At 31.5% G+C, this 115,343-nt stretch carries 102 protein-coding genes, 2 tRNA genes, 1 other RNA gene, 1 pseudogene, 4 riboswitches and 3 other annotated features (2 of these 113 running past the window's edge); of the genes and pseudogenes, 18 read left to right on the top strand and 88 right to left on the bottom strand.

Translation table 11 applies throughout. The annotated features are described in order from the left end of the window. A protein-coding gene (locus BSD9I1_RS01595) for a protein kinase (RefSeq protein ID WP_186428837.1) crosses the window boundary here: on the top strand, positions 1-106 show its 3' portion. The gene continues 488 nt to the left of window position 1, outside the view; only the last 106 of its 594 coding nucleotides appear in the window; the start codon falls outside the window, past its left edge; its stop codon occupies positions 104-106. Between the two features lie 51 nt (positions 107-157). On the opposite strand, the gene BSD9I1_RS01590 is transcribed toward BSD9I1_RS01595, so the two are convergent. Next, a complete protein-coding gene (locus BSD9I1_RS01590; protein ID WP_186428836.1) occupies positions 158-892 on the bottom strand; it encodes an MBL fold metallo-hydrolase in 735 nt (244 codons plus the stop codon). Positions 893-1,002: 110 nt separating this feature from the next. On the opposite strand from BSD9I1_RS01590, the gene BSD9I1_RS01585 reads away from it, so the two are divergent. Beyond that, complete coding sequence (locus BSD9I1_RS01585; protein ID WP_186428835.1) at positions 1,003-1,371, top strand: VOC family protein; 369 nt, start codon at positions 1,003-1,005, stop codon at positions 1,369-1,371. 28 nt (positions 1,372-1,399) lie between these two features. Here the strand turns inward: BSD9I1_RS01585 and BSD9I1_RS01580 are convergent, their stop codons facing one another. Further along, complete coding sequence (locus tag BSD9I1_RS01580; protein WP_186428834.1) at positions 1,400-2,902, bottom strand: MBL fold metallo-hydrolase RNA specificity domain-containing protein; 1,503 nt, start codon at positions 2,900-2,902, stop codon at positions 1,400-1,402. 187 nt (positions 2,903-3,089) lie between these two features. Continuing rightward, positions 3,090-3,458 carry a phage holin family protein gene (locus BSD9I1_RS01575; RefSeq protein WP_186428833.1) on the bottom strand — a complete coding sequence of 123 codons (369 nt, stop codon included), beginning with the start codon at positions 3,456-3,458 and terminating at the stop codon, positions 3,090-3,092. Positions 3,459-3,749: 291 nt separating this feature from the next. On the opposite strand from BSD9I1_RS01575, the gene BSD9I1_RS01570 reads away from it, so the two are divergent. Then, positions 3,750-4,022 carry an STAS-like domain-containing protein gene (locus BSD9I1_RS01570; protein ID WP_186428832.1) on the top strand — a complete coding sequence of 91 codons (273 nt, stop codon included), beginning with the start codon at positions 3,750-3,752 and terminating at the stop codon, positions 4,020-4,022. Positions 4,023-4,200: 178 nt separating this feature from the next. On the opposite strand, the gene BSD9I1_RS01565 is transcribed toward BSD9I1_RS01570, so the two are convergent. The 19 genes from BSD9I1_RS01565 to BSD9I1_RS01475 form a co-directional block, all read right to left on the bottom strand. Next, positions 4,201-5,712, bottom strand: coding sequence for a HAMP domain-containing sensor histidine kinase (locus BSD9I1_RS01565; protein ID WP_186428831.1), 1,512 nt, complete (start codon positions 5,710-5,712; stop codon positions 4,201-4,203). Further along, positions 5,712-6,386 (bottom strand): response regulator transcription factor, encoded by a 675-nt coding sequence (locus BSD9I1_RS01560; protein WP_186428830.1) that lies wholly within the window; start codon positions 6,384-6,386, stop codon positions 5,712-5,714. The genes BSD9I1_RS01565 and BSD9I1_RS01560 overlap by 1 nt, the downstream gene beginning before the upstream one ends. Positions 6,387-6,626: 240 nt before the next feature. Beyond that, a complete protein-coding gene (locus BSD9I1_RS01555; RefSeq protein WP_186428829.1) occupies positions 6,627-7,451 on the bottom strand; it encodes a hypothetical protein in 825 nt (274 codons plus the stop codon). Between the two features lie 114 nt (positions 7,452-7,565). Next, complete coding sequence (locus BSD9I1_RS01550) at positions 7,566-8,765, bottom strand: cell wall metabolism sensor histidine kinase WalK (protein WP_186428828.1); 1,200 nt, start codon at positions 8,763-8,765, stop codon at positions 7,566-7,568. A gap of 2 nt (positions 8,766-8,767) precedes the next feature. Then, the gene (locus BSD9I1_RS01545) at positions 8,768-9,439 is read right to left on the bottom strand and encodes a response regulator transcription factor (protein ID WP_186428827.1); all 672 of its coding nucleotides are present in this window, start codon (positions 9,437-9,439) and stop codon (positions 8,768-8,770) included. Between the two features lie 173 nt (positions 9,440-9,612). After that, complete coding sequence (locus BSD9I1_RS01540) at positions 9,613-11,304, bottom strand: methyl-accepting chemotaxis protein (RefSeq protein ID WP_186428826.1); 1,692 nt, start codon at positions 11,302-11,304, stop codon at positions 9,613-9,615. 305 nt (positions 11,305-11,609) lie between these two features. After that, entirely contained in the window at positions 11,610-12,725 is a 1,116-nt protein-coding gene (locus BSD9I1_RS01535; RefSeq protein ID WP_186428825.1) for a Ger(x)C family spore germination protein, read from the bottom strand. Next, positions 12,712-13,806 carry a GerAB/ArcD/ProY family transporter gene (locus BSD9I1_RS01530; RefSeq protein WP_186428824.1) on the bottom strand — a complete coding sequence of 365 codons (1,095 nt, stop codon included), beginning with the start codon at positions 13,804-13,806 and terminating at the stop codon, positions 12,712-12,714. Before BSD9I1_RS01530 ends, BSD9I1_RS01535 begins: the two co-directional genes overlap by 14 nt. After that, entirely contained in the window at positions 13,806-14,912 is a 1,107-nt protein-coding gene (locus tag BSD9I1_RS01525) for a Ger(x)C family spore germination protein (RefSeq protein ID WP_186428823.1), read from the bottom strand. The genes BSD9I1_RS01530 and BSD9I1_RS01525 overlap by 1 nt, the downstream gene beginning before the upstream one ends. After that, positions 14,905-15,993: a GerAB/ArcD/ProY family transporter gene (locus BSD9I1_RS01520; RefSeq protein ID WP_186428822.1), complete on the bottom strand. Its 1,089-nt coding sequence runs from the start codon at positions 15,991-15,993 to the stop codon at positions 14,905-14,907. The genes BSD9I1_RS01525 and BSD9I1_RS01520 overlap by 8 nt, the downstream gene beginning before the upstream one ends. Further along, a complete protein-coding gene (locus tag BSD9I1_RS01515; RefSeq protein WP_373419334.1) occupies positions 15,974-17,470 on the bottom strand; it encodes a spore germination protein in 1,497 nt (498 codons plus the stop codon). The genes BSD9I1_RS01520 and BSD9I1_RS01515 overlap by 20 nt, the downstream gene beginning before the upstream one ends. A 146-nt stretch (positions 17,471-17,616) precedes the next feature. Continuing rightward, entirely contained in the window at positions 17,617-20,001 is a 2,385-nt protein-coding gene (locus BSD9I1_RS01510; protein WP_186428820.1) for a homocysteine S-methyltransferase family protein, read from the bottom strand. Beyond that, a complete protein-coding gene (locus BSD9I1_RS01505; protein WP_186428819.1) occupies positions 19,991-20,659 on the bottom strand; it encodes a vitamin B12 dependent-methionine synthase activation domain-containing protein in 669 nt (222 codons plus the stop codon). Before BSD9I1_RS01505 ends, BSD9I1_RS01510 begins: the two co-directional genes overlap by 11 nt. 32 nt (positions 20,660-20,691) lie before the next feature. Continuing rightward, on the bottom strand, positions 20,692-21,147 hold the full coding sequence (locus BSD9I1_RS01500; protein ID WP_186428818.1) for an S-ribosylhomocysteine lyase: 456 nt from the start codon (positions 21,145-21,147) through the stop codon (positions 20,692-20,694). 71 nt (positions 21,148-21,218) lie between these two features. Next, a complete protein-coding gene (gene metF / locus BSD9I1_RS01495) occupies positions 21,219-22,121 on the bottom strand; it encodes a methylenetetrahydrofolate reductase [NAD(P)H] (RefSeq protein ID WP_186428817.1) in 903 nt (300 codons plus the stop codon). Positions 22,122-22,249: 128 nt separating this feature from the next. Further along, positions 22,250-22,361: riboswitch (SAM riboswitch) on the bottom strand. Between the two features lie 79 nt (positions 22,362-22,440). Further along, entirely contained in the window at positions 22,441-23,604 is a 1,164-nt protein-coding gene (locus BSD9I1_RS01490; protein ID WP_186428816.1) for an aminotransferase class I/II-fold pyridoxal phosphate-dependent enzyme, read from the bottom strand. Continuing rightward, complete coding sequence (locus BSD9I1_RS01485) at positions 23,601-24,080, bottom strand: Lrp/AsnC family transcriptional regulator (RefSeq protein WP_035304875.1); 480 nt, start codon at positions 24,078-24,080, stop codon at positions 23,601-23,603. Before BSD9I1_RS01485 ends, BSD9I1_RS01490 begins: the two co-directional genes overlap by 4 nt. Before the next feature lie 49 nt (positions 24,081-24,129). Then, positions 24,130-24,385, bottom strand: a binding site (T-box leader). An 87-nt stretch (positions 24,386-24,472) separates the two neighbouring features. Beyond that, entirely contained in the window at positions 24,473-25,189 is a 717-nt protein-coding gene (locus BSD9I1_RS01480) for a flagellar motor protein MotB (RefSeq protein ID WP_186428815.1), read from the bottom strand. Between the two features lie 25 nt (positions 25,190-25,214). Next, positions 25,215-26,000, bottom strand: coding sequence for a motility protein A (locus BSD9I1_RS01475; RefSeq protein ID WP_035304873.1), 786 nt, complete (start codon positions 25,998-26,000; stop codon positions 25,215-25,217). Between the two features lie 425 nt (positions 26,001-26,425). On the opposite strand from BSD9I1_RS01475, the gene BSD9I1_RS01470 reads away from it, so the two are divergent. Continuing rightward, positions 26,426-27,406 (top strand): methyl-accepting chemotaxis protein, encoded by a 981-nt coding sequence (locus tag BSD9I1_RS01470; RefSeq protein WP_186428814.1) that lies wholly within the window; start codon positions 26,426-26,428, stop codon positions 27,404-27,406. A gap of 92 nt (positions 27,407-27,498) precedes the next feature. Here BSD9I1_RS01470 and BSD9I1_RS01465 read toward each other — a convergent pair whose 3' ends face one another. The 36 genes and pseudogenes from BSD9I1_RS01465 to BSD9I1_RS01290 form a co-directional block, all read right to left on the bottom strand. Further along, the gene (locus BSD9I1_RS01465) at positions 27,499-28,149 is read right to left on the bottom strand and encodes an acetate uptake transporter (protein WP_186428813.1); all 651 of its coding nucleotides are present in this window, start codon (positions 28,147-28,149) and stop codon (positions 27,499-27,501) included. 213 nt (positions 28,150-28,362) lie between these two features. Beyond that, positions 28,363-28,590 (bottom strand): TIGR04540 family protein, encoded by a 228-nt coding sequence (locus BSD9I1_RS01460; protein ID WP_035304867.1) that lies wholly within the window; start codon positions 28,588-28,590, stop codon positions 28,363-28,365. 199 nt (positions 28,591-28,789) lie between these two features. Continuing rightward, positions 28,790-29,767: a diaminopimelate dehydrogenase gene (locus BSD9I1_RS01455; RefSeq protein WP_186428812.1), complete on the bottom strand. Its 978-nt coding sequence runs from the start codon at positions 29,765-29,767 to the stop codon at positions 28,790-28,792. 175 nt (positions 29,768-29,942) lie between these two features. Next, positions 29,943-30,818, bottom strand: a complete 876-nt coding sequence (locus BSD9I1_RS01450; RefSeq protein WP_186428811.1) for a radical SAM protein — start codon at positions 30,816-30,818, stop codon at positions 29,943-29,945. 107 nt (positions 30,819-30,925) lie between these two features. Beyond that, positions 30,926-31,098: riboswitch (cobalamin riboswitch) on the bottom strand. A gap of 119 nt (positions 31,099-31,217) precedes the next feature. Beyond that, a pseudogene (locus BSD9I1_RS01445) lies at positions 31,218-32,315 on the bottom strand (RNA ligase RtcB family protein). Between the two features lie 82 nt (positions 32,316-32,397). Beyond that, a complete protein-coding gene (locus BSD9I1_RS01440) occupies positions 32,398-33,039 on the bottom strand; it encodes a YukJ family protein (RefSeq protein ID WP_186428810.1) in 642 nt (213 codons plus the stop codon). A 162-nt stretch (positions 33,040-33,201) separates the two neighbouring features. Then, positions 33,202-33,555: a transfer-messenger RNA gene (gene ssrA / locus BSD9I1_RS01435) on the bottom strand. A gap of 174 nt (positions 33,556-33,729) precedes the next feature. Continuing rightward, positions 33,730-34,200: an SsrA-binding protein SmpB gene (gene smpB, locus BSD9I1_RS01430; protein WP_186428809.1), complete on the bottom strand. Its 471-nt coding sequence runs from the start codon at positions 34,198-34,200 to the stop codon at positions 33,730-33,732. Between the two features lie 198 nt (positions 34,201-34,398). Next, positions 34,399-36,645, bottom strand: coding sequence for a ribonuclease R (rnr, locus tag BSD9I1_RS01425; protein WP_186428808.1), 2,247 nt, complete (start codon positions 36,643-36,645; stop codon positions 34,399-34,401). A 220-nt stretch (positions 36,646-36,865) separates the two neighbouring features. After that, positions 36,866-38,887, bottom strand: a complete 2,022-nt coding sequence (locus tag BSD9I1_RS01420) for a sodium-translocating pyrophosphatase (protein ID WP_186428807.1) — start codon at positions 38,885-38,887, stop codon at positions 36,866-36,868. Between the two features lie 33 nt (positions 38,888-38,920). After that, positions 38,921-39,148, bottom strand: a complete 228-nt coding sequence (gene secG / locus BSD9I1_RS01415; RefSeq protein ID WP_186428806.1) for a preprotein translocase subunit SecG — start codon at positions 39,146-39,148, stop codon at positions 38,921-38,923. 245 nt (positions 39,149-39,393) lie between these two features. Continuing rightward, positions 39,394-40,689 carry a phosphopyruvate hydratase gene (gene eno, locus BSD9I1_RS01410; RefSeq protein WP_186428805.1) on the bottom strand — a complete coding sequence of 432 codons (1,296 nt, stop codon included), beginning with the start codon at positions 40,687-40,689 and terminating at the stop codon, positions 39,394-39,396. A gap of 36 nt (positions 40,690-40,725) precedes the next feature. Continuing rightward, on the bottom strand, positions 40,726-42,273 hold the full coding sequence (gene gpmI, locus BSD9I1_RS01405; RefSeq protein ID WP_186428804.1) for a 2,3-bisphosphoglycerate-independent phosphoglycerate mutase: 1,548 nt from the start codon (positions 42,271-42,273) through the stop codon (positions 40,726-40,728). A 20-nt stretch (positions 42,274-42,293) separates the two neighbouring features. After that, positions 42,294-43,040: a triose-phosphate isomerase gene (tpiA, locus tag BSD9I1_RS01400; protein ID WP_186428803.1), complete on the bottom strand. Its 747-nt coding sequence runs from the start codon at positions 43,038-43,040 to the stop codon at positions 42,294-42,296. Between the two features lie 19 nt (positions 43,041-43,059). After that, positions 43,060-44,256 (bottom strand): phosphoglycerate kinase, encoded by a 1,197-nt coding sequence (gene pgk / locus BSD9I1_RS01395; RefSeq protein ID WP_186428802.1) that lies wholly within the window; start codon positions 44,254-44,256, stop codon positions 43,060-43,062. 98 nt (positions 44,257-44,354) lie between these two features. Continuing rightward, a complete protein-coding gene (gene gap, locus BSD9I1_RS01390; RefSeq protein WP_186428801.1) occupies positions 44,355-45,362 on the bottom strand; it encodes a type I glyceraldehyde-3-phosphate dehydrogenase in 1,008 nt (335 codons plus the stop codon). Positions 45,363-45,452: 90 nt separating this feature from the next. Further along, positions 45,453-46,490: a sugar-binding transcriptional regulator gene (locus tag BSD9I1_RS01385; RefSeq protein ID WP_186428800.1), complete on the bottom strand. Its 1,038-nt coding sequence runs from the start codon at positions 46,488-46,490 to the stop codon at positions 45,453-45,455. Positions 46,491-46,594: 104 nt separating this feature from the next. After that, positions 46,595-47,947 (bottom strand): RNA polymerase factor sigma-54, encoded by a 1,353-nt coding sequence (gene rpoN, locus BSD9I1_RS01380; protein ID WP_186428799.1) that lies wholly within the window; start codon positions 47,945-47,947, stop codon positions 46,595-46,597. Between the two features lie 175 nt (positions 47,948-48,122). Beyond that, positions 48,123-49,058, bottom strand: a complete 936-nt coding sequence (locus BSD9I1_RS01375) for an ABC transporter permease (RefSeq protein WP_035304846.1) — start codon at positions 49,056-49,058, stop codon at positions 48,123-48,125. Then, positions 49,051-50,136, bottom strand: a complete 1,086-nt coding sequence (locus BSD9I1_RS01370) for an ABC transporter permease (RefSeq protein WP_035304845.1) — start codon at positions 50,134-50,136, stop codon at positions 49,051-49,053. The genes BSD9I1_RS01375 and BSD9I1_RS01370 overlap by 8 nt, the downstream gene beginning before the upstream one ends. Further along, the gene (locus BSD9I1_RS01365) at positions 50,129-51,673 is read right to left on the bottom strand and encodes an ABC transporter ATP-binding protein (RefSeq protein ID WP_035304844.1); all 1,545 of its coding nucleotides are present in this window, start codon (positions 51,671-51,673) and stop codon (positions 50,129-50,131) included. The genes BSD9I1_RS01370 and BSD9I1_RS01365 overlap by 8 nt, the downstream gene beginning before the upstream one ends. Positions 51,674-51,754: 81 nt before the next feature. Then, on the bottom strand, positions 51,755-52,849 hold the full coding sequence (locus tag BSD9I1_RS01360; RefSeq protein ID WP_035304842.1) for a BMP family protein: 1,095 nt from the start codon (positions 52,847-52,849) through the stop codon (positions 51,755-51,757). A gap of 154 nt (positions 52,850-53,003) precedes the next feature. Next, positions 53,004-53,843: a DegV family protein gene (locus tag BSD9I1_RS01355; protein ID WP_186428798.1), complete on the bottom strand. Its 840-nt coding sequence runs from the start codon at positions 53,841-53,843 to the stop codon at positions 53,004-53,006. An 11-nt stretch (positions 53,844-53,854) separates the two neighbouring features. Then, the gene (locus BSD9I1_RS01350; protein WP_186428797.1) at positions 53,855-54,322 is read right to left on the bottom strand and encodes a tRNA (cytidine(34)-2'-O)-methyltransferase; all 468 of its coding nucleotides are present in this window, start codon (positions 54,320-54,322) and stop codon (positions 53,855-53,857) included. A gap of 148 nt (positions 54,323-54,470) precedes the next feature. Further along, positions 54,471-55,493 (bottom strand): spore photoproduct lyase, encoded by a 1,023-nt coding sequence (gene splB, locus BSD9I1_RS01345; protein WP_186428796.1) that lies wholly within the window; start codon positions 55,491-55,493, stop codon positions 54,471-54,473. 15 nt (positions 55,494-55,508) lie between these two features. Further along, positions 55,509-56,330, bottom strand: coding sequence for a Cof-type HAD-IIB family hydrolase (locus tag BSD9I1_RS01340; RefSeq protein WP_186428795.1), 822 nt, complete (start codon positions 56,328-56,330; stop codon positions 55,509-55,511). A 196-nt stretch (positions 56,331-56,526) separates the two neighbouring features. Then, a tRNA-Leu gene (locus BSD9I1_RS01335) sits at positions 56,527-56,613 on the bottom strand. A 46-nt stretch (positions 56,614-56,659) separates the two neighbouring features. Continuing rightward, entirely contained in the window at positions 56,660-58,873 is a 2,214-nt protein-coding gene (locus BSD9I1_RS01330; RefSeq protein WP_186428794.1) for a transglutaminase-like domain-containing protein, read from the bottom strand. A 1-nt stretch (position 58,874) separates the two neighbouring features. Beyond that, the gene (locus tag BSD9I1_RS01325; protein WP_186428793.1) at positions 58,875-60,029 is read right to left on the bottom strand and encodes a DUF58 domain-containing protein; all 1,155 of its coding nucleotides are present in this window, start codon (positions 60,027-60,029) and stop codon (positions 58,875-58,877) included. Continuing rightward, positions 60,026-60,976 carry a MoxR family ATPase gene (locus BSD9I1_RS01320; protein WP_035304829.1) on the bottom strand — a complete coding sequence of 317 codons (951 nt, stop codon included), beginning with the start codon at positions 60,974-60,976 and terminating at the stop codon, positions 60,026-60,028. Before BSD9I1_RS01320 ends, BSD9I1_RS01325 begins: the two co-directional genes overlap by 4 nt. An 87-nt stretch (positions 60,977-61,063) precedes the next feature. Next, positions 61,064-62,443 carry a VanW family protein gene (locus BSD9I1_RS01315; protein ID WP_242966376.1) on the bottom strand — a complete coding sequence of 460 codons (1,380 nt, stop codon included), beginning with the start codon at positions 62,441-62,443 and terminating at the stop codon, positions 61,064-61,066. 141 nt (positions 62,444-62,584) lie between these two features. Next, positions 62,585-63,592, bottom strand: a complete 1,008-nt coding sequence (locus tag BSD9I1_RS01310; protein ID WP_186428792.1) for a zinc dependent phospholipase C family protein — start codon at positions 63,590-63,592, stop codon at positions 62,585-62,587. Positions 63,593-63,763: 171 nt separating this feature from the next. Then, positions 63,764-66,883 carry an efflux RND transporter permease subunit gene (locus tag BSD9I1_RS01305; protein WP_186428791.1) on the bottom strand — a complete coding sequence of 1,040 codons (3,120 nt, stop codon included), beginning with the start codon at positions 66,881-66,883 and terminating at the stop codon, positions 63,764-63,766. Beyond that, complete coding sequence (locus tag BSD9I1_RS01300; protein WP_186428790.1) at positions 66,883-68,145, bottom strand: efflux RND transporter periplasmic adaptor subunit; 1,263 nt, start codon at positions 68,143-68,145, stop codon at positions 66,883-66,885. The genes BSD9I1_RS01305 and BSD9I1_RS01300 overlap by 1 nt, the downstream gene beginning before the upstream one ends. Before the next feature lie 220 nt (positions 68,146-68,365). Next, on the bottom strand, positions 68,366-69,181 hold the full coding sequence (locus BSD9I1_RS01295) for a YgcG family protein (RefSeq protein WP_035304818.1): 816 nt from the start codon (positions 69,179-69,181) through the stop codon (positions 68,366-68,368). A 2-nt stretch (positions 69,182-69,183) separates the two neighbouring features. Beyond that, the gene (locus tag BSD9I1_RS01290; RefSeq protein ID WP_186428789.1) at positions 69,184-69,759 is read right to left on the bottom strand and encodes a LemA family protein; all 576 of its coding nucleotides are present in this window, start codon (positions 69,757-69,759) and stop codon (positions 69,184-69,186) included. A gap of 302 nt (positions 69,760-70,061) precedes the next feature. Between BSD9I1_RS01290 and BSD9I1_RS01285 the strand changes: the two genes are divergently transcribed. Beyond that, positions 70,062-71,291: a competence/damage-inducible protein A gene (locus BSD9I1_RS01285; protein WP_186428788.1), complete on the top strand. Its 1,230-nt coding sequence runs from the start codon at positions 70,062-70,064 to the stop codon at positions 71,289-71,291. A 72-nt stretch (positions 71,292-71,363) separates the two neighbouring features. On the opposite strand, the gene BSD9I1_RS01280 is transcribed toward BSD9I1_RS01285, so the two are convergent. From BSD9I1_RS01280 to BSD9I1_RS01245, 8 genes are all read right to left on the bottom strand, one after another. Beyond that, positions 71,364-72,521: an NADP-dependent malic enzyme gene (locus BSD9I1_RS01280; protein WP_186428787.1), complete on the bottom strand. Its 1,158-nt coding sequence runs from the start codon at positions 72,519-72,521 to the stop codon at positions 71,364-71,366. Positions 72,522-72,545: 24 nt separating this feature from the next. Beyond that, on the bottom strand, positions 72,546-73,187 hold the full coding sequence (gene nth, locus BSD9I1_RS01275) for an endonuclease III (RefSeq protein ID WP_186428786.1): 642 nt from the start codon (positions 73,185-73,187) through the stop codon (positions 72,546-72,548). Positions 73,188-73,206: 19 nt separating this feature from the next. Further along, positions 73,207-73,905, bottom strand: a complete 699-nt coding sequence (locus tag BSD9I1_RS01270; RefSeq protein WP_035304811.1) for a 1-acyl-sn-glycerol-3-phosphate acyltransferase — start codon at positions 73,903-73,905, stop codon at positions 73,207-73,209. 41 nt (positions 73,906-73,946) lie between these two features. After that, positions 73,947-74,921, bottom strand: coding sequence for a tRNA epoxyqueuosine(34) reductase QueG (gene queG / locus BSD9I1_RS01265; protein ID WP_186428943.1), 975 nt, complete (start codon positions 74,919-74,921; stop codon positions 73,947-73,949). 6 nt (positions 74,922-74,927) lie between these two features. Then, the gene (gene epsC / locus BSD9I1_RS01260) at positions 74,928-75,494 is read right to left on the bottom strand and encodes a serine O-acetyltransferase EpsC (RefSeq protein ID WP_186428785.1); all 567 of its coding nucleotides are present in this window, start codon (positions 75,492-75,494) and stop codon (positions 74,928-74,930) included. Between the two features lie 23 nt (positions 75,495-75,517). Next, a complete protein-coding gene (cysK, locus tag BSD9I1_RS01255; RefSeq protein ID WP_186428784.1) occupies positions 75,518-76,429 on the bottom strand; it encodes a cysteine synthase A in 912 nt (303 codons plus the stop codon). 84 nt (positions 76,430-76,513) lie between these two features. Further along, positions 76,514-76,750, bottom strand: a binding site (T-box leader). A 140-nt stretch (positions 76,751-76,890) separates the two neighbouring features. Further along, positions 76,891-77,628 carry a spore cortex-lytic enzyme gene (gene sleB, locus BSD9I1_RS01250; protein WP_186428783.1) on the bottom strand — a complete coding sequence of 246 codons (738 nt, stop codon included), beginning with the start codon at positions 77,626-77,628 and terminating at the stop codon, positions 76,891-76,893. A gap of 92 nt (positions 77,629-77,720) precedes the next feature. Next, positions 77,721-78,986, bottom strand: a complete 1,266-nt coding sequence (locus tag BSD9I1_RS01245; protein ID WP_186428782.1) for a magnesium transporter — start codon at positions 78,984-78,986, stop codon at positions 77,721-77,723. A gap of 209 nt (positions 78,987-79,195) precedes the next feature. Then, positions 79,196-79,361: riboswitch (M-box (ykoK) riboswitch) on the bottom strand. A 343-nt stretch (positions 79,362-79,704) separates the two neighbouring features. On the opposite strand from BSD9I1_RS01245, the gene BSD9I1_RS01240 reads away from it, so the two are divergent. After that, entirely contained in the window at positions 79,705-81,561 is a 1,857-nt protein-coding gene (locus tag BSD9I1_RS01240) for a YgiQ family radical SAM protein (protein ID WP_186428781.1), read from the top strand. Between the two features lie 40 nt (positions 81,562-81,601). Here the strand turns inward: BSD9I1_RS01240 and BSD9I1_RS01235 are convergent, their stop codons facing one another. Both BSD9I1_RS01235 and BSD9I1_RS01230 read right to left on the bottom strand, forming a co-directional pair. Next, entirely contained in the window at positions 81,602-82,540 is a 939-nt protein-coding gene (locus BSD9I1_RS01235; RefSeq protein ID WP_186428780.1) for a YegS/Rv2252/BmrU family lipid kinase, read from the bottom strand. A 176-nt stretch (positions 82,541-82,716) separates the two neighbouring features. Continuing rightward, the gene (locus BSD9I1_RS01230; protein WP_035304798.1) at positions 82,717-83,145 is read right to left on the bottom strand and encodes a CBS domain-containing protein; all 429 of its coding nucleotides are present in this window, start codon (positions 83,143-83,145) and stop codon (positions 82,717-82,719) included. A gap of 246 nt (positions 83,146-83,391) precedes the next feature. On the opposite strand from BSD9I1_RS01230, the gene pssA reads away from it, so the two are divergent. Continuing rightward, complete coding sequence (gene pssA / locus BSD9I1_RS01225) at positions 83,392-83,904, top strand: CDP-diacylglycerol--serine O-phosphatidyltransferase (protein WP_186428779.1); 513 nt, start codon at positions 83,392-83,394, stop codon at positions 83,902-83,904. A 37-nt stretch (positions 83,905-83,941) separates the two neighbouring features. Here the strand turns inward: pssA and BSD9I1_RS01220 are convergent, their stop codons facing one another. Genes BSD9I1_RS01220 through BSD9I1_RS01210 form a run of 3 tightly spaced genes read right to left on the bottom strand, consistent with a single transcriptional unit; the run spans position 83,942 to position 86,674 of the window. Beyond that, positions 83,942-84,271, bottom strand: coding sequence for a hypothetical protein (locus BSD9I1_RS01220; protein ID WP_035304794.1), 330 nt, complete (start codon positions 84,269-84,271; stop codon positions 83,942-83,944). Positions 84,272-84,323: 52 nt separating this feature from the next. Beyond that, complete coding sequence (sdaAB, locus tag BSD9I1_RS01215) at positions 84,324-84,998, bottom strand: L-serine ammonia-lyase, iron-sulfur-dependent subunit beta (RefSeq protein ID WP_035304792.1); 675 nt, start codon at positions 84,996-84,998, stop codon at positions 84,324-84,326. A gap of 17 nt (positions 84,999-85,015) precedes the next feature. Then, a complete protein-coding gene (locus BSD9I1_RS01210; protein WP_186428778.1) occupies positions 85,016-86,674 on the bottom strand; it encodes a nucleoside kinase in 1,659 nt (552 codons plus the stop codon). 120 nt (positions 86,675-86,794) lie between these two features. Between BSD9I1_RS01210 and BSD9I1_RS01205 the strand changes: the two genes are divergently transcribed. The 3 genes from BSD9I1_RS01205 to fba all read left to right on the top strand — a co-directional run bounded on the left by BSD9I1_RS01205 (position 86,795) and on the right by fba (position 88,947). Then, positions 86,795-87,466 (top strand): DUF421 domain-containing protein, encoded by a 672-nt coding sequence (locus BSD9I1_RS01205; RefSeq protein WP_186428777.1) that lies wholly within the window; start codon positions 86,795-86,797, stop codon positions 87,464-87,466. Positions 87,467-87,471: 5 nt separating this feature from the next. Beyond that, complete coding sequence (locus tag BSD9I1_RS01200) at positions 87,472-87,852, top strand: DUF4363 family protein (RefSeq protein WP_186428776.1); 381 nt, start codon at positions 87,472-87,474, stop codon at positions 87,850-87,852. A gap of 150 nt (positions 87,853-88,002) precedes the next feature. Further along, positions 88,003-88,947: a class II fructose-1,6-bisphosphate aldolase gene (fba, locus tag BSD9I1_RS01195; RefSeq protein WP_186428775.1), complete on the top strand. Its 945-nt coding sequence runs from the start codon at positions 88,003-88,005 to the stop codon at positions 88,945-88,947. A gap of 168 nt (positions 88,948-89,115) precedes the next feature. Here the strand turns inward: fba and BSD9I1_RS01190 are convergent, their stop codons facing one another. From BSD9I1_RS01190 to BSD9I1_RS01180, 3 genes are all read right to left on the bottom strand, one after another. Continuing rightward, the gene (locus tag BSD9I1_RS01190) at positions 89,116-90,150 is read right to left on the bottom strand and encodes a nucleoid-associated protein (protein ID WP_035304783.1); all 1,035 of its coding nucleotides are present in this window, start codon (positions 90,148-90,150) and stop codon (positions 89,116-89,118) included. Positions 90,151-90,387: 237 nt separating this feature from the next. Then, a complete protein-coding gene (locus BSD9I1_RS01185; protein ID WP_186428774.1) occupies positions 90,388-90,666 on the bottom strand; it encodes a spore coat protein in 279 nt (92 codons plus the stop codon). A 34-nt stretch (positions 90,667-90,700) separates the two neighbouring features. Next, positions 90,701-90,907 carry a hypothetical protein gene (locus BSD9I1_RS01180; protein WP_186428773.1) on the bottom strand — a complete coding sequence of 69 codons (207 nt, stop codon included), beginning with the start codon at positions 90,905-90,907 and terminating at the stop codon, positions 90,701-90,703. Between the two features lie 170 nt (positions 90,908-91,077). Here BSD9I1_RS01180 and BSD9I1_RS01175 point away from each other — a divergent pair, with 170 nt between their 5' ends. From BSD9I1_RS01175 to leuS, 6 genes are all read left to right on the top strand, one after another. Then, the gene (locus tag BSD9I1_RS01175) at positions 91,078-91,626 is read left to right on the top strand and encodes a class IV adenylate cyclase (RefSeq protein ID WP_186428772.1); all 549 of its coding nucleotides are present in this window, start codon (positions 91,078-91,080) and stop codon (positions 91,624-91,626) included. Position 91,627: 1 nt separating this feature from the next. After that, positions 91,628-92,509 (top strand): DUF5685 family protein, encoded by an 882-nt coding sequence (locus BSD9I1_RS01170; RefSeq protein WP_186428771.1) that lies wholly within the window; start codon positions 91,628-91,630, stop codon positions 92,507-92,509. Beyond that, positions 92,493-93,098, top strand: coding sequence for a DnaJ domain-containing protein (locus tag BSD9I1_RS01165; RefSeq protein WP_186428770.1), 606 nt, complete (start codon positions 92,493-92,495; stop codon positions 93,096-93,098). Before BSD9I1_RS01170 ends, BSD9I1_RS01165 begins: the two co-directional genes overlap by 17 nt. A gap of 34 nt (positions 93,099-93,132) precedes the next feature. Further along, complete coding sequence (locus BSD9I1_RS01160) at positions 93,133-93,648, top strand: hypothetical protein (protein WP_242966375.1); 516 nt, start codon at positions 93,133-93,135, stop codon at positions 93,646-93,648. Between the two features lie 76 nt (positions 93,649-93,724). Continuing rightward, positions 93,725-93,800, top strand: a tRNA-Gln gene (locus BSD9I1_RS01155). Positions 93,801-93,894: 94 nt separating this feature from the next. Then, positions 93,895-94,101 (top strand) — a binding site (T-box leader). 73 nt (positions 94,102-94,174) lie between these two features. Then, the gene (leuS, locus tag BSD9I1_RS01150) at positions 94,175-96,610 is read left to right on the top strand and encodes a leucine--tRNA ligase (protein WP_186428768.1); all 2,436 of its coding nucleotides are present in this window, start codon (positions 94,175-94,177) and stop codon (positions 96,608-96,610) included. Between the two features lie 37 nt (positions 96,611-96,647). On the opposite strand, the gene BSD9I1_RS01145 is transcribed toward leuS, so the two are convergent. Further along, positions 96,648-97,436 (bottom strand): GTP pyrophosphokinase family protein, encoded by a 789-nt coding sequence (locus tag BSD9I1_RS01145; protein WP_035304774.1) that lies wholly within the window; start codon positions 97,434-97,436, stop codon positions 96,648-96,650. Positions 97,437-97,568: 132 nt separating this feature from the next. Here BSD9I1_RS01145 and BSD9I1_RS01140 point away from each other — a divergent pair, with 132 nt between their 5' ends. Continuing rightward, positions 97,569-98,459 (top strand): DUF2225 domain-containing protein, encoded by an 891-nt coding sequence (locus BSD9I1_RS01140; protein WP_186428767.1) that lies wholly within the window; start codon positions 97,569-97,571, stop codon positions 98,457-98,459. 38 nt (positions 98,460-98,497) lie between these two features. Here BSD9I1_RS01140 and BSD9I1_RS01135 read toward each other — a convergent pair whose 3' ends face one another. The 7 genes from BSD9I1_RS01135 to BSD9I1_RS01105 form a co-directional block, all read right to left on the bottom strand. Then, positions 98,498-101,008: a CoA-disulfide reductase gene (locus tag BSD9I1_RS01135; protein WP_186428766.1), complete on the bottom strand. Its 2,511-nt coding sequence runs from the start codon at positions 101,006-101,008 to the stop codon at positions 98,498-98,500. An 18-nt stretch (positions 101,009-101,026) separates the two neighbouring features. Then, positions 101,027-101,311, bottom strand: a complete 285-nt coding sequence (locus BSD9I1_RS01130) for a helix-turn-helix transcriptional regulator (protein WP_035304770.1) — start codon at positions 101,309-101,311, stop codon at positions 101,027-101,029. A gap of 74 nt (positions 101,312-101,385) precedes the next feature. Next, complete coding sequence (locus BSD9I1_RS01125) at positions 101,386-102,072, bottom strand: metallophosphoesterase (protein ID WP_186428765.1); 687 nt, start codon at positions 102,070-102,072, stop codon at positions 101,386-101,388. 4 nt (positions 102,073-102,076) lie between these two features. Next, complete coding sequence (locus tag BSD9I1_RS01120; RefSeq protein ID WP_186428764.1) at positions 102,077-102,343, bottom strand: EscU/YscU/HrcU family type III secretion system export apparatus switch protein; 267 nt, start codon at positions 102,341-102,343, stop codon at positions 102,077-102,079. Positions 102,344-102,363: 20 nt separating this feature from the next. Next, complete coding sequence (locus BSD9I1_RS01115) at positions 102,364-103,971, bottom strand: hypothetical protein (RefSeq protein WP_186428763.1); 1,608 nt, start codon at positions 103,969-103,971, stop codon at positions 102,364-102,366. Positions 103,972-104,082: 111 nt separating this feature from the next. Beyond that, complete coding sequence (locus BSD9I1_RS01110; RefSeq protein WP_035304762.1) at positions 104,083-104,697, bottom strand: ECF transporter S component; 615 nt, start codon at positions 104,695-104,697, stop codon at positions 104,083-104,085. Between the two features lie 100 nt (positions 104,698-104,797). Next, positions 104,798-104,911, bottom strand: a riboswitch (FMN riboswitch). Positions 104,912-104,997: 86 nt separating this feature from the next. Next, positions 104,998-107,160 (bottom strand): Tex family protein, encoded by a 2,163-nt coding sequence (locus tag BSD9I1_RS01105; protein ID WP_186428762.1) that lies wholly within the window; start codon positions 107,158-107,160, stop codon positions 104,998-105,000. Positions 107,161-107,295: 135 nt separating this feature from the next. On the opposite strand from BSD9I1_RS01105, the gene BSD9I1_RS01100 reads away from it, so the two are divergent. Beyond that, complete coding sequence (locus BSD9I1_RS01100; protein ID WP_186428761.1) at positions 107,296-108,654, top strand: M28 family metallopeptidase; 1,359 nt, start codon at positions 107,296-107,298, stop codon at positions 108,652-108,654. Between the two features lie 73 nt (positions 108,655-108,727). On the opposite strand, the gene prfB is transcribed toward BSD9I1_RS01100, so the two are convergent. The 6 genes from prfB to BSD9I1_RS01070 all read right to left on the bottom strand — a co-directional run. After that, positions 108,728-109,829 (bottom strand): peptide chain release factor 2 gene (gene prfB, locus BSD9I1_RS01095; protein ID WP_186428760.1). Its coding sequence is split into 2 segments (ribosomal slippage): positions 108,728-109,750 and positions 109,752-109,829, totalling 1,101 coding nucleotides; the frame shifts between segments, so codons are not numbered across the junction. Between the two features lie 98 nt (positions 109,830-109,927). Continuing rightward, positions 109,928-112,438, bottom strand: a complete 2,511-nt coding sequence (gene secA, locus BSD9I1_RS01090) for a preprotein translocase subunit SecA (protein WP_186428759.1) — start codon at positions 112,436-112,438, stop codon at positions 109,928-109,930. Between the two features lie 226 nt (positions 112,439-112,664). Further along, positions 112,665-113,198 (bottom strand): ribosome hibernation-promoting factor, HPF/YfiA family, encoded by a 534-nt coding sequence (gene hpf, locus BSD9I1_RS01085; protein ID WP_035304752.1) that lies wholly within the window; start codon positions 113,196-113,198, stop codon positions 112,665-112,667. Positions 113,199-113,617: 419 nt separating this feature from the next. After that, positions 113,618-114,295: a ComF family protein gene (locus BSD9I1_RS01080; protein WP_186428758.1), complete on the bottom strand. Its 678-nt coding sequence runs from the start codon at positions 114,293-114,295 to the stop codon at positions 113,618-113,620. Further along, positions 114,268-115,284, bottom strand: coding sequence for a hypothetical protein (locus BSD9I1_RS01075; RefSeq protein ID WP_186428757.1), 1,017 nt, complete (start codon positions 115,282-115,284; stop codon positions 114,268-114,270). The genes BSD9I1_RS01080 and BSD9I1_RS01075 overlap by 28 nt, the downstream gene beginning before the upstream one ends. 16 nt (positions 115,285-115,300) lie before the next feature. Continuing rightward, a protein-coding gene (locus tag BSD9I1_RS01070) for an ATP-dependent RecD-like DNA helicase (protein WP_186428756.1) crosses the window boundary here: on the bottom strand, positions 115,301-115,343 show its final stretch. The gene runs 2,186 nt beyond the window's last position; 43 of the gene's 2,229 nt are visible here — the last part of the coding sequence; the start codon falls outside the window, past its right edge; it ends in the stop codon at positions 115,301-115,303.

Below are 115,343 nucleotides of genomic sequence, written 5' to 3'. Positions count from 1 at the left end.
ATCCTTTATGAGAGATGTTAAAGAAGTACGACCAGATCTATACAATCAGTGGAATAAGAAAGTAAATGATTATATTAAAATAATAAAAAGGAAAGCTCATAAATAATGCTTTCCTTTTTATTTATGTGCAATTTTTATATAAGCTGTTAAATATTCATTAAAGGACTATTTCTTCTCCTCTTTTAGTTATTTCAACGACTTTCGTTTCATAATTTTTCACTTTAGAATCGAACTTCCTTATAACTTCATAATTTCTGCCAAAGTGCATAGGTATTAATATCTTTGGACTGAGCTCTTTTATAAAGTATTCTCCACCTAAATAATAGCTTTCTATAAGCCTTGGATCTACTGGAAAGAACACTATATCTACTTTATTATCTTTAATGCTTTCAATTTCTTGCTTAAATACTCTTTCTTGGTTTTCATTAAATTCCTCAGATTCATCAAACCAATGCCACCAATTTAAATCTCCTGCATGAAAAATATTTACACCATCCACTTTAAGCCAAAATGATACCCCTGCATCTGTAGATCCATAGGTTTTAATTAAAACTCCATCAATGTCTAAAGTTTCATAAGGTGATACTATATTTATATTTTGGTCTTTATCTTGTATCTCAATATCACTACTTAATATATACTTTATATCTTCTCTTTTTTTTCTCCAATCCAAAACACAAGGATTAAAGTGATCTTCATGTCCATGAGATATAAAAACTAATATTTTTTTATTAGTAAGTAACTCTTTTTCTGTAATGGCACCATTAGCTATATCGTTTTGTCCTCCATCAACAGAATCCAAATAATAATCAAATACTAATAAATAATTTTCTGTTTCAATTAAAAATCCGCTATTAAAAAGATAGTTTACTTTTATATTATATCTTTCCATAGAAGCTCCACCCTTCCTAATAAAAATTCATATTCATCGAGATATTTTCTTTTGCTTGTAACAAGGTTATAATGTTTTATATAACTATCATCCCAAAGGAGTGAATTATAATGAAATTTACATTCGACCACAATAATATCAACGTTTTAGATCTTGAAAAAAGTATTGATTTTTATAAAGAAGCATTAGGGTTTGAAGTAATGCGCACTAAAGAAGCAAGTGATGGAAGCTTTATATTAAAGTTTTTAGGTGACGGATTTACTTCTCACAGCTTAGAATTAACATGGCTTAAAGATAGAACTGAAGCCTATAATTTAGGAGAAAATGAGTTCCATCTTGCTGTTAGAGTTGATGATTTTGATTCAGCTTATGAACATCATAAAAAAATGGGATGCATTTGCTATGAAAACAAAGCAATGGGCATATACTTTATAATTGATCCAGATGGCTATTGGACAGAAATTCTTCCTAAAAAATAGTGATTATAAAAGGTTGCGGAGCAACCTTTTATATCTCTCTTTCTACAATTTTTATAATTTCATCCTTACTCATATGATCTACATCCATATTTTTTATAATCTCTAGCAGATTGTCCTTTTTAGACACTTTAACTTCATACCCCTCTCCTATTTCTATCACTTGATTTGGTGCAATTATTTCTGAATCAATATTTTCGTTTTCAATGAGCTCTTTAAAACTAAACATACTTTCTGCATCTCCATGAACTAAAAACACCTTTTTAGGCTTTTTTACAAACCCTGTAATCCACTCGTAAAGACCATTTCTATCTGCATGTCCCGATAATCCATGTAAATTGTAAATTTTTGCATTTACTGCTATTTCCTCACCAAATACTCTAACCTTTTTAGCTCCATCAACTATTGTTCTACCTAAGGTTCCTTCTGCTTGGTATCCTACAAATACAATTGAACATTCCTTTCTCCATAGATTATGTTTTAAATGATGCTTTATTCTTCCAGCCTCGCACATACCACTTGCAGATATTATTACAGCTCCACTTTGAATTTTATTTAACTCAGATGACTCCTGCTGAGATTTTGTAAATACTAATCCTTTAAATTCTAAGGGATTATCTCCTCTTTCCAGATATTTTTTTGCTTCTTCATCATAATATTTTTCATGCCTTTTAAATATGCTGGTAGCTTCTGTAGCAAGTGGACTATCTACGTAAACCGTACAATTTTTTAATTCATTATTTTCCACATATTTATTTAACATATATAACACTTCTTGAGTCCTTCCAACAGCAAATGATGGTATAATTACATTGCCCCCTCTTTTTACAGTATCCTTTATAATAGATGCAAGGCTTTTCATATCCTCTTCCATTTTTGTATGAAATCTATCTCCATAGGTTGTTTCCATAATTACATAATCTGCATATTTAATTTTGGAAGGATCCTTTAATATAGGAAGTCCCTTATTTCCTATATCCCCACTATAAACAAGTCGTATTTCTTTATTATCTTCTTTTGCAATTAGTTCCACCATTGCAGAACCTAATAGATGTCCTGCATCCCTAAATATTATTTCAAGTCCATCAAATAACTGTATAAGACTATCATAAGGGTATCCCTTAAAAAAAGTTAAAGATTCTACAGCATCCTTACTAGTGTATAAGGGGTCAATAACTTTCAATCCTTGTCTTATTCTTTTTCTGTTTTTCCATTCCGCTTCAGCTTCCTGTATATATCCACTATCGGGAAGCATAACAGAGCATAGGTCCTTTGTAGCATCTGTACATATAACCTGTCCCTTAAATCCACGTTTATAAAGTAATGGTATTCTTCCTGAATGATCTATATGTGCATGAGATAATATTACATAATCTACTTCATTTGCATTAAAGGGGAAGTACTCATTTTCTTTTTCAATAGATCCATTCCCTTGGTATAGCCCTAAATCCAAAAGTATTAACTTGTTTTTAATCCTTAATATATGACATGAGCCAGTAACAGTTCTGGCTGCTCCATAAAATTGAATTTTCATATTGAGCACCTACTTTCTTAGCAAAATAAAAACATTATATATATAATATTAATTCACTAAGAAGTTTGTGTAAATATAAATGTATCACTTATTCGAAATTTTCATTCAATTTTTCAGATTGTTAATCGCATTTATTTAATTCCTTAATAACGAAAAGCCTGGTAACTTACCAGGCCTTAATATAAACTTACATTGATCTCCCAGGAATTACTGCATCTAATATTCCAATTGCTAGTGCTGCAAGTAATGCACCTATTATAGATACACTCATGTTAGGAACTATAAACTGTGTTATATATATTATCACAGCTGCAATTAGAAATCCTTTTATACCTCTTCCAAATGGTGATGCATCTACTCCCATAGCCCTTTCTACTCCCCAGTCTATTAATGTTATAACAACTGCTGCTATTATATAAGACCATAATCCTACGATACTAAATCCTGGAGTTAAAAATGATGCTATAGCTAATATAATAGCAGTAACTATGAGCCTTACTATTATACTCCCTGCACCTGAACGTGTATCTTCTCTTCTTCTTTCTTCATCTGCCATAAATTATTCACTCCCTCTAATTAAATGTTAATTTGATATATTATTAATTTGCCCATAAAGATGTTTTTTTATTATACTTACTTTTCCCTAAAATTTTTATTTTATTCTAAATTTATGAATATCAATAAATCTATTAAAAAGTTTTCAGAAAAACTTTGTTAAATAGTTGACAATATATTTTTTTTTTGATATTATAATACTAACAAGACAGAATAAACAAACAAAACAGAATAAACAGATAATTTAATGCGATATATTATATTATACTTTAAAACTTGGGAGGAATTAATTATGAAAGAAGTAAAAGTGAGAGATCTAATAGGACCAGAATTAAAAAATGAGGATGCAATAATACTTAAGGGGTTAATAGCTGAAAACTTACAGAATAAAATAGTGCTTGATTTTGAAGATACTAAAACTATACCTGGAACATTCTTTGCTAGTCTTCTAACTGATTTAATCAGCACAAAAACTAGAGAGTACATTGCTTCCAATGTAGTTGTTAAGAATTTATCAAACGAAAGTGATTTTAAGAGAGTTCTTTTAGGTACATCAATGTGCTAATAGAAAAAATATTGGCAATACCTATAAATATATGTGCTGAATGTAGAAGGCATATGTGAAATTTTTATTATAAAATTTCACATATGCCTTTTTACACCACAAATCCAGAAGTGATCTCTTTGAGTTTCCTTGCCATTTCCGATGAATTTTCTGTAAAAGCTTCATATTTGTTTTCCCTTTAAATCAATTTATCTTCTTTGGCTTTTTCTACATCAAACCAAAACATAACCCCATCTTCTTCATTTATTACTCCATAATCGTTTTGATGTAATTCTTGAATTCCCTTAACAATAGAGAGTCCAAGGCCCGATCCACCATAACTTCTAGTTCTAGCCTTATCTACCTTGTAAAAACTAGTCCAAATTTTATCTAATGACTCTTCCGGAATGCGTTTACCTGAATTATATACAAACACCCTTATCTTATCTCGGATAGATTTTACTTCAACTGAAATAATTTTTTTATCATCTATATGATTTACTGCATTATTAATATAATTTATAATTACCTGTTCAATTCTTACCATATCGCCATAAGCTACTACATTCTCATCTTTTAATACCTGCACATTTACTTCTTTTTCTTCAAAAATAGCCTTGAATCTATTCAGCACTGATGTAATCATAGATGAAATATCAAATACGCTTTTCTCTATTTCATAATATCCTGATTCAATTTGGGATAAATTCAACAGATCCTTTACCAGCTGATTCATTCTAGCTGATTCATTCATAATTACATCACAATAAAACTCTTTACTTTCTTCATCCTCTATTACGTTACTTTTTAATCCTTCTGCATATCCTTGAATTAATGCAATCGGGGTTTTTAATTCATGAGATACATTAGAAATAAACTCCTTTCTCATTTCATCTATTTTTCTTTCTCTTTCTATATCCTCCATTAAATTTTGGTTTCTTTTATTTAATTCTGATATTGTACTATCTAATTTATCTGATAAAAAATTTATATTTTTACTAAGCTCCCCTATCTCATCTTCACTTTCTATATTACTTAGTTCTGAAAAATTAAGCTTTGCCATATTTTCAGTGATTCTATTAAGTTCCAAAATAGGACTGGTAAATCTTTTAGAAAATAAATACGACCATATACTTCCGAATATTATTACAATAATCCCTATAAACATCATAAATCTATTTGCAATAGATGCATTTTCCGTAATAGCTGGTAGAGAAGTTCTTGCAATTAAAAAATCTCCTGTATTTAACGTAGTTACCATGGTTAAAAAATCAATTTTTAACTCCATGTCCCTTTGAATTTGAAAATAGGTTTTCCGTCCTTGGTCTAAATTTCGTGAATCATTGTAGCTATTTTCATTATCTTTATCTAAAATCCGTTTATCACTTTCTTTAGGCGATTCTCCTCCATCAAATCGTCTTTCATTTACTATTCTAGAAAATGTGCTATATTTAGGCTTTCCTTTACTATTAACAATTAACACGTTAGCCCCTGTAGCATTTTCAAATATTTCAAGTTCTAAAGTAATGTCTACTGGATTTCCCTGATAGATTTCATTTATCTCAGTAATGCTTTTGATAAGCATATCTTTTTTTTGTGACATATAATATTTTTGTAAAAACTGTGTATTAAGAATCCAAAAAAGCAATACAAAAATTACAACAAATCCATTGGTTGCTATAAAGAGTTTATATCTTATAGATTTTTTCATTATTTCACCTCAAATTTGTAACCAAATCCTCTTACAGTTTGAACGTAATTTTCCTTTCCGGCAAGTTTAATTCTTAATCTATTAATATGGGTATCTACCGTTCTTAATCCTCCAAAGTAATCATATCCCCATACTTGATTGAGTATTTGCTCTCTACTAAGAGCCTTTCCCATATTTTCAACAAGATATAATAACATTTCATATTCCTTTGGACTTAAATCCACCTGATTTCCTTCAATAAATACGGTTCTAGCTTCTTCATCAACGATTAGTCCATCAAAAGATTTTATGCTATCTTTATTCCCTTCACTTCTTCTTAAAACCGCATTTACCCTTGCAACTAAAATATTAGGGCTAAATGGCTTAGTAACATATTCATCTACCCCAAGTTCAAACCCATAAAGTTCATCAAATTCTTCACTTCTTGCTGTAAGCATAATAATGGGCACCTTTGACACCTTTCTAACTTCTCTACATACTGTCCAACCATCATATCCAGGCATCATCACATCTAAAATGACAAGATTTATATCTTCATTTTCTAAAATCATTTCAAGTGCTTGCTTTCCGTCTCCTGCTTCAAGCGTTATATATCCTTCTTTTTTTAGAAAATCCTTCACTAACTTTCTTATAAGCATTTCATCATCTACAATTAATATTTTCTTTGCTGCCAAAATTTATCCCTCCAATAAAAACATATATATTTATCGTCTTTATTTTTTGAATTTCTATATTTTTCTATACTTTATTATACATTAACTTTGTTACAGCATTATAACAATTATCACCACTTGTATTAACTTCTTAGTTTTCACAAAAAAGACCCATGAAATAAATTCATGAGTCTTTCACACTTATCTATATATAATTTGAAGGGGGATTCAAACTATTCATTAAGTACTAGAGTTTATATTCTAATTTGCAGACTGGTTTCCAGTTGTCTTTGTATCCGTAGCTATTTTTTCTTTTTTATCTTTTACTCTTTCCATCTTAGGCATTGCAGCTTTAATTGCATCTACCTCTGTCTGTGTAAGCGTTCCATTATCCACTAGTTCTTTGAACATATCAATTCTTTCTGTACCCTTTTTACTTTGAAAATATGCCTTTCGCTCATCTTCAGTCATATTTTTAACCTTTTCCATTTCAGCTTTCATTGTTTGGCTTTTTTCATTCATAAAGCTAATTATCTTATCTTCTTTGGCCTGTGTTATTTTACCTGATCCTACTAGGGCATCTAAAGTTGTTTTTAAGCCTGCAGAGTTGATTTTTATTTTATAACCAAATCCTTTTCCCGAATGCTTTTCTTGTGGGAATGAAGCTTTTATCTTATCCGCCTGATCCTGACTAATAACTGCATTATCTACTAATGTTTTGAAAATATCAGTTTTTTTTGTATCCTTTTGACTTTCAAAATATGCCTTACGTTCTTCCACAGTCATATTTTTAACCTTTTCCATCTCAGCTTTTCTTGCTTCTTTCTGTGCATTTATAAATTCAGTAATCTTATTTGATTGTTCTTTAGTAATTGTTCCTGATTCAACGAGGCTTTCTAACTTAGTCTTTATATTTTCACCAAAAACAACTTTTTTATTACCTGCTTTACCTTGAGTTATAGTAAGCCTTCCATTACTTGCTGCTGCATCTTCGCTTTTAGCTGAAGCAGATATTCCTGCTGATAAAGTTAGCCCTGCTGCAATCAATCCTGTCATTACTTTTACAATTAATTTTTTACTTCTCATCTTTTTATACCCCTTTCGGTTTTTAGTAGTTGTTTTCCTTGATGTCTTTATTATATAGAAGCAATGACACATTTTTGTTACATCTATTTATAGATTTAGTTAAAGGTTGAAACTTTAATTTGGAAATTCAACAATAAAGGATGCGTCAACATTAACATTGCTTCGTACATATATTTTCCCATGGTGCTTTTCTACAATTGATTTTGCAATTGCAAGTCCTAATCCATATCCACCACTTTCCCTAGCACGTGAAGGATCTGCACGATAAAACCTTTCAAATATTTTATCAATGCTTTTCGCTGGAATACCCGATCCAGTATTTCTTATTACTAGCTGTATATTATTTTTTTCGTAATTTAGATATACAGAAATACTTCCATATTTAGGGGTATTTTTGACCGCATTATCCATTAAAATAGTTACTAATCGCTGAATATCTTCCTTATTTCCATTTAAATATATATTTTCTTTCACCTTTGTTTTAAGTTCTATATCGCTTTCAAATATAAATGCTTCAAAGGATAGAAGAACGCCATCTAAGACTTTACTAAAATCGAATTTTTCAATATACAAAGGTTGTTCCAATGAATCTATTTTAGCTAAAGATAGCATATCATTTATTAGATTTGACATTCTCTCTGTTTGAGAGTGTATAAATTCAAGCCACTTTCCTTGAGATTTTACATCCATATCTTCATTTGCTGAAATTACAGATAAATTAGTTTTTATTATTGTAAGTGGAGTTTTAAGTTCATGTGATGCATCTTCAATAAATTGTTGTTGTTTTTCAAACGCTTCCTTTATTGGCTTTATTGTACTGTTAGCTAAATGCACACTAATTAGATATAATAAGATAAGACTTGCCCCACCTGCAATTGTAAATATAATTAGAATATTTTTTAGACTTTCCTGTTGAGGACTTCTATCAACAAATACTACTTTTTTACCAAATGGGCCTTCTCCCTTAAGAAAAGAGTAATTAAAGTCTCCATACTTAATCTTTGCAGACATCTTATTTGATTCCATTGCCTTGGAAACTAATTCTTTAATAGTATTCTCTTCCATAGTCACAAAAGAAAATGATTTAATTATGTTCCCACTACTATCCAAATCAACAACTAAACTAGTTGCCATTCTAGGTTCTCCTTTAAATGGCTTTGGAGGCTCATCCATAATTCTTCTAAGGGTAAAATTTATTTGACGCTCTCCGCTTACTGCAGTTAATATATAGATAACAGTAAAAATGGCTACAAAAACGAAGGATAGAAGAGACATATTTATAATCACAAATTTATGTTTTAACTCTTTAAACATATTTACTCCTCCAACTTATATCCTACACCTCTAATTGTAGATATTTTAGCCTCCGATCCGACATATTTCAATTTTTTACGTATGAAGGATATATATACCTCAATATTATTATTTTCTGCTTCAGATTCAAACCCCCACACCTTAGTTATAAGTTCTTCCTTATTTACAACCTTTTGGGGTCTTAATAAGAAATATTTAAGTATTTCTATTTCTTTAAGTGCAAGCCTCACATTACCACTTTTGCTTTCTAGTATATAAGTTGATAAATTAAGAGAAAAATCTAAAAAGCTTAGTATATTATCATTTATAATTTCTCCCTTTCTTCTACAAAGTGCCCTAAGTCTTGCTAAAAGTTCCTCCGGTTCAAAAGGTTTTGGCAGATAATCATCTGCACCAAGATCTAATCCCCTTACCTTATCAGACACTTGCCCTTTAGCAGTGAGTAAAATCACAGGTGTGGATATATCTTCTTCTCTTATTTTTTTTAATACTTCTAATCCATTTAGTTTCGGAATCATTATATCTAAAATTATTACATCGTAAATATCTGTTAAAGCATAATCAAGCCCATCTTCTCCATTAAAAACTGCATCAACTAAATATTTATTTTTTTTTAAAATTTGAGTTAAAGCTTCTGATAATTGCTTCTCATCTTCAACTAAAAGTAATTTCATAAATCTATCACACCCCTTATTTTTCAACTGTAAGCCAATTATAACATACAAACCTTAAAGTAAATTTAAATTAAATTATTGAGTAGAAATTCTAATAAGCGCAAATAAACCATCATACACCGAGTGCCCAATGGTTTATTTATTTCTAAACTTAACTTTAAGACATTTAACGCTTAAATCTTAAACTGATTTATAGAGTTAATCATATCCTGTGCTTTCATATTTAAACTTTCTGATGATAATGCCACCTCTTGTGAAGAAGCACTTGATTCTTCAGCAGATGCTGAAATTTCTTCTGTAGCTGCTGAAATGTCTCCTGATTTTTGAATAGCTCCCTCAATATGATTTACTATTCTTGCTTTTTCTTCATCTATAGTATTGATATTACCAGCAATTATTCCGATTTGAGGAAAAACATTTTCTATATTAATCATTATATCTTTAAATGAATCTAGTGACTTAGTAATAATATTCATTTCTTCATTTAACCTATTATTCATGCTCTCAGAAATATCAGTTACTAATTTACTTTCTCTCGATACACTTTTTATTAAACTATTAATATTTGCAGAGGATTCTTTAGATTGTTCTGCCAACTTTCTGATTTCCTCTGCTACTACTGTAAACCCCCTCCCAAACTCTCCTGCCCGAGCTGCCTCAATAGAGGCATTTAAAGCAATGAGATTAGTTTGATCTGCAATAATATTTATTAAGTTTGTAATTTCGTTTATTTGTAATAATTGCTTACTAAAACCTTTTATTTTTTCGCTTACATTATTAAAAGATAAAACTATTTCCTCTAATGCCCCTTGCAAAACTTCAAGCCCCTGATTACTTACCTTAGCTTTAGAATTAATCAAATCTATTTTATTGTTAACTTCATCAACTGCTTCTGTTACCTCATGTATCTTATAACTAAAACCATTTAATGTGCTGCTTATATGCTCAAACTCTTCTGCCTGATGAACTGCACTATTAGCCACTTCTTGAACAGAATTAGCAACATCTTCAGATGCTGATGTCATCTCTTCAGCTACAGCAGATAACTTTTCCGAATGTTCTACTACACTGTTTGACGTATCCTTAACAATCATCATAGAGTTTCGAAACTTACATGTTAAGTCATTTATAGACTCAGCAATTCCTTCAAATTCATCCTTACTTTTTATGCTTAAGCCAATTGTTAAATCACCTTCTGATATCTTATTTAATGTATACTTAATCTTTTCAGCGTTTGAAGTTATTTTTTTAGAAAATAAGATACTAGTTAATATAGATAAAATTATAATAACTATTGATGCTACTACTATAGATATTAAAAGTCTTGTTCTAATATTTATAAATGTAGATACATCCTTATCAACACCAACAACAGCAATTATTTTACCAGCCGAATTTTTTATTGGTGCATAAGCTTGTATAAATACTCCATATGTATCGGTGATAGGCTTTTCAGTATGAACCGCTTGTCCATTTAGCGCGCTTTGTATTTCTTTTCCTAAAGTATACTTTTCACCAAGTTTACTTGTATTAACCAAGGAACCATCCACTGCAAAGTATGCATTATTATCTGATCCTTTAGCCATTGTATAAGCATATTTTATATCTTTATCGTTCTTAAACCTTATCAATCCGTCCTGAATTTCTTTATATTCAGGAATATCCATTGACTTACTACTAATTACCTTTTCTAATTTGTCCCCATCGATATTTTTAGTAGCTTCGATAACAGAATTTTTAGCATCATCTTGCAACCTAGAAAATTCCATTTTAAAAATGACTGTATTCAAAATTATTAATATAATCATAGAACTAATTGATATTGCCCCTATTACTTTTAGAATCTTCACTCCAAGTTTATTCATTGCCGCTTGCCCCCCGCTTTAATGCTTTTTATTCTTCTTTAATTACATTTATACTTATTAATTGCTACATAGTAATTGTATACATTAGGTACTATTCACTTAATATTTAATAGTTTATAAAAAATTATGCTAAAATTTAGTAAGACAAGTCTATCACACAAATATTATATTAAAATAAATTATTTCTTAAGTAATTCTTAAGTTATATTTTTTCTACATTTTTCTTCTTTATTCGATTCATATTTTACATAATCGTCATGAGAAACTAGAACTTTAGCACTTTTTAATTTAGAAATCTGCTTTATTTAAAAATCTCCTCTCCCATATTTATCAACTTTTACCGTTACATTGACCTGTATATTTGATTCTGAAATTATTTTATTCCAATCATTTCCCATTCTTCTTCCATATTTAGCTGCTGCTACTCTTCCAAGGTCAAGACAATCTATCTTAAGTTGATTCTTCATTTTATCTATAAATTCACTACACTCTTTTTCTACTTGCTTTTTCATAGTATTCTCAAACTCTTTTCTAGAATTAGAACTTTCTAGCAGATTATTATATAGTGTATTAGAGACAACTTCCCCCTTTAGGTTTAAATCAATAATAAAATTATATTTATCATCTTCCTTAAAGCATCTAACTTTCTTCTTTGTTTTTGCAGAAATATCTATGTATTCTTTTGAATTTTCTTGTAATGTGATTATTCCCTTAACATTATTGTATTTAAGTATGTTCAGTATTCTTGAGTCTTTCATATCGATTTTTGATGACATTTTATCTCCATTAAATAAGGCTTCTCCAGTAATCACAATCCCTTCCTTTGTAAGCTCAATATAAGGAAGCACAACACTTCTTCCCTCAGAGCCCATCCTAACAAAAGTATTCACTGCATCAAATTCATCCGGGAAGAAATTTGATCCTCTTTGATTTATAATCATCCCCTCAACAAAGTCTGCTGAGCTTGCATATCCTGGTATACTGTACTCAAGTATGTCTTTACTACTATTTCTGCAAATTACAAATATACCTGTATTATTAACACGTGGATTTTTAAAAATTATGTCAATACTAGAGGCAATGCCATGTATTGCGTAATTTTCATTTAATATGTAAACTTTCTCCAGGCCTGAAATAGCCATCTTATCTGCAAGTTGCTGTCTGCTTTCTCTTGCTACTGCAATAGTCTCTCCCTTTGAAGTTATTACTTTGCTTGAACGCCTTTTTTCTTGAAACACATATATGCTTCTTGTAATTATATATGTATAATCATTCTCAACTGTCTTTTCAAGATCAGCACCCAATGCAACTTCCACATCCATCTGTTCAGCTGGCTCAACTTCTGATATTACTATAAATAAGCTCACTAAACTAATAATTAATAAAATATGAGATATTTTTTTAATTCTAGTTAGTTTCATCTTTAACACCCTTCTTTATAAATATAAAAAATGCTACTGTTGTTATATAAATTAAATTAAATATAGTTATTTTACCTATTACCATGCCTATTACTTTGTTCCTAACTGTAGATTCTCCAATTACTAAAGTAATTGATACAATTATTAAATATAAAACACCTATTATATTTTTTCTTTTTACTTTATGGAATATATTTCCGCATATAAATGCAGAAGCAAAATAATAATTTGTTGAACTTTTTAAAGCTACAAAAATCCAAAAAAATGCAAAGATAATTCTGAAATTATTAATAACAGTTAACCTTAAACTTTCACTTGCAGTGATCAATGGCCAATATGACTTTTCTACAATATCTGCACTTAAGTAATATATTGTTACTGCTGTAGTTAAGGTATAGATTAGTACTGCTATACTTGTGGCCTTTGTTATTTCTTTGCTCATCCTTGAGTTATTTTTCACATATGGATATATAATAAATAATATTTCTAACCCCGAGTATGAAAATACCGCATCTTTTGAGCTCTTTACTATATTAATAATACCTGCATCAAATACAGGCATTAAGTTCAAGTGGCTTCCTTTCCTTAATGCTGCAAATGTTTCTAGCAACAAAATCATAGTTACATAAAAAGCTACAGTATTTACCCTGCCTACTACTTTTAATCCCCTATAGGCAGTAACTGCAGACATCAAAGTTGTTATGCCTATAATCCTTAAAGGAGTTAAAAATGCTGTAGCATATACTTGATATATAATACTAAACTCTGATATAACAAAACATGTATTCAAGATAAAAAAAACTAGAAAAAGTATATTAAGTAATGTTCCTATTACCTTCCCCATATACCTCTTGCTTAAGTCTAAAATGTTCTCCGATGGATGCTTTTTAATCATATATATACCTATACAGCCTACATATAGTGGATATATGCCTCCTAAAGCTGCACTTATCCACGCATCCTCATGAACATCTTTTACTAGTGTATTAGATAAGCTAAAAATACCGATTCCTACCATAGTTCCCACTAAAATATACATTGCTTCTGAAGGTACAAGGAAGTTATTTTGTTCTCTATTCACTAATAATCCCCTCTCCCTTGTCTTTCAATTTTTGCCTTAACTTCTACCTTTATATTTGAATTTGATACTTCTTCATTCCAATCAGTTCCTGTATCTCTTCCATACTTAGCCGCCGCTATTCTCCCTAATTCTAGAAAATCTATCTTATATTCTTCCTGCATTAATTTTAAGAATTTGTTACATCTTTCTTCAATCTGTCTCTCTATTTCTTTTTCAAGTTTGCTTTTCTCCTCTTCATTTTCAAATACCTTTCTATTTAGTTCATTTGCGATGATTTCTCCCTTTAGCTTCAGGCTAATATTAAAATTGTATTTCCCATTTTCTCTTTCACACTTTACTTTCCTTTTACACTCTGCATAATAATCAGCATACTCCTTTGAACTTTTCTTTACCGTTATTACACCTTTTCCACTGCCATCACTTAACATATTTAATACCTTGGCATCATCGATTCCAACTTTCCCTATCATTTTATCACTCTTAAACAAGGCCAGACCTTCTATTTTAAGTCCCTCGTTTGTCAGAACAAGATATGGAACAGTAAAACTTCGCCCTTCAGAATCAAGGCGTACAAAAATGTCAATTATTTTATAGTTATTAGTAAAAAAATTAAACGCTTTGGAATTTTTAATCATACCTTCTATGTAATCTGCAGAACTAGGATATCCGGCAATGGGATATTCTAGTATAGTTTTTGCATCTCCCCTGCACACGGCAACCAAAGCAGTATCATTAGCATCAGGATTATTGAAAAGTATATCCAATAAGTTTCTTATCCCCTCTGTTGCATATTCCTCACTTATTATATCTGTCTTTTCAAGACCAATAAGAAATCTTTTATCTATTTCCAACTGCCTGTTTTGTCTGCTTTGTCCAATAGATTCTTTGCTTCCAGTAGTTACTCTACTGATTGTTTTTTCTTCTTCAAAGACATACGAACTTATGGAAATTTTATAGGATATATTATCGAATCCCTTTTTTTCTATATCAATCCCAACACCAGCTGGTATACTTAAATCTTCAGCCGCCTCTCTTTGTGGTTCACCTCCAATAGTTGTAAATAAAATAAACATTAGAATTGAACAAAAAATAATCATCTTATTCATAGGCTTTTTCCTTCTTAAAATAAACTATTAAAACCATTAGCAGTACGTATAAAACATTAAATATACATATGATACTAGCTAGTGGGTATATAATCTCCCTTCTTTCTATTTCTTCACTTAACAACATAGAAACATAAAGCATTAGTGGCACTGATAAAAAATAAAATACATTTCTCTTGAGTTTTTTTAATAAATCTTTTATTATTAATTCACAAGCATAATAATTTACAGTAACAGCTGTAAGTGATACAAATATCCATAAAAACATCAAAATAAATCTAAAGTTATTTATTATCGGAAGCCTCAAGCTTTCAATAATATATAAAGAAGACCATATAGCTTTAGGTATAAACGTATGACCGAGATAAAATATTGTTGCAAATGTTACCCAAGTATAGCTTAGGCATATTAGCGTAGCCGATCGTATACAAGCAGTTTTAAGTTTATTTTTATCATTAATGTACGGATACAGTAGCAAAACAATTTCAATACCTAGATATGCATAAATTCCACCCTTTACACCTTTTACAATATTTACGAATCCGCTTCCAAATACAGGCATTACATTTAGAATACTACCTTTTACTAATGCAATTATTCCAATGGATATCGATAAGATTATATTATAAAATACAATTTCACTTATTCTTCCGATGGCTTTTAATCCTTTATAAGAACACAAAGCAGCTATAACAATATATAGAAACATAACACGAAAACTTGATAAAAAATCAACAATATATACTCTTAAAAAGTTGCTTATACCTGATACTTCTGAAACTATATAAACTACGTAAATAAATAATTGTACTATATTGAGAATACTTCCAAAGAACTTTCCAAAAAACTTTCGATTTAAAATTAAAATATTCTCATTAGGATAATTATGTGCTATATATAAGGCACCAATAATTATATAGAAAAGATATATTCCTCCTAAAAGCACAGATATCCATCCATCCTGTTTCGCCGCACCGACAACATCGTTAGGAAGACTTAATATTGATATAGTTATACAACTAAAAATCATAATCTTTGAAAATTGGTTGTAGGTTAGAAGATTATTCTCCACTTTGTTCATTTTTGTTTCTCCTTGGTATATCCCATTTATCCCTAAAATCTGTCTGCCTTACAGAGTCTCCGTTTGGTATTGATTCTGGTCTTTTATTCATCATCCACAATGGAGCTCTTAACAATGTATCCTTGATATCATTTTTCTTAAAGGATAAGTAAGGCACGCCGAAACTATCAGTAGAACATAAGCTAGTAATAATAAAATACCATCCAATTCCTATACCAAAAATCCCAAGAAAGTTTGCAAGTATAAGCATTGGAAACCTAAGTACTCTAATGGATAGGGACATGTCATAGTTTGGTATCAAAAAAGCTGCTACTACTGTTATTCCTATGATAAACAATGTAGTTGGACTAACAATCTTAGATTCCACTGCGGTATCACCAATTATAATACCACCTACAACGCTTAAGGTCTGACCTATTTTAGAAGGCAGTCTTAATCCTCCCTCTCTTAAAAATTCTACTATTATCTCCATACACAATATCTCCAAAAAAGGAGTTAGTGCGATACCTATTCTAGATTGTATTATTGGTGTAATAAACTTAATTGGAATAAGTTCTGCATTAAACTTTATCAAAGTTAAATATATGGACGGAACTGTTATCACTATAAAAACTGCTAAAAATCTTAATATTCTTGTAAAATTGGCTAAGATTGTTCTCTCATTATAATCTTCTACTGTTTGAAAAAACTCTAGAAAATTACAAGGAACTAGCATGACATGCGGAGTTCCTGATATAATTATAGCTATTTTCCCTTCTACTAAATTATCTATTACTACATCAGGTTTTTCTGTTCCTCTAGATTGAGGAAATAAGAAAAAAGTATAATCTTCAATATATTGATTTAGTGTACCTGATGCCATAATTACATCTACATCTATACTATTTATTTTTTCTCTTAAATTGCTTACAATATCCATATCTACAATGTCTTTTATATATAATACTGCAATGTCAGTTTGTGATCGCCTCCCAACTATAAAGTTTTCTATAGTAAGATTTGTATCTTTCAGCAATCTTTTTAGTAATAATATGTTAGTTTCTAAATCTTCAATAAATCCTTCCCTATTTCCTCTTATTACGGTTTCATTTTCAGGCTCAGTAATATTACGTGACTTCCCTCCAGAAGTGTCTAGTAAAATAGCCTCTTCTATTCCATCTATTATTACAGCAGTTTTACCCCTTTTTATCACATTTGCAATATTATCAAGATTACTTTCTACCCAACTATTACTTATTAGAATATATCTTTTAATTAAATAATCACAGATATCTGGGCGCTCCAATCTTTCATTCACGTCAATCATTAATGGTCTAAGTATATTATTCTCTATGCTATCCTTGTTAGCTAATCCATCTAAATATATTACTGCAGCATTAATAGGTTTACCTTTCCCTAAGTAAAAATTTCTTACTATTATTTGGTTTTGACTTCCTAATGCCTTCGATACTTCTTCTATATTTTGATGCAAATTCATACTATTCATATACTCACCACAATTCCTATATAATGACATTGTTTTATTTTTAGTAATTTAAACCTGTATTATTCACTATAATCAATATTTGATTTTTTAAGCAAAACAAAAACAGTCCTTTCTTAAAGACTGTTTTTTCTATATATCTACTCATTTATATCTTTAAATAAATTTTGAGCAATTTTCACTGCTTCTTGTGCATCCTTTGCATAGTAATCTGCCTTTATCATATCTGCATATTCTTGATTTAATACTGCCCCTCCAACAAAAACTTTACATTTCACCTTATTTTCTCTAAGGCTCTTTATTGTGTCTTCCATGCTCTTAACAGTAGTTGTCATAAGAGCACTTAATCCAACTAACTTTATATTTTCCTTTTTTGCCATTTCCACTATATTAGCTATAGGTACATCTTTCCCTAAATCTATAATGTCAAATCCATAGTTTTCAAGAATAATCTTTACAATGTTCTTGCCAATATCATGAATATCTCCCTTTACTGTGGCTAAAATTATCTTTCCTTTAGAAACCTGCTTTTCTTCTTCTAAGTTCATATTTTCTTTTATAACAATAAATGCACTTTTCACAGTTTCAGCAGATTGAATAAGCTGTGGAAGAAATATTTCTCCTCTTTCATACTTTCTACCCACTACATCTAATACTGGAATTAAGTATTCATCAACTATAGTTAAACCATCCTTAACCACTAATAGCTCCCTTGTAATTTGTGATGCATCTTCTTTTAAGCCTTTTATTATTATTTCTTTTAAATCTCTATTATTATTTGCCTTAGGAAGTTCCTTTACATCAATATCTGAATATGTATTTACATATTCCTTTGCTTCCTTATCTATATTAGCTAATACCTTAAAGGCTTTTATAACATCCATTACTTCCTTATTTCCTGGATTTAATATTGGAGCATCTAATCCTGCAGCTAGCGTCATTGAAAGAAAAGTTTGATTTAAAATTTCCCTTTTAGGAAGTCCAAAAGATACATTACTTACTCCAAGTACCGTACTTACTCCAAGCTGTTCCTTTACCATTCTTACAGCCTTTACTGTCTCCATAACCTCTTTTTGCTGAGCTGAAGCTGTGAGAACTAAGCAATCTATTAAAATATCTTCTTTATTTATGCCGTATTCTTTAGCAGTATTTATAATTTTTTCTGCAATCTTAACCCTTTCCTCCGCCTTAGCTGGTATGCCACTTTCATCAAGCGTAAGTCCTACTATGCAAGCACCATATTTCTTAGCAATTGGGAAAATCTTTTTCATAACTTGCTCTTTTCCGTTAACTGAATTTATGATAGGTTTACCATTGTAAATTCTTGCAGCAGCTTCTATAACTTTTGCATCTGAACTATCTATTTGAAGTGGAACATTTAATATTGATTGTATTTCCTTAATGGTCCTTACCATCATTTCCTTTTCATCTATTTCTGGCAGCCCTACATTTACATCTAATACATCTGCTCCTGACTCTACTTGATTTATAGCTTCAGTTAATATGTAATCTATATTATTGGATTTCAATGCATCCTTGAACTTCTTCTTTCCCGTTGGATTGATTCTCTCTCCTATAATCTTTACTTCTTCTCCTAATATTACACTTTTGCTAGATGAACATATTGCTGTGAGTCTTTTATTATTTAATTTAAATGGTTTTAGATCCTTTATACTATCAACAACCACTCTTATATATTTATCAGTTGTACCACAGCAACCACCTAAAATACATACTCCTTTTTGAGCCATTAACTTCACATATTTTCCGAAATATTCCGGCGTAATATCATATATAGTTTTATCATCTTCTACTCTAGGAAGGCCTGCATTGGCTTGAACTATAACAGGAGTTGATGAATACTCTAATATATTTTCTACTATAGGCATTAGTTCCTTAGGTCCAAGAGAGCAATTTACTCCTAGAGCATCTACTCCTAGGCCTTCTAAAAGAGTTACCATAGTAAGAGGATCTGTTCCTGTAAAAGTTCTCCCATCTTCTCCAAAAGTCATAGTACAAAACACTGGTAATCTGCTATTTTCTTTTGCTGCTAATACTGCTGCTTTAGCTTCGTAAAGATCAGAAATTGTTTCTATTAAAATCAGATCACATCCTGCTTTAACTCCGGCCTCTATCTGTCTTTTAAAAATTTCATAAGCGCTTTGAAATTTTAATACTCCTATAGGTTCAAGCATCTGACCAATAGGTCCAATATCTAATGCGATATATTTTCCATCATTAGTTTTTCTAGCTTCTTTAGCAATCTCTACTGCTTTTGTTATTATTTCTTCTACAGAGTAACCTGTATCCTTAAGCTTTAACTCATTAGCTCCAAATGTATTAGTAGTAATTATATCCGAACCTGCTTCTATATATTTTTCATGAACTTCTTTAATTATTTCAGGGTGTATAATATTATACATCTCCGGAATTTCTCCAGCTATAAGTCCTCTACTTTGGAGCATTGTTCCCATAGCTCCATCGAAAAATATAAATTGCTTTGCTAAAATATCCTTAATCTCCACAGTCATTACCCCTTTTTCTATATTGACATTCTATAAAATTATTGCATTTCTTACATTCAGAATGCTGAGCTTTGATGTTCTTATCCTGAAATCCTATTACTGCACTTACTGATTTTCTTGGTATTAAAATATAATTTTCAGTTACTGTAAGCCCTATGCTTTTTTGTGTATCTAAAGCACTTATTATTTTGGGTTGAATATCTATTAAAAAATCTCCATATCCAGGGCTATATCTATAGGTAATGTCTAGTGTTTTACTTCGAGCTTCTTTTTGTATCTCCTTTTGAGCCTCATCACAAACCCATTCTACGCATACAGATGCACAAGCATCTAATATTAGTGCTCTAGTCATGCTTACTTTTTCATAATACCTTATTTTAGTATCCATATTGCTTCCAAGGGTTGCTGCCATAACAGCGCACATAGATGACTCCTTAAGATGTTCCAATATATCTTTTCCTTTGAACACCAAATTGCTTTCTACTAATCTTACTTGTTCCTCACTTTTCTCAATATCAAATATTTTATATGTGTATTTACAATTTGAAATTTCTTTTACTTCATTTATGCATTCGTCTATTAACAAATTTATATTCGTATCAATAACCCCATTTTTATATCCAAGATATCTTAGAACTTCTTTTTTATCTATATGCATCCTTATCCCCCTCAAAGTTACCTATATATAATTTAGTCTTTATAAAATGTAGTACTAAATCCCTTATCCAAAACATATCTCGCATACTCTTTTGCTCCGAATAAAGATAAATCCTTATAGTTGCCACATTGAAGATCATTAGCTGCTGGTACTTCATCTGATTGTAGTACTTGTTTTAAAGATGTTTCAAGAGCACTTTTTACTGTTGTTGATTCTACATCTCCCCACAGTATAAGGTAAAACCCAGTTCTGCATCCCATTGGCGATAAATCAATTACATTTTCCAAGTGCTCCCTTAAATATCCTGCAAGAAGATGTTCTAAAGCATGTAATGATGCCGTTGGCATTGCCTCTTGATTTGGTTGCAAAAACCTTAAATCAAACTTTGTTACTTTATCACCCTTTTTCCCATTAAGAACTCCTGCTTTTCTTACATATGGTGCACTAACCTTCCTATGATCTAATTGAAAGCTTTCTACCTTTTCCATATAAAATTCCTCCCTATAATTCATATATTAATATAACCTATACTTATATTAAATAATAGTTTTTAAAATCATTAAAGCCTATTCTCACTATTTAATGCACTTACAATAGAATCTATGTTAGATACTATCTTTTTAGCTACCTCTGGATTATTCATTGTATATATGTGAATGCCATCTACTCCTGAAGACAACAAATCAATTATTTGCTCTGTAGCATAAGCAATCCCAGCATCTCTTAATGCCTGCGGGTTATCTATATATTTATTTATTATTTTCGTAAATTTCTCTGGAATATGTGCACCACATAAACTTGCTATTCTAACTATTTGTTTACTATTTATCACAGGCATAATACCTACTTCAATAGGAATGTTTATTTTCTTACCCTCTGCCCTTTGCTTAAAGTCATAAAAAAACTTATTATTAAGAAATAATTGAGTTATCATAAAATCCACTCCTGAGTTTACTTTGCTTTTAAGATTTTTAAAATCCTCGTCTGCGCTATTGCTTTCAATATGGGTCTCCGGATAGCACGCTGCCGCTATACAAAAATCCCCATGATTTTTTATATCTTTTATTAAATCTTCTGCATATTTAAAATGAAGAGGTTCTGGGAATTTAAAGTTTGTGTCTTGAGGCAAATCTCCTCTAAGTGCTAGTACATTTTTAATATTGTTTTCTTTTAAATCATTCAAAATTCCATTGACTTCGTCTCTAGTAGATGTCATGCACGTTAGGTGCGCTAGTGCTTCAATATTATATTTATTTTTTATAATAGAAGCTATCTCTACAGTCTTATTCCTAGTTTCACTGTTTCCACCTGCCCCATAGGTTACACTGATATAATCTGGTTTCAAAGGTGCTAATTCATCAATTGTATTATATATAGTATCGATTGAAGATTCTTTTTTAGGTGGAAAAATCTCAAAGGATATTATCGGTTTCTTGCGTGAGAATATGTCTTTTATATACATTTTCGAGCCCCCTAATAAATGATTTTTTATTATTAGATTAAAATCTTTGCTTTTCACTGAAAGTTTTGTATACTTAATAAAAAAATAAGACCTAAAGGATATCCTTTAGGTCTTTATGCCTATTGCCATCCTTATCTTCCAGCTTTCGCTGCAGGAATTGGCACCATTGTATGAATTATAAAAATACATACCGGTTGCCGGGCTTCACAGGGCCAGTCCCTCCACCTCTCTTGATAAGAAATATTCTGTTTTTCTTATGATTATATATGTGTATTTTATTAATGTCAACCTTTTGTTTATTTCCCTCAAAGTTTTTATATTAACAATCTCTAACAAATCTTTCTATTCTTTTAAGTGCTTCCATAATGTTATCCATTGAAGAAGCATAACAGGTTCTTATGAACCCTTCTCCACACTCTCCAAACGCGTGTCCTGGAACCGCTAACACTTTTTCCTTCATTAGAAGTCTTTCACAAAACTCATCTGATGTTAACCCAGTTGATTTTATACATGGGAATAAATAAAATGCCCCCTTAGGTTCGAAACAATCAAGCCCCATCTTTCTAAATCCATTTACCATTACTCTTCTTCTTCTATTGTATTCTCTGACCATTTCTTGAACATCTCTATCACTATTTTTCAAAGCTTCAATAGCAGCATATTGACCCGTTGTATTAGAACACATAATTGCATATTGATGAATCTTTTTCATAGCATCTATTAATATACGATGTCCACAAACATAGCCCATTCTCCACCCTGTCATAGCGTAAGATTTTGAAAAACCATTGATAACTATAGTTTTTTCGTACATTTCCGGAAAGCTTGCAATAGAAACATGCTCTCCTTCATAAGTTAATTCAGAATATATCTCATCTGATAATACAATTATGTCCTTATCTTTAAGAACATCTACAATTGCTGATAATTCTTCCCTTGTCATAATGGCTCCAGTTGGGTTATTTGGAAAAGGCACAATAACTACTTTAGTCTTTGGAGTTATCGCCTGAGCAAGCAACTCTGGAGTTAATTTAAATTCATCTTCAGCTCTAAGATTAATAACCACTGGTTTAGCACCAGTGAAAACAGTGCATCCTTTATATGCAACGAAACTTGGTTCCGGTATAATAACTTCATCACCTTCTGCAACCAATGCCCTAAGCGCTATATCAATGCCCTCACTTCCTCCAACAGTAACAAGTATTTGATTATCAGCATTATACTTTAAATCATACTTCCTATTTAAATATGATGAAATTTCATCTCTAAGTTCAATAAGGCCTGCATTCGAAGAATAGTGTGTATGCCCTTTTTCTAGGGAATAAATGCCGGCTTCTCTTATATTCCATGGAGTTACAAAATCTGGTTCTCCAACTCCAAGAGATATTACGTCATCCATTTCATTTATCATATCAAAGTACTTTCTTATACCTGAAGGTGGCATATTACTAACCTTAGGTAAAATCATATCTTCTATCTTCATATAAATATAGCCTCCCTATCATCCCTTACTTTTTCTTCAAATATAACACCTTTGTCTTTATACTTTTTAAGTATAAAGTGTGTTGCAGTGCTTAAAACTCCCTCTTGTGTAGCCAGTTTTTCTGATACAAAAAGTGCTACCTCTTTTATAGTCTTTCCTTCAACAATGACAGTTAAATCAAATCCCCCCGACATTAAATAGCAAGATTTAACCTCTGGAAATCTATATATTCTTTCTGCCACTTTATCAAAACCTTCTCCTCTTTGTGGAGTTACTTTTACCTCTATCAGCGCTATAACACTGTCTTTACTTGTTTGATCCCAATTAATTAAAGCAGTATATCCTACAATAACATTATCCTTTTCGTACTTCTCTATAGCTTCCCTTACCTCTCCAGTAGTTTTACCTGTCATCACTGCTATTTCTTCTTCGTTGTATTTACTATTTTTCTCTAGAATCTCAAGAATTTCTTCCATAATACTTCTTCCTCCAATCTAATAAAAATAAAAAAAGTCCTCCATCCCATAAAGGGACGAAAGACTTTTCGCGGTACCACCCTAGTTAGTGCTATAAAGCACTCCCTCAATTGGAATAAAAAATTCCAATCCTCTGTAACGTGAGGAAACGTCTGTCTCTATTGTAGGAATTAAAAAATCAATTCCCCTTTCTCGATAAGAAACTCGAGGGCTGCTTTCTATAAAGCTATATTATCGGGCTTTCACCATCCACCGATTCGCTTTGAATTTTCACCTTATTTACTATTCCCCGTCATAGTTTTTAATGTACAATAATTTATCCATTTTTATATATTATACTAGAATAATTTTAAATTTCAATATATTTTATTGTTTTTCTTGTAATATAATTATTACTGACTTATAGTTATTTCAATTCTTCTATTCTTTTGCTTATTTTCCTCGGTGTTATTAGGTGCAATTGGATGATATTCTCCGTAACCTGAAACCTCAAAACTTTTTGGATTCAATCGTTGGTCACTAGGAAGTTCTTCAGTAAAATATCTAACAACACTTATGGCTCTTGCAGTAGATAATTCCCAGTTACTTCTGTATTCACTATTACTTATAGGTATATTATCCGTATGTCCTTCTACCTTAATTATTTTATTATGTTTTCGTAGTACTTTACCAAGCCTACTAAGATTATCTTTAGCGTTTTGCTTTAAATCTGATTGTGCTATATCAAATAAGATCTCATTCTTAAACCTTAAAAGCACGCCTTTATCAACTTTTTTTACTTCTACATCCTTTGTTAACCCTCCAGAATCTATAATATCCTTTACCTCTTTATATATGTCATTCATTTGGTCTTCAGCACTTTTAGCTCTATATACGTCTAAATCAGCAATTGAATCGCCTACGGTAGGATTTATGGATCCAGTTTGCAACATTATACCCATGTTGTTTAAAGATTCAGCAGCTTGTTTAAACTTTGCACTATCTATAACAGACATCGAATAGAGTAAAACAAAAAAGCAAAGAAGCAAGGTAACTAAATCGCCGTAGGTTGCAAGCCATTCACTGCCGCCACCCTCATCGTCATCATCCATATTATAATTGTCTGCCACCGCTCTCTTCCTCCTTCATATTATTTTATTCTTCTCCCCTTTGACTCGTTGATTGTAACTGATTAATAGTTTCCTCATCTAAAAATGAAAGCATTCTTTCCTTTAAGTTATTTGGATTTTCTCCTGCTTGAATGCCTAATAATCCTTCTATAATCATTTCTTTTTGATATACTTCTTCAGAGGTTTTAGCCTTTAACTTCTTAGACATAGGCATAAAAACTACATTTGCTATAAACGATCCATAAAGTGTTGTAATTAAAGCAATAGACATCTGAGGCCCTATGCTAGATGGATCGGATAATTGCTTAAGCATATTAATAAGCCCTATTAACGTACCAATCATACCAAAGGCAGGTGCTAGAGCTGCCCCAGTATCAAACATATTTCTATTCTCCTTATGCCTTTCAATTATACCTCTAATTTTTAGTCCTAATACACCCTTTATTGTATCTGGCTCTGAACCGTCAACTATCATCATCATTCCTTTTTTTATAAATGGATCTGAAATACTTTCAACTGTATTTTCTAACGATAATAATCCTTCTTTTCTGGCTTTTGTAGACCATTCTATAAAATTCGTAATAAGTTCAACATTATTAAATTTATTTTCCTTAAAAACTATTCTAAATAGCTTTAATAATACTTTAACATTTTTTCCTTTACTACTAAGTAAAAGTGCACCTATAGTTCCACCTATAGTTATTAGTACAGATGGTATATCTACAAACGTTGTTATTTGTCCACTAGAAAGTATCCCGAACAAAATAAATCCAATCGCTAATACTATACCATAAATTGACATCAAATCCATTGCTCTTTCCCCCATCTCCTTATAGGATATTTTTATTATATGATACATTTTTTGTCATATTATATTAATAACATTTTACATTGTTTTGATAATAATTGGAAGTAATCTTTTGAAATTTTTTGGTTTTTTTGTCTTTTAATGAGGAAATTTAAAACATCATGGTATTAGACAAACCAAGCACCCATTATACTTGGTCTAAATATATATTATGTTTTATTATTCGGTTATCATCTTAAATTCTTTAAGCATATTATGAAGTCTTATTTAATGTATACATTATCATTATTAATTTTTTTGTTTTATACTAATCAGAAATACATTGCTTATCATTAATATTAACTATAAAATATAAGTTAGAAGTTACCTTTATAGGTACTAAATAACCAATTCATTATAAATAACATCTAAAACTAAGGGGGATAAAAATGATTAGAAAAAACAAATCAATCAATGATGAGCTAATCTCTTCTACTGAGTTAAATGAGATAAGGGAAAAAGATGCTCAATTTCGTACCGAAACTATTGAATTTATAGAATCAATAAATGATTTATTAAAAACAACTGTAGATAAGCATGAAATAGTTAATAATCAACATAATGCCTTAACTGAACTTACAGATAATATAAAAATACATATGAGTAAGATTTCAAGTTTAACTGACCTTACAAATGACTCTACAGATAATCTATTTACAGAAAGTAATAAGCTTATAAAAATTACAGAAGATACAGTTCAGAAATCAAACGAAGGAAAAATGGCCATTGAAGAAATGGATTCTATAATTAAATCCCTAGAAAGCGAAAATGCTAACAATACTCGTAGCATTAACGAGTTAGCCGAAAGCTTTAATAAAGTCAATGAAGTTGTTCAATTAATAACAAGTATTGCAAGTCAAACTAACCTTTTAGCACTAAATGCATCAATAGAAGCTGCTAGAGCCGGTGAACAAGGTAAGGGATTCGCTGTGGTAGCTGGTGAAGTAAAGAAATTAGCTGAGATAACTAGAAAAAGCACAAAGGATATATCTAACTTAATACATGGAATTCAAAATGAAACAAAAAAAGTATTAATTAATTCTGATAAATCTAACTCAGTTATTTCAAAGGGAGTTAAAGCTTCAAGTGATGCTATAGAAAAAGTAGAAAAAAGCTTGTCTACTATAGCTCAAGTTGAAGAAGAAGTACTACAAGTTATGAATATTGTATCTACTCAAAAAGAGCATATTGAAACTATGACTAAGGAAATACTAAACGTTGATAACATCCTAAAGACTACCACCAACTCAATAATTGACCACATAGCCCAAGCCAGCGTAGTTGATAATCAACTTCATAAAACAGGGGTTGAGCTCGACTCTTATAGCCAAAAGCTTATTCAAGAAAATAAAATTAACGTCAAAGAATAAAAATAAAATTATACCTTTTTCTATATATTTTAAAAACCACGTCGTATATAACTTCAACGTGGTTTTTAATTATTTATTAACGTTATTTTTTCCTATGAAGCTTTCTTCATTTCCTCTTCCTTAACACTCAACTTTTTAAACACTCCAAAAGGCTTTCCTACAGGTAAAAACTCCCTGCCAAAGTGAGGGTTTAAAACTGCTGCTGCTGAGCCGTAAAAAGATACCAATGCGATAAGCAGCTCTGAATATGCTGCTAACATATGAGTAAATTCATGAGCTATGCCAAAAGAGGAAAGCGTTAATCCTAAAAATAAGAAGTCAATCAAAAAGAAAACAGTAAATAATACCTTATGTGTTTCCATTGCTCCAATTGTCATAAAGATAGTAAATATTAGATATCCCAAATAGGCAAAGCCAATCTGTTTTGGATCTACACCCGCCTTCAAAGTTTGCCCAAATACCCCAGCATTTATCATCCATGAAGCACCAATTGCAAGCCAGAAAAATCCATATGCTCCAAAGGCTGTTGTTCCAAAAACATTTTGCCTCTTTGAATCATTAAAACATGCAAATAACTGTGCAAATCCTCCTAGAAAAATAGCCCATGGCAAAGCATAAGATATACCCTCTGTTAACCCCAGCTTTTGAGAAGAAGCTACAATTGTTACCATAGCAAGTCCAAATAATCCCAACGCTGACGAATCTGCATTTACAATCTTTACATTTTGTGTTTGAGTATTCATTTAGTTCCTCCTAATATGTTTACAAAAAATTAATAAATTCCCAATATAAAATATCAGATTTTACTAAGCTTGTCAAAGGTTTTATTAACAATATATTTAGTACCCTATAAATATTGGTATCCTATTGTATAAGATAAATGCTGATTGGAAGCTAGTTAAGTCTTACAAAAAACATTTAATAAAAAGCCTGGCTACTCAAACCAGGCTTTTATTTTACTTATTTATTATTTTATTAATTATATCTATCCTTGAATTTCCTAAAACGCTAGATATCTTTACAGACATTACATCATCCTTATAAATTCTATCTTTATTAGCGTTAATAAGCTTTATTAACTTTTCTTCAAATGGATCATGCTCAATTAATCCTTCTAAGTATGAATCTACCAAATCCTTTATACATGTTGCTAATTCCCTTGGGTTTTTATAAGTTAGTCTCATAGTTAAACTCCTTTAATTTTATATGTTTTTTTAAATATTATAACATTATTTTAATATTTGAATACTGAAAATTTACTCATATAAGCCCAAAAACTTATTTTAAAAAATTATTTAATTAAATCCTACAAATTCACAAAGAACACCAATACTAGTATTGGTGTTCTTTTAACTTATATATTGTACTTGTCTTCAATCTATCCTATAACAATTCTTTTCTTAATTGTTCCCCTGATTTTGGTGATAAATATGAAAATGGAATATCTAATACTGTACGCGCTCCTGATTGACCTTCTTTGGACATTCTATAAGCTGCTCTTGCATAAGCTACTAGCACACTAGAAGTAAACTCTGGATTACTTCCAAGATCTAAACTAAGTTCCATTCTCTGCTTAGTATTCTCTCCGGTTACACCTGTACGAATAACAAATCCACCGTGAGGTATCCCGCTATGATTCTCCTTTAAATCTTCTTCAGTTATAAAATTCACTGTAGTATTATAATCTGAGAAATAATTTGGCATGTTTTTAATTTCATTTTCTATTTGCTCCAAATCGGCACCTTCCTCAGGCACTACATAACAAACCCTTTCATGTTTTTCTCTTGTTGAAAATTCAGGATTTTCTCCTGTACGAACTCTTTCAATAGCAGATTCAACAGGTATAGTATATTGAATACCATCCTTAACACCAGCTACTCTTCTTATTGCATCTGAATGACCTTGACTTACTCCCTTGCCCCAGAAAGTATAGTCTTTTCCAACTGGAAGTATTGATTGACCTAAAAGTCGGCTTAGTGAAAATACTCCTGGATCCCAGCCAACGGATATAAGTCCAATAGTACCAGCTCTTTTTGTTACTTCATCTAGCCTATTAAAATATTCTGGTATTCTAGCATGAGTATCAAAGCTATCTACGGTATTAAATGTTGCTGCAATCTCTGGAGCCTGCTCTGGTAAATCTGTTGCAGATCCTCCACAAAGAATCATAACATCAATTTTGTCCTTATAATTTTCCATTTCTGAAATATGTACCATTTTTGAATTTGACTGCAATTTGTCAGGATTTCTTCTTGTGAAAATAGCCTCTAATTCAAAATCTGGGTTTTGTTTTAAAGATAATTCTACACCTTTTCCAAGGTTTCCATAACCTACAATACCTATTCTAATCTTATTATTCATATTATACCTGGCGTGCAAAGCCAGTCGCCCCTCCTTTATGTGTCTACTTAAAATTTAATAAAGCTTTAACACTTTATCTTGTGGTAATTTTATCACAATTATTTTTGTTTTACTATATCTTTAATTTAAAATTTTCTTATGATAACTTTTTAATAAATTCTGTTTAAACGTTAAACTATACTACTTCCTCATCTTCTATCATCTTTTCTTGTCTAAGCTGTCCACATCCTCCCTTAATGTCCTTCCCAAAATTGTGGAATATCTCGCAATCTATCTTGTTTTTTAGTTTATTATAAAAGTTTGTTACATCACTTTCTTGTGGCGCAATCAGTCCTTCTATATTATTATCATTATACGCTGAAATTATAAGTTTTAATGGCTTATCTTCTAGCAGCCCCTCTAATCTTTTTACATCCTCGTCAGTATCATTTATACCTTTAAATATCATATATCTTATTCTGGTCTTTATGTTGAATGTTTCCGCATATTCAACTGCTGCTTCAATTATAGAATTTATGTCATATTTTAAGGTAACTGGCATTATATTTTTACGTGTATCATTTGACGATGCATGTAATGATAAGTTAAGTCTAATCTTAACATCACTATCTTTAAAATCATTTATCAATCTGCGGATTCTCGGTGCTAAACCTACTGTTGCAATTTCAAAACTGCTTATTTTATATTTGTTATATATGCTAATTATGGCATCTCTAACATTTTCATAATTCATAAAAGGTTCACCCATTCCTGCAAAAACAACTGCATCTATTGGCAGTAACTTCGCTTCTTTGCAGTAATCAACACAAACACCTACCTGTTCAGTTATTTCAAGCGAGGTAAGATTTCTTACCAAGCCTTGTTTTCCTGTTGCGCAGAAAAAACATCCCTGGGCACAGCCCACTTGAGAAGAGACACATACTGTACTATGATAAGTAAGTTTTAATTCCTTATCATACATATATAAAGTTTCAATAGTATTACCGTCTTTCATTCTTAATAAATATTTTATAGAATTGTCACAACTTACAAGCTTTTTAATAACCTTCATATCCATCACCTCATTAAATTTTTTAAACAAAAAGAAAAAAATTCTTGAATACAAATATTTGTATTCAAGAATTTTGCCATCATTCTTAATATAGCCTCTTAAATCTAAGATGCAATAATGAAAAAGGCAGGTCTCCTGGCTTACGGACTAACGATACTTTTTCCTTCCCGGTGTAATCCAGTGGATTATAAAAGTTCTACCGTTTACAGTGGTGGGACCGCTGAGGCTTATACCTCATTCCCTATTCTCCCTTTCGGGCACCTTTTTACATGTTTTATATTGTTATTTCATATCATACATTAATTACATAAAATATTATAGCTTATAGTTCTTAACTTTGCAACTTGCAATATAAATTAATAAAATTAAATATACTATTTATCAAGCAGTCAGGCCTTGTTAAGCTTTATAAGTTATGAGAGGCTTTAGACTTGCAACAACTTTTATCATGTCTTCATTTAACATATCTTCTATAACTTTATCAATGCTTTTATATGCCTCTGGAGCTTCCTCGTATATAATACTTCTATCGCTATATATTAAATTGCTTCCTAAAAGTTTTTCCCTCACAGACTTATTAGGATATACATGTTCAAGCCTTTCTTTTCAGGAAAGTCTATTCCAACGCCTTCCGGCTCCATGCGCAACTGAAAAAGCATATTCCAAAGAGTTAGCTTGTGGCTTAACAATATACGAATTAGAGCCTCTAGTACCTGCAATTACAACACACCCTACATCTGCAGGCGCTGCACCTTTTCTATGAACATAAAGTTTTTCTCCATTAAGTTCCTTAATAGCTATTGAATTATGGGTACTATCTAAAAGCTTATGCCCATCCTTTGCACCAATTGTACTTAAAAGCCTATATGCAATTAATTCTCTATTAAACGCCCCAAACTCTACTGCACTATTATGCTCCTTAAAGTATTCAATATAACCTTCACTATTTTCTCTAAGTCCCTCTTGACAAGAATACTCCCCAATATATTTCCTTAATATATACTCCCCATAACCTCTTGATCCACTATGAACTAAAAGATATATGTATCCTTTATTTATATCTAACTCATCTAATAAGTCTTGATCATATACTTTATCAATTTGCTGAAACTCTGCAAAATGATTTCCAGATCCAATAGTTCCAAGAGCCTCCTTCATAGGCAAATGAATCTCTTCAGTTAAATGGGATATATCTATACTTTCAAGTCCATTTAATCTCTCAAGTTTTCCTCTAACTTTATCAAATTTAAACTTGCCCTTGTTTATATTTGTTGAAAACAAAGCCATACCGCATCCAATATCATTACCAATTAAATGAGGATAAATTACTTCCTTCGTGACAAAACTAGCTCCCACTGGAGTCTTACCAATATGAAGATCAGGTAGTCCAACAGCTTTTACTACTCCATCAAGCTCTGCTACTTTCTTAAGTTGATCAATAGCGTTACTTTCCATCCACGACTTTTCACTTTTTATTACTTTAACTATATTATCCATAAATACTCCTTTAATTATAATGTATTTATTTTATGTTTTATTTTCTCATCTTAGGCTATCTTTAATTCTTATTTATGCCATATTACGCATTATTAATCTCTTCACTTCCATTATGATAAGCTTGAAAAGCTAAAAAAATGGCCTTCCACTTATCTTCTGAAACAAAATTTATTAATAAGCCTCCATCCTGCCAACTATTATCAGGATTCTCTTGAAATTGATTTATTTCTTGATTCATATGAATAGAATGTATACCATCACTTGGAGTGAAATGAAAGTATTTATCTTTACTACCCTCAGGTCCCCACCGCCTTCCAAAAACATACAAAATAGTTTCTGGATTTTCAAGAACTTTATGTGTAATGTTACGAATCTTTTCATTTAAATCATTATCAGGACCAGGAAGCACATCCGGCAACGGCTCCATATTTTTTATATTGAGTAAATTCCCACGAATATAGTCAAGACCGTAGTCTTTCTTTATATTTGGACCAATTGGATAAAATCCAAAAGGTATTTCTGATAGTTTGGCCGTAAGTTCATTCTGAAAGTCATCATCAATATAATAAAGCAAATCATAAGGATACGTTTCAGATTTTATATTTATGGCAATTCTAAAGTGTATTCCATCAGCAATGACATGTATATGGAAATGAGGACTATCTCCCTTTATTGCAGTAGTTTCTAGAATTGTACATTTCAACAAACCATAACTTATATCCATAATTTTCATCTCCTTACTTGCATATCATATACTTATTGTTTATAAAAATATCAAAAGCTATGTAAGTAAAGTGATAAATTTGTTTTTTGATAATATACTCTCTAATAATTTTTCAAAAAATATAAAAAGCCTGGTGGGTAACCAGGCTGAAATTATCGGGTTTGGTGGAGGCGAGCGGTGTCGAACCGCTGTCCGAAAGTAGTAACTCCTGAGCATCTCCGAGTGCAGATAGTGTTTTAAAATTCCCTAGGTTTAACGCCCACTAACAGGCTTTAAACTTCAGTAGCTTCATAAATTCCGTTCTCTACTCAAAGCTTTGTAGAGCTCGGTTCCCTACTAAATGACGCCCTAATCCCAAGCCGTAGGCCTCCCGGGTAGGACGAGCTGCGCTAATTAGGCAGCTAACGCTAAATTATCGTTTGCGTTTATATTTTTCCTAGTTTTTTAACGCGGGTCCAGGACCCTCGACTCGCTTCTCAGGGGCAACTTACCCCCGTCGAAACCATGTACGCCCCCATAATTTAATTAATATTTTATTTTTCAAAGAACTTGCTGACAACTCGTTTTAGTTATCAGTGACAATTTAGCTTTGAGTTATCTTACAGTTATTATGATACAACAATTTTTATTATTTATCAATAGTAATTATTAGATAAATTGATTAATTAAAGAAAATCTTAATTTCTTTATCTAATATTTTGATCTTTCTTTTAATTCACGCTCAATATCCCTCTTTGCTGCCTTCTCAAGCATAGAATCTCTCTTATCATAGTTTTTCTTACCCTTAGCTACAGCTAAGCTAACCTTAACTCTACCATTCTTTAAATATAATGATAGTGGAACTAATGTATAACCCTCTTGAGCAGTAAATTGTTCAAGCTTAAGAATTTCCCTTTTATGAAGTAAAAGCTTTCTATTTCTCAAAGGATCTTTATTAAATATATTTCCCTGTTCATAAGGACTTATATGCATATTACAGACAAATATTTCACCATTTCTTATTTCAGCATAGCAATCCTTTAAGTTAGCTTTCCCCCCTCTTATGGACTTGACTTCTGTTCCTACAAGTTCTATTCCAGCTTCATAAACTTCTTCTATAAAATAATCATGCCTTGCTTTTCTATTTTCAGCTAATGTCTTATTTACTGTCTTCTTTGCCACTAGGTATCACCTACTTTATTTATGGTACTTCTTAAAACAATATTATATTACAAATTTTACTAAAAGTCAAGCTTCATACCGTTTTTAATGCTAAACCAGATGTATGGGATTTGCATCTAGGAAAGCTTGCTACAATGCAAATTCCATACACTTGAACATTAAAAATTTCATTACTATCTACTGAATTTCAGCAATTTCCTATTCGTTTTCTTCAAAGTACTCTGCTACTGGAAGCACTGCTTCTTGAACTTCCTCTTTCTGTAATTCTTCATGCTGACTATCACTATTGTTTACTATAGCATTGCCATCTAAATCTTCATCATCTTCTGATTCTTGATCTAGTAATTCAAAGAAAATTTCATGTGCATCTATATCAACTTTATCAACTTTAATTCTTACTGCATCCCCTAACTTATACTTCTTCTTAGTTCTTTCCCCTATAAGGCATAAATGCTTTTCATCATATATATAATAATCATCATTTAGCGTGCTTATGTGAACAAGTCCTTCTATGGTATTAGGTAATTCTATAAACATACCAAATGCTGTAACAGAAGAAATTATTCCTTCATAAACCTCTCCTATTCTTTCACTCATATATTCTGCTTTCTTTAAATCATCTACTTCTCTTTCAGCTTCATCTGCAAGTCTTTCCATTTCGGAAGATTGTATTGATGCTACGGACACCTCGTCAGTGAGCTTATTTATCCTCTTATCATTAATCTTGCCATTTATATATTCTTTAATTATTCTGTGTATTATGAGGTCCGGATATCTCCTTATAGGTGATGTGAAATGGCAGTAATACCTTGCTGCTAATCCAAAATGGCCAACAGATTCTGGTGCATATCTTGCTTTCTTCAAAGAACGAAGAAGCAATGTATTTATTACAGTCTCTTCTCTTGTACCTTTAGCTTTTTCCACGATTCCCTGAAGAGACTTAGGATGAATCTCCTGTGTCATCTTTACTACATAACCTAAATTATGAGCAAACTCATTAAAGTGTGTTAATTTTTCTATATCTGGATCTTCATGAATTCTATATACAAATGGAACGTTTGCCCAAAACATATACTCTGCAATGGTCTCATTACATACAAGCATAAATTCTTCTATAACTCTATTTGCTATAGCTCTTTCATAAGGTTCAATTTTTATAGGCTTGCCATTTTGATCTAAAGTTATTTTACACTCCTCAAAATCAAAATCTATAGCCCCTCTATCAATTCTCTTTTTATAAAGTATTTTGCAAAGCTCTTCCATAGTCTTAAATTCTTCTAACAAATAATCATATCTTTGCATAAGTTCTTCATCTTTATCTCTAAGTATCTTAGTAACATCTGTATAAGTCATTCTCTCACTGGTTTTTATTACACTTTCAAAAACCTCATGATCCACTACTTTACCACTTCTATCTATTTCCATCATGCAGGTCAATGTAAGCCTATCAACTTTAGGATTTAAGCTACACATTCCATTCGAAAGCTTTTTAGGAAGCATAGGTATAACTCTATCTATTAAATATACAGAGGTTCCTCTCTTTAGGGCTTCCTTATCCAATGGATTCTTCTCTTTTACATAATGAGATACATCTGCAATATGAACTCCAAGCTTGTAGTTTCCATTAGATAACTTTTCAATAGATATAGCATCATCTAAATCTTTAGCATCTTCTCCGTCTATAGTTACAATTTTTAAATTTCTTAAATCAGTACGTTTTTCATATTCTTCTTCTGGAATTTCTTCAGGAATTTTATCGACATAGCTTTGCACTTTAGGAGGAAACTCTTCTGGAAGTCTATATTTTTTTATTATAGTTAAAATATCTATTCCACGGTCTCCCTTTTTACCCAATATTTCTACAACTTTACCTTCAGGGCTTCTTCTAGTATCTGGCCACTTTAGTATTTCTACTATAACTATGTCTCCAGTCTTCGCTCCTTTAGCTTTTTCCTTTGGCACATAAATGTCTTGATACATTCTTTTTTCATCCGGTACCACAAATCCAAAGTTTTTGCTTTCTTCAAATATACCTATAACATTTTTATTTGCTCTTTCTATTATTCTTATTATCTCCCCTTCGCACTTTTTACCTCCATCTTCTTCCCTTAATACTTTTACCATTACCCTATCACCGTGCATAGCTCCATTCATGTTAGATGAAGGTATAAACACATCCGGTCTATCTACTTCAGGTATTAAAAATCCAAATCCCTTTTGATGTCCTTGAAGCTTTCCAACTATTAACCCCATTCTTTCTGGAACTCCATAATGTTCTGTTCTTGTTCTAACTATAAGTCCATCCTTTTCCATGTAATCTAATGTCTTTAAAAAGTCCTCATAGTCACTTTTCTTTATATCAAAAATTCTGGACAGCTCTCTAGCATCCATAGGCTTGTATGCCTGTTCTTTCATAAATTCAACTATAGTTTCTTGTAAGTTCATCTATTTACCTCCTTTTATATATGCCTACGAAAAATATACCTATATGTATATTCTTACTAGTAAACATTAAAGTTATTCTATATTTAATAAAGTATTCTTCAAATTCTAAATGTCATTGGATTTACATTCATGCTATAGCAATTTTATCCACATGTCAACTGAATATCTTAAATAATATTTATATAAAAAGGGACCTAGCTTAAGCTAAATCCCTAATCTTTTATTTAAATAATTCAAGTAGTATACCGCCGTACTTTAAAATTACTGGTGCAAATACAAGTGAAACTATTGTCATAAGTTTTATCAATATATTCATAGACGGTCCTGAAGTATCCTTAAATGGATCTCCAACAGTATCACCTACCACTGCTGCCTTATGAGCAAAGCTTCCTTTTCCACCATGCTCTCCACTTTCAATATACTTTTTAGCATTATCCCAGGCTCCACCAGAGTTTGCCATAAGTATTGCAACTAGTACTCCTGTAGCTACTGCTCCGGCTATAAAGCCACCTAGAGCTTCTTTTCCAAGAAGTAATCCCATAGCTAAAGGAATCACTATAGCAAGCACTCCTGGAAGAATCATTTCTCTTATAGCTGCTGCTGTTGATATATCTACGCATTTCTTATAATCTGGTTTTGCTTTTTCTTCCATTATTCCAGGTATAGTTTTAAATTGTCTTCTTACTTCTTCTATCATTTCATTGGCTGCTTTACCTACAGATTCCATAGTAAGTGCTCCAAACAAGAATGGAAGCATTGATCCTATGAGCATTCCAACTAAAGTAATTGGATTTAATAAATCTATAGTAGTTATTTGTACAGCTTGTGCATAGGAAGCAAATAATGCAAGTGCTGTTAATGCTGCTGAACCTATTGCAAATCCCTTACCTATTGCTGCTGTTGTATTTCCTACTGAATCAAGTTTATCTGTTATTTCTCTAACTTCATGTGGAAGATGAGACATCTCTGCAATACCACCTGCATTATCTGCTATTGGCCCATAAGCATCTACTGCTACAGTAATACCAGTTATAGAAAGCATCCCCACTGCAGAAAGAGCTATACCATAAAGACCCATACTTACATCATTAGCTCCACCCATTATAAAAAATGATGCAAGCACACCAATTCCTATTAAAACTATAGGCCACATAGTCGACTGCATTCCTACCGCAAGTCCTGAAATTATAGTAGTCGCTGGTCCAGTTTCTGATTGACGAGCAATCTTTTTAACATATCCATAATCTCCAGAAGTATATATTTCTGTAATTTTTCCTATAAGCATTCCTACTACAAGCCCTGCAGTAATTGCAGCAAAGGCCTTTAAGTTTCCAAAAATCACATTACTAAGTATTGCAGCTACAACTATTACTATAATACCACTAATATAAGTTCCGCTATTTAATGCCTTTTGAGGGTTAGCTGCTTTACTTTGCCTTGCAACCAACACTCCTACTATAGCTGCTATAATACCTGCTGCAGATAGTAAGAGTGTATAAATTGCACCTTCCTTATTGGAAAAGATTACAGAGCTTAAAGTAAGTGCAGATATTATTGAACCTACATAGGACTCAAAAAGATCTGCACCCATTCCCGCTACATCACCTACGTTATCTCCAACGTTATCAGCTATTACCGCAGGGTTTCTTGGGTCATCCTCTGGAATACCTTCTTCTACTTTTCCAACTAAGTCAGCCCCTACATCTGCTGCCTTTGTATATATTCCGCCTCCAACACGAGCAAATAAAGCTATAGAACTTGCACCAAGCCCAAATCCTGTTATGACATTCATATCTCCTTCAAATAACATATACAATAACCCAATTCCTATAAGCCCTAATCCTACCACAGACATTCCCATAACAGCTCCGCCTGAAAAGGCAATGTTTAGAGCCTTATTTTGACTATGTCTTGCTGCTTCTGCAGTTCTAACATTTGACTTAGTAGCAACGTTCATACCAAAGTATCCTGCGAAAATCGAAAAAAGAGCTCCTATTATAAAACACACCGCAGTTGCCCACTGTACAAATAAAGCTAACGCCACAGCAACTACAATTATAAATACCGTAAGATACCTATATTCTGTTTTCAAAAAAGCCATAGCACCTTCATGAATATAACCAGAAATTTCCCTCATTCTTTCATTGCCGTCGCTTTCCTTTGAAATAAAACTACTTAAAAAGAAAGCAAATATTAGAGCTATAACTCCAGCTCCAACAGTATAAATTAAGTAATTATCCATATAATCATATCCCCCTGACTTTTGTAAATAATTTTACTTAATTACGTTTAAAGATACAGTTATTACAGCAAATAATATAGAACATATTACTGTAAGCTTTGACATAGTTGATTCAAAAGTTTTTGTTTTATTCTTAGCATAAAAAGTGTCTGATGCTCCTGTAAGCAAGCTAAATCCCTGAGTCTTAGCCGGCTGTGCAAGTACAGATATTATTAGTGTAATTGACACTATAACCTGTAAAATTGTCAATGTATTTTTCATCCTTCTACCTCCTCTATCTTTTTGTTAGTTTTAATATTTTTCCCCAGTTTTATATATATCTTTTATTAATTGTAGCATAACTTCATTCTTTCAACAACTTACTATAATATGTAAATACGCTGAAATACAAGGCCATTCCTTATTATATCCATTTAATTCCATTTTAGTCACATATTCATAAATTTTATATAAATTAAGAGATTCAAGTTTCCCTGAACCTCCCATTTGTCATACTTCTTTATTTATTATCTTTTTATATTATAAAACGCCTTAAGACCTCTATATTCTGCCATATCAGCAAGTTCTTCTTCTATTCTTAATAGCTGATTGTATTTAGCTACTCTTTCACTTCTTGCTGGAGCACCAGTTTTTATTTGACCTGCATTTACAGCTACAACAAGATCAGCTATAGTTGTATCTTCCGTTTCCCCTGATCTATGAGATATTACTGCAGTGTATCCTGCTCTTTCAGCCATTTCTATAGCATTTAATGTTTCAGTTAAAGTTCCTATCTGATTTAATTTTATAAGTATGGAGTTTGCTACTCCCTTTTCTATGCCTGTGCTTAGTCTATTGGTATTTGTTACAAATAAGTCATCTCCTACTAGCTGAACCTTATCTCCAAGTCTTTCAGTGATAAGTTTCCAACCTTCCCAATCCTCTTCTGCCATACCATCTTCTATGGATATTATAGGATACTTTTCAACTAGCTTTGCATAGTATTCAACCATTTCAGCTGGAGTTAAAACCTTTCCTTCTCCTGCTAAATTATATTTTCCATTTTCATATATTTCTGAGGATGCTGGATCAAGTGCTATATAAATCTCTTTTCCTGGAGTATATCCTGTTTTTTCTATAGCTTCTACTATAACTTGTATAGCCTCTTCATTGGAGCTTAAATTTGGAGCAAATCCACCTTCATCACCTACTCCAGTATCATATCCCTTTGATTTGAGTATTGATTTTAATGAATGGTAAACCTCTGAACTCATTCTTAAAGCTTCAGCAAATGTTCTAGCACCTACTGGCATAATCATAAACTCTTGAAGATCTACGTTGTTATCAGCATGCTTTCCTCCATTTATTATATTCATCATTGGAACAGGAAGAACCTTTGAATTAACCCCTCCTATGTACTGATATAGACCTAATCCAAGATATTCTGCTGCAGCTTTAGCACAAGCAAGTGACACACCAAGCATAGCATTGGCACCAAGCTTTCCCTTGTTTTCAGTTCCATCTAACTCAATCATAGTATTATCTATTGAAACTTGATCAAATACATTCATTCCAATAAGTTCTTGAGCTATTAGTGTGTTTACATTATCTACAGCCTTTAATACACCTTTACCATTATATTTTGATTTATCTTCATCTCTTAATTCAACCGCTTCAAACATTCCAGTTGAAGCTCCTGAAGGTACTGCCGCTCTTCCTATAGTACCATCCTCAAGTACTACATCCACTTCTACAGTAGGACTACATCTTGAATCCAATATTTGTCTTGCAACTACATCTACTATTTCTACATAACTTTTCATTTTATAAGCCTCCTAAATATTAATTATTGTTGTATTTTAATTATTTTCTAAATTAAACAATACTTTACCTGTCATTTCCTTAGGAATAGAAATTCCCATCTCTGTGAGCATTGTTGGAGCGATATCCGCTAGAACTCCACCTTCTATAAAACTTTTAGAATTAGCATCACCACTTATATACATGAAGGGAACATGATTTGTAGTATGAGAAGTGAACGCTCCTCCTGTGGAAAAATCCATCATTTGTTCTGCATTCCCATGGTCAGCAGTTACAAATACACTACCATCCATCGATAAAACTTTATCTACAATTTTACCCATGCACTCATCTACTACTTCTACAGCTTTTTTAGCTGCATCAATTACTCCTGTGTGCCCTACCATATCAGGATTAGCAAAATTTAAAATTATCATATCATATAAATTTGTATCCAATCTCTTTAATAACTCTTCTGTAACTTCATAAGCACTCATTTCAGGCTGCAAATCATAAGTTGCAACCTTTGGAGATGGGATAAGCGCTCTATCTTCACCTTCATTTGGATATTCTATTCCACCATTGAAGAAAAATGTTACATGTGCATATTTTTCTGTTTCTGCAATTCTTAGCTGCTTAAGTCCTAAACTGCTTACATATTCTCCTAAAGTATTTTTATAACTCTCAGGTTTATAAGCTACTCTAACATTTTCTATAGATTTATCATAAATAGTCATTGTTAAAAAATTGAGATTTAATGTTTCTCTATTAAATCCATCAAACACCTCGTCGTTTATTGCACGAGTAATCTCTCTTGCTCTATCTGGTCTGAAATTGAAGAAGATTACAGAATCATTATTTTGAATCATCCCTGTAGGCTTATCACCATTTATTATCACCGTAGGAAGTACAAATTCATCTGTTTTGTTATCATGGTATGATTTTCGTACTGCCTCTATTGCGGATTTTGACTCCTCACCTTCTCCAAGTACCATTGCATTATAAGCAAGATTGATTCTTTCCCACCTTTTATCTCTATCCATAGCATAATATCTACCAGAAATTGTAGCTATTTTACCTATTCCTATTTCAGCCATATAATCTTCTAAATCTTCAATATATTCTATTGCTGAAGATGGCGGTACATCTCTTCCATCTAAAAACGCATGAACATACACATCTTTTAGTCCCTTTTCCTTAGCTAGCTTTATTAATGCTTTAAGGTGATCTATATGAGAATGTACACCGCCATCTGAAAGTAGTCCCAATAGGTGTAATGAAGACTTATTTTCAATGGCCTTATCCATTACCTCATTTATTTGTAAATTTTTAAAGAAGTTTCCTTCCTTTATTTCTTTTGTGATTCGTGTTAGTTCCTGATATATTATTCTTCCTGCACCTATATTCAAATGCCCTACTTCAGAATTCCCCATTTGTCCTTCTGGAAGTCCTACGCTTAACCCGCTTGCTTCAAGTTCTGTATGTGGATAATTATTAAAATACTTTGTAAAATTAGGCTTATTAGCTTTAGCTATAGCATTGCCCTCTATGTTATTTGTTAATCCAAATCCATCTAAAATCATGAGCATTACTGGTCTCTTATTCATCTTTTTCCCCCTACTACACCTTAAAAGTTTACTATAGCTGCAAAGTCTTCTGCTTTTAAACTCGCTCCTCCAACTAAAGCTCCATCTATATCAGACATACACATTTGTTCATTAATAGTAGCAGGTTTAACAGAGCCTCCATATTGTATCCTCACCTTATCCGCTACATTTTTACCATATATATTTCCTATTATACCTCTTATAAACGCTATAGTTTCATTTGCTTCTTCAGATGTAGCTGTTTTACCTGTGCCTATAGCCCAAATAGGCTCATATGCTATAACAATATTTTCTACTAATTCTCCTGAGATATTAGCTAAGTCAAGCTTTACTTGTCTTGCTATAACTTCTTCTGTTATATTACTTTCTCTTTCATCTAGGGTTTCTCCTACACATAATATAGGTGTTAAATCATGTTCAAATGCAGCTTTTATTTTTTTGTTTATTGTTTCATCTGTTTCATTGAAATATTGCCTTCTTTCACTATGCCCAATTATTACATAATCCATACCCATATCTTGAAGCATTAGTGGAGAAACTTCTCCTGTAAAAGCACCCTTTTCTTCAAAGTGCATATTTTGTGCTCCTACTTTTATATTTGTTCCTTCTACAGCTTTTTTCACTGCATGTAAACATACAAATGTCGGACATACTACTACTTCACATTTCGCATTCTTAACCATAGGTTTTAATTCTTCCACAAGCTTAATTGCTTCATCTATGGTATTATGCATTTTCCAATTACCTGCAATTATAGGAATTCTCATTGATTTCACCACTTTCTAATTACTTATTGCTCAATGCTGTTATTCCTGGAAGCTCTTTTCCTTCTAAGAATTCAAGAGATGCTCCCCCTCCAGTTGATATATGAGTCATTTCATTTCCAAAGCCTAATTGATTAACTGCAGCTGCACTATCTCCTCCACCAATTACAGTAACTGCATTGGAATTTGCCATAGCCTTTGCAACTTCTAAGGTACCCTTAGCAAAGTTTTCAAATTCAAATACTCCCATAGGTCCATTCCAAATAACAGTCTTTGAAGATTTTATTTCATCAGCATACATCTTAGCTGTCTTTGGTCCAATATCCAATCCCATATGTCCTTCTTTGATATCTTCATTTTCTGTAGTTACAGGCTCTGCTGAAGCATCAAATTTTGCTGCTATTACATGATCCACAGGAAGCATAAACTTTACACCCTTTTCCTTGGCCTTTTCAACCATCTCTTTAGAATACTCCAGTTTATCTTCCTCTACTAAGGAATTTCCTATTGTATATCCCTGTGCTTTTAAGAAAGTATACGCCATACCTCCACCAATTATTAAAGTATCTACTTTATCTAAAAGGTTATTTATAACATTTATCTTATCTGAAACCTTTGCCCCTCCTAGTATCGCAACAAATGGTCTTTCTGGACTTTCCACCGTGTCTCCTAAAAACTTTAACTCCTTTTGGATTAAATATCCACATACAGATACCTGTACAAATTCAGTAACTCCTACTGTAGAACAGTGCGCTCTATGAGCTGTTCCAAAGGCATCATTTACGAATACGTCTGCTAGTGAAGCTAATTCTCTTGAAAAACCTTCTTCATTTTTAGTTTCTTCTTTTCTAAATCTTGTATTTTCAAGAAGGACTATTTCCCCATCCTTCATTTCGCTTACTGCCCTTTTAGCATTTTCTCCTACTACAGTATCATCTGCCGCAAATTTTACTTGATTGTTTAAAAGCTCTGATAATCTTTTAGCTACAGGTTCTAAAGATAATTCCTTTTTAACTTCTCCCTTAGGCTTACCCATATGTGAACAAAGTATTACTTTTGCACCATTATTCATAAGATATTGAATAGTTGGAAGCGCTCCTAAAAGCCTATTCTCATCAGTTATATTTCCATCCTTTATAGGAACATTAAAATCACATCTTACAAGGACTCTTTTTCCTTTAACATCTATATCTTCAATAGTTTTTTTATCAAATGCCATAGTTATCATCCTTTCCTTACATTAAAAAGGGTTTTGCCTTATAGCCATAACTACAATCAAAACCCTCCTTTAGTTTATTGTTTAGCTATAATTTAAAATTATAGTCTATCTGCTACATATTTAGTTAAATCAGCAAGTCTATTTGAATATCCCCATTCATTATCATACCAAGAGATAACTTTAACCATATTTCCTTCTATAGTCATTGTTGACATAGCATCAATTATTGATGATCTTTCATCTCCTCTGAAATCTATAGATACTAATGGTTCCTCACAGAATCCAAGTATTCCTTTCATATCAGTTTCTGATGCCTTCTTGAATGCTGCGTTAACCTCATCTACAGTAACTTCTTTTGAAAGCTCTGCAACTAAATCTGTACATGATACTGTTGGAGTTGGAACTCTTAATGAAAATCCATTTAATTTTCCCTTTAATTGTGGTAATACTAATGCAACAGCCTTAGCAGCTCCAGTTGTTGTTGGTATCATAGATTCTGCAGCAGCTCTTGCTCTTCTTGGATCTCTATGTGGAGCATCTAATAATCTTTGATCTCCAGTATATGAGTGAATTGTTGTCATTAATCCTTTTACTATTCCAAATTCTCTATCTAAAACTTTAGCAAATGGAGCTAAACAGTTTGTTGTACATGAAGCATTTGATATAATGTGATGATTTGCTGGATCATATTCTTCTTCGTTAACTCCAATAACTACTGTTATGTCTTCATTTTTAGCTGGTGCTGAAATAAGGACTTTTTTAGCTCCTGCTTCAATATGAGCCTTAGCTTTTTCTGCATCAGTAAATAGTCCTGTTGATTCTATTACTATGTCAGCTCCAAGACTTCCCCATGGTAAATTTTTAGGATCTCTTTCAGCAAATATTTTTATTTCTTTTCCATTAACTACGATTGAAGATTCTTTAGCTTCAACAGTACCTTCAAATTTTCCATATAATGAATCATATTTTAATAAATGCGCTAATGTCTTTGCATCTGTCAAGTCATTTATTCCAACAACCTCTAACTGATCTGCATAATTCTTAACTAATGCCTTAAATACATTTCTACCTATTCTTCCAAAACCATTAATACCTATTTTAACCATAAAAATATTCCTCCTTGAAATAAATATATGTAAAGTTAATTTTAACCAAATAAACGATCTATCTTCAATTATAAGTAATTGAATTTTATTTTACAATGAAAAATTGTTAATTATATTTAAAATCTTTCTTGCTGCGCCTTCATCAGTAATTAGAACTCCTCTAGGTTTATTTGTAAGAGTTGCAATTATAGCTTCTGCCTTAGATGTACCTCCTGCCACAGCTATAAGATACTTTATACTTTCTATATGTTCATCTTTGAGGCCCATAGTAGGCGTAGAGTAAACTTCTTCTCCTATTTTATTAAAATAGTATCCAAAGGCTTCTCCTACAGCTTCCTTTTTCCTAAGTATTTCAATTTCCTTACAGCTTAAGCCTCTTCTCTTTGCCATTTCTTCTGCTTTTCCAATTCCATAAATAAGTATATTTGCATTATATATAATATCTAGCACATCTTTTATTCCTTTTTCTTTAAACATAGCAGTTATAGCTTCCGCACTTAAATTATCTGGAACATGAAGTAGCTTGTAATTTGCATTTATTTTATTAGCAAGATTAGAAACCAGTGTATTTGCTTGAGTTTCTAATGTTCTTCCCATCCCACCTCTGGCAGGAACTACCATCATATTAGTTGGAGCATTAAACTTTGGCATATTATCTACTACTTCTTTTATACTACTTCCACCAGTTAGTGCCAGTATAGTATCTTCCTCGAAAAGATTTCTTATATAACTTGCTGCAGCCTTTCCCATTTCCCTTAGAATATTTTCATCTTCATCTGAGTTCCCAGGAACTATAGTAATGCTGATTAATTTTAATTTTTCTTTAAGTTTGCTTTCTAAATCAGCAAGTCCTTTTATATCATAAATGAAGTGCTTTAGCTTTTCTATTATATATTCTCCTTCTTCAGTAATCATCATACCTGGAGTTGTAATTTCTATAAAGTTTTGCTCTTTTAAAAAGTTTACTTCTGTTCTAACTATTCTTTCACTAAACTCTAAGTTTTTTGAAAGCATTCTTCTTCCAATAGGCTGATTATAGTATATATCTCGCAATATGGAGTATCTCTTTTCCATAACTTCTAGCATCTCAGGCACTATCTTCTGTTGTAACTTTAATATTTCCTCCAAGCACAACACCCCTCTGGTCATTTATTGTCCCGGGCATATCATTATTGCCCCACTAATATTATAGCTCATTTGGAACCGCTTTCCAAGAGCTATAAAAAATTTTTTTAAAATCTTTTTCTTCCCTTTGAAGATTTTATTCTCATTTCTTCTCTGTATTTTGTCACGGTTCGTCTTGAAATATTCACATTAACCTTCTTTAGCTCATCTGAAATATATTGATCAGATAATGGATTTTTTTTATCTTCTTTATCTATTAAATTAGAAATTAACTTTTTCACATTAATAGAAGACATATTATCACTATTGTTTCCTTGTATAGATGTTGTGAATAAGCTCTTTATCTTTATAGTTCCCTTACTTGTATGAATATATTTATCCCTTATGGCCCTACTTATTGTTGACTCATGCATATTTAAGTTATCTGCGATTTCTTTCAGAGTCATGGGTTTCAAATACCTTTCACCATAATCAAAATACTCCTTTTGTATTTCAAGTATGCTCTCAAGAACCCTATATATTGTACTTTTCCTATTTTCTATACTTTTTATCAAAAAAGCAGCACTATCCAGCCTACTTTTAACATATTCAACTGCGCTCTTATCCTCATTTTTATTTATTATCCCTTTATAAAGATTATTTATCATAAGCTTTGGAACTAAATCATCATTCATTATGATATAATACTTTTCACCAATTTTTTTTATATATGCATCAGGAATAATATAATTTACTTCTTCACCAGTATAAAACCCACTAGATGGTTTAGGCTGAAGTTTTTTTATGATATCTCCATACCTTTGTGCTTCCATAGGAGTAATATTTAAGCTTTTTCCTATAATATTATATCTATTTTCAGCAATATCTTCTAGGTGATTATCTATAATCTGAAGCAATTTATAATTTTCCATTTTCCTTTGATAAAGTTGTATTTTTAAGCATTCCTTTAGATCTCTTGCTCCAACCCCATAAGGCTCTAAGCTTTGAACTATCACTAACGCCCTTTCTGCAACATTTAATGGTATATGTATTTCTTTAGATATATCTTCTATACTTACTCCTAAATATCCCTTAGAATCAATATTCTCTATTATATAATTACATATATGTTTTATGCAATCCTTTTCATCAAAATCAGCAATTTGTTCTTTTAGATATTCTTTTAAAGACTTTTTATTAGAAATAAAATTAAATGGTGAAACCTCTTCATCGTCACCCTTTACATAGTTATTATGAGTATAATCATCAAATTCTAAATACTTTATTATCTCCTTATAATTTAACTTGTCCTCTTTTTTATCATATTTAGCTTCTAGCAATGGATTTTCTTGAATTTCCTTTTCAATATATTCCTGAAGCTCAAAGGAAGATAATTGAAGTATTTTAATAGACATCTGCATTTGTTGTGTCATTATTAACTTTTGCTCTTGATGCATAGATAACCCAAAATCTAAATTCATATATAACACACCCCTCATAGTTTTTATTATAACATTTATATGAATTCAATTACAGAGTTATACGCAAAATCCATGCCAAAATTTCGAATAATTTTCAATTTTCAATTAAAAAAAAATCCGCATTGCGGACTTTTTTTAGTAAGTATCATATATTAATGCTCAGTATTAATTGTAACTATCTTTGACCCTTTTCATAAGGAACACCATCTGCTGCTGGTGCTTGAGTCTTTCCAACAAAACCAGCAAGAGCGAGCATTGTAAGTATATAAGGAAATGCTGCGTACACTTCCCCAGGAAGAGTCCATCCAAATCCCTTTGCAAATAACTGAAATGTTTCTGCAAAAGCAAATAACATTGATGCCCACATAGCATTTATAGGCTTCCAGTTACCAAATATCATGGCTGCTAGGGCAATAAACCCTCTCCCACTTACCATATTTTCTCTGTATAAGTTCATTATTCCTATGGACAGAGTAGCTCCTCCTAATCCTCCAAGGACTCCCGAAAGTATTACACAAAAATATCTTATTCCATATACACTTACACCCAAGGTATCTGCAGCCTTTGGATGTTCTCCTACAGATCGTATTCTAAGTCCTAACGGAGTTTTATATATTACATAATGAGATACGAATACTAATATAAATGCTATGAATACAAACCAATTTAACTCTTTTAATATTGATCCAATGAAGGGAACCTTCCCCATCATTTCTGATGGATATGGAATCGATTTTACAACACTTGTTTGAGAACCAGTCTTAAAAAACTTAACAATTAAAAAACTCGTCAAAGCACCTGCAAATATATTTATAGCAACACCAGATACAACTTGTTCTGCCTTTAAGTGAATACTTAAATATGCATGTATAGCTGCCATAGCCGCTCCTGCAATCATAGCAAATATAAGACCCATCCAAGGGCTGCCTGTAACAAATGAACCATATACTGCAAAGAAAGCACCCGTTGTCATTATCCCTTCTAGTGCTATATTTACAACTCCAGCTTTTTCTGAAAAAACTCCACCAAGGGCTGCAAATATAAGAGGTGTTGAAAGTCTTAACGTTGCGGCGATTATTCCTGTTATAGCTATATATACTCCACTATCCATTTGTCAAAGCCCCCTTTTTTCTTCTCTGTGATATAAGTTTAAATATATATTCTCCAGCAATGAAGAGTACTATTATACCTTGAATTAAGTATGAAATTGTTTTTGGTATACCAAATAACATAAGAGTTGCTGAGCTGTAGTTTAGCGCTGCAAATAATACTGCAGAGAAAAGTACACCTATAGGGTTGCTTTTAGCAACTAGAGCTACCGCTATACCATCAAATCCAAAGTTAGGAAATCCAAATAATTGAACGGATTGATGTTGTACTCCCATTACATGTATCGCTCCACCAATACCTGCTATTGCTCCTGAAATTACCATTGAAAGTATTATATTTTTCTTTATACTTATTCCACCATATTCTGCAGAAGTTGGACTTAACCCTACTGCTCTTATTTCATACCCTATAGTAGTTTTCCAAAACAATATATAAACTAAAACTGCAAATATTACTCCTATAAATATTCCTATACTTAATCTATTATTGGGTCCTAAAAACCTAAATAGTTCTGCTGATTTTTGAATAAGTTCTGTACTTGCAGAACCCTGCTTATGGAAAGGTCCCATGGTTAAATAGTTTGTAAAGTGCATAGCAATAAAATTCATCATAATAGTATTTACAACTTCATTGGTTCCTATTTTTGCTTTTAAATATCCTGGAATTCCTGCCCACAATGCTCCACCAGCCATTCCCGCTATAAGTATCATTATTACATGTATAGCTGATGGTATTCCAGGAATTAATCCTATTATTGCTGCTGTAATCATTCCTATAATAAATTGCCCTTCAACACCTATGTTAAAAAGTCCCGTTTTAAATGCCACAGCGTGAGCAAGCCCTGTAAATATTAACGGTGTTGTAAACACAAAGGTTTCTATTAAATTTATTTTTGATCCAAAACTTCCCTTCCAAATGGAAGTAAATAGTAACTGTGACGAATCTAAAAAACCAAATCCTTTAGCCCACATTACAAAGAACACAGATATAATAAGAGCTAGCAATATAGATAAAAAGGATACTGATAAATTTCTTACTGAATTTAAAACGGTTATAGTTTTTGTATTATCTTTAGCCATTTATTTTACCTCCCTGCGTATCCTTTTTTAAAGTTCCACCTGCCATTAATATGCCAAGTTTTTGATCTGTTGCATCCTTAACATTTAATATATCCACTATTTCCCCATCATATATAACTGCTATTCTATCTGAGAGAGACATAACTTCATCTAATTCTAAAGATACCAACAGTACTGCCCTTCCCTTATCTCTTTCTTGTACCAATCTTTTATGTATATACTCAATTGCACCTACATCAAGGCCACGAGTTGGTTGAACTGCAATTACAAGTTCTGGGTCCTTTTCAATTTCTCTTGCTACAATTAGCTTTTGTTGATTTCCTCCCGATAAAGATGAAGCTAATACATCTTCATTTGGAGTTCTCACGTCAAATTCATCTATAAGTTTTTTTACATGTTCTCGTATTTTATGGTAATTCATCATTATTCCATTGGAAAAAGGTTTCTTATGATGTATACCTAGTACAGAGTTCTCAAGAAGTGAATATTTTAAAACTAATCCTCTTTTATGTCTATCTTCAGGTATATGGCCAACTCCTGCATCTGTTATGTCTTTAGTTGGTTTTCCTGTTATATCATTACCCTTTAAATACACTTTACCCTCTATTGGTTTTATGAGTCCCACTATAGATTCTACAAGTTCCTTTTGTCCATTGCCGTCTACTCCTGCAATTCCTAGTATTTCACCAGACTTCACTTCCAAAGTTATACCCTTTAACGCAGGAAGTTTTCTATGATCTAATGCTTTTAAATTTTCTATCTTTAATATAGCTTCTCCTGGCTTTGATAGTTCTTTATTTACTGTAAGATTGACCTTTCTACCTACCATCATTTCTGCCAGCTCATCTATATTGGTTTCTCCAGTATTAACAGTATTTATATATTTTCCCCTTCTTATTATAGTCACCCTATTACTCATACTCATAACTTCCTTTAATTTATGAGTTATAAGTATTATTGACTTCCCCTCTTTTGTTAAATTTTTAAGTATTGATCCAAGTTCTATTATTTCCTGTGGAGTTAAAACAGCTGTTGGTTCATCAAGTATAAGTATTTCCGCACCTCTATATAATGACTTTAGTATCTCAACCTTTTGTTGCTGCCCTACAGTCATGTCTTCAATTACAGATTTAGGATCAATATTAAATCCATACTTCTCTGCAAGTTCTTTGGTATCGTTTTCTGCCTTTTTAATATCTATGTGATACATTCCCTTTCTAGGTTCTTGCCCTAAAACCATATTTTCAGCTACTGTGAAATTATGCACCAACATAAAATGTTGATGTACCATTCCTATTCCTAGCTTAATTGCATCCTTAGGATTTTTAATACTTACCTTATTTTCATTTACATATATCTCACCTGTTTCTGGCTGATACAATCCGTATAAAATGTTCATTAAAGTAGTTTTTCCAGCTCCATTTTCACCAAGAAGAACATGTATCTCTCCCTTTTTCAGTTCAAAATCCACATTATCATTAGCTATAGTTCCTGGAAATACCTTGGTTATACTTTTCATTTCCACAACTTTTTGCATCTGAATCCTCCTTTCTGCAATGAAGTTTAAGTCCCAAATAATTATACAAAAGGCTAGATGCATAAGCACCTAGCCAAACTATTATAGCTGTGGAGCTTTAAAATCTTTAAGCTCATCTCTTGTACCTGGAACTTTAAACTTTCCTTCTTTTATAGCTTCTTTGTATTTATTAGCTAGCTCTATATATTCCTTAGAAACCTTTTCATTAACCGTAGGAGCTATTCCAACTCTATCTTCTTTTATTCCAAGAACCTTATGCTGTCCTCCTTGGAAACTTCCACCTTTAAGGTCTTTTATAGCATCATAAACTGATTCTCCAACCTTTTTTTCCATTGAAAATGCTATAACATCTTTATAATCTGGAAGTGCTGCTGCTTGGTCAGAGTCAACACCTATAGCCCATTTATTCATTTCCTTAGCAGCCTTGAAAAGTCCAAGACCTACTCCACCTGCTGCATGGAATACTATGTCACATCCACTGTTATATAACATTTTAGCTGCTTCTACTCCCTTTTGTTGATCGTCAAAGGAATCAACATATTTAACATTTTTACCTGGAGTTTTAGCATTTACAGGCATTAAAAGTTTTCCTGCTTCTGGATTAACAGACATAACACCAGCTATAAATCCAGATTCAAATCTATTTATAACTTCTCCTTCTTTTCCACCTATAAATCCTACTTTATTAGTTTTAGTCATTTTTCCTGCTAATACTCCTGCAAGGAAAGAACCTTCTTCTTCTTTAAATGTTATTGATAAGGTATTTGGGCTATCAACTACAGCGTCAACTACAACAAACTTCTTATCTGTTAACTGCTTTGAAACATTTGCCATAGCCTGACTCATCATAAATCCACATCCAACTGTTAAATCAGCTGCTCCAGCCATAGTTCTTAAATTTGGTTCGTAAGCATCTTGCTGCTTAGATTCTACTGCTGGAATTTGCTCAATGCCAAGATCTTTAGTCGCTCTAGTTATACCTTCATGTGCAGATTGGTTAAAGGAACCATCATTAATACCACCTTGATCAGTAACTAACCCTACTTTTAATGCAGTTGCTGCAGGTTTTGTGCCACCTTGATCTGCAGGTTTCTTTTCCCCACCGCCGCAGCCTGCAAGCAATGACATTGTCATTATTGTTGCTGCTAATAATGAAACTATTCTTTTCTTGTTCATTTGTAATTCCCTCCTATTAATAATTATATAATGTAACCCTTAACATTACTATTCTACAAATAACCAAATTATCCTTCATTTATCAAATATGCAAAAATATTTTTTGCATTTATACAACCCAACTTATCCCATCCTACTTTACATTCACTAATTATTAATATTCTTCTATAAAAAACACTCCACAAGCTCCTTTTCCTGCATGAACACCAACCACGCACCCCACTTCACATTCCATAAAATCATTGCCATTTTCACAAAGGTACTCTTTAAGTTGTAATCGTACATCATCATTTTCAACTTGGAGAAGCGCCATAGGTTCTCCCTTTTGTATTCCATTTTCGTTCATATAATCTATAATATATCTTGCTGCTTTTCTGCTTCCTCTTACTTTATCTATTACGGTCATCTCTCCATTAACTACTCCAAGTATTGGTCTTATTCCAAGAATATTACCAATAACTCCTGCAGTCTTAGAAAGTCTTCCTCCCTTAACTAAGTTATCTAAATGTTCAAATGCTAATGCAGCTTTAACATGAGGTATTGTGTTTTTAATTTCTATTTCTATTTCATCTATAGAAATTCCCTTTTCTTTTAATATGGAAGCTTTCACAGTTAGTATTCCAAGTCCTGAGGTTACATTTAATGAGTCTATTACTACTATATTTGCAGTGTCTAACATATCCCTTGCAATACATGCAGACTGATAGGTTCCGCTCATTTTAGATGATAAATGTATAGATACTATTTTATATCCTTCGTTTAAATATTTCTTATAACACTCTAAAAACCGCTGTGGGTTTATTTGTGAGGTAGTAGGGAAAGCTTCAGATTTATCCATTCTATCCAATAGTTCTCTTAAAAATATATCTACGCCATCCTTATAAGTATTTTCTCCAATATTTACCAGTAAGGGCATAACTTCTATATCATATTTCTCCACTATGGACTTTGGCAAATCTGCAGTACTATCCGTTACTATCTTTATTTTTTCCAACACCCTGCCTCCTATTTCATATTTGGAAATTCCATTTGTCTTAATGCCTCATATGTCATTATAGATACAGTATTAGATAGATTTAGGGATCTAGTTGAACTCTCTATCATAGGTACCCTTATACATGTTTCACCGTTCTCTTTTCTTATGTAATCAGGCAGTCCACTAGACTCTCTTCCAAATACGATAAAATCTCCTTGTTTAAACTTTACATCTGAGTAAAGCTTATCTGCATGGGTGGTTGAAAAATAAAACGTGCTATCTGTATACTTTTCTCTAAGTTCCTCATAGGATTCATAAATAGTTAGGTCTAAGTACTTCCAATAATCCAGCCCTGCTCTTTTTAAATGTTTTTCATCCAAACTAAAACCTAAAGGTTTTATAAGATGAAGCTTAGAATTTGTAAGAACACAAGTCCTCGCTATATTTCCAGTATTTTGTGGTATTTCTGGCTGAAACAAAACTATATTTAAATTCAATTTTTTCCCCCTTACTTGTTTAACTCATCAGTACAAATCTATAATAAATATATTACTCTAATATTACCAATTATTCAATTACCACTTTGTATTAAGCAATGTATTCCTATCCATCACTTAATTTATATAGTAAATCTTAATTTAATAATTATATTACATATTTTACAACTTTGTTTTCAAATATTGTTTCTATCTGATTTGTAAAAAAATCCTTTACTTCTTCTATCTCTTCTCTTGTATATACAAACTTTCCGTATCCAAACTGCCCATGTTTATATTTTCTTTCCTCATCAATCATTGGTAACGTAGTTTGCGGAAACACTTCCAATATTATATTTTTCGCTCTAGCTGTATACCTATGTGAAATAATTTCAAATGTTATTGGATATCTTAAATTCTTTGGAATTTTATCATGCAATTCTAATAATAAGTTCTTATAATCTTCTTTCCAATTATCATATAAAAATACCGGTGCTATAATAAAACCTACTGGATATCCAGCTTTTGCTACCTTTACACTTGCTTCTATTCTTTTATCAATTGGCGCAGTTCTCTTTTCATAGTCGCTGATAACTTTAAAAGTATTTAATGTAAATCTTATTTCAGTATTGCCGTTATGCTTCAAATTAAGCAGTCCGTCTACATCATTATATTTTGTAACAAATCTAAACTTGCCATTTACACCTTCCCCAAAAAACTCTATAGTCTTTGCTAAAGAATGTGTATATGGCTCAATTGGCACAGGGTCTGAGGTTGCAGCTCCTTCAAATATCGTTATCTCTGGAAGCCTTTCATCTATATACTCTTTAGCTTTATTGAGTATATCCTCTATATTAACATTAACCTTTATGTATGGTTTATCTCCCATATTGGTATTTAAGTAACAATACTCACAATGTCCTATGCAACCTGATACTAAAGGTAATTGATAATGTGCTGATGGCTTACAGGATTGATACTTAAATCCTTTTTTCACCCCGACTACTAAGGTATTTTTGCCCGCCCTATAAAAATCATATAGGTTATCTCCTGGAATGCTTTGCTTTATCTTATTAGATGTTAATTGTATTATTTCTATATCTGACTTATTTTTAAACTTCTCATATATATTTTTACCTATTTCATAATCTAACGAACCCTTTTCAAAAATTATTCTCCTAGGTATAAACATAATTTCCCTCCTAGTCTATAATACAAATTTTTCTATGGCTTTTGCTACCCCGTCATCATCATTGGTATCTGTTATATAATGCGCACTTTCTTTTACAAAATCCTCTGCATTCCCCATTGCAATTCCAAGACCTGCATAATTTATCATAGATAAATCATTCTCATTATCTCCTATACATATTACCTCACTTCTATCAATGCCATAATAATTTGCAAGCATCTCTACAGCTTTCCCCTTAGATACTCCCTTTGCCATTATTTCAAAGTTCTTTTTTAAGGAGCTTACTACTTCTAGAGTTTCTATTTTATTAATTTCTTCCTTAGCTTTTTTAATCTTCTCTATATCTTTATCTATAACTATGCACTTTAGTATTTCGCCTTCATTTTCCTTTAATACCCTTTGCCAATCTTCTGCAATACAAATTTTTATTTTCCTATCCTCTGGTAAAGTTTCATTTAGCTTAGAATAAAACAAAGATGAGTTAATGAGCCTTTCTGTAAAAATAGAATCATAGGTATTAAAGTGAGGATATAAATCAAATGTCTTAAGTATTTCAACTACTTTTATGGCATTATCATAACCTAAAAGTGATTTATATATAACCTTATCACTGGACTTTTCTCTTATATATGCTCCATTAGATGCTATAACAGGAGTCTTTACTTCTAATAGATCTGCAAAGTAATTGGCAGATGCAAATAGCCTTCCTGTAGTAACAGCTACATTTACTCCATTTTTAGACGCCATTTTAATAGCCTCCAAATTTCTTTTACTTATTTCTCCAGATTTATTTAACAACGTTCCATCCATATCTATACATATTAATTTATATTTCAATTCAAACATCCCTTTCATCAATTATTATTTACATAATACTTATTATATAAATAGTGCCTATTTCTGTCCAACTCCCTATCTGTATATATTGTTCTTTATAACTTAATTTTATATGTAATTAAAAGGGAACCTTTGCCTAAGGCAAAAGTTCCCTTGTTATGTGGAGGCACTTTAACTTTGATATTTCAAACTTTGCTGGTGCGGATAACAGGACTCGAACCTGCATGAAGCTTCCTTCGCTAGAACCTGAATCTAGTGCGTCTGCCAATTCCGCCATATCCGCATTACCATAATATTCTATATAAATATTATAACATGTATACTTTAATTTACAATACTACAAAATAAAAGAATATATACTTAACTTTACTTTGCTTGCCTCTTAGATATTTTTCTATAGAATTATAATAACTTATCTTGTCTAGTGCTTTTAGACTATTATATTGTCCATAATATTCTTCATAAGCTAAAGTACATAAATCGCTCATTAGGAATCTAATATAGACATCATCATAACTTTTCCAAAACTCTAAATCGCCAGTATTAACTGGAATAATTATTCCTTCAGTTTTTAATCTTGATAATATATATTGATACAGAGGAATTACACTTTGTGATTTTATAATTTTGCTTTTTCTGTATTTTTTAATTAATATAAATATACATATAACGAAAAATACTCTTAATACGATCCACAATACTTTATTTATAACAATCCCTTTTAAATCTATGTTTTTTTCTTCTCTTCCTAATTGATGTTGTGTCTTTTGGTCACCTTTGTTAATCTCCTGTGACTTTTCCTGTACTTGGTTACTTTCCTTTTCTTTAGCCTTTTCTTCCTCCGTCCTTAAAATTTCCGGCGCACTAGGCACTGCATCAAATACTCCCCACGTGTTATATGTAGGAGATATTAAAACCTCTACCCAAGCATGGGCATTTTTATTTGTAACCACATAAAGCCCATTTTCATTCTTATTATTTGTCATATTAAATCCTTCTACATATCTTGCAGGGATGCCCGCCATTCTAAGCATTACTACGGAAGCTGTTGCAAAATAAGTACAATATCCCTTTTTTTCTTCAAATAGAAAGTAGTCTACAAACTCCTTATTTTGAGGAATATTAGAAACTTCAAGAGAATACTTATAATTTTTGTTAAGATAATTATATATACTTATTAGACTTTCAGAATCATTATTATCTTTAGATGTTATTTGTTTCGTTAAGTCATACACCCTACCAGGAATATTTTTAGGCAATTCTAGATATCTTTTATAATTTTCCATTTCTCCTTCCAGGTAAGATTTCTTATATTCAAAATCTATAGCATCCATTACTATAGAATTTTTTGTATCAGGAGTTATTTTACTGTACTTTTGGCTATCATCATAAAACCTTATAGTATATGGTGTACTTATTACCTTAGAAGACAATAAGTCTCCTTCCTTGTTTATATATAAAGTTTTATTATTAATAGACATTCCCTGCATATATAAAGTTGAAAAAACAGTAGTAGTATATAAGTTAGTTGGATAAATAGTTAGCTCATTTTCCATGCTTTCCGTTTTAAGAAAGAAACTTCTACCTCCCTCAATCGTGGGGAGTGGATTTTTATCTCCTACTTTTTCAAATGTATCAATACTATTTCTCCAAGAAAATCCATCATAAAAATCCTTAGAACTTCCCCTTAAATAATACGGCCTATTACTTCTTACCTTAAAAACTTCTCTATCATCTAACGTAATAGGGCCTCCAAGCTTTGATTCTGTACTGGGATAACCTGATGATGATATATTATACATATGACTTCCAGCATTTTTACTAGGCAAAAGTTTATTTGTAATATTATCTTTTACTTCACTATAATGACCTTTATAATTATTAGGGAAAAAACTTTGGAGAGATGCAATTATTAAGCTTAGTATAACAATGTAAGGAACAGTCTTTACAATAGGCAACTCTGCTTTTATACTCTTTTGCTTTAGCACTATCTTTTCCTTTAAAAAATTGTTTATTGAAAAAGTCATTATAGTCAGCATAAGATATAAAAACAAATACTTCTTTACTATAAAAGTATATCCGTAGTACCAGAAAAACGCAGTAGCTGCAAAAGTTATAATTAATATAAAATTAGTAAATATACTTGAAAAAAATATACATATTAATATGAGTAACGGAAGTAACGTTAAAATTAAAATTTTGTACTGAAAAAACTCAGTATCTTCCCTATTATATATGGCATTATTTAAATACTGCATATAAGAATTGTTTTTTACAATTAGCTTACTTATATATTCTATATTCTTATATATACTAAAAGACAGTATGCTTATAATAAATAATATTAGTAAAATCTTAATATAAGGCTTTTTTATTAAAAATTTAAAAACATATACCAATGCTATTACCATCAAAAATAATAAGGAAAATAGTACATAAGAAAAATCACTTATTTTAAAGGCAACCTCCATTACTCTAAATATGAATACGAAGTTTAAATAAATTAGTATAATCCTTACTGAAAACTCTTTTATACCTTTCATATCATTCCTCTTCTTTTATAAGTTCTCTATATGATAACGCATTAATATCATTTTTTTCAAGTTGTTCTATGAGACTTAGATCTTTAAAGTCTATATTGACGTATACAACTTCTAAATTATATCCCATTTTTTTTAAACTTGTTATTACATTTACTTGTTCTTCTGTTAAGACCCCAGTAATTATTATCAAAGTACTCTTATCTATACTATTTAAAGAATCATATATGAAAGATTCAATTTCTCCTTCTCCATTGCTTTTATTCAGAAGGAAGTATTCCATAAGTTCCCTAACATCTCCTCTTTTTTCGATGTAAAAGCTTCTATTCTCCTGATTTTTTATATAAATCCTTGTCTTCATACCTTTACCTTGTAAGTAACTTACAAGCGAAATACAAAGTTCTACTGATTTTTCCTCAACTACATCTTCCTCTATAGTATTTAATTTATTCATGTTTAATAAGATGCTGCATTTTTCTCCAGAGGAATAATCAAAGTTTTTTATATATAGTTCTCCATACTTAGCACTTAATTTCCAGTGTATGTTTTTCAAGCTATCTCCTACTCTATACTTTCTAATGTCCCTTACAGAGGATTCGTCTTCTGCGTTTTTTCTATTTGAATTTATTATGCTAATTTCATTATATCCATGAAATATTTTATGAGTAAAAGAGTACACCTTAGGATACACGCTTATACATTCATTACTATTCAATATAAAAGTTGTAGTAAAAATATATAAAAAGTCCTTTATTATAACTTCTGTAACTCCTAAATTATATATTCCTCTAATATCAAAGCATAATTGCCCCTTTATTCTTTTGTTTTTATCTCCTGAAAGAATTACTACATCATATTTAAAACCTTTCTCAAAATTACACAAGGTGTTATTAAATATTTGTAAATATGGGATGGGAAGTATACTATAATTTTTAATTATAATTGTAAACTCACATGGCTCCTTAGTATATAACTTATCCTTATTGAATCTTATTTCTATTGCAATTTTTCTTCTAATATATATTAAGTAGATAAAGGAAATTAGCAATGATAAAAAAGTACTATAAAATAGTGAGTATGCAAGAATGCCTCCATCTAGATATGCATAGATTAACATACCTAAAAGTAGTATTATAAAAAATCTCTTTATCTTTATCATTTTATCTCTCTCTTAACTCTAGGCACAGGTATTGTTTTTATAATATCCCTTATAACTTGCTCTTGAGTATAATTATTAGCTCTCCCAAAGGGTGAAAGTATAATTCTATGAGCATATACTTGAACTACATTTTCCTTTACATCTTCAGGAATTACATAAGTTCTACTATTTATAAGAGCTGAAGCTTGAGCTATTTTAAGTAAAGCTAACGAAGCTCTAGGACTTACCCCCAATGATAAGCATTTATTATTTCTTGTAGCATCTGAAAGATTGACTATATAAGTGTTTATATCATCTGATACATACACTCCTCTGCATATTTCCTGCAGTTTTAATAGTTCTTCCCTGCTTCCAATTACATTTACCTTTTCAATAGGATTTTCATTTCTGTAAACCTTAAGCATTTTTTCTTCATAACTTTTTTCTGGGTATCCTATATTAACCTTTATCATGAACCTATCCAATTGCGCTTCAGGCATTATAAAGGTTCCTTCATATTCTATGGGATTTTGAGTTGCAAGTACTATAAATGGCTCTGAAAGTTTATAAGTTTCCCTTCCCTCAGAAACTTGCTTTTCCTCCATTACCTCTAAAAGAGCTGACTGAGTTTTAGGTGAAGTTCTATTTATCTCATCTGCTAGTAGTACATTGGTAAATATAGGTCCTTCTATAAACTGAAATTCTTGAACCTTTTGATTATATATAGAAATTCCCAAAATATCTGACGGCAATAGGTCTGGTGTAAATTGGATACGACTATAGTTTAAATTAAGGGATTTTGCTAAGGCCTTTACTAGTGTGGTTTTTCCTACTCCTGGAACATCTTCTATAAGTATATGTCCTCCTGCAATTATACCCTTTAATATATTAAAGATTTCATATTCTTTTCCTATTATTACATTATTAATATTATAAACTATATTCTTTATAAATTTGTCACTTTCCATATCTCCACCCCATTTCTTTATAATTATATCCAATTATAAAACAAAAAAACATACATTAAATTAATTCTTTAATGTATGTTCTTATATTTAACTTTTCTTAGTTCCTACTTTTATTATTCCATTTACAGGTCTATAAAAATCGTTTGATATAAGTTCCTTATTTATAACACTTCCATTTTCATAGGTATTTTGATAAACCCTTACTTTATATCCTGTATAAGCCTTTTGCGTTACCTGCTGCTCACCTTCTGGTAATGAGGCATCCTGTACTGTTTGTGTAGTTGATGGAATGGTTTCATATATTTCTGAAGTTATATCATAACTTCTGGATGTTAATTGGTTATTTGAATATACATTAAATGCCACATTCCCTCCTGCAGTATATGCTTCTATATATATAGGATAATTTAATGTATTTTTAAACTTATAATCAATAGTTCCCCAATCCACAGTAGCGTCTCTTCCTAACGGCACATAACTAGATGGTAATGTATGATGAGCCCTTTCAGTAGACTTTAGGTTAGCTCTAAGTATAGCATTATATAAAGTAGATGATACTTGACATATTCCGCCACCAAGTCCCGACTCAACTTGATTTCCCACTATAACACCTGCTGCTTGATATCCCCTTGCTACAGTTCTTTCTCCTACTACTCCATTAAAACTAAATGTATCTCCCGGCATTAATACAGTACCATTTATACTTTGAGTTGCCCTTTGAATATTATTAGCTCTTTGTGGAGATGAAATAGCTCCGTAATTAGTCGAAAAAGATGAAATTCTTGTATTTACCAATCTAAGTTTATCAGAAGTTATAGTAGGCTTTATTTCTTCTATAGGTGCCTCTATTTCTATATTTACCCCAATTTCTCCATTAATCTTAGATGAGACATCTTTTTGTAACTTGTCACTTGTAAGCTTTCTTCCTGATTGATGCTCTGAAACACTAAATCCTCCTATTTTCGTAAGCTTTGCATTTATAGGTTCCTTATTTATTTCCTTTCCTATATTTGCAATAAAACTTTTAATATTTTTATCATTATAGGAAAAATCTAAGTTAACATTTTTTTGCACAGGATTCTTTATAAGCTTATATTTTGAAATAAGATTTAAATTTTTTCCATAGTTTAAAGCTTCGTTTGTTGCTTTATCTAAATCAAATTTAGCCCCTATTTCTCCAAACTTAATGGTGTATTTTTTCCCCGGAGTATTTATAGAAAGTTCCTTAGTAACTATTTTATCTAAATACTCGCTTTTAAGTATCTTTTTAGCCTCTTCTGATGTCTTTTTAGATAAGTCCGTTTTGCCCACAACTACCCCTGGATATATTAACCCTTCATAGGCTTTGACTGTGTTATACATGTAACTTATCCCTGCAGATACTATACCTGCAACTGTTATAACTGAGAATAATAGTATTAATATTAGTGCTTTTTTCTTCTTTCTTTTCTTCTTCTTTTTTTCCACATGTATCACCTCTAACTTCCTAATATATTATACTAATAAAAATGTGCTTGTACAACAATCCTACACATTCTAAACACTAAAAGTTTTTACCAAAAATCAAAAAGAATCTCATCTAAGTGAAATTCTCTTAGTAATTCAAAATTAATTTTCTACATTTTTTTCAAAAATGCATTTATAGTACTGCATTTTGGAATAATCTTTCAAAAGCTTTCCTGTTTCATAAGATTTATCAGGAAAAATTTTTGTCATTTCCTTCGCCGAAATTTTACAATTTAAATAATCTATAACAGAGCATATCATTTTGCTACATTCCTTAACTGCCTCTTCATAAATTTCATCAAAATCACTATAATACACTTCGTTAAGATTACATGGATGATTCCATCTTCTATGCTCCTTATTTAAATAATCTAAAGTTACATTTATATATTTAGGATAAATACTTGCTTTGATTTTAAATTTTTTGGAGAACATCTTTTCCGCTATATAAAGCACCTTTCTTTTCCATCCGTTCTCATCCATCATGTATCTTAAACTCTTCTTCATATCCTTATATGAGTTTTCTATTAAATTTTCTTCTACACTTATTTTATGAATCTCCCAAAACCCTTTGTGAATCAATTGATTTATACAATGTGGCATTCCTTCTTTTATTTCCATTTGCCTAAAAACAGGAGTATTATTAGTATTTTTCTCACCTCTAGCTTTAACTTCAATTGCTCCAATTATCACTTCTAATTGTTTATGGTATACGTCATATTTTTTAGTACTCGAATATTTAGGATTATATACTCCTCCAAAATAATAAATAAAGGGATGCCCTAGTGTATCTAATGCATAATGGGTTATAAAACCGGATACATAAGCAAATACTTTTTCAAATTCTCTGTTGTCATTTGATTCCTTTAAACTTTCTATAAGAAAAATTAAAAACTCTGAGGTTTTGGCGGTATGGAGCACTTGACTTAACTTTTTCATAAACTTACGTTGATAAGGATTGTAGAACTTACAATATAACAGAGGGTCTGGCCCCTGGGCTCCAAAGTTATAGAGCGCCTTATTGTTTATAAGTATATCTCTATATTTTCCATCTGGAATCCCCTTTATGGCATCTTCAGCACAAAGAATATGAGTCCAAGCATCTGGCATGTATTAAACACTTCCTTTGATAGATTTTAGCTTACATTTAAAATTATATTTCTCATTTTACGTTATTCTTATTCAATCAACTTTTCCATTAATTTAGTAAACATTAAAAAGGAGTTTGCAGATGCAAACTCCTTACAAATAGTTAATTTCTAAAATCTAAATCCCAATTTATTAAATACTAATTTCTTTATTACTAGTTCTTTTAAATCTCCTCTTCGCTTTAACTATTAAGTCATCGAATAAAGTATATATTACAGGCACTATTACTAATGTAAGTAATGTAGAAAGGGTAAGTCCCCCTATAACCACAGTAGCTAGTGGAGCTTGGATTTCTGCACCATCTCCTATCCCAAGTGCCATAGGCACAAGTCCTAATACTGTAGTTAATGTAGTCATTAATATTGGTCTCAGTCTTGTAGGGCCTGCATTTAATATAGCTTCTTGTCTTTCTTCCCCTCTGCCTCTTCTTGTTTTTATGTAGTCTATTAAAACTATCGCATTATTAACTACTATACCTGCTAAGATTATTAGTCCTATAAATGCTGGTACATTGAAGGTTCTTCTTGTTATAAACAATCCAAAAATTCCTCCTGAAAAAGCTAGTGGTACAGAAAACATAATTGTAAATGGATGAATCAAAGACTCAAATTGGGCTGCAAGTATCATATATACAAGTATTACAGCCAATCCTAATGCAAGTATCAAATCACTAAAAGCATCCATCATTTGCTCATTTTCCCCACCCATTTCATAGGTGTATCCTTCTGGCATCTGAACTGAAGACAGCTTGCTTGAAATTTCATCTGTAATACTCTTTAAGTCTCTTCCATATATATCACTATTTACAGTAATAGTTCTAACTTGATTTTCTCTATTTATTGATGATGTTGATTGACTTATAGAAACATCTGCTATAAGCTCTAAGGGAACATTTATTCCCGTAGGTGTCTGTATAAGGACTTGTTTTAAATTAGATATACTTTCTGAAAATACATCATCACCTTTTATGATAACATCTAATTCATCTCCATCTATTTTATACCTCGTAGCTACCTTGCCATCCATCACTCCCTTTATTTGTGCTGAAAGTTGCGCTGCTGTAATTCCATACTGCGACGCTTTTTCCCTATTTATTTTAACTTGCACTTCTGGGGCTCCTTCAGTCAAGCTCAATTTTACTTCTCTTGTTCCATCCACAGATTCTATAACATTCTTAAAGTTATTTCCTATATTCTTTAGAGTGTTTAAATTATCTCCCTTTATCTTTATGCTAATTGCTGATCCGCTAGCTCCCATACTTGCAGAAGCTGCCTGAATATTAATTTTAGCTCCAGGTATATCCTTGACTAAATTTCTCACCTCATCTACTACATCAGCTGTACTTCTTTTTCGTTCTTTTAGAGGTACTAAGTTTACTGTAAGACTTCCCTTATTTTGCCCTGATGAAGTAAATGACATGGAGCTGCCTCCACCAGCATTAGAAAATAAAGATTTTATTTCATCTATATCTTTTATTTTGTTTTCAATAGTACTTAATGCATATTCTGAATCCTTAACTTTGCTTCCCTCTGGCAATTCTATGCTTACAGTAAATTGTCCTTCGTCTGTTGCAGGAAAAAACTCAAAACCAACGACTGCCAAAGATGCCATACTTGATATGAATGCTACTATTGTAATAATAACAGTTATCTTTCTGTGCTTTAATGCTCTAGATAATAACCCCTTGTATTTATTTTCTACAAATGCAAAGGCCTTATCAAATCCGTCGTAAATCTTGGAAAACAATTTGTTCTTACCCTCATGATGTTTTCCCTGATACTCGTCAACCTTTAGTAGTTTTGAAGATAACATAGGCACAAGTGTCAACGAAACAATTAAAGATGCTGTTAGAGAAAATGTAACAGTTAAAGCTAACTCCTTAAATATAATAGCAGTGATACCTTGTGCAAATGCTATAGGTAAAAATACAGCTACTGTTGTAAGCGTTGAAGCTATAACTGATATCATTACTTCTTGAGTTCCCTGTATAGCTGCATCAATCCTTGAGTATCCCTGTTGCCTAAATCTATATATATTTTCAAGTACAACTATTGAATTATCAACAAGCATACCAACCCCAAGTGCTAGTCCACCTAATGTCATAAGGTTTAAAGTGATTCCATTAAAGTATATCAGTATAAATGTTGAAATTATAGAAATTGGTATAGACGTTCCTATTATGAAAGTACTTCTTATATTTCTTAAAAATATGTAAAGTATAAATACTGCAAGTATTGCCCCTGTAACAGCACTGGTTGATACATTACTTATAGATTTACTTATATATTCTGACTGGTCAAATGCCTTTTCTATTTGTAAACTTGAGTATTCATTCTTTAACTTATCTATTTGCTTATTTATTTGATTTGCTATTTTCACAGTATTTGTTCCTGATTGTTTTTGTATACTAATATTTATGTTTTCTTTTCCATCTACCTTTGAAATAGAAGTTTTAGCTTTGTTTTGGAAAGAGATATCAGCTATATCTGAAAGATAAATTATTCCTCCAGTTTTTAAAGGTATCGGAACCTTCTTTATTTCCTCTAAATTTGTAAATTCTCCTATATTTCTTATAAATAATTCTTGGTTACCTTTTTTTACCGTACCGCCTGGTAAATTTAAATTTTCTGCTGCAAGTATTTGTGCAATATAATCAATGCTTAATCCATACCCCTTTAGTCTAGCTGCATTAGTATCTATTACAACTTCTTTTTCATATCCTCCTGATATACTTACAGATGCAACCCCTTCTATTCTTTCTAATGCTGGTTTTATGGTATCTTCTGCAAATGCTTGCATCTTTGCTAGATCATTTCCCTGTGATACTGAAAGCTGCATTATAGGCTGTGCATTAGGATCTAGTTTTAAGACGGTTGGGCTATTAGCTTCTGATGGCAGCATTCCTTTTACCATATCAACCTTTTCTCTCATTTTAAGAGAGGCAAAGTTCATATCTGTTCCAAAATTAAATTGAACTATTACTATAGAATTACCCTCTGAACTTATAGATGATATAGTATCTATATTTTCTACAGTAGCTACTGCTTGTTCTATAGGCCTTGTCACTAGCTTTTCTATTTCCTCTGATCCAACATTAGGATAGCTTGTGGATACAATTGCTACGGGATACTCGATATTTGGCAATAGATCAATAGATATTTTAGAAAAGGAGACAAACCCTAAAATTAGGACTATAAAAATACACATCAATGTTGTTACAGGACGTTTTACAGATAACTTTGATATATTCATTATTTAACACCTTCTACTACCTTTACTTTTTGATCATTTTCTACATAGTGCTGGCCTTTTATAATTACCTTATCTCCTTGAGCCAGCCCTGAAGTAATCTCTGCAAAATCTCCATTGTCTATTCCGATGGATACCTGTTTTTCTATTGTTTTATTATCTTTTACTATATAAACTACATTCTTATCTTCCTTTTGAAGTACGGCTTCACTATTTACAGTTAAAACATTATTTTTTGAATTTGTGCTAAACTTTATATTTGCAAACATACCTGCTTTGATAACATTATCTTTATTGTCTATTTCAATATTTATATCAAATAATTGAGTAGTAGAATTTGCTACAGGCGTTATAGTGCTTATTGTGCCCACAAATTCCTTATTATTTAGCGCTGAAAAATTAGCTGTTACCTTATCTCCGCTTTTTATTTTATTAATAATATTTTCTGTTACATTTATTTTCACATATACTTTACTTAAACTAGATATGGTAATTGGTGCCTGCATACTTGATGACATTTCACCTACTTCTATATTAAGGGCTGTTACAAATCCATCTAAAGGTGCTCTTACAACAGTATCTTCCAAGGCTTGTACCGCCTGCCTGTAGGACGAAGATGCCTGTCCCATCGCTGCTTGTGCTTGCTTTTGTGATGCCTGTGGTTGCTTGTATGCAGATTCTGCTTGAGCTAATTGAGACTTTAAAATTTGAAGTGAACTATCTGATGCAGCAAGTTCTGCTTGCTCATATTGAGATTTTGATATTATTCCTTCTTGATATAGCACTTTCATTCTTTCTAAATTAACCTTTGCATTTTGTATTTTTTCTAAGCTTGCATCATAATTCGCCTTTGCAGTCTTATAAGCTGCCTCCGCTGACGCTATCCCTGACTGTGCCTGTTCGATAGCTGCCTGTGAAGATTGCACTCCTGATTGTGCCTGTTCTACTCTAGCCTGCGCATCACCATCATCTAGAGTAAATAATATATCTCCCTTATTTACTCTATCCCCAACCTTAACTCTTATATTAGTTACCTTTCCGCCTAATTTAGGTGATACAGCTACTTCTTGAGTAGGTACTACCTTTCCACTAACCATAGTTATATCTTTTATAGTGTCCTTTTTTACAGAAGCTACTTGAACTGGAGTTAGGTTTACTTCTACATTTGCTGTAGACTTAGTATTATCTTTTCCTTTTGAACAACCTGTCAGTACAATAATGGCTGACAAAGTCAATAAAATACCTCTTAATTTCATTTTTCCCATTTACTAAAATACTCCTTCCAAACACATAAATGTAATTTTATCTATTATTTACACTGTCTATTATAAATAATGGCCCTATCTTTTACAATAAACATATTATCAATTTTTGTCTAAAATATTAAATTAATCCTTAAAGTTAAAGCTCTCACGGTATTCCATGAGAGCTTTAACTTTATTGTTATTACCATTTTAAACTTTATATCAATACGTTAGTTATATCCTACCAATCTCCTGAGGAACCTCCTCCACCAGAGCTCCCTCCTCCAAAACCTCCAAATCCACCGGAACTTCCCGAACTACCTCCACCGAAGCCTCCGCCACCAAAGCCGCCAGGGCCTCCTCTGCCGCCCCTTCCACCAAAGAAGGAACTCCAAAACATTAATTCTAATAGCGTTCTCGTTATTCTTCCTCTATTTAATAAGAAATCTAGAACTAAAAGCCCTATTATAATTCCTGGGACCTTGGATGTTCTTCTATCGGCATTTGAAGTAGTTCCTTTTAAATTTACAGGTTTATTTTTTTCTAATGTAACGTTATATTCTTTAGCCACAGCATCTGCAAAGGCTGAATAAGAATTCCTTATTCCTTTACTATAATCCCCAGCTTGAAAAGGAGGTTTAAATAGGTTTTCCATAATCCTATCACTTAGGGTATCTGGCACAGCACCTTCAAGACCTTTTCCTACTTCAACTCTTCTAAGTCTATCTTTCATGGAAATAAGAATTAAAAGGCCATTATTTTTCCCTTGCTGTCCTATTCCCCAACTCCTAAAAAGCTTATTTGCATAAGTTTCTATGTCGCTTCCTTCTAATGAATTTATTATAACTGTGGTAACTTGTGCCCCTGTTTTATCTTCAAGTTCCTTCCCTACAGATACTACATATGCTTTAGTTTCCTCGTCAAGCACTCCTACATAGTCATTTACATACTTTAAATTAGTTGGTGAGGGAAATTTTATTTCTGCACCTTGCACAGGTGCAGGCAGCAAAAAGAGAACCGCTATAATACATATTAAAAGCTTATATAATCTTTTCATACTTATTTGCCCATATCAAAATCTACTTTAGGTACTTCTCTTGAGCCCTCATCAATTTTATAATATTCTCTTTGCTCAAATCTAAATATAGAAGCTACTATAGACGCTGGGAACTTTCTTATACTTGTATTATACTCATCCACAGCTTCGTTATAATCTTGCCTTGCTATATTTATTCTATTTTCTGTTCCCTCAAGATTTGTAGTTAAGTCTCTAAAATTTTCGTTGGATTTTAATTGTGGGTATTGTTCTACAACCACTAAAAGTCTTCCAAGTGCTCCAGATAATTGACTGTCTGCATTAGCTTTTTCTCCTACAGATTGTGCTCCTCCAAGTTTGGCACGAGCATTAGCTATGTCGGTAAATATATCCTTTTCTTGAGTTGCATATCCCTTTACCGTTTCCACTAAATTAGGAATTAAGTCAGACCTTCTTTTTAATTGAGTATCTATATTGGACTCTGCCTTTTTAGCCTTTTGATCTAAAGTAATCATCTTGTTATAACTAGATATTACTGGTGCCACTAGAACTAAAATTACTGCCAGCACTATTAGTACAGTTTTCAAGGTTTTATTCATACTGCCATACACTCTCCTTTTTATTATGTTAGATTAATTATCAAGCATATAGCTATAGTTGTCAATTCTGCTATTTGTTAGCTTTTAGTTAATTTTACTCCTTTCTAGTCACTACATCAGTTTGGTACATATTATATTTCCCTTAATCAGTATATGTAATTCTCTTTAAAGTTATCATTATAATTATTAAGACATTAACTTAAACTCAATATGGTTTTAAAACTTTTTATAAATCCATACAACGTCTAAAAGCTTTTTTTGTGATAAAATAATAATATATAAAAATAAGGATGTGGTTGATAATGAAGGCTGACATTATTGCTGTGGGTACAGAAATTCTTTTAGGAGATATAATAAATACTAATGCTCAGTATCTTTCAAAATCTCTTGCAGATATGGGCATCTTTGTATACCATCAATCTGTAATTGGAGATAATTCAGAAAGACTCACCGAGGAATTAAAAACTTCTTTTAAAAGATCTGATATAGTAATAACTACAGGTGGACTTGGTCCTACTACAGATGACCTAACAAAGGAAGTAGGTTCTGCTTACTTTAATAAAAAATTAGTACTTCATAAGGAATCTTTAGATAAAATAGATGCTTTTTTTAAAACTCTTAATAGAACTTTAACTGAAAACAATAAAAAACAAGCTTATTTTCCAGAAGGTTCAATTGTACTTGCCAATTATCATGGCACTGCTCCTGGCTGCATTATAGAAGATAACGGTAAAATTCTTATCTTACTGCCTGGTCCCCCTAAGGAAAATAAACCTATGTTTGAAAATTACGTTGTTCCATATCTTAAAAAGTTTCAGCAGGGTATTTTAATATCTAAGACCTTAAGAATTTGTGGTATTGGGGAATCTTCTGTAGCAACTCAAATATCTCATATAATAGAAAATCAAACCAATCCTACTGTAGCTCCTTATGCAAAGGAAAATGAAGTTACTTTGAGAATTACCGCTAAAGCTTCAAATAGAGAAGAGGCATTTAAACTTATATCTCCTGTAGAAAGCGAAATACGTGATATTATAGGTGAGAATATTTATGGCGAAGGAGAAACTGCATTAGAAAACGTAGTAGCTCAAATGCTAATTGAAAAAAAACTAAGCTTATCTACTGCAGAATCCTGTACTGGCGGTCTTCTTTCAGGAAGGCTTATAAACTATCCTGGCATATCTGGAATATTTATGGACGGATGTGTTACTTATAGTAATGAAGCTAAGATGAAAAGGCTTGGTGTAAAAAAAGAAACCTTGGAAACTTACGGTGCAGTAAGCGAAAATACTGCAATAGAAATGGCTGAAGGAGTCGCAAGAACTTCTGGTACTGATATAGGCATTTCAATAACAGGCATTGCAGGACCAGATGGTGGGACAGATGAAAAACCTGTAGGCCTTGTATACATTGGGCTTTATATAAAAGGTAACACTTATGTGAAGAAATTAAACTTACCTGGCGACAGGCAAAGTGTGCGTGAAAGAACTGTAACTTCTGTATTGGATTTTTTAAGAAGAAAACTTTTATAGGTGCTAATAAGGGTAGAATTTACACATTCATTAAATTCCTACCCTTATTAGCACCTAGTTCCTTACCCCTAATTAACTGTTCCTTGCTATTCTTTTTACTTCATTTGCTACCGCTTCACATACTGCCTTGTTAAATACATCCGGAATTATATAATCATCTTTTAGTTCTTCATCTTTAACTATACTTGCAATTCCCTTTGCTGCTGCAAGTTTCATTTCTTCAGTTATTCCTGTTGCTCTTGCTTCTAGGGCTCCCTTAAATATTCCTGGAAATACTAAAACATTATTTATTTGATTAGGAAAATCTGATCTTCCTGTAGCTACTACTCTTGCTCCACCTAGTTTTGCTTCATCAGGCATTATTTCAGGTGTTGGATTTGCCATAGCAAATAGTATGCTCTCTTCATTCATAGTACTTACCATTTCTTTAGTTACTATATTAGGTGCAGAAACTCCTATAAATACATCTCTTCCTTTTATAATATCTTTTAATGTTCCTATTTCTTTTTCCCTATTTGTAACCTTTGCAATTTCCTGCTGTGCTGAGTTTAATGTTTCATCTCCCTCTACTAATGCACCCTTAATGTCACACATAACTATGTTTTGAGCCCCTGCATTTAATAAAAGCTTGCATATAGCGATTCCAGCTGAACCTGCTCCGTTTATAACTATTTTTGCCTTTGAAATTTCCTTACCAACTAACTTAAGTGCATTATAAAGTCCTGCCAAAACCACTATCGCTGTACCATGTTGATCATCATGGAATACAGGTATATTAAGCTCTTCCTTTAATCTCTTTTCTATATAAAAACATTCAGGTGCCTTTATATCTTCTAAGTTTATCCCTCCAAATACAGGTGATATAAGCTTTACAGTTTTAATGATTTCTTCTGGATCCTCACTATCTATGCATATTGGAAAAGCATCTATTCCTGAAAACTCCTTAAATAACAATGCTTTCCCCTCCATAACTGGAAGCCCTGCAAGAGGTCCTATATTTCCAAGACCTAAAACTGCAGTTCCATTAGTTACAACACCTATGGTATTTCCTTTTATAGTATATTCATATGCTTTTTCTTTATCCTCTGCAATTTTAAGACATGGTTCTGCAACTCCTGGTGTATATGCCAATGCCAAGTCTTGCCTATTCTTAACTTCTACTTTTCCTATTACCTCCAATTTACCCTTCTTCTCACTGTGCAATTTTAATGCTTCTTCCTTAATATTCATTACAACATCCCCTTTATGTAAATTTTAAATAGTTGAAACATTTTCTAAGTAATACTTGCAATATGGCGCTACAGGGCATATCTCACAATCAGGCTTCCGAGCTTTGCATATATTTCTCCCATGCCATATTAAATAATGATGAGTAATACTCCACATATCTTTGGATACATTTGTCATAAGTTCCTGTTCCACTTGTTCAGGAGTATTCCCATGAGCAATTCCTATTCTATTTGACACCCTAAATACATGGGTATCTACAGCAATTGCCGGAACACCAAATGCATTAGATAATACTACATTTGCAGTTTTTCTTCCAACTCCAGGAAGACTTATAAGCTGTTCCATAGTTTTTGGCACTTCTCCATTATGTTCCATTATTATAGATTTTGATGTCTCCAGTATGTTTTTGCTCTTATTTTTATAAAACCCACAGCTTCTTATCTTTTCACCTAGTTCCTCTTCTGTTAACTCTACCATTTTTTCAGGAGTATTATATTCCTTAAATAATTCACCAGTAACTACATTTACTCTTTTATCTGTGCATTGTGCAGATAAAATTGTAGCAACTAAAAGCTCATAAGGTGATTTAAAATTCAATTCACATTCTGCATTTGGATAAGTTTCTCCTAAAATTTCAATTACCTTATCTATATTTTCCTTTTCCAAATAAATCACCACACCTTTACTATTTATATATTCCCCTATAGTCCTCAGGTAGTAGCGCTGCTATACTTTTCATAAAACATGTAATTATTCTTTCTTCATAATCATGCTTATCTTCTTCCTTTTCTTTTAAAGGTATATCTATTGCTTTTCCTACATTTACATATACTTTTGCATGTTGAAATTTTTCACCGCCCATATCACTATCATTTATAGGCAAAAGCTTTTCTGTTCCATGCATTGCCACTGGAATTACTGTGGCCTTAGATAGCTTTTGAATTAAAACTGCCCCTTTTTTTCCTTCTATTAAACTTGCAGTTCTACTTCTTGTACCCTCGGGGAATATAAGTATATTATTTCCCGCTCTTAATGCCTTTATTATACTTGATAAGGCATCCTTATCAGCAGTATTTGGTTTAATTGTTATTGTTTTCGCAATGCTTATTCCAAGATTTGTTAATGGATTATTTGAAAGCTTTGCTCCTGCTACAAACGTTAAATCGTAATCCTTAAACACTTCCATCAAAACCAAAGCATCCGAATTACTTAAATGATTACATATAAAAAGTATAGGCTTTTTTATGTCTCTTAAATTTTCCATACCAGTAACCTTTATATGTGCATATTTATTCATGTATCTATTTACTATCCTTTTAGCTAAGAAACATACCATGCCCCTTGGCAATTTGGATATGATTTTTACAGCTAATGGAGAAATCATACTAGTTCCACCTTTCCTCAAAACAATATATTATAATTAAATTATAATTTGAAATGTTTTAAAAGTCTACAATAATAATCCTCAAGGTAAGGTGAATTAAAGGATATAGGCCCCTTATATTTTCTATTCTTCATAAGATGTATCATGGTATTTCTTGTAAGAATATTTTTTCCTCTCCAACCAGAAGAAGTACTTGCATATTTGGCCTTAAAGGCTTTATTATTTAAATTTAGAATTTCATCTTCATTTATGCTCTGCATATATTCAAAAGGTTTAAACTCATTTATATTAGATAATTCGGCATACCTATTAAAAGGACATAAGTCCTGACAGGTATCACATCCAAATATCCTTCCATTAATTTTATCAAACCATTCGTCTTCAATATGCTTTTTTTGAGTTATATAAGACAAACATATATTAGGATTAGTTTTTTCTTTATTTATACATTTAGTAGGACAAGCTTTTATGCATAAATCACATTCATTGCATCCACATTTTATAGGTGTATCCTCTTCTATAGACAAATCTGTTATTATTTCTCCTAAAAATACATAAGACCCATATTTCTTTGTAATTATCATATTATTTTTCCCAAGAAATCCTATACCACATAAATGTGCTATGTATCTTTCAGGCAATGCATTACTATCCACAAAATATTTAGACCTTCCCCCAATACTTTCTATATATTCACATATTCTTTTTAAATACATCGACACTACTTTGTGATAGTCCCCACCTCTAGTGTATTTAGAAAAGTATATATCTCGGCTTATCTCTTTGCTAAAGAGATAAGGAAAGGCAATTGAGATAATTGTCTTTCCTTCCTCCATATAAAGCATTGGGTTTATTCTGCTTTCTATATCTTCTATTTCAAATTCATTTTCCAATCCATCTTGCCTTCTAGATTCTAAGAACTCATGTAATTCATCAAACCTTCTAAGTCCTGTAAAGCCTATAGTATCTAGACCCAAGTTTTCACAAAATTTTATTATATTTTCTTTATAATTCATATTCATCTATAATCCCTTTATCTTGTTTCTATAATCATCTATTTTTATTATAGGATTATCATCACATTTTACAACTTTTGCAGGTATTCCAACCGCAGTACAGTTTTCTGGCACATCCTTTAAAACAACCGCATTAGCTCCTATCTTAGAATTTATACCTAATGATATTGGTCCTAAAACCTTAGCTCCTGCTCCTATAACTACATTACTTCCAACAGTGGGGTGCCTTTTTCCCTTATTTTTACCAGTTCCACCTAAAGTAACACCATGATACATTATTACATTATCCCCTACTTCTGCTGTTTCTCCAATAACTACTCCCATACCATGGTCTATAAATAGCCCTCTCCCTATTGTTGCTCCTGGATGAATTTCTATTCCTGTAAAAAATCTAGATATTTGAGAAATAAACCTTGCCATAAAAAACATGTTTTTCTTATAAAAAAAGTGTGCCATTCTATGATTTATTAACGCATGAATAGATGGATATAAAAGTAATACTTCTAATCTATTTCTTGCAGCAGGATCATTTTTTAATACAAAATCTAAATCGTATTTCAATTTACTAAACATAAATCTTTCTCAAACTCCTTTTACTAATCATATAGTCCTGTTGATAGGTACTTCTCTCCTCCATCTGGTGCTACAGTAACTACTTTTCTGCCAGCTCCTAGCTTCTTTGCAACTTTAAGTGCAATAGCTATATTCGCTCCTGATGATATTCCAACCATTATGCCCTCTTCACTTGCCATAAGCCTAGCATATTCAAATGCTTCTTCATCCGTTACAGTAATTACTTCATCTACAACACTCTCATCATATATTCCTGGTATAAAATTAGCTCCTATCCCTTGAATTTTATGAGGTGCAGCTTTTCCTCCTGAAATGAGTGGAGATTTTTCAGGCTCTATAGCTATGATTTTTATATCATTTTTTAATTCTTTTAGTTTTCTTCCTACTCCAATAATTGTTCCGCCTGTACCTACAGAAGCTACAAATGTATCAATATCTGGAATATCCTTTATTATTTCTTCTGCAGTAGTCTCATAATGTCTTTCTGGATTAGCTTCATTTTCAAACTGTTGAGGTATATAGAATCCTTCAGAATCTTTAACTAGCTCCTCCGCTTTTTCTATTGCGCCTTTCATTCCAAGCTTTCCATCTGTTAACACTAGCTCAGCTCCATAAGCACTTATTGTATTTCTCCTCTCAATACTCATTGTATCTGGCATAACAATTATAACCTTATACCCCTTTAACTTTCCTGCCATAGCCAGTCCAATACCAGTATTACCACTAGTAGGCTCAACTATAGTGTCTCCTTTTTTAATAAGTCCTAGTCTTTCAGCTTTTTCTATCATACCAAGAGCTGCTCTATCTTTTATACTTCCACCTGGATTATATTTTTCAAGTTTTACATATACTTCTGCTGCGTTCTTATCATTTATATTATTTAATTTTAAAATAGGTGTGTTTCCTATCATTTCTAAAGCATTGTTATATATCATATTAACATCTCCTTTTTATAATTTTAATTATGCATGAAGTTTATATTGATGTAAGATTATATACAAAAAACTTCGCCTCTAATTTATAGAGACGAAGTTATTATTCGTTATTCCACTCTACACAAAAAATTGTGTGATATATTCAAGCACATTATATGCTCTATCAATTTAACGGTTGATTCCGTTGCAGCCTACTTAATATTTCGGTGCAATACTCCAGAGGGCACTTCATATAAATCTTTATATAGAAATCCTCTCAGCATACTAGATTTCCTCTCTGTAAATTCAATTTATATTACTTTCCTCTTTCAATGTATTTCCGACTATTTTACTATGGATTATATAATATTATTATATTCTTTATTTTCTATTTGTCAACTATGTAATTTACGACATTTATGGACAATATTAATTCCCGAATATATATATATATATATATATATATATATCATCATCAATTCTTATCTACAAAACCTATGCTTTCCTATAATCTTTATTAATGGACGTGACCATATCCATCCGCTAGTTGCTGTAACAGGATTAAAGTAGTATACTGCTCCACCTGAAGGATCCCATCCATTTAATGCATCTATAGCGGCATTTACTGAACTTTGCTGCATTTGTGCATTTATTTGACCATCTACTATAGCTGTAAATGCCCCTGGTTGATAAATAACCCCCGCTATGGTTGATGGGAATCTCGAGTCTCTTGTTCTATTTAAAACTACCGCTCCTACAGCTACTTGCCCTTCATAAGGTTCTCCTCTTGCTTCTCCATTTATAAGTCTTGCTAAAAGCTGCACATCTTGATTATTGGTAGTATTTGTTGGTGGTTTTGGATTATTTCCATTGCTGCCCTGTGATGATGTGTTACTTTGTGAAGTTATATATATACCTAGAGCCTTTAAAGTAGCATCACCTACCACTCCATCAGCCTTAAGCCCATTCTTTTCTTGAAACTTCTTAACCGCAGTATAGGTTCCATATCCATATATTCCATCTACTGTACCATCATAATACTGCCAATTTTTTAACTTTTGTTGAATTTGGGAAACTCTATCTCCTTTTGAACCATAATAATATGTAATTACATCTAATGCCTTATTATAAGGTGTGAAATAGATGTATATACTGAAATATGCTATAAGTCCTACCATCATATAAAGTACAATTTTTCTGAAGCTTAAGTACTTCCTCATTACTGCGTCCTCCTTAAAAATTGTGTATATAAATATATTTTCTGCATATTTCCAAAAAAAATACTCATTAAATAGAAAAAAGCAGGCTTAATTTAGCCTGCTTTTTTAAACTTCTTTCTCCAAGTAGGAGCAAATATATCTTCTATTATATCGCTTATTATTATAATTCCACAAAGTTTTTCTTCCTCATCTACTACAGGTAATGCAAGCAAGTCATATTTTATGGACAATTCAACTGCTTCATTAATACTTTCACTATCTTTTATTTTAGCAAAGTCATTAACCATTATATCCGTAAGTTTCCCATCAAGGGGGGAAAGTATTAAATCTGTTAAGGAAACTGCTCCTTTTAACTTTTCATCTTTATCTATAATATATATATAATGCATAACTTCATGATCCGGCTTCATTTCCCTTAAAATTTCTATAGTTTCCTGAACAGTAATATCTATGTTAAACGCTATGAAATCCTTATTCATTATACTTCCTGCAGTTTCATCTTCATAGGTCATGAGTTCCCTGACTTCATCTGCATCTTCCTTTTCTAATGTCAAAAGTATCTTTTCTGCTGTTTCTTCATCTACCTCATCTAAAAGATCTGCAATTTCATCATTTGGCATACTATCTAATACCTCAGCTCTTTTTGTTTGACTCAAATTTTCTAAGATATTAGCTTGAATTTCTGGTTCAATTTCTTCTAATATATTTGCAGCTAAGTCTTCATCAAAACTTTCAAAAACCAAGCTTCTATACTTTGTGTCCATTTCTTCTAAGATATCTGCTAAATCTGCAGGATGAAGCTTTGATAGTTTTTTATATGGTACCGATAGCTTAAGATTATTATTTATCATCTCTAATGATTCCACATTATCCCACATAATAATACTATCTCCAGGTTTCCTATGGAAAAAATTATATGCCTTTTGGGCAATTACTTCCATATTCAGCCTTCTAGCTAGTGCAAGTATTCCTGTGTCTACTGCAATCACCCTATATTCACCTGCAATTTCTGCCATTCTAAGGTCATTAACTCTCACTACCTTTTTCCCATTTATATCTACTATCTGCTTATCTAAAAGATGCCTAGATAAGAGATACGAGTATGCTCTAGGAATTATTTCTCTGGCACCCTTTACTTTGGTTATCATTTTGCCATGATCATCTTCAATAAACTGAATTAATTTAAACTCATAATTGAAGATTTCCCCATCCTTTTTAATTTTATAGCCGATTGCCCTTGGCATACCATCTTCTGTGGTAACATAAATGTCCCATAGTTTCCCAATGTTATCTCCAAATTCATCATATACTTTTCTATAGAGAATTTTACTCAAGAAGAAACTTTCTACCCTTTTCATAATATTCCTCCTTCCTATGCAGAGGAATACCGTATTAGTATAAAGAGTCCTTCTTAAATCACCTTATAATATAGAAGCACGCCTCTGCATAGCACATATTTAATTTTTTTAAGTTTGTCCGACCACTACGAGGGCCACTTTCCATTTAAATTCACCACCTGATTACTTAATCAAAAAACAAAAAGAGCGCAAAGGCTCCCTAAAACAAACAAAAATAATTTTCGTTGAGTTTTAGCACTATATAGCATGAGGACAAAGTCCAGCTACGTTAAATAAAACCTTAATTCGGTAGTACTTGTTGACCCATTGGCATCTCTCGATGTTTCCGGGCAGCAGCGTATCTCTATATAGGAGCCTCACCTAACCTTAAATTTTAAATTTTATTATACTACTATTATATTACTAAATAAAGAATTTGCAACCATAAAATTTGATATTTCTTTAAATCTCCTTAATAAATAGCTTCACATACATTTGGATTAAAAAATCTACAGTTTTTATCTATTATTTACTGTTTCCTATGAATTATGTATTCAATTTATTAAGAAAATATACTTTTTTACAAATAATTCATTAAAATTCTTACTCCTTGTAAATTTCTAGATATTTCTTAAAATATGTTTACTACCTAACAAAATAGATTATAATAGTATAATTAGAAGGCTTTATAATATGTACACAATAAACTATAAAATTAGAATAGGAGTTTATTATAAATATGAATTTAAATAAAAATTTTTTACCTGTAAATAAACAGGATTTAAAACAACGAGGCATAAGTCAGCTTGACTTTGTACTTATAACAGGCGACGCTTATGTTGACCACCCATCCTTTGGCTCTGCTATAATAAGTAGAGTCTTAGAAAGCCAGGGATATACGGTAGGCATAATCGCTCAACCTGACTGGAAAAGTGCGGAGAGCTTTAAAGCTTTAGGAAAACCTAAATATGCCTTTTTAATAAATTCAGGGAATATTGATTCCATGGTTAATCATTATACTGTTTCTAAAAAAAGGCGCCATGATGATTTATATTCTCCAGGAGGTAAATCTGGCTATAGGCCAGACAGGGCTGTAATAGTATACTCCAATCGTGCTCGTGAAGCATACAAGGATGTTCCTATTATAATAGGAGGAATCGAAGGTAGCCTTAGAAGATTTGCACATTATGATTATTGGGATGATAAAATACGAAGAAGCATTTTATTAGATTCTAAAGCTGATTTATTAATATACGGCATGGGAGAAAAAATCATTATTCAAGTTGCAGATCTTTTAAAATACGGAATGGATATCTCTAAAATAAATAATGTTTTAGGTACTGTATATTCTACAAAAGATATAAGTTATTTAAATGACTTTGTGGAAATTCCTTCATTTGAAGAGTGCGTAGAAGATAAAAAATCCTATGCCGAGAGCTTTAAGCTTTCGTACTATGAACAAGATGCCATTCGAGGAAAAACTGTAGTACAAAAACACGGCGAGCAATATATAGTTCAAAATCCACCGCAAGTTCCTTTGACAGAAAGGGAAATGGATGAGGTTTATAACCTTCCATTTACCAGAACCTATCATCCAATGTATGAAAAAGATGGTGGAATTCCTGCTATAACAGAAGTTAAGTTTTCCATTACAAGTCATAGAGGATGCTTTGGTTCTTGCTCATTTTGTGCTTTAACCTTTCATCAAGGAAGGGTTATTCAAAACAGAAGCCAAGACTCTATAGTAGATGAAGCAACACTTTTAACTACTCTTCCTGACTTTAAAGGTTATATTCATGATATAGGTGGTCCTACAGCTAATTTTAGACACAGAGCTTGCAAAATTCAAGAAACTAAAGGTACTTGTAAAGATAGACAATGTATGTTTCCAACTCCGTGCAAAAATTTAATTGTAGATCATAGTGAATATCTAGGTCTTTTAAGAAGAGTAAGATCTCTGCCCAATGTTAAAAAGGTGTTCATTCGTTCAGGTATTAGATTTGATTATTTAATGCTTGACAAAAAGGATGATTTTTTCAAAGACTTATGTAAACATCATGTAAGCGGTCAGCTAAAGGTTGCTCCTGAACATATAAGTAACAAAGTATTAAAATATATGGGAAAACCTAATAATGATGTATACGAAAAGTTTATAAATAAATATAAATCTATAAATAAAAATTTAGATAAAAAACAATATTTGGTCCCTTACCTGATGTCTAGCCATCCTGGTAGTGACTTAAATGCAGCAGTTGAACTTTCACAATATATAAAGCAAATGGGATACATTCCTGAACAAGTGCAGGATTTTTACCCTACTCCTGGCAGTCTCTCAACTACTATATATTACACTGGAATAAATCCCCTTACAGGAGAAAAAGTATATACACCTAAAACTCAAAAGGAAAAAAATATGCAAAGGGCTTTGCTTCAATTTAAAATACCTAAAAATTATAATACAGTTAAAGATGCCCTTATAGCATGTAATCGTCAAGACCTTATTGGAAAAGGCGCCCATTGCCTTATTGGAGATAAAGAGCCTAAAAACTCATCAAATAAACGGAATATCAAAAATAAGAAATCAAAAAAACGCTAAAAATAAATGGATGCAGAATTTTTATTCTGTATCCATTTTGTTATTTTAATCTTGCCCTTATAAGTCCAGGTCTTTTTAAACTATGTTTTTCTTGATTTATATCAATGCCAAGCATTTGAATGCCTTCTTTTATACATTCAATTGTAAGAGGAAAATCTGGTCCTCTTTCTCCATCTATATCTGTAACAATATTTTCTTCTGTTTCTACCTGTAAATTACCTGTCTTAAAATACAATATACTTGTAGTATCTTCTAAGTGATCCCCTCTTATCATTTTTATAAACAGAGGTATCATATCTCTAATAGTTGCTGCCTTAATTATAATAACATCTAATAGGCCATCGTCCGTCTGGGCTTTATATGCTAATTTTAAATTTCCAGCTGTTTGTCCATTGAACACTAACATTAAATACATATCACCATCATAAGTTATTTCTTCCGAGGTTACTTTAACCCTTAGCTTTCTAAAATTAGGTATTTGTTCTATCCCTTTTACATAGTAAGCCAGCTTACCTAAGCTATTTTTTAAATTCACATCTGTTTTTTGAGATATATCTGTAAATAAACCCGTACTTGCTACATTCAAAAAATACTTATCATTAACTTTCCCTAAATCTACACCCTTAGGTTTACTATTTAAAATTTGAATGCAAGCTTCTTCTACATCTTGAGGTATGCCTAAATACTTAGCAAAATCATTTGCAGTTCCCACGGGAAGTATACCAATAGGTTTATTTATATTCAAGTTCCTCATATGATTCACTACATTATCTAAGGTTCCATCTCCTCCAGCAACCAATATGTAACTAAAACTCTCGTCTATATCATCAAAAGCTTTAGATAAATCATAGTCCATACTTATTCTATAAGGGACTATAGAATAGTTATATCTTTGGTGTATTTTTACGATATTATCCAGATCAGAAATTATTGAATTTTCACCTGAATAAGGATTATAAATAAATTTTACTTTTTTCATACTAGATCTCCTATTTTTTTAAATAACCCATACAGAATTATAAGATGTTTCCTTAATTATTATAGTATATATTTACCAAACCCACAAGATACACAAAGCTTGTGGATTTGGCTTTAAATGATAGTTAATAAATTTTTTTATTTTGTTACAAATTGCTTTTCTAAATGGATGCCTTATTATAACAAAGGTGTACTTGGTTCTGAGATATTACTTAAAGCCTCTCCTGCAGTTTCATTTGAACCTGATTCCACAGAAACGTCTCCTAAAGAAAGCATTCCTACCAAATTATTACTTTCAATTACTGGTAATCTTCTTATTTGTCTTTCACTCATTATTCTTGCTGCATCTTCTACATCTATATCACTTTTTATAGTTACAGGATTAGATGTCATTATGTCTCTAACTGTTTGCTTTTGAACATTCTCTCCTTCTGCTGAGGATCTTATAGCTATATCCCTATCTGTAATTATGCCTATTACCTTCTCTTCATTACACACCGGAAGAGATCCTATGTTATATTCCTTCATAAGTTGTGCTGCATGCTCTACAGTATCCTCTGGATTTAAACTTGCTACATTTTTTGTCATAATATCTTTTACTTTCATATCATAACACCTCCCGTCATAGTTTCTCCTGAATATTTATTTATAATACTATACTTTATATGATTTATATAAATCTAAACTTATTAGGATACTTGCTAGTAAAATATTGTTAAAATTATTAATTCATAAAAATTTTAATAATTTTTTTAAGTTTTTATTAATTATAAATTAGATTTGAGTTATAATATATAGTAACCGCATTTATATTATTGTATTTATTAAAAATTTTTAGGAGTTGATATTTTAATGAACAAAAACGCAGTCCCTAATATTTTTACTTTAAGTAATTTGGCTTTTGGGGTATTGTCTTTAATTATGACTTTTCAAGCTGATTATAAAATGGCCTCTCTATTTATTCTTATTGCTGGATTAATAGATAGATATGATGGTAGGGTAGCTAGATTTTTAGATGTATCAAGCGAGATTGGGAAAGAATTAGATTCATTAGCGGATCTAGTATCCTTCGGAGTTGCACCTTCTATATTAGTATTTAACTTATATAGCTTTTCAGAATTAGGACTTTTAGGTTATCTTTTATTGTTGATTTTCCCTATGTCAGGAGCATATAGATTAGCAAGATATAACATAACATCCTTTGATGGATTATTTACTGGTGTGCCTATTACTGCAGCCGGTTCCTTTTTAGCTCTTTATTCATTATTAACTATAGATAGAGTGGCGCAACCTATATTGCCAATAATCTTAGTGGTAATGTTCTCTTATCTTATGATAAGCAAATTAAGATTTAAAAAAGTATAAAAAAGGCTCATTGTAAGTTTTAAAAATTTACAATGAGCTATTCTTTTAGATTTAATTCTTCATCCACTTCTGTTTCAATATTTCTTATTTGAATTTTAGCCTTTATAACATGAGATTTTAATTTGCAGTAGTTCATATAATTACATCCACATACATCTAAAACATCTATAAGATCATCAATAACGAGCCCTAGTTCATTAGCTCTTTGTAGTGCTTTCTTTACATCATTTTTACTAGCTAATGCTATACCATTTAACTCTTGAGCACCTCCAATTAGAAGTCTATAAGAATTAGTAAACTTAGTCAGTAAATCCGCTAAATTATTAATATCTAAATAGTAATCTTGAACTACCTTTCTGTGAGACATAGTCACCTCTTAAATATTTTTCCTATTTAAGTATACTTAGTTAGCTAAAATTTTATTCCTCTGTAGGACTTATTACTTTGACACTCCCTATATAAGGAATATCTTTTATCCTTTGTACTATATTCTCTTCTACTATGCTATCTGTTTCAAATACCATAGTTGCATTTGCTCCTCTTTTACTTCTATATACCTTCATAAAGGCAATATTTATATTCCCTTCATATAGTAATGCAGTAACTTTAGAAATCATACCCGGAATATCTATATGATTTATTATAAGAGTAGGGTACGCCCCTGTAAATTCAATCTCTTCACCATTTACTCTAGTTATTTCAATATTTCCTCCTCCTACCGAAGAACCCATTACTTCTATTATAGCTCCATCATCCTTATGAATTATAAACTTTACCGTATTTGGATGGACATCTCCTAAATCAGCTTCATGGAATGTTATATCTATATTCTTATCCTTAGCTATTTTTATGGAATCCCTAAGTCTTTCATCCCACGGATCCATGCCAAGTATTCCAGCAACTAATGCTCTGTCCGTTCCATGTCCTTTATAAGTTTTGGCAAAAGAACCATGCAAGTAAAATTCCACAGACTTTATTCCCTTGCCTGCTATAATTCTAGCTATCTTTCCAAGTCTTGCTGCTCCAGCAGTATGAGAACTTGATGGCCCTATCATTATAGGTCCTACAATATCGAATACACCAAACTTTTTCATATTAAACCACCTTTTCTTTAGTACTTATAAAAACAACTTCCCCCTATAAATTCTCTTAAAATTGAATTTTCAGGTACAAAGCTCACGTCTACGTCCTTAAAGAAGTTTAAAAAGCTCTTAAGCTTTTGCGCCTGATAATAAACACTACTTTCAGGCTGTATTTTATTCAATTCACTTAAAGCAAATTTTTTCAGAACGCATAACTCATACACTAACGTTGAATTAAACATTACATCAGCATTTTCCTGGTATACAAATATATTTTTTTCTTCTCCCCTCTTTATGGAAGGCCACATTTTTAATGTTTCTTCTCCTCCATAGCCCCTTGATAAATAATCCCTTACAATTCTACGCATTATTCTAACATCCGTTGTAGATATTCTATTGTGATTATCAAGGTTTAACTGAGTAAGGGCACTTATATATATTTTAAATTTATTTTCAAAAGGAATAGATGCAGTAAGCATTTCATTTAATCCATGTATACCTTCTACTATAAGTATTCCATTGGGAGGAAGTTTAATTTTTTCTCCATTCCATTCTCTCTTTCCTTTTTTAAAATTATAAGTAGGTATTTCAACTTCCATTCCACTAAGTATTTGCTGAAGGTTCTTGTTAAAAAGCGCCAAATCAAGAGCAAATATAGATTCAAAGTCAAACTCTCCATTTTCATCCTTAGGAGTGTTATCTCTGTCTACAAAATAGTCATCCAGACCTAGCGGAACAGGAATAAGCCCATTAACTCTAAGTTGTATGCCTAGTCTTCTGGCAAAGGTTGTTTTACCAGATGATGATGGACCTGCAATTAATATAAGCTTTGTATTCTTTCTTTCACTTATCATATCTGCAATATATGCTGCCTTTTTTTCATGCAGTGCTTCTGCTACCCTTATTATATCTATCATTTCTCCTGATTCAACCTTATCATTTAATGATCCTACATCTGCTACATCTAATATTCTTCCCCATTCCTCTGTTTCTTTAAAAATTTTAGCAAGCTTTTTATGCTCTATCAACTCTGGAATCTTGAATGGATTTTCTTCTGTAGGGTATCTTAAAAGAAGACCTGGTTTATAATATATTAAATCAAACATTTGAATAACTCCAGTAGATGGTGCCATTTGCCCATAAAAGTAGTCATATCTTCCATCTAACTCATAAAGACTTACTTTTTCTAAATTAACGTGTTTTAAAAGCCTTATTTTGTCATCCATACCATAACTGCTAAATATTTTTATGGCTTCTTCCTTTTTAACAGTTACTTTGTTTATTACAATATCTAAACTTATGAGATCTTTCATTTTATCCTTAATCTTTATAATTTCTTCCTCATTTAAAGGGGTTTCTTTTTCTATTTCTCCATATATTCCCTTACTTAAGGAATGTTCTATACTTATTTTAGCATTGGGGAAAATATCTAATACAGCCTTTATAAGTATAAACTGAAGAGTTCTTATATAAGCCTTAAGCCCTATACTGTTTGTAATATCAATTACTTGAAGAGTACCACTTTCTTTCACAGGGCTATTAAGTTCATAAGTCTGATAGTTTATTTTTCCCAAAATGGCTGGAAGCTTAATATCACTTAAGTATTTATCTACTACAGATTTAATATCGGTACCTTCTTCTACAATCACATTCTTTGAGCCTGATAAATTTAATTTAAACTGTGCCATATATTATCCCCCTATATTTATTGTACTAATATTATACTTTAAATTTGTGAAAATTAATCTAACTTTACTAATAATTTTGAAATTTTTAAGAAAAAATATACATTATAGAGGGGTGATATTTTGTTTATAGTACTTATAAGAACTATTATATTATACTTTATAGTAATTATAGCTATGAGAATAATGGGTAAAAAACAAATTGGTCAGCTAGAGCCTTTTGAACTTGCTATAACTATAATGATTTCCGAACTAGCATCACTTCCAATGCAAGATACAGAAGTACCATTAATTCATGGAGTTATACCTATAATAACTTTAATAGTTTTGCAAGCTTCGCTAGTAATATTACAATTGAAAAGTGAAAAACTTAGAAATATAGTAAATGGGAAACCTAGTATTTTGATAGAAGATGGGCAAATAGATATCAATGAACTAAAACACCAAAAATTTAATATAAATGACTTGATGGAGGAGCTCCGTCTTCAGGGTTTTTATAATATCCAAGATGTTCAATATGCTATTTTAGAAACTAGTGGTCAACTATCTATTATACCTAAGACGGATTCTACTCCTGTTACAAAACAAGATTTGAATATTAAAACAAAACAAGATAGTCTTCCTATAACCTTAATTCTTGATGGAAAAGTAAATCATGAAAACTTGGAACTTGTTAAAATGACTGAAAATAAACTTTTGTCAAAACTAAAGTCTTCTGGAGTGAGTTCTATAGATGAGGTTTTTATAGCATTAATAAATTCTAAAGGAGAGCTTTATTATCAAAAAAGGAAGTGACTTTTATGAAAAACATATTCCTTCCCCTAATCTTATTTTTAACTATGATAAGTACAATGATTTATTCTATATTTTTTCTTTCAAACACTTGTACTTCCATGTCTGCAACTAATAGTAACCTAGAAAAACTTATTATAGAAGAAAAATGGGATGAAGCTAATATTACTGTAAAAAAACTTATGACTGAATGGAATACACACTCTAATAAAATATGTATATTCGTGCATCATCGAGAAATAGATAATATTCATAGTGAAATTAGCAAACTAACACAATATGTTAATTATCATAACAAAGATGAGTCTATGGCGAGCATTTATGCTATAAAATTTTTATTTGAGCATATACTTAATCTAGAAAAAATTAACACTCAAAATATATTTTGATATTTATTACTCATTTATAATATATATGCTACACTTCTTTCTCTAAATGCAAACATTGTGTAATATTTTATAATAATTGTAGCAAATTATTTTACCATGATTTATAATATATATAGTATAAATACAAATTTGGTATGGAAGGTGATATAAATGGCTTTAGTTACAACAAAGGAAATGTTTAAAAAAGCTTTTGAAGGGAAATATGCAATAGGTGCATTCAATATTAATAACATGGAAATAATTCAAGGAGTTGTAAATGCTGCAAAAGCTGAAAACTCTGCTGTTATTCTTCAAGTTTCTGCTGGTGCATTAAAATATGCTGGGCCTAAATATTTAAAACATATGGTTGATGCTGCTATTGAAGACACGGGTATTGATATTGCACTACATTTAGATCACGGTGCTAACATGGATCAAGTTAAACTTGCCATAGAATCTGGCTTTACATCTGTTATGTTTGATGGTTCTCATTATGATTATGAAGAAAATGTAAGACTTACAAAAGAAGTTGTAGAGTATGCTCACTCCAAAGGAGTTGTAGTAGAAGCTGAACTTGGTAAACTTGCTGGTGTAGAAGATGATGTTAAAGTTGCAAGTCATGAAGCTACATATACAGATCCTAACGAAGCAGTTGATTTCGTAAAGAGAACTGGAGTTGATTCCTTAGCTATAGCTATTGGAACAAGTCATGGAGCTTACAAATTTAAAGGAGAGGCTAAACTTGACTTTGATAGACTAGCTTCTATAACAGAAAAACTTGAAGCAGAAGGAATACACAACTTCCCAATAGTTCTTCATGGTGCTTCTTCCGTAGAACCTACTTTCGTTGAAATGTGCAATGAATTTGGTGGAGAAATTGCTGGAGCAAAGGGAGTTCCTAATGAAATGTTAAGAAAAGCATCTTCCATGGCTGTTTGTAAAATAAACATGGATACAGATTTAAGACTTTCGTTAACAGCTTCCATAAGAAAAGTTTTAGCACAAAATCCAAAAGAAATAGACCCAAGAAAATACTTAGGTGCTGGAAGAGAAGCTATAGAAGGTCTTGTTCAAAACAAAATTAAAAATGTTTTAGGTTCATCTAACAGCCTTTAATTTAATTAATAGTTAATACTGAGAATATTGTAGTAACCCATCAGTTATATTTAAAACTGATGGGTTACTTTTTAAGTTGAAGCTATTTGTTTCTTATTTGAGCAGAGATTAGGCACTAGAAATTCTTTTAAATTCTTATTCCTAGTGCCTTACTCCTAACCCCTAATATTACTTTTCAATATAATTAACAACTCCCTTTATAACAATATCTATAGTTCCATCCCCATTCCTATGTATTTGAAATCTATTTATATCATCATAGGCTTGTTCGTTTATATAAAGATCAATGTCCTTATCTATCTTTAATCTTATTCTTTTAAACTTTTTTTCTATCCAATCTCTATCTAATATTATATTATCTTGAACTCCTTCTGAAGAAACGTAATCCACAAAACTTGCTTTTTTTTCTTTGTCTTCGCCAAATATATGATCTGTTACTTCATGTAAGTTCAAGTTTTCTTCTTGTTTAAGCTTTTTCTTAATAGAACTCCTTACCTTTTCCGCCTTATCTGCATTTTCATTAAAGTTTGTTCTAGTCCATTCTTCTGCAGCTCTTACAAAGTTTTTGGTCATATCCCTTTCATTTTCAACAATTTTACAACCTAAAAACTTATTTATAAAATAGTTGGAGCCATACTCTTCTTCTTTATTCTTTTTTTGCTTATCCATAACTAGTAAATCATACTCTTGTTCTGGATCTATAAATTTTATAAATGCACATTTTTGTATCTTTTGACTGCTAGCTGGAAGTCCTGTATGGTCTGGAATTATATCTATATCAATTTTTTCTCCATTAAAGTTTATACTATGAGTGTAATTTTTAACATAATCCATCTTTATAATTCCAATCATATTTCCTCTTTCTGTTGATATACTTACTACTATAAGATCTGCGGAAGGTATATTCCCATTAGACTGCATTAATATGAATAATTGTCTCCCTATTTCCTTTGATACTTCTATGAAATTTCCTTGAGCAGATAAATATTCTTGGCTTAGCTCTTTTATGATATTTCTCTCTTCCTTAAACTTAGCATACTTAAGTTCTTCATCCTTTAAGCATCTTTGAATGTGTTTAAGTAGAAAGGTATATACTTCTTCATTTAATGTTAATCTTTGTTCATTCAATATAGGTTCATCCGCGTTGTTATCCAATACATGTATTATCGCTTCATTTATGTTTACCTCACTTATATAATCCACTTTAAACCCTCCATAAATAAAATAATTATAAGTACGTATTCCCCATTAATTATTAAGTATCCTTAAATAATTGTCAATTCACCTCAATTTCTGTAGAAATAAAGTAAAACGGTATATTACTATAATAAATAAAATTTGTAATCTTTTCAATATTATATCAATATATACTAAGTCGTAAATCCTTATAAATATTACATAAAAAAAAGCTCGCCATATAATGCGAGCTTTCCTTTTATATTATCTCAATTCTTGTTGCATCTGTGAAGCTTGACTTTTTACTTGTTGAACTTCATTTTGAGCAGCATCTTTAGTTTGATACCACCCCTTTTGTTTCATAGCATCAAAAACTTTATATTGTGTTCCCTCTACATTTTTAAAATTATTAACAAGTACTGCCCTTAGATTAGGACAAGAGGTTTCTGTAATCATTGTACTATAAGATGAAACTACTTGTTTTTCTGTAGCTAAAAGATCCTGCATTAATTCTTTTTCAGTTAAATTTGGTGAAGTATGCATATAAATTACCTCCTAAATTTATTTTAAATTTTATTTATTGATGAGATTCTAAATAAGATCTTAAATCACTAAAATTTTGCTTGTGAACTGCTGCTGATTGATGACATAGTTCTTTTAAGTGTTCATCTGTGCAATACTGAGCATATAAATTAAACTTTTTATTCATTAATGCTTCATAATTAAGTTCATCTTTAATAGCTCTTAAGTTATTTTCTTCTATTTGTTTACTTCCCATATTCATAAGTATTCCTCCTTAAACTTTTTTAAATTTCCTCCGACGTTATATATTTTGTCCTTATTTTATTTTAATATTTGTATATTTTATTAGCATAAGTTCCTTTATTTACTTTGTTTTAAAATATTTAATTGTAATAAATTATGATATAATCTTATTTATAAGGAGTGATTATATTGAAGGAACTAGAAGTTAAGATACTTGATATAAATTTAAATGAACTAAGAAATAAATTAAAAGTTTTAAATTGCTCAAAAGTAAAAGAAGAAAATCAAATAAATGATTTGTTTGATTTTCCAGATAAAACTTTATTAAAAGAACATGGCTATGCACGAATACGCACTGTAGAAGACCTACTTAGGAACTCTACTAACTTTTATTTAACTGTAAAAACCTTAAGTTCTAGCGAAAAATTTAAGGTGATGGATGAAAATGAAGTTGAAATAATGAGTGGTGAAGAAGGAAAAGCTATATTAAAAGCTTTAGGGCTTGAACTTACTCAAAGCATAAAAAAGTATAGAGAAAGTTATAAATATAAAAATGCTTTAATTGAAATAGATATTAATGAAGAAAGCTTTTGCCCTTTTCCTTATATAGAAATTGAAGCTCAAACTTCTGAAGAAATAGAAGAAGTAGTTAAAACTTTAGGTTATACTATGGAAGATACCACATCCAAAAGTATATATGAACTAATAGAATTATTTAAACAAAGAAAAGGATTATAATATGTTTGGTTATGTTACTCCTTGTAAAATGGAACTTAAGATAAAGGATTTTGAAAAATTCAAAGCTTATTATTGCGGATTGTGCAAAGCAATTAAAAATAACTGTGGAAATATTCCAAGAATGTCTTTAAATTATGATATGACCTTCTTAGGCATTTTATTGGATTCCTTAAAAGAAGATACTATAATCAGCACTAGAGAACATTGTGTTGTTCATCCTGTACAAAAGAAATTATTTATAATCGATAATGATGCTCTAAATTATGCAGCTTATTGTAATGTTATGCTGTTTTATTTTAAACTTTTAGATAATGTACAAGATGATAAAAGTATTAAAAGTAAGCTATCTTCTGTTATGCTAAAATATTATTTGAAAAAATATTTTAATAATTATAAAGAAATCACAGATTTTACAAGGGATAAGCTGCAAGAACTTTACAATATGGAAAAAAGTGCCCAAAAACATACATTAGATTCATTATGTCACCCATTTGGAGAGCTTACAGCTTACCTTTTATCATATACTATAACTGATAAAGTCATAAAAAAACACATGCAAGAATTCGGATATAATTTAGGCAAATGGATTTATGTAATAGATGCATTTGATGATTTACAAAAGGATATGGAAAATAATAAGTTTAATGCAATAAGTTCAGTGTTAAATACTGACAATTTAAATTATGAACACTTTAAAGAGGCTATTGAAAATAGGATAGAATTTACATTATTAAGTTGTGGAAGAACTTGTACTTACTTATTAGATAAGCTACCTATAAAAAGAAATTATGATTTACTTTATAACATATTGCAATTAGGAATGATTGAAAAAATTAACAAGGTTTTTAAAAGGAGTGTTTTTGAAAATGAGAAATCCCTATGAAGTGTTAGGTATTAAACAAGGAGCCTCTCAGGAAGAAATAAAAAAAGCTTATAGAGAACAGGCAAAAAAATATCATCCAGATCAATATGGTAATAATCCTTTAAAGGACTTAGCTGAAGAAAAGATGCGAGAACTGAATGAAGCTTATGATTATCTTATGAAAAACGGTCAAAGTACTTCATATAGTGGCTCTAATAATAATTACAACTCTTCTAATTCTAATAATTACAGCGATTATAATAGTATAAGAATGGATATACAAAATGGCAACTTTAATTCTGCTCAACAAAAGCTAGAAAATATCAATGTAAGAAATGCAGAATGGAATTACCTTATGGGACTTGTATACTTAAGAAAGGGTTGGCATGATTCCTCTTATCAATATATTCGAAATGCTTGTAACATGGACCCTTCAAATTCAGAATATAGAGAAGCCCTAAATCGTATCAATAGTATGAATAACTCTTATAGGGAACCTTATTATTCCACTAGAAGAAATGATAATGGTATGGGTGACTTATGCCTGAAACTTTATTGTGCTGACTGCTGCTGCGAATGTTTGGGTGGAGATTTAATTAGCTGTTGCTAATTTAGCACCCATAACAAGTTAAAATTAGGAGATGATGACTTTGAAAAGTTCTCATATATCAAAAGGAGGCCTACTCACAGCCCTTGGTGTTTTATTAATATACTTAAGCACCATAATACCTACAAATAAAATTTTTATATTAGGAATAGCTTCCTCCTTAACTCCTGTAGCTTTAATATCTACAAGTTTACAAAATACTATTACTGTTTACATTGCTACTTCAATTATAAGTTTTTTATTGCTAGGACTTAGAGGTCAAGTTATTTTATATATTATTTTCTTTGGAACCTATGGAATTATAAAATTTCTTATAGAAAGAATTAGAAATTCAAAGCTAGAATGGCTTTTAAAATATCTATTTTTTAATTTGTGCTTATTTTTGTGTTATCTTTTATACAAATTCTTATTTTTAGGAGAAGTTGATTTAACTAAAATCAAATTGCCTATACCTCTTTTTATTATAGCCTTAGAAATAGCCTTCTATTTTTATGACTATGTGTTAACTTATGCAATACATTATGTTAAGACAAAACTTCTAAGAAACTTATAAAAAACTGTTGACACATTTTAATAATTTGATATAATAATAAATGTCGACAATATGGTCGACAAAAAAATAGATATAATGCCCATTAGCCAAATGGTAAGGCACCTGCCTCTGGAGCAGGCATCCTGTTGGTTCGAGTCCAGCATGGGCAGCCATAAGAACTCTTGTTAATCAAGAGTTCTTCTTTTATAACTTTATAGGTATTGACATTAAAATCTATTTAGTATAAAATTTAATAAAATTTTATATTTAAAGGCTTTGAACAGGAGTAGTAGTAATTTTATTACTTTTAGCGAGCTGTTGTGTGGTGTAAAACAGTAGTAATGAATTATGAACTCGCCTTGGGAGCTTATCTGTAGAAAAACAGATACGGTTATTCCGTTAAAATTTTAAGTGAAAGCTAATCTTTAGCTTTAAATAGAGTGGTACCGCGGAGTTTAAACCTTCGTCTCTTTTATTAAGAGACGAAGGTTTTTTGTTTTATAAATAAATATATATATAAAATTCAAATTAAAGGGAGCGATAATATATGGCTAACTACAGCACAAAAATTGATGAAAAGTGGCAAAAAAAGTGGGAAGAATCAAAACTATATAAATTCGATAAAAATAATCCTGGAAAAAAGCTTTATGTTCTTGAAATGTTTTCTTATCCATCTGGAAGTAAACTTCATGCGGGACACTGGTTCAATTACGGACCTGTAGATTCATGGGCAAGAGTTAAAAAAATGCAAGGATATAATGTATTTCAACCTATGGGTTTTGACGCCTTTGGTCTTCCTGCAGAAAACTTTGCTATAAAAACAGGAATACATCCTTATGATTCCACAATGAAAAACATTGAAACCATGGAAAAGCAACTAAAAGCTATGGGAGCAATGTTTAACTGGGAAAATGAGGTTATAACTTGTAAAGAAGATTACTACAAATGGAACCAATGGTTATTTTTAAAGTTATATGAAAAGGGTCTTGCTTACAGAAAAAAAGCTCCTGTTAATTGGTGCCCTAGCTGTAATACTGTTCTTGCAAATGAGCAGGTTGTTGATGGCAGCTGCGAAAGATGCAGTACAGAGGTTACAAAAAAGAACTTAACTCAATGGTTCTTAAAAATTACAGATTATGCAGATGAGCTTTTAGAAAAGCTTGATACCCTAGATTGGCCTGAAAAAACAAAATCAATGCAAAAACACTGGATTGGAAGATCTACAGGAGCTGAAGTTAACTTTAAAATAGATAACTCTAATTTAGAGTTTAGTGTATTTACCACAAGAGCAGATACATTGTATGGTGTAACTTATGTGGTGCTTGCCCCTGAAAACGAACTAGTGGATAAGGTTACTACAAATGAATATAAAGAACAGGTAGAAGCATATAAAGATGAAACTAAAAAACAATCTGATATAGAAAGACAATCCATAACTAGAGAAAAAACAGGAGTATTTACTGGTTCTTATGCTATAAATCCTGTAAATGGACGCAAGGTTCCTATTTGGGTTGGAGATTACGTATTAAATACCTATGGTACTGGTGCAGTTATGGCCGTTCCAGCTCATGATGAAAGAGATTTTGCTTTTGCAACTAAATACAATCTTCCAATTGAAAGAGTTGTAGATGGCGGAGATCTTCCTTATACAGACCCAGGAACTATGATAAATAGTGAAGAATTCAATGGAATAAATTCTGAAGAAGCAAGAAGCGCTATTGTTAAAAAGCTTGAAGACAAAAAATTAGGCTCAGAAAAAATAAACTATAGATTAAGAGACTGGCTTGTATCTCGTCAAAGATATTGGGGTACACCTATTCCAATGATACATTGTGATAAGTGCGGAACTGTCCCAGTACCTGAAGATCAGCTACCAGTAAAGCTGCCATATGACGTTGAATTTGCTCCAGATGGTAAATCTCCTCTTGCTAAATCAGAGGAATTTATAAATACTACTTGCCCAGTATGCGGTGGTCATGCAAAGAGAGAAGCAGATACTTTGGATACATTTGTATGTTCTTCTTGGTATTACTTAAGATATGCAGATAATAAAAATGATAAAGAAGCTTTTAATTCTGAAATGATTAACGAAATACTTCCTGTGGATAAGTATGTAGGAGGCCCTGAACATGCTTGCATGCATCTTTTATATGCTAGATTTATTACAAAGGCACTTAGAGATATGGGCTATTTAAACTTTGATGAACCATTTACATCCTTAACTCATCAAGGCCTTATACTTGGACCTGATGGACAAAAAATGAGTAAGTCTAAAGGAAACACAATTTCACCTGATGATTATATAACTGAATTTGGTGCAGATGTGTTTAGAATGTATTTAATGTTTGGTTTTGATTATACTGAAGGCGGAGCATGGAGTGACGATGGAATTAAATCTGTAGCAAGATTTATAGATAGAGTTGAAAGAATACTAGGTTCTTCTAGAGAATATATCCAAAACCCTATAAATGATAAAAATACTGTAGATAAAACTGAAAAGGAATTAAACTTTATAAGACATTCCACTATTAAGTCTATAACAGAAGATGTGGAAAAAATGCAGTTTAATACTTGTATAGCAAGACTTATGGAGTTTACAAATGCTTTATCTAAATATTTAAGTGAAGAAAGTAAAAATGCTTCTTTCTTAAAAGAATGTATACTTGACTTTATAAAACTTATATCATCATTTGCTCCTCACTTTGGAGAAGAGCAATGGGACCTTTTCGGAAAAGATTTCTCTGTATTTAATGAGAAGTGGCCTGAATTTGATCCTAAAGCTTTAATTAAGGATGAAGTTGAAATAGCTATACAAATAAATGGCAAAATCAAAGCAAGAATAAATGTACCTTCTAATTTAACTGAAGATGCCATAAAAGAAGCCGCACTTACTTGTGATGAAATTCAAAAGAACACAGAAGGAAAAAATATAGCTAAAGTAATTGTTATAAAAGGCAAACTTGTAAATATAGTTGTAAAATAATATAAATAAAAATCCTGCTAATATTTTAGCGGGATTTTTATTTATATCTATCTAATGTTTTTTCTGTAGCATTTAATAAGTTATTTAATTCGGATACTTCCCCTTCTTCAACAAGTTTATTTAACTGAACTTGATACCTGGTAGATTCCGAAGTTTTACCAAGCGATGATAGCATTAGGATATTGTCCATAATATCTGATACTATATTAGATTTTACCTCAAATATTTTTTGAGCATCCTTTATTTCATCCTTTATTTCAAGCATTCTTTGATCTAGCTGAAATGCTGCGTCTGCTGCAACTTTAAGTTTATTTCTTATTTCCTTAGGTATATCATGCTTATATTTATAATTTAATGAATGCTCTATAGTTGCCCAAAAGTTCATGGCTAAGGTCCTTATTTGAAACTCTGCTAAAATATCCTTTGTCCCATCTGCCATATTAACAGGATATTTTACAATAACATGATAACTTCTATAACCACTTCCCTTTACGTTAGTAACATAATCCTTTTCATACATGATTCTCATATCACTTCTTTGGCGTATAAGCCCTACTACCTTTTCTATATCATCTACAAATTGACACATTACCCTAATACCAGATATATCTTCCATTTCGTATTCTATCTTATCTAAGGGTATGTCAAATTTATTTGCTTTTTCAAAAATACTTGATAATTCCTTAACTCTTCCTGTTACAAATTCTATAGGAGAATATTCATTTTTTCTTCTATATTCAGTTCTTATACTTCTAAACTTAACTTTTAGCTCTTCTACAGCCTGTTCATAAGGTATTAAAAAAGTTTTCCATTCCCTTATAGCCATATGAACGCCACCTTCCTTTTAATTCTTTATAATTATACTATACTAAATTTTGAATTCATAAAACACTTTTAAATATTTTTGATATAATAATATATATATACTACAAAAATATTGGGTTAAATGGTGATTAAAATGAGTAATAAAATTTTTTCAGATTTACAAAGCTTAGGCTTTGATAACTTAAACGATATAAATATATATAAAAAAGATAATAATACTTCAATTGTAGAGGATAAAAAAAAGGAAGTCAACAAATTATCCCATATCTACGAAAAGGAAGTATCCTGTCCTGTGTGCAACAATGTATTTAAAGCTAAAGCTGTGAAAACTTCTTCCTACAGGCTTGCCTCGAAAGATTCAGATCTCTTTATGAGATTTAGCCTTATAAATCCGTATTTTTACGATGTATGGATTTGTGATAATTGCGGATATGCATCGTTAAAAAATGACTTTGGTAGATTAAGTGACCTGCAAGTAAATGCCGTAATCACCAAAGTTAAATCTAAATGGAAGGGAAGGGAATATCCCGAAGAATACAATGAAGATATAGCTATTGAACGATATAAACTAGCCTTATTAAATTATATTGTAATAGGTTCTAAATCCAGCAAAAAAGCTATGACTTGCTTAAAAATAGCTTGGATGTATAGATTAAAAACTGATACGGAAAATGAAAATATTTTCTTAAGTGAATCTCTTAAAGGTTTTGAAGATGCTTATTTAAATGAAGATTTACCTATATACGGTATGGACAAGTTCACTTTAATCTATCTCATAGGAGAATTAAATCGAAGACTAGCTCAGGATGACAAGGCTTTAAAGTGGTTTGGAGATGTCATAACCTCTAAAGGTTCTAGTATAAAGCTTAAGGATTTGGCACGTGGCCAAAGGGATTTAATCAAAGAAAAACAAGCTATAGAAGAGTTAAAAACTACCGAGTTGCCTCCCTCCGTTGATTTAAGCAATGATGAATCTAAATCTAAAAATATAGGCTTTCTTTCAAAATTGTTTAAAAAAAGCTAAAGGCATAAGATAAACTTTATCTTATGCCTCTTAAATTATTATATAAATAAATTTACGTTTGAATCTTCAGCTTCTCCTAAGTAATATCCTACTCCACCTATCTTAACTCCATCTATAAGTTCTTCATGCTTTATTCCCATAACGTCCATGGACATTTGACATGCAACTATTTCTATGCCACTATCTATAGCTGACTGAATTAATTCTTCTAAGGAGCTTACATTTTTATTTTTCATAACATTTCTTATCATCTTCGCTCCCATTCCCATCATGTTCATGTTTGAAAGCTTTAATCGTCTGCTTCCTCTTGGCATCATCATTCCAAACATCTTATCCATAAATCCTTTTGCTACAGATACCTTTTCATGCTTTCTTAGTATATTTAATCCCCAGAAAGTAAAGAACATAGTAACCTTTTTGCCCATAGCAACAGCTCCATTAGCTATTATAAAGGATGCAATAGCCTTATCCAAATCTCCACTAAATACAACCAAAGTCTTGTTATCTTTAGATGGCATTGTTAAGTTTTCTACTCTACTAACTGCATTTTCATTAATACCCTTTTTAATCACTGCTGTAACCATACCCTTTTCCTTTTTAGCGTCTAAAAGTGTATTATTCGTTCTTTGACACCAAGATTTAATGTCCACATAAAAACCTGGATCAGATGCCTTAGCTTTTAGCACTTCCCCCTCTTTCATTGCACCCATTGTTGCATTAACCTGCATCAATGGACCAGGGCAGCTAAGTCCACATATATCTATTTCCTTAGTTATTTGTAAATCTTCCTGTGGATGATTTATCACTTTATTTTCAGACATATTCACATTATCCACACCTTTATTTGTATTATTAATTTTCATATGTGTATTATTCTCAAAATCGCTTTCATCTACATCGTCTGGTTTAAACTTAATCATTTCATAGGTCTTATATCCACCTGCTACATCTTTTGCATTAAATCCATGAGCTTTTAATATTCTTGCTGCAATGTATCCTCTAAGGCCGACTCTACAATATAACCATATTTCTTTATTTTTATCTAACTTATCTAAGTTTTCTCTTATAGTGTCTACAGGTAGATTTATAGAGTCCTCTATACTACCACTGTTAAATTCAATAGTTGAGGATACATCAACTAAAGTAACATTATTTTTATCTCTGTTATCCACATCAAAAGGGGATACCATTTCTATCTTTCCTGTAAGTACATTTTCTGCTACAAAACCTGCCATATTTACTGGGTCCTTTGCTGAAGAATATGGCGGCGCATAGGCAAGTTCTAACTCTGCTAAATCATATATAGTTCCATTAAGTCTTATTGCTGTGGCAATATCATCAATCCTCTTATCTACTCCATCATATCCACAGGCCTGAGCTCCAAGTATTCTTCCTTCATCATTAAATATAAGTTTTATAGACATTGGTATAGCTCCTGGATAATATGATGCATGAGATTGTGGATGAACATATACAACCTTATATGGCATATTATACTTTTGTAGTGTTCTCTCATTATTTCCAGTGCTTGCTGCAGTTAAATCAAATACTTTTATAATTGCAGTGCCTTGAGTTCCCTTAAAGGTTGACTTTATACCAGAAATATTATCTGCCGCTATTCTTCCTTGCTTGTTAGCAGGTCCTGCCAGAGCTATTGCCGCTTTACTTTTATTTATAAAATCTACTATTTCTACGGCATCTCCCACAGCATAAACATTTTCAATATTTGTTTCCATATTATCATTTACTATGATATGACCCTTAGGTCCTAATTCAATTCCACTATCCTTTAAAAATCCAGTGTCCGGACTTACTCCTATTGAAAGTACCACCATGTCAGCTTTTAATGTCTTTCCACTAGAAAGTACTACTGAAGTTCTTCCTCCTTCTTTCATAAAGGATTTTACTCCATCTCCAAGCACAAGTCCTACCCCGTTTTCTTGAAGTTCTTTTTCTGCATAAGCGACCATTTCAGAATCAAAAGGTGCAAGGATGTGTGGCGCTGCTTCAACTAGTACTGTTTTAACTCCTCTATGAGTTAAATTTTCTGCCATCTCAACCCCAATATATCCTCCACCTATAACCACTGCATTTTTAATGTTATTATTATCTACATAACCCTTAATTTTATCTGTATCCGGAATATTTCTTAATGTAAATATTGTTTCATTATCTATTCCTTCGATAGTTGGCTTTAAAGGCTTTGCTCCTGGTGAAAGTATTAGATAATCATAAGTTTCTTCATATTCACCTTTATTTTTACCTTTTACTTTAACCTTTTTATTTTTTACATCTATCTCTACAACTTCACTTTCTGTTCTTATATCCATATTAAATCTTGCAGACATTGCCTCTGGAGTTTGCACTATAAGCTTCTCTCTTTCCTTTATAGCTTCTCCAACATGATATGGAAGTCCACAATTTGCAAAGGAAATATACTCTCCTTTTTCAAACATTACAATTTCTGCTTCTTCATCTAATCTTCTAAGTCTTGCTGCTGCAGATGCCCCACCTGCAACTCCTCCGACTATTAAAACCTTCTTACTCATAGAATACCTCCATAAAAATTATTCTTCAAATAAAGCTTCAACTAACTTCCTAACTAAAGGGCTTGCCACGGTATAATTTATCTCAAGTCCATTTCGTTCACCTTTTATTATTCCTAAACTTCTTAACTTTTGCAGATGTTGTGATATGGTAGATTGAGGTGCGTTTAAGCAATTCTGCATATGTGTTACATTACAACCACCATTTTCTAAAAGTCCTTTTACTATACAAAGACGTACAGGGTGGGCAAGAGCCTTTAGGAGTTCTGCCTTTTCCTTAAATAATTCCTCGTTATAGTTATTCATTCTTATACCCCCTATCGCTATATTTATATATTATGTTTTTACGATATATTTGTCAACAATTTAGCCAGTAAAAATTATAAAATTTTTACTGGAGCAAAATCCAAATAATCACACGAGGTTAGACTATATTCTATTTCCTCTATCTTTCCCTGAAAATGACTTTCTTTATTCGCATTATGGATATGACCATATATTACCTTATCTACACTATACTCATTAAATATTTCTAACAATCCTGCATCTACTGAATTATTGATTATTGGAGGATAATGTATCATAACTATAAACTTATTAAATCCACTCTTTTTAGCTGACTCTAATGATAACTTAAGTCTTATAAGTTCCCTATCATATATCTTTTTATCATGCTCTGTAAATTTATCCGCTTCAGGCAAAATCCATCCTCTAGTACCACAAATAGCATACTCCCCATAAGAAAAGTAATTATTTTGTATAAATTTCATATCCTGATACATACTGTTCAGTTTTGATATACTAGTCCACCAGTAATCATGATTCCCCTTAATAAGTATCTTTCTCCCTGGAAGGTTATGTATCCATTCTAAGTCTATTTTACCATCTTCCATTTTCATAGACCAGGATATATCACCTGCAATTAAAACTGTATCCTCATTATTTACTGTATCCAGCCAATTCTCTTTAATCTTTTCTTCATGGTTAATCCATTTCTCTCCAAATATGCCCATTGGCTTATCTGCTTCAAATGACAAATGTAAATCTGATATTGCATATAATGCCATATTCTCACCTTCCGTCTAACGTTCCATCCATCTCCATTACATAGGCTATTACTTTAGCTACTACATCATAAATCTCATAGGGAATAGATTCTCCTACATCTACATTAGTAAGTAAATTGGCAAGTTCTTCATCGTAAACTACAGGAACACTATTTTCCTTTGCCTTTTCCAATATTTTATCAGCAACATGCCCCATACCAGCTGCTGTTACTATAGGTGCATCATAATTTTGTTCATATCTTAAAGCAGCAGCCTTTCTCTTCTTTTCCATATCATTCACCTCAAAATAGTTTATACCCTTGCATTTACATTACCTAAAAAGCTATCATCAAAAAAATCCCTACAATTTATTATATCAAATTTTTCTTCCTTTTTATCTACAGTTATACATATATTATAATTTAAATTTGTTAAGGATTCTGAAATACTATTTATATTATTCTTTAACAAGTTAATAAATTCCTTTTGAGATTTAATATTGATATCTATATTAGCATTATTGACACTTATAAATGCATCTACTTCTCCCATATTCTTAGTATTAATGGATGCTGCTATTTTTACGCTTTTACTGTCTATCTTTTTGCCCTTTTTTCTTTCATCCTTAATTATTAATTTACATTCATAATTACTATTATCCACATTTACAGGCACATCCATGTAATAATATTGATTAGATACTGAGTTAAACACTTTAAAATCATTTATATGCTGTTTTAAGAACCCGACTATTTTCCCTTCTGATAATATATTTTCTTCTTTAATGTTTTTTATTAGAGAACTTATTGTATTTTTAATTTCCTCAGTTTTCATATCTATATCTTGCTTTACCTTATCAGATAACATTTCCATGGCCTTGTGCTTAAAACTTTCATTTAACTTTTTTTCTATATTTGCATCCTTCTCTATTATTAAATTTTCAGGTTTAGCTTCCATTATATTTTTTTTATTTAGGTTACGGATATCCTCTAATTTAGTATTTTCATCATCATTTTCATTTAATCCTATTTCATTTAATTTTATGTCTTTTTCTGTATTACTTACTAAACTTTTAGGTAAATCTTTAAACTCCTTTGCTACTGGATCACTAAAATCATCTTTTCTTAAACTTAGTATACTGCCCTTTGGAGGTTCTTGAGATGTATTACTTTCCTTATATACACCACTTTGTTGAGGCATGCTATCTTCCTCAGATATATTACCTTCCCTGATAATATTATAGACAGATGCGCCTTCTTCCTTGAATATCTTATTAAAACTATCTATATTTTCAGAACTTAATTCTATATTATTTTCTATAAAAGTCATAATCTCTTTTGAGTTTAGCTCTGTAAGTTTATTAAAAAACACTTTAAGATTTTCTACTGCACCTTTTCCTTCTGCTGAACTAGGATTTATATTTTTATTTAATAAATACTTATTTATAAATGTATCGATATAATTTTCATCCTTATTGGCATTTTCTTTAAAGCTCTCTATAGATATAATATTTATTATATTTTCTTTAGTAAGAGGTATATTATGTTTTATCATATCCCTTAAAAGTCCATAATTTTCCCTTTTTATATTTAAACATTCATTCTTTAAAAAGTTTTCCAAAGAAGTATCCTCTATGATCTCCCCTTGGCTTTCTTGCCTTACAATTTTAAGCTTAATTTTCCCATCTTCAAAACCTTCAACTTTAAATTTTATTAGTTCTTCTGGGATAAGTTCCAAGGGCTTCTCAAGCTTAGCTGAAAATTGCCATCCGTCTAAAAGTTTTAATAAAATATCTTGCCCTGTTTCTTCTAGAGATACTATTCTTGCTGCAAAAACCTGACCTATTTCAAAAGAAATTTTCCCTTTGATTTTGCTTGAATTTATATTATAATTACTGTTTATATTTAAGATTCCAGCCATAAATCCTACCCACCTTTTTTATCCTATTATCGATTGACTTATAATAAACCTAAATAACATAAAAAACAAAATGGCAGCATCTAGATTTTACTAGATTACTACCATTTTAAATTAGTTACTTCGTGCTGCCTTTTTAGCCTCACTGTGAATTAGTGGTGATACGCTCTTATAAATTCCAAGAGTTATAGCTGATACCACAACACCTTTTATAAGGTTAAATGGCACTATGGACCATAATATAAATGTCTTTAAATCCTTTATTGCTGGGTTAACTGCACTTCCCATTTGTACAAAGGCTTCCATAGGAATATGAAGCACCTTTTGATATAGTGGTAAGAATAAATAATAATTTAAAACCCCAGCAACTATAGACATAAATATGCTACCTACTAATAAGGACATTACAGCCATCTTCTTTGATTTATTATATTTGTACATGTAACCTGCAACAAAAACCATAGCTCCTCCTACTAGGAAGTTAGCTAGTTCTCCAACAAAAGCTGTCTTTGTTCCCATAAGTCCATGTATTATATTTTTGAATAACTCTATAATTACACCTTCTACAGGACCTAATGCAAAAGCTCCTAAAAGTGCAGGTATATCACTTGCATCAATTTTTAAAAACTCTGGGAAAAGTGGTAGTGGCAATTCAATGTACTGAATTAAAAATGCAATAACACTTAATAATGAAATCTTAATAAGCTTGTTCAATTTAAAGTCTCTCATACTTTAACCCTCCTAATTTTATATATCTTCTTTGGGTTAGGTATAATAAAAAATCCCTGATGCTAACAAAATAACATCAGGGCGCAAATAGCTAAAGCCATTATACCTTCTTCCATCCAGACTATACTGTCGGCTTCGGAATTACACCGAATCAGCCTTTCGGCTCGCGGGCTTTACCGCCGGTGGGGACTCACACCCCGCCCTGAAGATAAAAATTAAATTTTTTTATTAATTTTTATTATAATCATATTATATTCTATATAGTCACAATTTTCAACTGGTACTTTTAGAAAATATAAACTAATTCATGTCCTTCATACTTAAAGATATTCTCTTTCTCTTTTCATCCACTTCTAATATCTTTACTTGAACGATATCTCCCACCTTAACTACATCTAAAGGATGCTTTACAAAGTTATCAGAAAGCTGACTTATATGAACTAATCCATCTTGATGCACTCCTATATCTACAAAGGCACCAAAGTCTGCTACGTTTCTTACTGTTCCCATAAGCATCATTCCTGATTTTAGCTGATTTATATCAATAACTCCAGTCTTAAGTATTGGCTTAGGTAATTCTTCTCTTGGATCTCTTCCTGGTTTTTTAAGTTCCTTTATTATATCAGTTAAAGTAGGTACTCCTATATTTAGCTTTTCTGCTAAAGGTTCTATCCCGATAACTTCTGCTCTTTTGTCTATATCTTGAAGTCTTTTACTCTTTAAGTCATCTTCAGTATAATTAAGAAGTTTTAAAAGATTTTTTGCTTCATCATATGATTCTGGATGCACAGAGGTATTGTCTAGTGCTTCCTTACTTTCTAATACCCTTAAAAATCCTGCACATTGTTCAAAAGCCTTAGCCCCAAGTCTTTTTACCTTTAAAAGCTCTTTTCTGCTTTTAAACTTGCCATTTTCCTCTCTATACGCCACTATATTTTGTGCTATTGATGAATTTACTCCTGAAATATAAGATAAAAGTGATGGAGTAGCCACATTTAAATCAACACCTACATTATTAACACAATCTTCTACTGTTCCCTTTAGAGATTCATCTAGCTTTTTAGCAGTTACATCATGCTGATACTGCCCTACTCCTATGGATTTAGGATCTATTTTTACAAGTTCTGCTAGTGGATCTTGAAGTCTTCTTCCTATAGATATAGCTCCTCTTATAGAAACATCTAAATCCGGATATTCCTTAGCTGCAAGTTCTGACGCAGAGTATACTGACGCGCCTGCTTCAGAAACTATCACATAGTACAAATCCTTGCCCCTTTCTTCTTTTACTTCCTTTATAAGTCTTCCTATAACTTCTTCAGACTCCCTGCTTGCAGTACCATTTCCTAGGGATATTACGTCTACATTATGTTTATATACAAGCTCCTTCAAAACCTTTATAGAGCCTTCTACATCATTTTGAGGTGCTGTGGCATAAACTGTAGCCTTTTCTAAAAACTTTCCTGTATCATCTAAAACTGATACTTTACATCCTGTTCTAAATCCAGGGTCATAACCTAAAACTACCTTACCCTTTATAGGAGCTTGCATAAGAAGTGCCTTTAAATTAGCTTTAAATATATTTATTGCTCCTTCTTCTCCCTTACTTGTAAGGTCTGACCTTATTTCTCTTTCTATAGAAGGATATATAAGCCTTTTTAAGGAATCCTCTACACTGTGTTCAAGATATGTATCTGTACTCTTATTTCCTTTTAAAACTCTGCCCTTTAAATACTGTATTATTCTTTCTTGGTCAACTGTTACCTTTACAGATAAAACCTTTTCTTTTTCTCCTCTATTTATTGCAAGTATTCTATGAGAAGGTATATTTCTCACAGCTTCCTTATATTCGTAATACATTTCATAAGGAGTTGGCTCATTACTTTCTCCCTTAGTTTCTATAAAACCTTCTCTAGTTACTAAGTTTCTTATCCACTTTCTATATTCAGCCTCATCAGATATTACTTCACTTATTATATCCTCAGCACCTTGGAGTGCTTCTCCTACTGAATTTACTCCCTTTTCCTCATCTATAAACTCTGATGCATATTCACTTATATCCTCTTTAAATTCTCCACTTAATATAACCTCAGCTAGTGGCTTTAATCCCTTTTCTTCAGCTATAGTTGCACGGGTTCTCTTTTTAGCTTTAAATGGTCTATATATATCCTCAACTTCTGTTAAGGTTTCACACTTTATGACACTTTGTTTAAGCTCTTCTGTAAGCTTTCCCTGTTCTCCTATGATTCTAATAACATCTTCTTTTCTATTTTCTAAATTTGTTAAATAATTAAGTCTTTCATAAAGTTCTCTAAGCACAGTATCGCTTAATCCACCTGTAGCTTCTTTTCTATATCTAGCTATAAAAGGAATCGTGTTTCCTTCATCTAATAACCCTACTACGCTCTTTACTTGACTTAAATTTATATTAAGCTCCTTCGAAAGTCTCTCATGAATATTGCTCATATATACTCCTCCGTTTCTCATTCATCTAACTTATTGGCTAAAATTTTATTAAATATAAGTTTTTTACTAAAGGTATAATACCCATTTAAATTTAATATATTTCTATGGAAATACTTTATTTAATAAGGAGAATTTATGTTTAAGAAATTCCTATATTATTGTACCACATTATTCCTTATTGTTTTCTATTTTAGCTTTAATTTATTCATCAACATAAAGCCCTTTGAAAGCTACAATGTACTTAAAACAATAGAAGCATTATCTTCTGACAAATATAAAGGACGACTTGCAGGAACTCTTGAAAATACAGAAGCCGCTTCTTTTATAAAAGAAAAATTTCAAGAAAATAGTCTTACTCCATTTTACGATAGTTATTATCAGTTTTTTACTACTAACTATCCAAATAAAATAGAGGGAACTCCTACTCTAAGGGTTATAAATACAAAAGGAGATGTAGTAAAAGAGTACTCTTACGGAAATGACTACAAGGAAGACCTGTTAAACTTCAAAGAAAACAAGGTTGTATTTTCAAAAAATGAGGCCTTTTTTAAAGAGGACTTTATTAAAATAGATACCGGAAATATCAATATGGTATTTTATGTTCCTGAAGAAGATACACTTTCTTTTAGAAGTTCTTTTATGTATAATGCTCCTTTGGATATGTATATAATGATTAAATCCTCTACAAAAAAGGATTTAGAAAGATTTCTTGGACTTGGATATATGGTGGAATGTTTTATCCCCTTTGAAGTTAAGCAAGCTTCCATTCCTAATGTAGTTGCGAAAATCAAAGGTAAAAAGCCTAACTACTCTCCTATAGTACTAGGTGCACATTTTGATCACCTAGGCAATGATTTACAAGGTAATTTATATGGCGGCGCACTAGACAACGCTTCTGGAATAGCCTTTATAATTGAAATGAGCAAATATTTAAAATCCCTAGGTGTCCCAGATAAGGATATAGCATTTGTAGGATTTAATGCTGAAGAATTTGGCTGCTTGGGTTCAGCAGAATTTGTTAAAGAGTATAAGCCTATACTTACAAATAGCAAGGTTTTTAACTTTGATATGATTGGAACTAATAATTCAGCTCCTCTTTGTATAATGGGCGGAAAAGAAGATACTGTAAATAATTCCTTTATCAAGTCAGCTGCGGGTACTTGTACTAGAAATAAGATATTCTTTAACTATCTATTTGATGATTCTAGTGACCATTCTTCCTTTAGAAAAGAAAATATAGATGCTATAACTTTTATAGACAATGATACCACAAGGATTCACACTCCTAATGATAAGGCTTCCTTTATAAGCCTGAAAAACATTGATAGATGTTTTAATGTAGTATATAAGGAGGTCATAAAATATGCATTTGGAAATAATCCATTGTATTTTTACTATAAACAAATGCTAATAGCCTCAGCATGTCTAACACTTATTGGCTTATTTATACTGTCAAAGATTAAAATAAGAGCAAATAATAAAATGTCTAGATAAAAATAATATTTAATCAATAATGGTTAATGTAAAAGGTTACTTTAAGTCACCTTTCTACATTAACCATTATTGATTAGAGACTTTTTAGATATTCATTTATAAACAAATCTATCTCTCCATCCATTACAGCACTTACATTACTGGTTTCAGCTAAAGTTCTATGATCTTTTACTAAACTGTATGGGTGAAATACATAGGATCTTATTTGACTTCCCCAACCTATATCCTTAAGTTCTCCAGTTAAATCTTCTATCCGCTCTTTGTGTGCAGCTTCTTTAAGTTCAATAAGCTTTGCCTTAAGCATCTTTAATGCAGTTTCACGATTTGAGTGCTGACTTCTTTCATTTTGACACTGAACTACTATACCTGTAGGTATATGGGTAATTCTAATTGCAGATTCCGTCTTATTTACATGCTGTCCACCAGCTCCCCCAGATCTATAAGTATCTACTTTTAAATCATCAGAATTTATATCTATGTCCTGATTTTCAGTAAGCTCTGGAAGTACTTCAAGAGAAGCAAATGAGGTTTGTCTCTTACCATTTGCATTAAAGGGTGATATTCTTACAAGTCTGTGTATACCCTTTTCTGCCTTTAAATAGCCGTAAGCAAAGTCACCTATTATATTTAACGTAACCCCTTTAATTCCAGCCTCATCTCCTGGTAAAAAGTCAATTGTCTCTACTTTAAATTCCTTCTTTTCTGCCCATCTTGTATACATTCTAAGAAGCATTTCAGTCCAGTCCTGTGCATCCGTACCTCCAACTCCTGCATGAAGGGTAATAATTGCATTGTTTCTATCATATTCTCCTGAAAGCATCGTTTCTATTCTGAGATTTTCTATTTCCTCATTTAAGTTAGACACTTCTTTTAATATAGCCTTAACTTCAGATTCATCTTCTTCCTCTGTGATTATGTCTATAAATTCTTCGCTATCTTGAGCTCTAGTATTTAAGTCATTGAATCTTCCTATTCTATCCTTAAGAAACTTTTCTTCCTGTGTTATTTGCTGCGCTCTATCCAAATTGCCCCAAAAATCTGGCTCTTGCATTATATTATGTAGTTCTTCTATTCTCGATTGAAGTCTTGGGAGGTCAAAGTGAACCACCTATTTCCTTTAAAGTGTTCTGCATCTTTACTAAATCTTCTTTCGCTTCTTGTAATTTTATAAGCACCTTAACTTCACCCCTTTATATTTCTTTGATTGTATAACAGAATGGAGAGGTAGTTTACCCACCTTCTCCATTCAAACAATGCTTATATTAAATTTTAATTATGCTTCTCTTCCACAGCAATTTTTATACTTTTTCCCGCTTCCACATGGACATAAGTCATTTCTTCCCACTTTATGTTCCTTTTTTACAGGTTCCTTTTTTACTCCATCTCCACTTTCATAGTTAGTAGCAGTTTCCTTTGCTACTCTTTCCCTTTCAGGAGCACTTTGAATTTGAACATGGAATAAATACTTTACAGTATCTACTTTAATACCATAAATCATTTCATCAAACATTTCACTTCCTTCAAACTGATAAGCTTGAACTGGATCCTGCTGCTTATATGCTCTAAGTCCCATACCTTGTTTTAAGTGATCCATGTTATCGATATGATCTATCCACTTGGTATCAACAACTCTTAATATTATAACTCTCTCTATTTCTCTCATTTGTTCAGAAGTAAAGTCTTCTTCTTTTTCTTCATACATATTTTTAGCTATAGTTAAAAGTTTTTCCTTTATTTCTTCATGAGATAATACAGATAGCTGTTCAACTTTTACATAATCCTTTGGTAAATATATATCTTCAAGATAATCTATAAGCTTTGCTATATCACCTTCAAGGTCATCCTCTACTCCTGAAATGTGTGAATCCACTGCAGCGTATATGACTTCTCTTATCATTTGCTGAACTTGGTCCTTTAAATCCTCACCTTCTAAAACTTCAGAACGCTGTTTATATATTATTTCTCTTTGCTTATTTATAACATCATCATACTGAATAAGAGTTTTTCTAACATCAAAGTTATTTCCTTCTACCTTCTTTTGAGCATTTTCTATAGCTCCGCTAACCATTTTACTTTCTATTGCTTCATCATCACCAAGACCTAATTTCTCAACTATTCCCTTTAGCTTATCAGATCCAAATATTCTCATAAGATCATCTTCTAAGGATACAAAAAATCTTGATTCACCTGGATCTCCTTGACGACCTGAACGTCCTCTCAACTGATTATCTATTCTTCTAGATTCATGTCTTTCTGTACCTATTATCTTAAGTCCGCCTGCTTCTGTTACTCCTTCACCAAGCTTAATATCAGTACCACGGCCTGCCATATTTGTTGCAATAGTTACCATACCATATTCACCAGCATGAGCTACTATTTCAGCTTCTTTTTCATGATACTTAGCATTAAGGACTTGATGCGGAATTCCCTTCTTCTTTAGCATTTCAGAAATAAGCTCAGACTTCTCTATACTTACGGTACCTACAAGTGTTGGTTGGCCCTTTTTATGTGTTTCTATTATTTCTTCTACTATGGCCTTATATTTACCCTTTGCAGTTTTATAAATCACATCTGGCTGATCTTTTCTTACAACTGGCTTATGAGTTGGCACTACTATAACATCTAATCCATATATTTCTCTAAACTCATTTTCTTCTGTTAAGGCTGTACCTGTCATACCAGAAAGCTTTTTAAATATTCTAAAGTAATTTTGGTAAGTTATCGTAGCTAAAGTTTTAGATTCTCTTTCTACTTTAACCCCTTCCTTTGCTTCTATGGCTTGATGAAGACCGTCACTATATCGTCTACCTTCCATTACTCTTCCAGTAAACTCATCAACTATTACTACTTCATCATCTTTTACTATATAGTCCTTTTCTTTCTTCATCATATAGTTAGCCTTTAACGCCTGAACTACATGATGTTGAACTTCCATATTTTCTGGATCTGCATAGTTTTCTAATCTAAAGTATCTTTCAGCCTTCTCTATACCTTCATCGGTAAGTATTACTGAATTTGCCTTTTCATCTGTAGTAAAGTCTTTTTCTTTTACTAATGACTTAGCAAAATAATCTGCTACCTTATAGAACTCCGTAGATTTTTCTCCTTGACCAGAAATTATAAGCGGCGTTCTAGCCTCATCTATAAGTATTGAGTCAACTTCGTCCACTATAGCAAAGTTAAGAGGTCTTTGAACTCTTTCTTCTTTGTATATAACCATGTTATCTCTTAAATAATCAAATCCAAATTCACTATTTGTTCCATATGTAATATCTGAATTATATGCTTCTTGTCTCTCTGATGGTTCTAATTCATGTAAAATAACTCCTACCTTAAGTCCTAAAAACTCATAAACAGGATTCATTATGTCTCTGTCTCTTTTTGCAAGATAATCGTTAACTGTGACTATGTGAACACCTTTACCTGATAGAGAATTTAAATATGCCGGAAGTGTTGCAACTAAAGTCTTTCCTTCACCTGTTTTCATTTCTGCTATTCTTCCTTGATGAAGGACAATCCCCCCCATAAGCTGTTCTCTATAATGCTTAAGTCCTATGCTTCTCCATGAAGCTTCTCTAACCACCGCAAATGCTTCTACTAATATATCATCTAAGGTTTCACCCTTAGCTACTCTCTCTTTAAATTCTGATGTCTTATTTTTTAACTCTTCATCACTTAATGATTTTATTTTTTCATCTAATGCATCTATCTTATCAACTATAGGTACTATTCTTTTTAATTCCCTATCACTATAACTCCCAAATATCTTTTCCATTAAACCCATATTTTTTCATCCTCGCTATATAAAATATTTATTGTATACCTTATAGATTATAACACCTAATTTATTTGTATTCAACTTATTGTGGCTTTTGTTAATTCTAAATTCTTATTTCTATCATCTTCAAAATATAAGACAATTAATATAACCAAGCTCTATAATTGAAATATTTATTTTTTAATTTATCTACACCCCAAATTAAAATAGAGGGATTTCTCCCTCTATTTCACTATCTTTCTGGTTCTATTAACCCATAATCTCCATCTTTTCTCTTATAGATTACATTTACTTTTCCATTATCGTCACTTTCAAACACATAGAAATTATGTCCTAAAAGCTCCATTTGAAGCACAGCCTCTTCTGCAGACATTGGTTTCATTGCAAATCTCTTTGTTCTTACTATGGCTGGTTCTGAGGTATCCATATATTTATCTTCAAAGCTTGAAATATACTGAAATCTTAGAGAATCTCCATTATTTCTTCTTTGAAGTTTTGTTTTTTGCTTTCTTATTTGTCTTTCTAATTTATCTAATACTAAATCTATAGATGCATACATATCATCGCTAGTTTCTTCTCCCCTTAATATAACTCCATTAAAAGGTATTGTAACTTCGATAGTATGATCATTCTTATAAACACTTAGTGTAGCAGTTACCTCAACATTTGGACTAAAATACTTACTAAGTTTGTCCAACTTCTTTTCCACTATACTTTTCAAAGCATTGGTAAGTTCTATGTTTTTCCCTTTTATAGTTACTCTCATTATCTTCAGCCCCTCTCTTTAACTCTTAATAGAGTAATGTCTTGTTGTTAATTCTATTTTAATACGAATTGCAACAAATAACAAGTAGAATTTTTAGAATTTACAAAATATTAAATTAAATTTCAAAATCCAACAAAGTTTCGACAAAAAATAAAATCTTATTGCTTAAAAACAATAAGATTTTTATATTAAGTTAGCTGACCTGATCTTTGACCCCACACTCGCCTGCTGGAGCTTTTGCTACCCAGAATTACCCTCTCACTACTTACACTCTCGTTAAGATACAAACCGTATCTCTTCGGCAGGACTTACTTCTAAGCCGCACCATGATCATTAAACATTTTATTTAATTTACGTGGATCGTTTTGCCTGCGACTGGCATCGACTTTCAATCACAGACCTAACTCAATATAATAAAATTATACCTTACTTTTCGCTGCAGTCAAGATATTAATTTTTTCCACTCCAGATTTTATTAGTTCATACGAGCAAAAATATGCCGTAGACCCTGTAGTAAACACGTCATCCACCAACAATACTTTTTTATTTTTTATCATATGAGATTTCTTAACTTTAAAACAATCCCTCATATTTTCCCATCTCTGTTTTTGACTTAATCCTATCTGATCCTTAGTTTCCTTTGTTTTTATGAGACAGTGTGCCACAGGTATATTAAGTTCCTTGCTTAATAAATTACACAAAAACTTGCTTTGATTATACCCCCTAGACTTTAATGATCTTTTAGTCATAGGAACATAAGTAATAAAATCTATATCATAATCTAAATTTTTAATTCTATCCCTCATATAAGAGGCTATTACTTCTCCACTTTGGAAATCACTTTTGTATTTAAGTCTTCTTATAAGTTCCATCATAGTTCCTGTATAGTATGCGGCACTATAACAATTTATAAACTTATCTAAACATCTCATGGTATAAACATTATGAGACAAAACTATATACTTCTTGCATTCATCACATAGGTCAATTTTCTCTAGATAGCTTTCACATATTATACATTGAGACTTATTATCATATATAACTTCAAAAATACATTCCTTAATAAATTCTAATAACTTAAGAAACCCATATCCCATGCTTCTTTATTAAAACTCCTTGCTAACTCTTTAGCCTTATCCATATCCTCAGTTTCTTCATTTGATACATATATAACTTCTTTAAAATTTGATTCATAAGAATTTATAACTCCACAAAAGTGAAATAATTTTTTGTAATCATATAGCTTATAATCTGCGAAAAATACCATTAGATTTGCATTCGCAAAATACGTAGGTATATTCTCGAAGGTATATGTTATAAGAACCGCGCTTTTCACCTTAGCAAATTTTAAAAAACTTTTTTCTTTCCCCTCTTCCCAAGAACATAACACACCCTTATTTAACTTTTTACAGTAAAACCTTATATAGCTAGCTACCTTCAATCCCTTTTCTAGATCAGGTATATATATTACTACCTTTCTATCCTCATAAAGGGACCACTTTAAATAGTCATATATTATATATGGTATGTCTTCTTCTAAGTTTATCTTTGTAGTTATGGTTCTAGGTTCAACGATAGGATGAGGCCATTCACTTACAGGTATAATTATTTCCCTTTTCCCTTTAAATATACTTTCTACCCCACAGTATATAAATTTACCTTCATCCTTACTCATCCTCGCCATTATGTCTATGATTTCATATGAAGTATGATGAGGAAATGCTCTAGTATCATCAAATATAACCAAATCAAAATCTCTCATAATTTCCAATGCATTAGCCGCTTTAGCTATGATAAATTTACTTTTGAGTTTAATATCTCCTCGCCTCAGATAACTGTACCCTCTAAAACTGCTATTCTTTTTTATTTTTTCTAGAATATCTACATATTCTTCATCTTCATTACTTATATACAATATGCTTTTTCCTTTATTCATATACTCTAAGATACTATATATGAATATATCTGTAGATGCACAAGGAATGGTTATAATATTTAAAAATTGTTCATTTGAATATAACCATCTTTCTATTAATTGAGATACTTTTTTTCTTTTCTCTCTTATTACAGCATTTTTAGTATTCATATACTTCACTCCATTACTAATCTTCCATAGCATTTTCTAAAACATTAGTTATTCTCCAT

The organism is Clostridium sp. BSD9I1 (genome assembly GCF_900185645.1).
GTDB lineage: Bacteria > Bacillota > Clostridia > Clostridiales > Clostridiaceae > Clostridium_AK.
The sequence above is the reverse complement of the archived record's forward strand: the minus strand, read 5'-3'. Positions and strand labels throughout refer to the sequence as shown.

What these genes read in the sequence shown, in the direction of transcription:
- BSD9I1_RS01590 (WP_186428836.1), bottom strand. Translation starts at nt 892, where the DNA reads ATGGAAAGATATAATATAAAAGTAAACTATCTTTTTAATAGCGGATTT.
- BSD9I1_RS01585 (WP_186428835.1), top strand. Translation starts at nt 1,003, where the DNA reads ATGAAATTTACATTCGACCACAATAATATCAACGTTTTAGATCTTGAA.
- BSD9I1_RS01580 (WP_186428834.1), bottom strand. Translation starts at nt 2,902, where the DNA reads ATGAAAATTCAATTTTATGGAGCAGCCAGAACTGTTACTGGCTCATGT.
- BSD9I1_RS01575 (WP_186428833.1), bottom strand. Translation starts at nt 3,458, where the DNA reads ATGGCAGATGAAGAAAGAAGAAGAGAAGATACACGTTCAGGTGCAGGG.
- BSD9I1_RS01570 (WP_186428832.1), top strand. Translation starts at nt 3,750, where the DNA reads ATGAAAGAAGTAAAAGTGAGAGATCTAATAGGACCAGAATTAAAAAAT.
- BSD9I1_RS01565 (WP_186428831.1), bottom strand. Translation starts at nt 5,712, where the DNA reads ATGAAAAAATCTATAAGATATAAACTCTTTATAGCAACCAATGGATTT.
- BSD9I1_RS01555 (WP_186428829.1), bottom strand. Translation starts at nt 7,451, where the DNA reads ATGAGAAGTAAAAAATTAATTGTAAAAGTAATGACAGGATTGATTGCA.
- BSD9I1_RS01550 (WP_186428828.1), bottom strand. Translation starts at nt 8,765, where the DNA reads ATGTTTAAAGAGTTAAAACATAAATTTGTGATTATAAATATGTCTCTT.
- BSD9I1_RS01545 (WP_186428827.1), bottom strand. Translation starts at nt 9,439, where the DNA reads ATGAAATTACTTTTAGTTGAAGATGAGAAGCAATTATCAGAAGCTTTA.
- BSD9I1_RS01540 (WP_186428826.1), bottom strand. Translation starts at nt 11,304, where the DNA reads ATGAATAAACTTGGAGTGAAGATTCTAAAAGTAATAGGGGCAATATCA.
- BSD9I1_RS01535 (WP_186428825.1), bottom strand. Translation starts at nt 12,725, where the DNA reads ATGAAACTAACTAGAATTAAAAAAATATCTCATATTTTATTAATTATT.
- BSD9I1_RS01525 (WP_186428823.1), bottom strand. Translation starts at nt 14,912, where the DNA reads ATGAATAAGATGATTATTTTTTGTTCAATTCTAATGTTTATTTTATTT.
- BSD9I1_RS01520 (WP_186428822.1), bottom strand. Translation starts at nt 15,993, where the DNA reads ATGAACAAAGTGGAGAATAATCTTCTAACCTACAACCAATTTTCAAAG.
- BSD9I1_RS01515 (WP_373419334.1), bottom strand. Translation starts at nt 17,470, where the DNA reads ATGAATTTGCATCAAAATATAGAAGAAGTATCGAAGGCATTAGGAAGT.
- BSD9I1_RS01505 (WP_186428819.1), bottom strand. Translation starts at nt 20,659, where the DNA reads ATGCATATAGATAAAAAAGAAGTTCTAAGATATCTTGGATATAAAAAT.
- BSD9I1_RS01500 (WP_186428818.1), bottom strand. Translation starts at nt 21,147, where the DNA reads ATGGAAAAGGTAGAAAGCTTTCAATTAGATCATAGGAAGGTTAGTGCA.
- metF (WP_186428817.1), bottom strand. Translation starts at nt 22,121, where the DNA reads ATGTATATAAAAGACATATTCTCACGCAAGAAACCGATAATATCCTTT.
- BSD9I1_RS01490 (WP_186428816.1), bottom strand. Translation starts at nt 23,604, where the DNA reads ATGAAGATAGAAGATATGATTTTACCTAAGGTTAGTAATATGCCACCT.
- BSD9I1_RS01485 (WP_035304875.1), bottom strand. Translation starts at nt 24,080, where the DNA reads ATGGAAGAAATTCTTGAGATTCTAGAGAAAAATAGTAAATACAACGAA.
- BSD9I1_RS01475 (WP_035304873.1), bottom strand. Translation starts at nt 26,000, where the DNA reads ATGGATTTGATGTCAATTTATGGTATAGTATTAGCGATTGGATTTATT.
- BSD9I1_RS01470 (WP_186428814.1), top strand. Translation starts at nt 26,426, where the DNA reads ATGATTAGAAAAAACAAATCAATCAATGATGAGCTAATCTCTTCTACT.
- BSD9I1_RS01465 (WP_186428813.1), bottom strand. Translation starts at nt 28,149, where the DNA reads ATGAATACTCAAACACAAAATGTAAAGATTGTAAATGCAGATTCGTCA.
- BSD9I1_RS01460 (WP_035304867.1), bottom strand. Translation starts at nt 28,590, where the DNA reads ATGAGACTAACTTATAAAAACCCAAGGGAATTAGCAACATGTATAAAG.
- BSD9I1_RS01455 (WP_186428812.1), bottom strand. Translation starts at nt 29,767, where the DNA reads ATGAATAATAAGATTAGAATAGGTATTGTAGGTTATGGAAACCTTGGA.
- BSD9I1_RS01450 (WP_186428811.1), bottom strand. Translation starts at nt 30,818, where the DNA reads ATGAAGGTTATTAAAAAGCTTGTAAGTTGTGACAATTCTATAAAATAT.
- BSD9I1_RS01440 (WP_186428810.1), bottom strand. Translation starts at nt 33,039, where the DNA reads ATGGATATAAGTTATGGTTTGTTGAAATGTACAATTCTAGAAACTACT.
- rnr (WP_186428808.1), bottom strand. Translation starts at nt 36,645, where the DNA reads ATGAACTTACAAGAAACTATAGTTGAATTTATGAAAGAACAGGCATAC.
- BSD9I1_RS01420 (WP_186428807.1), bottom strand. Translation starts at nt 38,887, where the DNA reads ATGGATAATTACTTAATTTATACTGTTGGAGCTGGAGTTATAGCTCTA.
- secG (WP_186428806.1), bottom strand. Translation starts at nt 39,148, where the DNA reads ATGAAAAATACATTGACAATTTTACAGGTTATAGTGTCAATTACACTA.
- eno (WP_186428805.1), bottom strand. Translation starts at nt 40,689, where the DNA reads ATGAAAAGTTATGTAGAAATAGTAGATGTAGTTGCAAGACAAATATTG.
- gpmI (WP_186428804.1), bottom strand. Translation starts at nt 42,273, where the DNA reads ATGAATAAGAGACCAGTAATGCTCATGATTTTAGATGGATTTGGATTA.
- tpiA (WP_186428803.1), bottom strand. Translation starts at nt 43,040, where the DNA reads ATGAGAATTCCTATAATTGCAGGTAATTGGAAAATGCATAATACCATA.
- pgk (WP_186428802.1), bottom strand. Translation starts at nt 44,256, where the DNA reads ATGGCATTTGATAAAAAAACTATTGAAGATATAGATGTTAAAGGAAAA.
- gap (WP_186428801.1), bottom strand. Translation starts at nt 45,362, where the DNA reads ATGGTTAAAATAGGTATTAATGGTTTTGGAAGAATAGGTAGAAATGTA.
- rpoN (WP_186428799.1), bottom strand. Translation starts at nt 47,947, where the DNA reads ATGAATTTAGATTTTGGGTTATCTATGCATCAAGAGCAAAAGTTAATA.
- BSD9I1_RS01375 (WP_035304846.1), bottom strand. Translation starts at nt 49,058, where the DNA reads ATGGATAGTGGAGTATATATAGCTATAACAGGAATAATCGCCGCAACG.
- BSD9I1_RS01370 (WP_035304845.1), bottom strand. Translation starts at nt 50,136, where the DNA reads ATGGCTAAAGATAATACAAAAACTATAACCGTTTTAAATTCAGTAAGA.
- BSD9I1_RS01365 (WP_035304844.1), bottom strand. Translation starts at nt 51,673, where the DNA reads ATGCAAAAAGTTGTGGAAATGAAAAGTATAACCAAGGTATTTCCAGGA.
- BSD9I1_RS01360 (WP_035304842.1), bottom strand. Translation starts at nt 52,849, where the DNA reads ATGAACAAGAAAAGAATAGTTTCATTATTAGCAGCAACAATAATGACA.
- splB (WP_186428796.1), bottom strand. Translation starts at nt 55,493, where the DNA reads ATGTTTATACCTAGGAGAATAATTTTTGAAAAGGGTTCGTTAGATTAT.
- BSD9I1_RS01330 (WP_186428794.1), bottom strand. Translation starts at nt 58,873, where the DNA reads ATGAAAGGTATAAAAGAGTTTTCAGTAAGGATTATACTAATTTATTTA.
- BSD9I1_RS01325 (WP_186428793.1), bottom strand. Translation starts at nt 60,029, where the DNA reads ATGATAAAGATAAAGAGATTTTTTATAATACTACTTTTAGGTATGTTA.
- BSD9I1_RS01320 (WP_035304829.1), bottom strand. Translation starts at nt 60,976, where the DNA reads ATGGAAAGTGACAAATTTATAAAGAATATAGTTTATAATATTAATAAT.
- BSD9I1_RS01310 (WP_186428792.1), bottom strand. Translation starts at nt 63,592, where the DNA reads ATGCCAGATGCTTGGACTCATATTCTTTGTGCTGAAGATGCCATAAAG.
- BSD9I1_RS01305 (WP_186428791.1), bottom strand. Translation starts at nt 66,883, where the DNA reads ATGAATATATCAAAGTTATCTGTAAAACGTCCTGTAACAACATTGATG.
- BSD9I1_RS01300 (WP_186428790.1), bottom strand. Translation starts at nt 68,145, where the DNA reads ATGGGAAAAATGAAATTAAGAGGTATTTTATTGACTTTGTCAGCCATT.
- BSD9I1_RS01295 (WP_035304818.1), bottom strand. Translation starts at nt 69,181, where the DNA reads ATGAAAAGATTATATAAGCTTTTAATATGTATTATAGCGGTTCTCTTT.
- BSD9I1_RS01290 (WP_186428789.1), bottom strand. Translation starts at nt 69,759, where the DNA reads ATGAATAAAACCTTGAAAACTGTACTAATAGTGCTGGCAGTAATTTTA.
- BSD9I1_RS01285 (WP_186428788.1), top strand. Translation starts at nt 70,062, where the DNA reads ATGAAGGCTGACATTATTGCTGTGGGTACAGAAATTCTTTTAGGAGAT.
- BSD9I1_RS01280 (WP_186428787.1), bottom strand. Translation starts at nt 72,521, where the DNA reads ATGAATATTAAGGAAGAAGCATTAAAATTGCACAGTGAGAAGAAGGGT.
- BSD9I1_RS01270 (WP_035304811.1), bottom strand. Translation starts at nt 73,905, where the DNA reads ATGATTTCTCCATTAGCTGTAAAAATCATATCCAAATTGCCAAGGGGC.
- queG (WP_186428943.1), bottom strand. Translation starts at nt 74,921, where the DNA reads ATGAATTATAAAGAAAATATAATAAAATTTTGTGAAAACTTGGGTCTA.
- epsC (WP_186428785.1), bottom strand. Translation starts at nt 75,494, where the DNA reads ATGTTTAGTAAATTGAAATACGATTTAGATTTTGTATTAAAAAATGAT.
- cysK (WP_186428784.1), bottom strand. Translation starts at nt 76,429, where the DNA reads ATGATATATAACAATGCTTTAGAAATGATAGGAAACACACCTATTTTA.
- sleB (WP_186428783.1), bottom strand. Translation starts at nt 77,628, where the DNA reads ATGAGGAAGTACTTAAGCTTCAGAAAAATTGTACTTTATATGATGGTA.
- BSD9I1_RS01245 (WP_186428782.1), bottom strand. Translation starts at nt 78,986, where the DNA reads ATGAAAAGGGTAGAAAGTTTCTTCTTGAGTAAAATTCTCTATAGAAAA.
- BSD9I1_RS01240 (WP_186428781.1), top strand. Translation starts at nt 79,705, where the DNA reads ATGAATTTAAATAAAAATTTTTTACCTGTAAATAAACAGGATTTAAAA.
- BSD9I1_RS01235 (WP_186428780.1), bottom strand. Translation starts at nt 82,540, where the DNA reads ATGAAAAAAGTAAAATTTATTTATAATCCTTATTCAGGTGAAAATTCA.
- BSD9I1_RS01230 (WP_035304798.1), bottom strand. Translation starts at nt 83,145, where the DNA reads ATGAAAGTAAAAGATATTATGACAAAAAATGTAGCAAGTTTAAATCCA.
- pssA (WP_186428779.1), top strand. Translation starts at nt 83,392, where the DNA reads ATGAACAAAAACGCAGTCCCTAATATTTTTACTTTAAGTAATTTGGCT.
- BSD9I1_RS01220 (WP_035304794.1), bottom strand. Translation starts at nt 84,271, where the DNA reads ATGTCTCACAGAAAGGTAGTTCAAGATTACTATTTAGATATTAATAAT.
- sdaAB (WP_035304792.1), bottom strand. Translation starts at nt 84,998, where the DNA reads ATGAAAAAGTTTGGTGTATTCGATATTGTAGGACCTATAATGATAGGG.
- BSD9I1_RS01210 (WP_186428778.1), bottom strand. Translation starts at nt 86,674, where the DNA reads ATGGCACAGTTTAAATTAAATTTATCAGGCTCAAAGAATGTGATTGTA.
- BSD9I1_RS01200 (WP_186428776.1), top strand. Translation starts at nt 87,472, where the DNA reads ATGAAAAACATATTCCTTCCCCTAATCTTATTTTTAACTATGATAAGT.
- fba (WP_186428775.1), top strand. Translation starts at nt 88,003, where the DNA reads ATGGCTTTAGTTACAACAAAGGAAATGTTTAAAAAAGCTTTTGAAGGG.
- BSD9I1_RS01185 (WP_186428774.1), bottom strand. Translation starts at nt 90,666, where the DNA reads ATGCATACTTCACCAAATTTAACTGAAAAAGAATTAATGCAGGATCTT.
- BSD9I1_RS01180 (WP_186428773.1), bottom strand. Translation starts at nt 90,907, where the DNA reads ATGAATATGGGAAGTAAACAAATAGAAGAAAATAACTTAAGAGCTATT.
- BSD9I1_RS01170 (WP_186428771.1), top strand. Translation starts at nt 91,628, where the DNA reads ATGTTTGGTTATGTTACTCCTTGTAAAATGGAACTTAAGATAAAGGAT.
- BSD9I1_RS01165 (WP_186428770.1), top strand. Translation starts at nt 92,493, where the DNA reads ATGAGAAATCCCTATGAAGTGTTAGGTATTAAACAAGGAGCCTCTCAG.
- BSD9I1_RS01160 (WP_242966375.1), top strand. Translation starts at nt 93,133, where the DNA reads ATGACTTTGAAAAGTTCTCATATATCAAAAGGAGGCCTACTCACAGCC.
- leuS (WP_186428768.1), top strand. Translation starts at nt 94,175, where the DNA reads ATGGCTAACTACAGCACAAAAATTGATGAAAAGTGGCAAAAAAAGTGG.
- BSD9I1_RS01145 (WP_035304774.1), bottom strand. Translation starts at nt 97,436, where the DNA reads ATGGCTATAAGGGAATGGAAAACTTTTTTAATACCTTATGAACAGGCT.
- BSD9I1_RS01140 (WP_186428767.1), top strand. Translation starts at nt 97,569, where the DNA reads ATGAGTAATAAAATTTTTTCAGATTTACAAAGCTTAGGCTTTGATAAC.
- BSD9I1_RS01135 (WP_186428766.1), bottom strand. Translation starts at nt 101,008, where the DNA reads ATGAGTAAGAAGGTTTTAATAGTCGGAGGAGTTGCAGGTGGGGCATCT.
- BSD9I1_RS01130 (WP_035304770.1), bottom strand. Translation starts at nt 101,311, where the DNA reads ATGAATAACTATAACGAGGAATTATTTAAGGAAAAGGCAGAACTCCTA.
- BSD9I1_RS01125 (WP_186428765.1), bottom strand. Translation starts at nt 102,072, where the DNA reads ATGGCATTATATGCAATATCAGATTTACATTTGTCATTTGAAGCAGAT.
- BSD9I1_RS01120 (WP_186428764.1), bottom strand. Translation starts at nt 102,343, where the DNA reads ATGGAAAAGAAGAGAAAGGCTGCTGCTTTAAGATATGAACAAAATTAT.
- BSD9I1_RS01115 (WP_186428763.1), bottom strand. Translation starts at nt 103,971, where the DNA reads ATGGCTGGAATCTTAAATATAAACAGTAATTATAATATAAATTCAAGC.
- BSD9I1_RS01110 (WP_035304762.1), bottom strand. Translation starts at nt 104,697, where the DNA reads ATGAGAGACTTTAAATTGAACAAGCTTATTAAGATTTCATTATTAAGT.
- BSD9I1_RS01105 (WP_186428762.1), bottom strand. Translation starts at nt 107,160, where the DNA reads ATGAGCAATATTCATGAGAGACTTTCGAAGGAGCTTAATATAAATTTA.
- BSD9I1_RS01100 (WP_186428761.1), top strand. Translation starts at nt 107,296, where the DNA reads ATGTTTAAGAAATTCCTATATTATTGTACCACATTATTCCTTATTGTT.
- secA (WP_186428759.1), bottom strand. Translation starts at nt 112,438, where the DNA reads ATGGGTTTAATGGAAAAGATATTTGGGAGTTATAGTGATAGGGAATTA.
- hpf (WP_035304752.1), bottom strand. Translation starts at nt 113,198, where the DNA reads ATGAGAGTAACTATAAAAGGGAAAAACATAGAACTTACCAATGCTTTG.
- BSD9I1_RS01080 (WP_186428758.1), bottom strand. Translation starts at nt 114,295, where the DNA reads ATGGGATATGGGTTTCTTAAGTTATTAGAATTTATTAAGGAATGTATT.
- BSD9I1_RS01075 (WP_186428757.1), bottom strand. Translation starts at nt 115,284, where the DNA reads ATGAATACTAAAAATGCTGTAATAAGAGAGAAAAGAAAAAAAGTATCT.